This window comes from Kitasatospora terrestris (assembly GCF_039542905.1).
GTDB lineage: Bacteria > Actinomycetota > Actinomycetes > Streptomycetales > Streptomycetaceae > Kitasatospora > Kitasatospora terrestris.
Genome location: NZ_BAABIS010000001.1, coordinates 1067312 through 1182654, shown reverse-complemented (window position 1 = coordinate 1182654; position 115343 = coordinate 1067312). Strand labels below are relative to the sequence as shown.

92 protein-coding genes, 1 tRNA gene and 5 pseudogenes (2 of these 98 running past the window's edge) are annotated in these 115343 nt (G+C 72.9%); 52 read left to right on the top strand and 46 right to left on the bottom strand.

The window, feature by feature from the left end:
- A protein-coding gene (locus ABEB06_RS05625; protein ID WP_345695669.1) for a hypothetical protein crosses the window boundary here: on the bottom strand, positions 1-242 show its start. Its footprint begins 382 nt before the window's first position; only the first 242 of its 624 coding nucleotides appear in the window; the start codon lies at positions 240-242; its stop codon lies off the left edge, out of view.
- Between the two features lie 1112 nt (positions 243-1354).
- A complete protein-coding gene (locus tag ABEB06_RS05620) occupies positions 1355-1750 on the bottom strand; it encodes an SsgA family sporulation/cell division regulator (protein ID WP_345695668.1) in 396 nt (131 codons plus the stop codon).
- 405 nt (positions 1751-2155) lie between these two features.
- On the opposite strand from ABEB06_RS05620, the gene ABEB06_RS05615 reads away from it, so the two are divergent.
- Entirely contained in the window at positions 2156-2605 is a 450-nt protein-coding gene (locus ABEB06_RS05615) for an SRPBCC family protein (RefSeq protein WP_345695667.1), read from the top strand.
- Positions 2606-4092: 1487 nt separating this feature from the next.
- Positions 4093-5421, top strand: coding sequence for a PP2C family protein-serine/threonine phosphatase (locus tag ABEB06_RS05610; protein ID WP_345695666.1), 1329 nt, complete (start codon positions 4093-4095; stop codon positions 5419-5421).
- Here ABEB06_RS05610 and ABEB06_RS05605 read toward each other — a convergent pair.
- Complete coding sequence (locus ABEB06_RS05605) at positions 5411-5536, bottom strand: hypothetical protein (protein WP_345695665.1); 126 nt, start codon at positions 5534-5536, stop codon at positions 5411-5413. The two genes, ABEB06_RS05610 and ABEB06_RS05605, sit on opposite strands and share 11 nt — an antisense overlap.
- A gap of 180 nt (positions 5537-5716) precedes the next feature.
- On the opposite strand from ABEB06_RS05605, the gene ABEB06_RS05600 reads away from it, so the two are divergent.
- Together ABEB06_RS05600 and ABEB06_RS05595 are read left to right on the top strand one after the other, a co-directional pair.
- Positions 5717-6979 (top strand): lycopene cyclase family protein, encoded by a 1263-nt coding sequence (locus tag ABEB06_RS05600; protein ID WP_345695664.1) that lies wholly within the window; start codon positions 5717-5719, stop codon positions 6977-6979.
- Between the two features lie 53 nt (positions 6980-7032).
- Entirely contained in the window at positions 7033-8532 is a 1500-nt protein-coding gene (locus tag ABEB06_RS05595; protein ID WP_345695663.1) for an FAD-dependent oxidoreductase, read from the top strand.
- 29 nt (positions 8533-8561) lie between these two features.
- Here the strand turns inward: ABEB06_RS05595 and ABEB06_RS05590 are convergent, their stop codons facing one another.
- The 5 genes from ABEB06_RS05590 to ABEB06_RS05570 form a co-directional block, all read right to left on the bottom strand.
- The gene (locus ABEB06_RS05590) at positions 8562-9572 is read right to left on the bottom strand and encodes a DUF5914 domain-containing protein (protein WP_345695662.1); all 1011 of its coding nucleotides are present in this window, start codon (positions 9570-9572) and stop codon (positions 8562-8564) included.
- On the bottom strand, positions 9569-10579 hold the full coding sequence (locus tag ABEB06_RS05585) for a phytoene/squalene synthase family protein (RefSeq protein ID WP_345695661.1): 1011 nt from the start codon (positions 10577-10579) through the stop codon (positions 9569-9571). The genes ABEB06_RS05590 and ABEB06_RS05585 overlap by 4 nt, the downstream gene beginning before the upstream one ends.
- 1 nt (position 10580) lies before the next feature.
- Positions 10581-12176 carry a phytoene desaturase gene (locus tag ABEB06_RS05580; RefSeq protein WP_345695660.1) on the bottom strand — a complete coding sequence of 532 codons (1596 nt, stop codon included), beginning with the start codon at positions 12174-12176 and terminating at the stop codon, positions 10581-10583.
- The gene (locus ABEB06_RS05575; protein ID WP_345695659.1) at positions 12173-13243 is read right to left on the bottom strand and encodes a polyprenyl synthetase family protein; all 1071 of its coding nucleotides are present in this window, start codon (positions 13241-13243) and stop codon (positions 12173-12175) included. Before ABEB06_RS05575 ends, ABEB06_RS05580 begins: the two co-directional genes overlap by 4 nt.
- A gap of 1952 nt (positions 13244-15195) precedes the next feature.
- Positions 15196-16317 carry an ankyrin repeat domain-containing protein gene (locus tag ABEB06_RS05570; protein WP_345695658.1) on the bottom strand — a complete coding sequence of 374 codons (1122 nt, stop codon included), beginning with the start codon at positions 16315-16317 and terminating at the stop codon, positions 15196-15198.
- Between the two features lie 306 nt (positions 16318-16623).
- Here ABEB06_RS05570 and ABEB06_RS05565 point away from each other — a divergent pair.
- Positions 16624-17658: pseudogene (locus ABEB06_RS05565) on the top strand (IS701 family transposase); the annotation flags it as partial.
- Between the two features lie 606 nt (positions 17659-18264).
- On the opposite strand, the gene ABEB06_RS05560 reads toward ABEB06_RS05565, so the two are convergent.
- Positions 18265-19434, bottom strand: coding sequence for an AI-2E family transporter (locus ABEB06_RS05560; RefSeq protein WP_345695657.1), 1170 nt, complete (start codon positions 19432-19434; stop codon positions 18265-18267).
- A 272-nt stretch (positions 19435-19706) separates the two neighbouring features.
- On the bottom strand, positions 19707-19973 hold the full coding sequence (locus ABEB06_RS05555) for a CsbD family protein (protein WP_345695656.1): 267 nt from the start codon (positions 19971-19973) through the stop codon (positions 19707-19709).
- A gap of 143 nt (positions 19974-20116) precedes the next feature.
- Here ABEB06_RS05555 and ABEB06_RS05550 point away from each other — a divergent pair, with 143 nt between their 5' ends.
- Complete coding sequence (locus ABEB06_RS05550) at positions 20117-20287, top strand: hydrophobic protein (protein ID WP_345695655.1); 171 nt, start codon at positions 20117-20119, stop codon at positions 20285-20287.
- A 483-nt stretch (positions 20288-20770) separates the two neighbouring features.
- On the opposite strand, the gene ABEB06_RS05545 is transcribed toward ABEB06_RS05550, so the two are convergent.
- Positions 20771-20935, bottom strand: a complete 165-nt coding sequence (locus ABEB06_RS05545; protein WP_345695654.1) for a hypothetical protein — start codon at positions 20933-20935, stop codon at positions 20771-20773.
- A gap of 84 nt (positions 20936-21019) precedes the next feature.
- Entirely contained in the window at positions 21020-21913 is an 894-nt protein-coding gene (locus tag ABEB06_RS05540) for an SDR family oxidoreductase (protein ID WP_345695653.1), read from the bottom strand.
- Between the two features lie 180 nt (positions 21914-22093).
- On the opposite strand from ABEB06_RS05540, the gene ABEB06_RS05535 reads away from it, so the two are divergent.
- The 4 genes from ABEB06_RS05535 (at position 22094) to ABEB06_RS05520 (ending at position 24060) form a co-directional block, all read left to right on the top strand.
- Positions 22094-22567 (top strand): hemerythrin domain-containing protein, encoded by a 474-nt coding sequence (locus ABEB06_RS05535; RefSeq protein ID WP_345695652.1) that lies wholly within the window; start codon positions 22094-22096, stop codon positions 22565-22567.
- Between the two features lie 54 nt (positions 22568-22621).
- The gene (locus ABEB06_RS05530) at positions 22622-23047 is read left to right on the top strand and encodes an SRPBCC family protein (protein ID WP_345695651.1); all 426 of its coding nucleotides are present in this window, start codon (positions 22622-22624) and stop codon (positions 23045-23047) included.
- Positions 23048-23359: 312 nt separating this feature from the next.
- Positions 23360-23527 carry a hypothetical protein gene (locus tag ABEB06_RS05525; RefSeq protein WP_345695650.1) on the top strand — a complete coding sequence of 56 codons (168 nt, stop codon included), beginning with the start codon at positions 23360-23362 and terminating at the stop codon, positions 23525-23527.
- Positions 23528-23637: 110 nt separating this feature from the next.
- Positions 23638-24060, top strand: coding sequence for an ATP-binding protein (locus ABEB06_RS05520; protein WP_345695649.1), 423 nt, complete (start codon positions 23638-23640; stop codon positions 24058-24060).
- An 8-nt stretch (positions 24061-24068) separates the two neighbouring features.
- On the opposite strand, the pseudogene ABEB06_RS05515 reads toward ABEB06_RS05520, so the two are convergent.
- Positions 24069-24279, bottom strand: a pseudogene (locus ABEB06_RS05515) (diaminopimelate decarboxylase); the annotation flags it as partial.
- Here ABEB06_RS05515 and ABEB06_RS05510 point away from each other — a divergent pair.
- Both ABEB06_RS05510 and ABEB06_RS05505 read left to right on the top strand, forming a co-directional pair.
- A complete protein-coding gene (locus ABEB06_RS05510) occupies positions 24272-24628 on the top strand; it encodes a hypothetical protein (protein WP_345702122.1) in 357 nt (118 codons plus the stop codon). The pseudogene ABEB06_RS05515 and the gene ABEB06_RS05510 sit on opposite strands and share 8 nt — an antisense overlap.
- A gap of 240 nt (positions 24629-24868) precedes the next feature.
- Positions 24869-25543 carry a DUF6193 family natural product biosynthesis protein gene (locus ABEB06_RS05505; RefSeq protein WP_345695648.1) on the top strand — a complete coding sequence of 225 codons (675 nt, stop codon included), beginning with the start codon at positions 24869-24871 and terminating at the stop codon, positions 25541-25543.
- 477 nt (positions 25544-26020) lie between these two features.
- On the opposite strand, the gene ABEB06_RS05500 is transcribed toward ABEB06_RS05505, so the two are convergent.
- Positions 26021-27373 (bottom strand): MFS transporter, encoded by a 1353-nt coding sequence (locus ABEB06_RS05500; RefSeq protein WP_345695647.1) that lies wholly within the window; start codon positions 27371-27373, stop codon positions 26021-26023.
- A gap of 26 nt (positions 27374-27399) precedes the next feature.
- On the opposite strand from ABEB06_RS05500, the gene ABEB06_RS05495 reads away from it, so the two are divergent.
- A complete protein-coding gene (locus ABEB06_RS05495) occupies positions 27400-27939 on the top strand; it encodes a CGNR zinc finger domain-containing protein (RefSeq protein ID WP_345695646.1) in 540 nt (179 codons plus the stop codon).
- Between the two features lie 950 nt (positions 27940-28889).
- On the opposite strand, the gene ABEB06_RS39285 is transcribed toward ABEB06_RS05495, so the two are convergent.
- Together ABEB06_RS39285 and ABEB06_RS05490 are read right to left on the bottom strand one after the other, a co-directional pair.
- Entirely contained in the window at positions 28890-29630 is a 741-nt protein-coding gene (locus ABEB06_RS39285; protein ID WP_425559576.1) for an SCO2400 family protein, read from the bottom strand.
- A gap of 656 nt (positions 29631-30286) precedes the next feature.
- Complete coding sequence (locus tag ABEB06_RS05490; protein ID WP_345695645.1) at positions 30287-30982, bottom strand: hemerythrin domain-containing protein; 696 nt, start codon at positions 30980-30982, stop codon at positions 30287-30289.
- A 504-nt stretch (positions 30983-31486) separates the two neighbouring features.
- Here ABEB06_RS05490 and ABEB06_RS05485 point away from each other — a divergent pair.
- Positions 31487-31885 (top strand): STAS domain-containing protein, encoded by a 399-nt coding sequence (locus ABEB06_RS05485; RefSeq protein WP_345695644.1) that lies wholly within the window; start codon positions 31487-31489, stop codon positions 31883-31885.
- A 114-nt stretch (positions 31886-31999) separates the two neighbouring features.
- Here ABEB06_RS05485 and ABEB06_RS05480 read toward each other — a convergent pair whose 3' ends face one another.
- Positions 32000-33262, bottom strand: a complete 1263-nt coding sequence (locus ABEB06_RS05480) for a phospholipase D-like domain-containing protein (RefSeq protein WP_345695643.1) — start codon at positions 33260-33262, stop codon at positions 32000-32002.
- Positions 33263-33377: 115 nt separating this feature from the next.
- Here ABEB06_RS05480 and ABEB06_RS05475 point away from each other — a divergent pair, with 115 nt between their 5' ends.
- Genes ABEB06_RS05475 through ABEB06_RS05465 form a run of 3 tightly spaced genes read left to right on the top strand, consistent with a single transcriptional unit; the run spans position 33378 to position 36897 of the window.
- Positions 33378-35048, top strand: coding sequence for a bifunctional phosphatase PAP2/diacylglycerol kinase family protein (locus ABEB06_RS05475; RefSeq protein ID WP_345695642.1), 1671 nt, complete (start codon positions 33378-33380; stop codon positions 35046-35048).
- Positions 35048-36079 carry a YihY/virulence factor BrkB family protein gene (locus ABEB06_RS05470; RefSeq protein WP_345695641.1) on the top strand — a complete coding sequence of 344 codons (1032 nt, stop codon included), beginning with the start codon at positions 35048-35050 and terminating at the stop codon, positions 36077-36079. Before ABEB06_RS05475 ends, ABEB06_RS05470 begins: the two co-directional genes overlap by 1 nt.
- Positions 36079-36897 (top strand): phosphatase PAP2 family protein, encoded by an 819-nt coding sequence (locus ABEB06_RS05465; RefSeq protein ID WP_345695640.1) that lies wholly within the window; start codon positions 36079-36081, stop codon positions 36895-36897. The genes ABEB06_RS05470 and ABEB06_RS05465 overlap by 1 nt, the downstream gene beginning before the upstream one ends.
- A 281-nt stretch (positions 36898-37178) precedes the next feature.
- On the opposite strand, the gene ABEB06_RS05460 is transcribed toward ABEB06_RS05465, so the two are convergent.
- Together ABEB06_RS05460 and ABEB06_RS05455 are read right to left on the bottom strand one after the other, a co-directional pair.
- Complete coding sequence (locus ABEB06_RS05460; protein ID WP_345695639.1) at positions 37179-38648, bottom strand: glycoside hydrolase family 6 protein; 1470 nt, start codon at positions 38646-38648, stop codon at positions 37179-37181.
- 663 nt (positions 38649-39311) lie between these two features.
- A complete protein-coding gene (locus ABEB06_RS05455; protein ID WP_345695638.1) occupies positions 39312-39605 on the bottom strand; it encodes a hypothetical protein in 294 nt (97 codons plus the stop codon).
- 6 nt (positions 39606-39611) lie between these two features.
- Here ABEB06_RS05455 and ABEB06_RS05450 point away from each other — a divergent pair, with 6 nt between their 5' ends.
- The 3 genes from ABEB06_RS05450 to ABEB06_RS05440 all read left to right on the top strand — a co-directional run bounded on the left by ABEB06_RS05450 (position 39612) and on the right by ABEB06_RS05440 (position 40998).
- Positions 39612-40067: a hypothetical protein gene (locus tag ABEB06_RS05450; RefSeq protein WP_345695637.1), complete on the top strand. Its 456-nt coding sequence runs from the start codon at positions 39612-39614 to the stop codon at positions 40065-40067.
- A gap of 74 nt (positions 40068-40141) precedes the next feature.
- Positions 40142-40627, top strand: a complete 486-nt coding sequence (locus ABEB06_RS05445; protein ID WP_345695636.1) for an NUDIX domain-containing protein — start codon at positions 40142-40144, stop codon at positions 40625-40627.
- A gap of 86 nt (positions 40628-40713) precedes the next feature.
- On the top strand, positions 40714-40998 hold the full coding sequence (locus ABEB06_RS05440) for a hypothetical protein (protein ID WP_345695635.1): 285 nt from the start codon (positions 40714-40716) through the stop codon (positions 40996-40998).
- 106 nt (positions 40999-41104) lie between these two features.
- Here the strand turns inward: ABEB06_RS05440 and ABEB06_RS05435 are convergent, their stop codons facing one another.
- The 6 genes from ABEB06_RS05435 to ABEB06_RS05410 all read right to left on the bottom strand — a co-directional run bounded on the left by ABEB06_RS05435 (position 41105) and on the right by ABEB06_RS05410 (position 52382).
- Positions 41105-43993 carry a hypothetical protein gene (locus tag ABEB06_RS05435; protein ID WP_345695634.1) on the bottom strand — a complete coding sequence of 963 codons (2889 nt, stop codon included), beginning with the start codon at positions 43991-43993 and terminating at the stop codon, positions 41105-41107.
- Positions 43993-45876, bottom strand: a complete 1884-nt coding sequence (locus tag ABEB06_RS05430; protein WP_345695633.1) for an HSP90 family protein — start codon at positions 45874-45876, stop codon at positions 43993-43995. Before ABEB06_RS05430 ends, ABEB06_RS05435 begins: the two co-directional genes overlap by 1 nt.
- Positions 45877-45937: 61 nt before the next feature.
- Complete coding sequence (locus ABEB06_RS05425; protein WP_345695632.1) at positions 45938-46915, bottom strand: hypothetical protein; 978 nt, start codon at positions 46913-46915, stop codon at positions 45938-45940.
- A 443-nt stretch (positions 46916-47358) separates the two neighbouring features.
- Complete coding sequence (locus tag ABEB06_RS05420; RefSeq protein WP_345695631.1) at positions 47359-48507, bottom strand: hypothetical protein; 1149 nt, start codon at positions 48505-48507, stop codon at positions 47359-47361.
- Positions 48508-48943: 436 nt separating this feature from the next.
- Positions 48944-51244 (bottom strand): M4 family metallopeptidase, encoded by a 2301-nt coding sequence (locus ABEB06_RS05415; protein ID WP_345695630.1) that lies wholly within the window; start codon positions 51242-51244, stop codon positions 48944-48946.
- A 697-nt stretch (positions 51245-51941) separates the two neighbouring features.
- Positions 51942-52382: a hypothetical protein gene (locus ABEB06_RS05410; RefSeq protein ID WP_345695629.1), complete on the bottom strand. Its 441-nt coding sequence runs from the start codon at positions 52380-52382 to the stop codon at positions 51942-51944.
- Between the two features lie 357 nt (positions 52383-52739).
- On the opposite strand from ABEB06_RS05410, the gene ABEB06_RS05405 reads away from it, so the two are divergent.
- Genes ABEB06_RS05405 through ABEB06_RS05395 form a run of 3 tightly spaced genes read left to right on the top strand, consistent with a single transcriptional unit; the run spans position 52740 to position 54871 of the window.
- On the top strand, positions 52740-53324 hold the full coding sequence (locus ABEB06_RS05405) for a dihydrofolate reductase family protein (RefSeq protein WP_345695628.1): 585 nt from the start codon (positions 52740-52742) through the stop codon (positions 53322-53324).
- A gap of 6 nt (positions 53325-53330) precedes the next feature.
- Entirely contained in the window at positions 53331-53672 is a 342-nt protein-coding gene (locus ABEB06_RS05400) for a YciI family protein (RefSeq protein WP_345695627.1), read from the top strand.
- The gene (locus ABEB06_RS05395; protein ID WP_345695626.1) at positions 53669-54871 is read left to right on the top strand and encodes an RNA polymerase sigma factor; all 1203 of its coding nucleotides are present in this window, start codon (positions 53669-53671) and stop codon (positions 54869-54871) included. Before ABEB06_RS05400 ends, ABEB06_RS05395 begins: the two co-directional genes overlap by 4 nt.
- A gap of 251 nt (positions 54872-55122) precedes the next feature.
- Here ABEB06_RS05395 and ABEB06_RS05390 read toward each other — a convergent pair whose 3' ends face one another.
- Positions 55123-55260, bottom strand: coding sequence for a hypothetical protein (locus ABEB06_RS05390; RefSeq protein WP_345695625.1), 138 nt, complete (start codon positions 55258-55260; stop codon positions 55123-55125).
- Complete coding sequence (locus ABEB06_RS05385; protein ID WP_345695624.1) at positions 55247-56236, bottom strand: hypothetical protein; 990 nt, start codon at positions 56234-56236, stop codon at positions 55247-55249. Before ABEB06_RS05385 ends, ABEB06_RS05390 begins: the two co-directional genes overlap by 14 nt.
- A 38-nt stretch (positions 56237-56274) precedes the next feature.
- Here ABEB06_RS05385 and ABEB06_RS05380 point away from each other — a divergent pair, with 38 nt between their 5' ends.
- Positions 56275-56628 carry a hypothetical protein gene (locus tag ABEB06_RS05380; protein ID WP_345695623.1) on the top strand — a complete coding sequence of 118 codons (354 nt, stop codon included), beginning with the start codon at positions 56275-56277 and terminating at the stop codon, positions 56626-56628.
- Between the two features lie 175 nt (positions 56629-56803).
- Here ABEB06_RS05380 and ABEB06_RS05375 read toward each other — a convergent pair whose 3' ends face one another.
- The 3 genes from ABEB06_RS05375 to ABEB06_RS05365 form a co-directional block, all read right to left on the bottom strand.
- A complete protein-coding gene (locus tag ABEB06_RS05375; RefSeq protein WP_345695622.1) occupies positions 56804-57367 on the bottom strand; it encodes a suppressor of fused domain protein in 564 nt (187 codons plus the stop codon).
- Positions 57368-57797: 430 nt separating this feature from the next.
- Positions 57798-58262 (bottom strand): hypothetical protein, encoded by a 465-nt coding sequence (locus tag ABEB06_RS05370; protein WP_345695621.1) that lies wholly within the window; start codon positions 58260-58262, stop codon positions 57798-57800.
- A 498-nt stretch (positions 58263-58760) separates the two neighbouring features.
- Positions 58761-60500 (bottom strand): S8 family peptidase, encoded by a 1740-nt coding sequence (locus tag ABEB06_RS05365; RefSeq protein WP_345701745.1) that lies wholly within the window; start codon positions 60498-60500, stop codon positions 58761-58763.
- A gap of 494 nt (positions 60501-60994) precedes the next feature.
- Here ABEB06_RS05365 and ABEB06_RS05360 point away from each other — a divergent pair, with 494 nt between their 5' ends.
- Complete coding sequence (locus ABEB06_RS05360; RefSeq protein ID WP_345695620.1) at positions 60995-61294, top strand: hypothetical protein; 300 nt, start codon at positions 60995-60997, stop codon at positions 61292-61294.
- A 753-nt stretch (positions 61295-62047) separates the two neighbouring features.
- On the opposite strand, the gene ABEB06_RS05355 is transcribed toward ABEB06_RS05360, so the two are convergent.
- Positions 62048-63265: a serine/threonine-protein kinase gene (locus ABEB06_RS05355; protein WP_345695619.1), complete on the bottom strand. Its 1218-nt coding sequence runs from the start codon at positions 63263-63265 to the stop codon at positions 62048-62050.
- A 402-nt stretch (positions 63266-63667) separates the two neighbouring features.
- Between ABEB06_RS05355 and ABEB06_RS05350 the strand changes: the two genes are divergently transcribed.
- Positions 63668-65518: a cholesterol oxidase substrate-binding domain-containing protein gene (locus tag ABEB06_RS05350; protein WP_425559575.1), complete on the top strand. Its 1851-nt coding sequence runs from the start codon at positions 63668-63670 to the stop codon at positions 65516-65518.
- A gap of 116 nt (positions 65519-65634) precedes the next feature.
- On the top strand, positions 65635-65925 hold the full coding sequence (locus tag ABEB06_RS05345) for a hypothetical protein (RefSeq protein WP_345695618.1): 291 nt from the start codon (positions 65635-65637) through the stop codon (positions 65923-65925).
- A gap of 243 nt (positions 65926-66168) precedes the next feature.
- On the opposite strand, the gene ABEB06_RS05340 is transcribed toward ABEB06_RS05345, so the two are convergent.
- Positions 66169-66813: a hypothetical protein gene (locus tag ABEB06_RS05340; protein ID WP_345695617.1), complete on the bottom strand. Its 645-nt coding sequence runs from the start codon at positions 66811-66813 to the stop codon at positions 66169-66171.
- A 560-nt stretch (positions 66814-67373) separates the two neighbouring features.
- On the opposite strand from ABEB06_RS05340, the gene ABEB06_RS05335 reads away from it, so the two are divergent.
- From ABEB06_RS05335 to ABEB06_RS05320, 4 genes are all read left to right on the top strand, one after another.
- Positions 67374-67577: a cold-shock protein gene (locus ABEB06_RS05335; RefSeq protein WP_111553719.1), complete on the top strand. Its 204-nt coding sequence runs from the start codon at positions 67374-67376 to the stop codon at positions 67575-67577.
- A 368-nt stretch (positions 67578-67945) separates the two neighbouring features.
- Entirely contained in the window at positions 67946-69493 is a 1548-nt protein-coding gene (locus ABEB06_RS05330) for a DEAD/DEAH box helicase (protein WP_345695616.1), read from the top strand.
- Between the two features lie 154 nt (positions 69494-69647).
- A complete protein-coding gene (locus ABEB06_RS05325) occupies positions 69648-70028 on the top strand; it encodes a CBS domain-containing protein (RefSeq protein WP_345695615.1) in 381 nt (126 codons plus the stop codon).
- A 440-nt stretch (positions 70029-70468) separates the two neighbouring features.
- Positions 70469-71989, top strand: a complete 1521-nt coding sequence (locus ABEB06_RS05320; protein ID WP_345695614.1) for an MFS transporter — start codon at positions 70469-70471, stop codon at positions 71987-71989.
- Between the two features lie 231 nt (positions 71990-72220).
- On the opposite strand, the gene ABEB06_RS05315 is transcribed toward ABEB06_RS05320, so the two are convergent.
- The gene (locus ABEB06_RS05315) at positions 72221-74197 is read right to left on the bottom strand and encodes a PLL family lectin (protein WP_345695613.1); all 1977 of its coding nucleotides are present in this window, start codon (positions 74195-74197) and stop codon (positions 72221-72223) included.
- A gap of 449 nt (positions 74198-74646) precedes the next feature.
- On the opposite strand from ABEB06_RS05315, the gene ABEB06_RS05310 reads away from it, so the two are divergent.
- The 3 genes from ABEB06_RS05310 (at position 74647) to ABEB06_RS05295 (ending at position 77329) form a co-directional block, all read left to right on the top strand.
- Entirely contained in the window at positions 74647-74937 is a 291-nt protein-coding gene (locus tag ABEB06_RS05310; protein ID WP_345695612.1) for a WhiB family transcriptional regulator, read from the top strand.
- Positions 74938-75032: 95 nt separating this feature from the next.
- Entirely contained in the window at positions 75033-75386 is a 354-nt protein-coding gene (locus ABEB06_RS05305; RefSeq protein WP_345695611.1) for a response regulator, read from the top strand.
- 581 nt (positions 75387-75967) lie between these two features.
- Entirely contained in the window at positions 75968-77329 is a 1362-nt protein-coding gene (locus tag ABEB06_RS05295) for a chloride channel protein (protein ID WP_345695610.1), read from the top strand.
- 60 nt (positions 77330-77389) lie between these two features.
- On the opposite strand, the gene ABEB06_RS05290 is transcribed toward ABEB06_RS05295, so the two are convergent.
- Positions 77390-78370 (bottom strand): ArsR/SmtB family transcription factor, encoded by a 981-nt coding sequence (locus ABEB06_RS05290; protein WP_345695609.1) that lies wholly within the window; start codon positions 78368-78370, stop codon positions 77390-77392.
- Between the two features lie 61 nt (positions 78371-78431).
- Between ABEB06_RS05290 and ABEB06_RS05285 the strand changes: the two genes are divergently transcribed.
- Positions 78432-79766 (top strand): MFS transporter, encoded by a 1335-nt coding sequence (locus ABEB06_RS05285; protein ID WP_345695608.1) that lies wholly within the window; start codon positions 78432-78434, stop codon positions 79764-79766.
- Positions 79767-79984: 218 nt separating this feature from the next.
- Positions 79985-81256, top strand: coding sequence for a phenylacetate--CoA ligase PaaK (gene paaK / locus ABEB06_RS05280; RefSeq protein ID WP_345695607.1), 1272 nt, complete (start codon positions 79985-79987; stop codon positions 81254-81256).
- Positions 81257-81397: 141 nt separating this feature from the next.
- Here paaK and ABEB06_RS05275 read toward each other — a convergent pair whose 3' ends face one another.
- Positions 81398-81850 carry an ATP-binding protein gene (locus ABEB06_RS05275; protein ID WP_345695606.1) on the bottom strand — a complete coding sequence of 151 codons (453 nt, stop codon included), beginning with the start codon at positions 81848-81850 and terminating at the stop codon, positions 81398-81400.
- Positions 81851-82200: 350 nt separating this feature from the next.
- On the opposite strand from ABEB06_RS05275, the gene ABEB06_RS05270 reads away from it, so the two are divergent.
- The gene (locus tag ABEB06_RS05270) at positions 82201-83175 is read left to right on the top strand and encodes an SDR family NAD(P)-dependent oxidoreductase (RefSeq protein ID WP_345695605.1); all 975 of its coding nucleotides are present in this window, start codon (positions 82201-82203) and stop codon (positions 83173-83175) included.
- Positions 83176-83583: 408 nt separating this feature from the next.
- On the opposite strand, the gene ABEB06_RS05265 is transcribed toward ABEB06_RS05270, so the two are convergent.
- Positions 83584-84144: a nitroreductase family protein gene (locus tag ABEB06_RS05265; protein ID WP_345695604.1), complete on the bottom strand. Its 561-nt coding sequence runs from the start codon at positions 84142-84144 to the stop codon at positions 83584-83586.
- 216 nt (positions 84145-84360) lie between these two features.
- Here ABEB06_RS05265 and ABEB06_RS05260 point away from each other — a divergent pair, with 216 nt between their 5' ends.
- The gene (locus ABEB06_RS05260; RefSeq protein WP_345695603.1) at positions 84361-84510 is read left to right on the top strand and encodes a hypothetical protein; all 150 of its coding nucleotides are present in this window, start codon (positions 84361-84363) and stop codon (positions 84508-84510) included.
- Between the two features lie 223 nt (positions 84511-84733).
- Here the strand turns inward: ABEB06_RS05260 and ABEB06_RS05255 are convergent, their stop codons facing one another.
- Positions 84734-85012: a hypothetical protein gene (locus tag ABEB06_RS05255; protein WP_345695602.1), complete on the bottom strand. Its 279-nt coding sequence runs from the start codon at positions 85010-85012 to the stop codon at positions 84734-84736.
- A 254-nt stretch (positions 85013-85266) separates the two neighbouring features.
- On the opposite strand from ABEB06_RS05255, the gene ABEB06_RS05250 reads away from it, so the two are divergent.
- Entirely contained in the window at positions 85267-86175 is a 909-nt protein-coding gene (locus ABEB06_RS05250; protein WP_345701743.1) for a formylglycine-generating enzyme family protein, read from the top strand.
- A 171-nt stretch (positions 86176-86346) separates the two neighbouring features.
- Positions 86347-88698 (top strand): sulfatase-like hydrolase/transferase, encoded by a 2352-nt coding sequence (locus ABEB06_RS05245; protein ID WP_345695601.1) that lies wholly within the window; start codon positions 86347-86349, stop codon positions 88696-88698.
- Positions 88699-88729: 31 nt separating this feature from the next.
- Here the strand turns inward: ABEB06_RS05245 and ABEB06_RS39280 are convergent.
- Together ABEB06_RS39280 and ABEB06_RS05240 are read right to left on the bottom strand one after the other, a co-directional pair.
- Positions 88730-88894, bottom strand: a pseudogene (locus ABEB06_RS39280) (LuxR C-terminal-related transcriptional regulator); the annotation flags it as partial.
- A 138-nt stretch (positions 88895-89032) separates the two neighbouring features.
- Positions 89033-89359, bottom strand: coding sequence for a hypothetical protein (locus tag ABEB06_RS05240; RefSeq protein WP_345695600.1), 327 nt, complete (start codon positions 89357-89359; stop codon positions 89033-89035).
- Positions 89360-89509: 150 nt separating this feature from the next.
- Between ABEB06_RS05240 and ABEB06_RS05235 the strand changes: the two genes are divergently transcribed.
- A tRNA-Met gene (locus ABEB06_RS05235) sits at positions 89510-89586 on the top strand.
- Positions 89587-89644: 58 nt separating this feature from the next.
- Here ABEB06_RS05235 and ABEB06_RS05230 read toward each other — a convergent pair.
- The 3 genes from ABEB06_RS05230 to ABEB06_RS05220 form a co-directional block, all read right to left on the bottom strand.
- Positions 89645-90118: a carboxymuconolactone decarboxylase family protein gene (locus ABEB06_RS05230; protein WP_345695599.1), complete on the bottom strand. Its 474-nt coding sequence runs from the start codon at positions 90116-90118 to the stop codon at positions 89645-89647.
- Between the two features lie 485 nt (positions 90119-90603).
- Positions 90604-93468 (bottom strand): ATP-binding protein, encoded by a 2865-nt coding sequence (locus ABEB06_RS05225; protein ID WP_345695598.1) that lies wholly within the window; start codon positions 93466-93468, stop codon positions 90604-90606.
- Between the two features lie 110 nt (positions 93469-93578).
- A complete protein-coding gene (locus ABEB06_RS05220; RefSeq protein WP_345695597.1) occupies positions 93579-96458 on the bottom strand; it encodes an ATP-binding protein in 2880 nt (959 codons plus the stop codon).
- 278 nt (positions 96459-96736) lie between these two features.
- Between ABEB06_RS05220 and ABEB06_RS05215 the strand changes: the two genes are divergently transcribed.
- The 9 genes and pseudogenes from ABEB06_RS05215 to ABEB06_RS05180 all read left to right on the top strand — a co-directional run bounded on the left by ABEB06_RS05215 (position 96737) and on the right by ABEB06_RS05180 (position 107499).
- Entirely contained in the window at positions 96737-97759 is a 1023-nt protein-coding gene (locus ABEB06_RS05215; RefSeq protein WP_345695596.1) for a substrate-binding domain-containing protein, read from the top strand.
- Between the two features lie 165 nt (positions 97760-97924).
- Positions 97925-99061, top strand: coding sequence for an ROK family transcriptional regulator (locus ABEB06_RS05210; protein WP_345695595.1), 1137 nt, complete (start codon positions 97925-97927; stop codon positions 99059-99061).
- A gap of 394 nt (positions 99062-99455) precedes the next feature.
- Positions 99456-101126, top strand: a pseudogene (locus tag ABEB06_RS05205) (NPCBM/NEW2 domain-containing protein); the annotation flags it as partial.
- 54 nt (positions 101127-101180) lie between these two features.
- Positions 101181-101588, top strand: a pseudogene (locus tag ABEB06_RS39275) (NPCBM/NEW2 domain-containing protein); the annotation flags it as partial.
- A 199-nt stretch (positions 101589-101787) separates the two neighbouring features.
- The gene (locus ABEB06_RS05200; protein WP_345701742.1) at positions 101788-102609 is read left to right on the top strand and encodes a DeoR/GlpR family DNA-binding transcription regulator; all 822 of its coding nucleotides are present in this window, start codon (positions 101788-101790) and stop codon (positions 102607-102609) included.
- Between the two features lie 410 nt (positions 102610-103019).
- Positions 103020-104063 (top strand): substrate-binding domain-containing protein, encoded by a 1044-nt coding sequence (locus ABEB06_RS05195; RefSeq protein ID WP_345695593.1) that lies wholly within the window; start codon positions 103020-103022, stop codon positions 104061-104063.
- 83 nt (positions 104064-104146) lie between these two features.
- The gene (locus ABEB06_RS05190; protein WP_425559574.1) at positions 104147-105721 is read left to right on the top strand and encodes a sugar ABC transporter ATP-binding protein; all 1575 of its coding nucleotides are present in this window, start codon (positions 104147-104149) and stop codon (positions 105719-105721) included.
- Positions 105718-106758: an ABC transporter permease gene (locus tag ABEB06_RS05185; RefSeq protein WP_345695592.1), complete on the top strand. Its 1041-nt coding sequence runs from the start codon at positions 105718-105720 to the stop codon at positions 106756-106758. Before ABEB06_RS05190 ends, ABEB06_RS05185 begins: the two co-directional genes overlap by 4 nt.
- A gap of 363 nt (positions 106759-107121) precedes the next feature.
- On the top strand, positions 107122-107499 hold the full coding sequence (locus ABEB06_RS05180) for a recombinase family protein (RefSeq protein WP_345695591.1): 378 nt from the start codon (positions 107122-107124) through the stop codon (positions 107497-107499).
- 26 nt (positions 107500-107525) lie between these two features.
- Here ABEB06_RS05180 and ABEB06_RS05175 read toward each other — a convergent pair whose 3' ends face one another.
- Both ABEB06_RS05175 and ABEB06_RS05170 read right to left on the bottom strand, forming a co-directional pair.
- On the bottom strand, positions 107526-108704 hold the full coding sequence (locus tag ABEB06_RS05175) for an ROK family protein (protein ID WP_345695590.1): 1179 nt from the start codon (positions 108702-108704) through the stop codon (positions 107526-107528).
- Entirely contained in the window at positions 108704-109180 is a 477-nt protein-coding gene (locus tag ABEB06_RS05170) for an ATP-binding protein (protein WP_345695589.1), read from the bottom strand. The genes ABEB06_RS05175 and ABEB06_RS05170 overlap by 1 nt, the downstream gene beginning before the upstream one ends.
- A gap of 545 nt (positions 109181-109725) precedes the next feature.
- On the opposite strand from ABEB06_RS05170, the gene ABEB06_RS05165 reads away from it, so the two are divergent.
- Entirely contained in the window at positions 109726-112551 is a 2826-nt protein-coding gene (locus ABEB06_RS05165; protein ID WP_345695588.1) for an ATP-binding protein, read from the top strand.
- 49 nt (positions 112552-112600) lie between these two features.
- On the opposite strand, the gene ABEB06_RS05160 is transcribed toward ABEB06_RS05165, so the two are convergent.
- Complete coding sequence (locus ABEB06_RS05160; RefSeq protein ID WP_345695587.1) at positions 112601-113641, bottom strand: NAD(P)-dependent alcohol dehydrogenase; 1041 nt, start codon at positions 113639-113641, stop codon at positions 112601-112603.
- Positions 113642-113689: 48 nt separating this feature from the next.
- Positions 113690-114706, bottom strand: coding sequence for a zinc-dependent alcohol dehydrogenase family protein (locus ABEB06_RS05155; protein WP_345695586.1), 1017 nt, complete (start codon positions 114704-114706; stop codon positions 113690-113692).
- A gap of 157 nt (positions 114707-114863) precedes the next feature.
- Here ABEB06_RS05155 and ABEB06_RS05150 point away from each other — a divergent pair, with 157 nt between their 5' ends.
- Positions 114864-115343 carry the 5' portion of a helix-turn-helix transcriptional regulator gene (locus ABEB06_RS05150; RefSeq protein ID WP_345695585.1) on the top strand. Its footprint extends 411 nt past the window's final position, so 480 of the gene's 891 nt are visible here — the first part of the coding sequence; the start codon lies at positions 114864-114866; its stop codon lies beyond the right edge, outside the window.

Below are 115343 nucleotides of genomic sequence, written 5' to 3'. Positions count from 1 at the left end.
GCCATCCGCCGGCCGCCGTCCGCGAGCTGCGCCACGGCCGCCGTCGCCGTGGAGTCCGGCTTCCCGTGGTCGGCCATGTCCCGCAGCTCGTGGGCCAGCCGCCGCACGTTCTCCGCCAGCCGGCCCGTCTGCTCGTGCGCCTGCCGCTGAACCTGCTCCCGGGCCTCGGCCAACAGGTCCCGGGCCTGCGCGCCGACCTCACCGGCCACCTGCGCCGCCTGCTCCTTCACCGTGTCCGCCACGTCACCAGCCTGGTCGGCCACCGTCTGCGCGCCTTCAGCAGCCTTCTCCTGCACGCTGTGGACGACGGACCCCGCCGTCCCTCGGTCATTCTCCTGGTTCGAACCCGTGGGGCTCCCGTACTCGCTCAAGGCTCCTCCTCGCTCCACCTGGGTCAGATCGACCTCCCGACCCCGCCTGCCCTCCTTTGCTCGTCCTAAGCCGACTCAAGCGCTGAACTCCTGGCACACCCGGTCCCGCTTCCGGCCGGTCACCTCGGGAGCCGAGCTGTAGCCGCTCGGCATGATCCGGTCCAAGCACGCGAGCGCCCGCGAACGCGGCGTCGCCCCTGCGAAGGCCCACTTCCGCCGCCGCAGCCGTCCCCGCGACCGAGAAAGTCGGCGACCACAACCCCGGCTGCTGGCTGCGCACTTGGCGCAAGGTCCAGGAGGTCCTCAGGGCCTGGACGTCGAGCTGGGCGCGCTGGATCCGCTGTGGCGCCCGGGCCCGGACTGGAACCGCTCGTACCGGCGCATGCTCGCCCACCTCGCCGCAGCCAGGCGCCCTCACCGGTCCGGCGAACCGCACCGGCCGCACGGACGATCCGACGCTCCGGCCGGGCGCCTGGCGGCGCAGGCTCCGGGCAGTAACAGCACGAGACCCGCCGGTGCAGATGAGGGTGCGGAGAGGCTTGCGAAGGCGGCGAAGTGGTCGGCCTTGCGTCCGTACCGGCGGTGCGCTCGCCGGAAGGCACCGAAGCGGCCCCGGTGCGCTCGACCATCCACCGGCGTCGGCCGAGACGCTGGGCGGATTCGAGGCGTCGGCGAGACGGGCGGGCCGAGTGTCTGTCCGTTCCGTGTGCCCGCGTCCGGGTCGGGGTGGACACGGGTGGGCGGGCCCGCGCATCGGCGCGGGCCCGCCCGGGGCCGTGCTCCGCAACTCCCGACCACCAGCGGCCGCGGCCCCCGGTCCGGGCGGGCATTCCTTCGGCGCCCGTCGCGCTTCCGGCACCTCGCACGCCCCGCGGAACCGGATGAATGCGGGCGTCGGTTTCGCCGACATCACCACCGAGGAGCAGCGCCCTGCCCGGCTGCGCCCGGCTGGTAGGGGTCGTCGGCCAGCGGCTCGGGGTGGTTCAGGTGGTCAGGAATCCGGCGATGGCGGCATCCCAGTCGACGTGGTGTTCTTCGTCGCCGAGCGGGACCAGGAGCAGGGTGTCGGTGAGGAACCGGGCGAGGGGTTCGGTCGCGGTGTGCAGCAGGGCGATGCCCTCCTGGCCGCTGAGGGTGATCATGGTTTCGCCGATGCGGGCGGGGGCGATGTGGACGTCGCCGTCGCCGACCGGTCGCTCCAGGCCGGCCAGCAGCAGATCGCGGGAGAGCAGCCACCTGGTTTCGCCGGCGGCGTCCTCGAAGACCATCGTCACCGCGTAGGGGTCGTCGGTGCGATACCGGCAGGTGGTGGGCACGTACCAGTACCGGCCGGGTCCGGCGGTCAGCCGGAGCGGCAACTGGGTGATGGCTTCCTGCATCGAGGTGTTCTCCCGGACGGTCGCAGAGCGGGCAGTGTGTGCCGAGCTCGTCTGCCCGCAAACGGGCAGTCAACTCTCCTCCTACCGGGTGAACTTCACGGTCGAAAACCCTCCCTCCGGGGGGCGCGAACCGGGATGTCCCAATTGCCGGATCCGGGACCCGAATCTTTTCGACCGCACGGTCCGTACAGCCTTGCGACGCCCTCGTGCCTGGCAGGCGGCCCACCGGGCGGGCCGCCTGGTCCGGAGGCTGCCGCGGCAGCCTTGTGGCAAGCGTGTTCACCCGCGTGGTGCAGCCGCTTCAAGCGGCCCGCGGGATGGGGAACGGACCTGTGTCAGGTCCTGTCGATGGGGCAGGAGACGCGGGGTCCGATGAATTCCGAAGCGATGAGGAGTGGGTTCGGCATGAGCAGGGTGCAGGAGACGATCGACGTCGACGTGCCGGTCAGCACCGCCTACAACCAGTGGACGCAGTTCGAGGAGTTCCCGTTGTTCATGGAGGGGGTGGAGGAGATCACGCAGATCGACGACCGGCACAACCACTGGAGGACGAGGATCGCCGGGGTCTCCCGGGAGTTCGACACCGAGATCGTCGACCAGGTCCCGGACGACCACGTCAGCTGGCGCACCACCGGCGGAGAGGTGCAGCAGACCGGCATGGTGTCCTTCCAGCCGCTGGACACCGGCCGCACCCGGATCGTCATGATCATGGACTTCCAGCCGGAGGGGATGGCGGAGAAGGCCGCGGACATGACGAACGTGCTCGACCGGCAGGTGAAGGGCGACCTCAAGCGGTTCAAGCACTTCATCGAGGAACGCGGCACCGAGACCGGCGGCTACCGCGACCGCCTCTGACCCCGCGGCACCCGCGGATCCGCCGGGGCGGGCCCTCGACCCCTGTGTCGGGGCCCGCCCCGAGGCGTCCCCTCATCCGCCTCCTGCGCCCGGTCGTGGCGATAGGAGCGCACACCGGCCGTCGGCGGCGGGCCCGGCCGACTCGCTGCACCGCCGTGAACGGTCAGTGACGCCACGCGGCGCGCCCGGAACGCCGGCCCGGCCGGGCCGGGCTGTGCCGGGTGGCGGACTTCGATCCGCCTGCTTCCGCGCTGCGACGGTCTGGACGCGATGGCGGGTCAGGGGGGAGTGTCGCGTTCCCAGCGCATTCGTTCGGGATCTTCCGGGTGGCGTCGGTAGACGGAGAATCCGCCCGGGTAGGCGCAGCCGTCGCCGGCTTCCAGTGCGATGCCTCGTGCCAGTTCCGCCGGGGTGAAGGGGCTCACGTCGAGGTGCAGGCCGTCGAGGGGGCCTGCGAGAAGTTCGAGCCGGTCGGTCGCGGGCTCCGGCCACAAGTCCGGTTCCCAGCCCGGTCCGAGGGGTAAGCCGCTCAGTGTGGGCCAGGAGGGTCGTATGGGTTCGCCGTTGCCGGGTGTGTCCGACACTCTGCACCGTCCTCGGGTCCGTCGTTGTGGGACGCGCCGATGGGGTGCCGATCGCCGTCCTCGTCGACGCGCTGCAGATATCAGCGCCGAAGGCGTCCGAGGTGTCACTGGGACGGAAGCGGATTGTTCAGTGCAGGCGGGCGACTTGGTGGCGCCGGGCTCGGGTGGTCGGGACGGTCCCTGCGGGTGCGTCGGTCCACGCCCGCGCCGGCGAGAGTGAAGTGCTACGTCCCGGGCGCGGGTACCGCACGGGAGCGGTGGTTTGTCCTTGAGGCACCGTCAAGGGGGCTGGAGAGCCGGGGGACCGGTGCTACCGATGGGTCGGCGCTCCGGGTTGCCCGTCCGGTTTCCGCCGGCTGCGGGCCGGATGTCAGCGGGCGTCCTGTTACCGCTTCGGCCCCTTGCGGGGCGGCTTCCCGTCCTTCTCGCCTTTCTTCCCGCTGTCGGTGTGGGATGTGTCCGCCTGGCCGACCTGCGGGTCGGGTCCGGGCTGTGCCGCGTTCTGCGGGACGGGGTCGGAGGGCGCCGTGCCGCGTGAGGTCCACCCGGTCGGTGCGCTGCGGCTGTCGGTGCACTCGCCCGCTCCGACGGCAGCGCCCTGCACGACGGACGGCGCCGTTCACCGCGCCGAGTCGGCCCTGGGACCCGCCGCCACCCCGCAGCGCCCGCGCTGGCCGGCCGGTGGTGCGGGTGCGACCTGCTGGTCGTGCCGGACGGGGAGCAAGGCGCCGACCGTGCCCGACGGGTTGGTGCGGTGGATGGTCCGGACGGGTGGTCCGCCGCGTTTGGGCCCGGACGGCCACGAACCGGGCCGGTTGTTCGGGGCAGGGTGGTGAAGGCAGCCGCAGTAGGCACGGGCCTGGGACCCGGATACGGGTGTGGCCGGACAGAAGGGGTGAGGCCGTGGAGCAGCCGGAGCAGGGCGGGGAACAGCGCACCGACGTTGCCAGGGTCTCGATGCCGGGACTGGGCGAGGACGATCTGGACCGTATCCAAGCCGGACTGCGTCAGATCGCGCGCACGCACGGCCGGATGCAGGAGCTGCTGGCCGCCGTCCTGGCCGTCTCCCGCGAGCTGGACCTGGACGCGGTGCTGCACATCATCACCGACACCGCCCGCCAACTGGTCGGCGCCCGCTACGCGGCTCTCGGCGTCCTCGACGAGGACGGCGCGTTCACGCAGCTGGTCACCGCCGGAGAGGGCGCGCAGGCGTTCGCCGCCCTCGGCGACCGGATGCCGCACGGCGAGGGCATCCTCGGCGACCTGGTACGCCATCCGGCCCCGCTACGCGTCGACGACCTGGGCACGCACCCCCACGCCCAGGGCTTCCCCGAAGGCCACCCGCCCATGACCACCCTGCTGGGCGTGCCGGTCCTGGTGCGCGAACGCGTCTACGGCAACCTCTACCTCGCCGACAAGACGGACGGCACCTCCTTCACCGACGTCGACCAGGACATCGTCACCGCCCTGGCGGGCGCGGCCGGCGTGGCGATCGAAAACGCCCGCCTGTACCAGCAACTGCGCCGGGCGACCGAGGACTTCCAGCGCCGCCTGCTGCCCGCCATGCCCACCGTCGAAGGCCTGGAACTGCACGTCCGCTACCAGCCGGCCACCCAGGCTCCCAGGATCGGCGGCGACTGGTACGACCTCGTCCGCCTGGCCGATCGCGTCCCGTGCCTGGTGATCGGCGACGTGATGGGCCACGGCATCGAGGCGGCCGCACTGATGAGCCAGATCAGCAACATGCTCCGCGTGATCGCCTACGACGAACAGGAGCCGCCCAGCCGCATCCTGCGCCGTCTGGACGAGGTGCTGCACGAACTGCACGACGCCCCGATGGCCACCGTCACCGTCGCCCGCCTCGAACCCCACCCGGGCGGCGGCCGGCTGCTGCGCTGGGCCAGTGCCGGCCACCTACCGCCGCTCGTGGCCGTCCCCGGTGGCAGGGCGTTCTACCTGCCGACCGATGCGGGTCCGCCGCTCGGCGTGGAGCCCGAGCTGCACCGCACCGACCACGAGGAGCACCTGCCGGTCGGTGCCACCGTGGTCCTGCACACCGACGGCCTGGTCGAACGCCGCGACCACCCGATCGACCACACCATGGCCCACCTCGCCCGCACCGCAGCCGCCCGCACCGCAGATCCGCTACCCGACCTGTGCGACGCGCTGCTCGGCGAGCAACAGGTGCTGCCCGACGACGTCGCCCTGCTCGCCGTCCGCGTCACCGCTTGAGGGCGAGCTCGCCACCACTCGCCGCCTCGACGTCCTCTGGGCCCTCGTACGCGACCGGCGCACCTTCACCGCCGACAGACCCCAGCGCGATCTCGTAGCGGCGTGACGCGATCACCCCGCATCACCGAGCCAGGGCATCAGGGCGACGTGCGCCCGACTCGACCGGAAGGCTGTTTTCGCGGTGTGCCGTGGCCCGGTAGCGCGTGTCGGCGCTCTTCGTGTGGAAGCCTGGCCGCTGCGCCGTAGCGGATCCGTGCACCGCGTTCCGACGCTCGCGCCGACAGGAGGTGATGCAGTGACGGCCGCACTCCCCGTCGCGAAGCCCTCTGTCGTCGTCATCGGTGCCGGGGCCGCCGGTCTCAGCCTGGCGCACTGGTTGACCGGCCGTGGGAATGCCTCCGGCACCCCCGTCGAGGTGACCGTGGTCGAGGCCGCGGACGAGCGGGTCCGGTCGGCCGCGCGGACCTGGTGTTTCTGGGACGACTGGCCGGGGGAGTACGAAGAGGCGGTGGCCGCCCAGTGGAGCCGGCTGCGCGTCACGGGGCCGGACGGCGAGGTCGTCGGCATCGCGACGGATCCACTGCGCTACCGGATGGTGCGCTCCGAGGCCCTGGAGGCATTGCTCCACGAGCGGTTGGTCGCCCGGTCCGGTGTGCGTCTGCTGAGGGCCACCGTCGAGGAGGTCTTCCCCGAGCCGGACGGCAGTCGTGGCGCTCGCGTGGTGGCCCGGGATGCTGCCGGGCGTACCGTGACGCTCAGCGGCCGGTACGTGTTCGACTCCCGTCCCGCCACTCGACTTCCCCCGGCCCGGACCACCCTCCTCCAGCATTTTCGAGGGTGGTTCGTCCGTACTGATCGCCCTCGCTTCGACCCGCAGTGTGCGCACCTGATGGACTTCAGGGTTCCCCAGCCCCGGCGCGGCCTTGCCTTCGGCTACGTGCTGCCCCTGGACGTCGACCGGGCGCTTGTCGAGTTCACGGAGTTCTCCCGGAGGCCCTTGACGGCATCGGGGTACGAGGACGCGCTCGACCACTACACGCGACGCGTCCTCGGCCTCGGGGGCTTCCGCGTCGAGGACGTCGAACAGGGAGTCATCCCCATGACGGACGGACGCTTCGTCCGCCGTGTCAGCCGCGACCATTACCGGATCGGTGCTGCCGGTGGTGCCACGCGGCCGTCCACGGGCTACACCTTCGCCGCGATCCAACGGCAGAGCAGGGACATCGCCTCGGCGTTGGGGCGCGGGCAGGACCACGACCTGGTGGCGGCAGCATACGGACGGCGGGCCTTGGCCATGGACGCCGTGCTGCTGCGGGCACTCGACACGGGCCGCATCGACGGACCGCGGTTCTTCACCGAGTTGTTCCGCCGCACGCCGGGGGACCTGCTGCTGCGCTTCCTCGACGGCCGGACCACGGTAGCCGAGGACGTGCGTATCGGTCTGCGCTGCCCCGTCGGGCCGATGTTGCGCTGCGCCGCCGAACTCCCTTTCGTGCGGCGCCGATCAGCAGGCCGAGTCGCACGCAGCGGGTCGGCCGAGCGGTCGGCTGACAGGTGAGCCCGGCATCGAGGCGGACCCGCCACGGCCGCGACCGCCGGGCCGAGGTCGTCATGCCGCCTGCGGGGCGTCCGCGCTTCGTCGCCGGGAACCGGCCTCGGGTCGCCGTGGTCGGCGGCGGGATCGCCGGCCTCGCAGCCGCGACCGCGCTCGCCGAGCGTGGCGCGCAGGTGACCCTCTACGAGCGCGAAGCGGAACTCGGCGGGCGTCTCGCCGGGTGGTCCACACGGCTGGCCGACGGCTCCGAAGTGACCATGAGCCGGGGCTTCCACGCGTTCTTCCGCCAGTACTACAACCTGCGCGGGCTGCTTCGGCGGACCGACCCGGACCTGGCCCGTCTGGAAGGCCTGCCCGACTACCCCCTGCTCCGCCGCGGCGGGCTGACCGACAGCTTCGCCCGTGTGCCGCGCACCCCACCACTGAGCGCGGCCGCCTTCGTCGCCCTCAGCCCGACGTTCGCCTGGCGCGACCTCGCCGCCATCGACGCGACCGCAGCCCTGCCCATGCTCGATGTGCGGATCCCCGAGGTCTACCGGCGCTACGACGGCATCAGCGCGGATGCGTTCCTCGAGACCATCCGCTTCCCCGAGGCCGCCCGCCATCTCGCGTTCGAAGTCTTCACCCGCAGCTTCTTCACGCATCCGCGCGACCTGTCGGCCGCGGAACTGCTGCTGATGTTCCACATCTACTTCCTCGGCTCGTCCGAAGGCCTCCTGTTCGACGTCCCCACCGAGCCCTTCCCGCAAGCCCTGTGGCAGCCGCTGGCCCACTACCTGTGCGGCCTGGGCGTCCACCTGCGCACGGGCGCACCGGTCGAATCGGTCAGGCCGATGCCGAGCGGCGAGGTCGAGGTGGTGACCCGGGCGGCGGAGAGCCGGCGCTACCACGCGCTCGTCCTCGCCCTGGACACCGCCGGACTGCGCCAAGTCGTGCAGGCGTCGTCCCACCTGGGCGATCCAGCCTGGCGCGCCGGCATCGCCGCGCTGCGCAGCGCTCCGCCGTTCCTGGTCTCGCGCCTGTGGCTGAACCGGCCGGTGGCCTCCGACCGTCCCGGGTTCCTCGGGACCAGTGGGTACGACGGACTGGACAACATCAGCGTCCTCGATCGCTGGGAGGGGGAGGCGGCGCGTTGGGCGTCCCGTTCCGGCGGATCGGTGATCGAGCTCCACGCCTACGCCGTCGACGAGCACGCCGACCGGCGGGAGGTGCAGGAGCGGATCGCCGGGCAGCTGCACCACATCTACCCGGAGACGCGGGACGCCCGCATCGTCGACGTGCGTCACGAGTGGCGCCAGGACTGCCCGGTCTTCCCCGTCGGGGGGCACTCCCGCAGACCCGGAGTGCTGACCCCGCACCCGACGGTGGTCCTGGCGGGTGACCTCGTCCGCACCGACCTGCCGGTTGCCCTGATGGAGCGTGCCGCGACCACCGGCTTCCAGGCCGCGAACGCGCTGTTGGCCCGCTGGGGCGTCAGCGGCCAGACGCTCTGGACGGTTCCGCGCGCCGGCCGCTCCCGCCTCCTGCGCACCCTCGCCCGCATGAGGTGTCGCTGACTTGCTGCCACCCGTGGATCGGGCAGCGGTCAGCCGGGGAACCGGCCGGTGCTGCGCAGGTCCCAGCGCCGTTCGGCGTAGTCGAGGTCGTCCCGCCACAGCCGTCCGGCCGCACGGCGCATCAGGGGCCGCAGAGCCGGCGCGAGTGACCGGGCGAGGGCGAAGCCGCGGCTGCGGGAGGTGGCGACGACCGCCTCCACGACGGCCGTCCGCGGTGCGGACGAGGCGGGTGCGGTGATCGGCGTGGCATGGGTCTCCACGACCGAGCCCGCCCCTTCGCCTTCGGTGATGCGCATGAGCACACTCCGGGGCCCGGGTGCGGTGAACACCGCCCTCACCGGCACCACGCACCGGCCGGCCACCCGGAAGGACACGTCGACGACGAACCGGTCCTCCCCACCGGCCCCGTCGGGCGTCTCGAGGACCGTCAGGTCCGTGAACGAGTAGGGGTGGAACCACGCGCCGTGCCAGGGATCGAGGCGATTCGCGATGATGTCCTGCGGCTCGCATCGGCCCACGGCGGTGAACACCGCCGCCACCGACTGCGCCGCTGCCGGTCGCACCGGTACCGCAGGTCGCTCGGTGGCCTCCTCGCCGCCGGCCGCGTCCAGCCGCACCCAGACGAGAGTCCCGTCGTCGTGGACCGGAAACGGCTCCCAGCCCGCCCTGGGCCGGCCGTCGAGTGCCAGCCCGTGCCAGTGGCACACCAGGGACCCGCACACCACTCGGCTCTCGCCCAGGGGTGCGCCCAGGTGAGGGCACACGCCCGGCCCGGCACGCAGCGCACCCCGGGCGTCCCGCCAGAGCACCACCTCCATGCCGGCGACCAGCCGCCCGCACGGGCGGCCGTCGACCGCGACGTCCTTCGCCGCACCGACGACGAACCAGTTTCCGGATGCGCGGGCAGCGGCCCGCTGGAGCGCGGACGCGATCAGCGCGGGCTTGGCCTCCCGCCAGGACGGCCTCTGCTCTGCCCACCCCTGCGCCGGGCGCAGCCGCAGGGGGGAGCCGAAGCGCCGGCGGCCGCTCGGGGCGCTCACCGCGGAGCCTCCTGTTCCGCCGACGGACACGCGGCCGATCGGTGCGTGCGGATCCCCTGTCCGGCGCTCCCCGAACTCCCGGGGATCCGGGTTGCCAGGACCTGCGCCAGGCCGGTGGCCGCGAAGACGGCCCTGCGGTGCCGGGGGACGACCGAGCGCCGGTGCAGTACCGCGTAGCCGTCTCGGGCCACGGCGTCGAGGATCGCGTGGTAGAGCCGGAAGGCGGCCCGGATGCACGGCCGCACGCGCGGTTCGAGCATGGCGATTCCCGGCTCCGCCGTCCGGTACTCCCTCTGCGCAAGTTCCACCGCGTCCTGCAGCGCGGCCCTGATCCGCGGATCGTCGCGGCCGGTGCGCCGGCTCCACTCGAGCAGGGGCGTGCTCACGCCGTGCGCGTCCAGGAGATCGCCCGGCAGGTAGATCCGTCCGCGGTCGAGGTCCTCGCCCACATCGCGAACGAAATTGGTCAGCTGGAAGGCGTGTCCGAGGGCTGCCGCACGAGGGGCGGCCTCGGCCCTGTCGGTGACGGTTCCCAGGACCGGGAGCATCTGCAGGCCGATCACGGCGGCCGAGCCGTGCATGTAGCCGAGGAGGTCGGCGTACGTCGGGTAGCCGGTGACCGTCAGGTCGGCGCGCATGGAAGCCATGAAGTCGCTGAACAACGCCGGTTCGATGGCGTACCGCTCGGCTGTGTCGGCGACCGCCCGCACCACCGGCTCCGAGCAGTGGCGGCCGCGCAGCCCCGCCGCGAGGTCCTCTTCCAGCAGGGTCAGCAACCGGTCGCGCCGGGCCGGAGCCTCCCGACGGGCGAGATCGTCGACGATGTCGTCCGCCCAGCGGGCGAAGCCGTACAGGGCGTGCACCGCGCAGCGGCGTTCCACCGGCAGCAGGCGGGTGGCCAGGAAGTAGCTGCGTCCGTGCCTGGCGTTCAGGGCCCGGCACCTCTCGTACGCGGACCGCAGCCGGGGGTCCGTGATGCCGGCTGCGTCCAGTTCACGCACGGACATGTCAGGCCCCCCTGGCGGGGGTAGGTGCGACGGCCACCTGATCCGGCCCGGACGGGGCCTGGGGCGCGGCCGCGCCCTGCACGGCCTGTCGCGCACGGCCGCGCCTGGAACCGGTCCGGCCCGCTGCTCCGGTGATCCGGGCCGCGGCGAGTTTCCCGCTGATCAGGACGGTCGGAACACCGACTCCGGGGGTGGTCCCGCAGCCGGCCAGTACCGCATTGTCCACCCCCCGTACCCGATTGCGGGGCCGGAACGGGCCGGTCTGGGCCAAGGTGTGGGCGGCGGAGAACGGCGTGCCGGCCGCATGCCCCGCGGCGGTCCAGTCCGCCGGGGTGATCAGGCGTTCCTCCCGGACGGAGCCGGCGATACCGGTCAGCCCCCGCCGTTCGAGGGTGTCGAGCAGATGGTCGCGGTACCCGGGGGCGATGTCCCCCCACGCCGCGGCATCCGGCCCGATCGCGGTGTTGGGAACCGGCGCGAGGACGTAGTGCGTGTGCCCGTCCTCGGGGGCGAGCGACGGATCGGTTCCCGTCGGGCGGGTCACCAGCAGCGACGGATCGGTCATCAGGTCCCCTGTCCGGGTGAGCTCGTCGAAGGTCCGCTCCCACGCCCGGCCGAAGGACAACGTGTGGTGGGCCAGCTCCGGCCAGGTGCGGTCGGTTCCCAGGTGGAGCACGACGGCCGACGGAGAGAACCTCAGCGGTGCCGGTCGCCGCGGTGAGCCGCCGAGCAAGCGGTAGGTGGCAGGAAGATCGGGCGTCAGCACCACCGCGTCGCACGCGATGCGTTCGTGATCGGTCACCACCGCGATGATCCGGCTCCCCGACCGCTCCAGGCCCGTGACGCCACAGCCGAACCTGAAGTCGGCGCCCGCCTCCGCGGCGACGCGCGCCATCGCCCGAGGAAGGGCGTGCATGCCGCCGCGCGGGAACCACACCCCGGCCACGGTGTCCATGTAGGCGATCACGGCGTACGCGGCCAGGGCACGGGCGGGCGCGACGCCGGCGTACAACGACTGGAAGGAGAAGACGCGGCGCAGCCGCTCGTCGCGAACGTAGCGGCCGATCCGCGCATCCAGTCGGCCGAACCCGCCGAGCGCCGCCAGCCGCGCCAGGTCCGGACTCACCAACTGCCAGGGGGAGTCGAAGTTGACGTCGATGAAACGGCTCATCTGGGCCCGGTAGAGGCTCGTCAGCCACCGGCGGAGCTCCCGGTAGCCGGCTGCTTCGCGGGCGCCCGCGAACCGCTCGACCTCGGCCTCCATCGCCCGCGCGTCGGTGTGCACGTCCAACGTCGAGCCGTCGGCGAACCGGGCACGGTACGCCGGGTGCAGCGGCAGCAGGTCGACGTGCTCCCGCAGGGAGGTGCCGACGGCCTCGAAGGCCTCGTCGGCGAGCTCGGGCATGGTCAGCACCGTCGGGCCGGTGTCGAACACGTAGCCGCCGAGGTCCAGGCGTCCGGCTCTGCCGCCCGGCCCGGAGCCCCGTTCCACGACGGTGACCCGGCGCCCGGCCCCGAGCAGGTGGCACGCCGCCGACAGCCCGGCCAGGCCCGCTCCGACAACCACGACATGGTCCGCAGAACCGGTACCGCTCATGAGCACTCCTCAGTGGTGCGATGGTCACCGGCCAGTCCCGACGTCGCCCTCAGCAGGGCGCCCAGGCGCCGGCCGGCCTCGACGTCCAACCGGGCATCACGCAGATGAGCGATGCTTCGCCGGGCGAGGACCTCGACCCGTTCCTGCACCGCAGCCCTGGCACCCGTGGTCTCCATCGCCGTCCTGACCCGCGCGAGGCCGGCTTCGTCCAAGCCGGAGTCGCCCAGGGAATCCCGAAGGACGCCGAGGGCGGCGGTGTCGCCCCCGGCGGCCGCGCGAGCGCGGGCCACGGCCGCGAGGTAGGTGAGCTTCCCCGCCCTGATGTCGTCACCGCAGGGCTTCCCCGTGTCCTTGGGATCGCCGAAGACGCCCTCCACGTCGTCCTTGAGCTGAAAAGCGACACCCGCGCAGCGCCCGGCCCGGCGCAGGGCGCGTACCTGCTCCGGCCCCGCGCCGGCCAGCACGGCGCCGAGGTGGAGCGGCCGCTCCACCGAGTACAGAGCGCTCTTGAGCAGGGCGATCCGCAGAGCCCGTCCCGGGGTGTGTTCCCCGGTGACCTCGGCGCGGACGTCGAGATACTGCCCGGCCACCATCTCCAGGCGCAGGTCCGACCAGATGCCGGCCACCTGTTCTCGAAGCAAGGGCGGCAGCTCGCACCGGGCGGCCGCCGCGAGATCGTCCGCCCAGGCCAGGGCGAGATCGCCCGCCAGGATGCCCGCAGACACCCCGAGCGCCGCCGCGCGGGCACGGCCTGCCAACGGCGCGTACTGATGCGTGACGGCCTCGTGCAGGGCCCGTCGGCCACGGCGCATGTCGCACCTGTCCATCACGTCGTCGTGGACGAGCGCGCACGTCTGCAGAAGTTCCAGCGCACCGGCAGTCGTGAGCGCTGCACGGGCCGGAACCCACTCGGGCGCGCATCCGCGCATGGCCCACCACAGGAACTGGGAGCGCATCCGCTTGCCGCCGTTGCGGGTGAACGCGTCGACCCGGCGGGCGACATCCGCCGCGAACGTCCGGTCCGCGAGTGCCGCACGCTTGCCCCACCCGTCGAGGTGATCGCTCAACAGACGTCCTACAGCCCCGGAGACGTCGGCATCCACGTCGCGTAACTCGCCCGCGCCGACCGCCGGGAGTCGCCCGTCCCCCAACGAGCGGTCATGGTCACCCGCAGGCGCCGGACGAGAGGACTGTGGATTCGGACCGTCCTCCGCGATCGACCGAACCGCCGAGAAACCCGTGCACGTCCTGTTCATGCTCCCCTTTCGAAGTTTCGGATCGCCGCTCGACCGGGGTCACAGCCATGGTTGGGCGACAGCGCGTCAACCCTTTCCCGATTCCACCTGTCTATCATTCATCCTCGAGCGCGACTCATCCGTGCGCATCGCCGTCAGCGCGTCGCACGGCCGCACGCAGGAAGGCTTTCACCGGTGGTGCAGAACCCCGCTCCGACACCGTCTGCGAATATCGGCGCCCTTGACGCCGTACGGCGCGTCCACGCGATCGGCCCCCTCCGCAACCCGGCGCCCACCTGTCGGGGAACCCGGCCCGTCCCGCCCCACAACGGTGATGACGAAGGCTCGGCCGTGCGATTTTCCTCGGCTTCGTACTCCTGGCAGGAAGTCGTCATCCGGGGCTCGACCTCTCGATCCGGCCGGATTCGGCGCGGGGTATCGGCGCGGCCCGGGCGCACCATGGGGCGGGAATGCGGATCGCCGTCGCCTCGGCTCCGGGTGGCGGCACCTGCGGTCATGGCGCGTGGCGCGCACTCGCGCGGCCCTTTGGCGCTGTCCTGGTCCGACGCCCGGAGGGCATCGGCTGGTCATGGACTTCCACAGTGTTGATCAACAGGATCGCCACCTCGGTCGAGGTGCTGCTGATGCACGATCACCCGACGGGCCTCTCCCGTGGGCGCCTGCACGGTCGGCGCCGGTGATTGATTCCCAGGCCGACCGCTCCCTCGGCGGGAGTTCAACCGCACCGTATTCCCGCTGCCGCCTCAGTCGGTTCGCCCCACCTGCGGTCAACCGTCGCAGGGACGCGCGGCGGGCCCGGGACTCCCGTGCGCATCCGTAACTGGAAACGCCATCCGACACGCGGGGCCCGCGATTCAGTCAGGCTCACACTTGTCCGGTTCACCGGCAGTGGCGCGGGAATCCGGATGTTTCGCCTGCCCCGAAGAAACGCTGCAGAAATGCTGCAAGTCGACCGACGACTTTCGGCCCGACAATAATCACCGTCGATCGAAGCGAACACAGGACTTCATCAAACCTGCGGCATTCGAAGGTGCGGGACGATGTGCGACCGGGACGGAGCGGGCACGTCTGCCGCATGAACCGGACCGGCAGCCGACAGAACGCGGCGCAGGGGAGTGACACATGACGTCCGGAACAGGGTCTGTACGGTGACCGGCGTATCTCCCGGTCTAAGGAAGAGCACCTGATGAGCGACGTGATCGCCTCGGTCGAGGCGGTTGGAGAGGCCCGTCCCGTCGAGCTGGCGGCGGACCTGCTGGACGACCTGCTGGTCGACCGGGCCCGCACGGGCGGGCTCACCACCTCGACGAGGTCCGCGGCCGACCGGACGCCGCTCCGGCCGTGGGAGCATCACCGGTCGTGGGCCACCGTACGCAGCATTCCCGTAGCAGCACGGGCGATCGGCCCCCTTAGTACTCCAGTGCGACTTCGCGATCTTGTGTTGGTCGCATGTGGCCGAGGGCTTCGTTGGTGGGTTCGGGGATCGAGGTTCGTGAGCGTCGGGGCCGGGCGCCAAGCCGCATCGTGTACCGGATGGGCGGAGCAGAGCCGGCCCGGATGACCACAGTCGGCACACGATGGGATGCAGAGGCGAGCGTTCGCTACTCGGTCGCGGCTGGCGCTTCCCGCTCCCTCTGGCGCTCCTCGTACCGTGAGGGCGCGCGGAGTATCCAGGACCACGACTCGTACTCGTCGACGGGTCCCACCCGCTCGGCGCCCTCGATGCAGCGCGGATCGTCCCGCTCGGCCAGTCCGTAGACGGCCTAGATCCGGGTCTGCTGGTTCTCGTCATCGAGCAGACCGGCCAGAGTGTCTCCGATGACGGGTTCCGGATTCAGGCTGTAAGCGAGCCCGTAGCCGGCGACGTGGCGTACGGAGGAGTCGGTGTCCCGGGCCAGTGCAAGCAGGGCATTCAGCCCCTCGGAGGTGAACGTCTTCCGCCCAGACCTCTCCGAGTTCACGACGCTCAGGGTCGAGGGCACTCGGGCACGTACCCGCGAGGCAGGGTGGGCAAGGTAGGAGAGCCCCAGCGGCTCGATCCTCGGGTCCTCATGGTGGCTCAGGCCGGCCAGGGTCTCGGCCAGGACGTCCGGGTGTCCCTCTTCCTGTGCCCAGGAGAGGAGGAGCTCGAGCGTGCACTGTTCGAACGGACTCGGGACGTCCGTCAGCTCAGCCTCGAGGTTGAGGCAGACCAGGACCTCCACGCCGAAGCGGCGATGCAGGGGATCGGGATGGTCCCGCAGTGCCGCCGCGGCCTCCCAGGTCTCGTCGTCCTGCCTGCGGGCAACGGTGTGGACGATCTCCGACCAGACGGCGTGTTCATAGTCCGGGTAGTCGAGTGCGCACGCGCGGGCCGCCAATTCGTCAATGCCCAGGTGTAGTCCGAAGTGCTTCTCGAGGAGAGTGAGGATCCCTGTGTGGCCGTCGCGGACAGTCAGTCCGCCGAGCCGGAGCTCGTGGTACTCGGTGGTCCATTCCCTGTCCCGGATGCGAACCCGCTCGACCACATCCGAGGTGCCGGTCCGCTCCCGGAGCATGGCGACCGAGCCCTTCTCGTGCCACCGCCGGGCGTGTGCCAGCAGTTCCGCGCGGGTGGCCTCGCTGGTCAGCGCCGCGTCACCGAGCAGGGAGAAGACGAGACCGATGGAACCGCTGTCGATGCCCTGCAAGAGGGGCGTGGTCCCGTCGGGCAGCTGGCGGTCTGTATCCGCGCCGCCCTTCACCAGATAGCTGGCGATCGTCGAGTTGAACGCTGAGATGGCCAGGCAGAGTGCGGGGGTGCCCCGCTCGTCGAAGACGTCGGGGTCCGCCCCGTCCTCGAGCAGTATCCTGACCGCGTTCTCGTCCCCGTTCCGCACTGCTGTGACGAGTGGATCCTCGCCCATCCCCAACCCCTTGTTGCACTCGATCGCCACGCAGCCGCAGGCCGGGAGAGGCATCGTCGGTCGAGTCCGTGACGCCGTCCCCGGGCCGGAGCCATGGGCTGAATATCTGAGTGTCGGGCCGCTGACGGCATGTCGCATCAGCGGTCGATCCCGAGCCTCGTCCTACGCGGATCCCAACGGCTGAAGCAGCCTGCCGCATCCAGTGGATCTGTAGCGGCCACCGCGTGATCATCAAGGATTGTGTGGACTCCTGAAGATCGTGCTGTGGCCGCGGACCACAGCATAGATGCCGCCCGTTGGCGTGCCATGTTCGACCAGGCCATGGCCCGGATCGCAGGCCGGTTCAAGCGGGTGGAGCCGCGAGCGACGGCCCGCGCCTTCGTGCTCGCCCTGTTGTCCGGCGTCGAGCAGAAGAACTGCTGGCGGCTGGCCGAGCAGGCCGGTCACGCCCGCCCCGGGCCAATGCAGCGGCTGCTGCGAAGCACCCGCTGGGACGCCGATGCGGTCCGCGACGACATCCGCGCCTACGTGCTCGAGCACCTCGGTGCCGAGGACGGCGTCCTGATCGTGGACGAGACCGGCTTCCTGAAGAAGGGAACCACCTCGGCCGGCGTGCAGCGTCAATACACCGGCACCGCAGGCCGGGTCGAGAACACTCAAGTCGGCGTCTTCCTCGCCTACGCCTCCAGCAGAGGACGGGCGTTGATCGACCGTCGGCTCTACCTGCCCGACGCCTCGTGGTGCCAGGACACCGAGCGCCGAATCCGCGCCGGCGTGCCCGACCAGGTGGAGTTCGCGACCAAGCCCACGCTGGCCGGACAGATGATCACGGCAGCACTGGACGGCGGGATCGACGTCTCCTGGGTGACCGGCGACGAGGCATACGGCCAAGACCCCGGCCTGCGCGCCCTGTTGGAGTCCCGTGGCATCGGCTACGTGCTGGCCGTCGCCTGCAGCACACGGGTGCAGATCAACCACGGGCGAACCACTGCCCGCGCGGACGCCGTCGCCGACCGCCTGCCCGCCTCGGCCTGGCACCGGCAGAGCGCCGGAGCCGGAGCGAAGGGGCCGCGCTACTACGACTGGGCCTGGATCGAGACCGGCACCGACGGCCATCGACACCTGCTGATCCGCCGCAACCCGCACAGCGGCGAACTCGCCTACTACCTGTGCTGTTCCCCGAGGCGAGTGCCGCTGTCCGAGCTGGTCAAGGTGGCCGGGACCAGGTGGTGCTTCCAGGCCGCGAAAGGCCAGGTGGGACTGGACCACTACCAGGTCCGCCACTGGACGGCCTGGCACCGGCACATCACCCTGGCCCTGCTCGCGCTGGCCTTCCTGGCCTTCCTGGTCTTCCTGGCCGTCCTCGCCGCCGACGCGACACCGGCCAGGACCGCCGATCCGAACCGACCCGCTCGCAGCACCTACCCGATCGACCTGACCGTCCCGGAGATACGTCACCTGCTCGGCGCCCTGCTGATCCCGGCGAACACCTCCCCGCGCAGGCTGCTGCACTGGTCGAACTGGCGCAGACACCACCAGGCCACCGCCCGCCGCAGCCACTACCAACGACGACTCGCCGCCCCCTCAACCGGATAGATCACGAATTCGCACTGGAGTATTAGGCGCCCACCATCCGATCAGGGGTTCCCGCCCCGCACCGCACCCGACCGGGCGCGGTGCGGGGCGGGCTGAGGCCAAGCGTGGTGATGCTGGTCGACGATGTGGCTCCAGGCGTGGTGGCGGCTGGAAGAAGGGGACTCTCCTTACTGGCCCGGCCGGCGGGTGCACCGGCGTCGCCCGACACCACTGGTGAGGACGAGAGCGCACCTGCCGCGCAGACCGTCCGGCTGGGCTCCGCTCATCACCCCCGAACAAGGGGCTGAGCTGATCGAGCTGCTGACGGCCGCGAGTCGGCCGCGGCCAGCGCCGCCGGGGGCCGCCGGCCGGTCAGCGGCGGTCGAGGTGGGGGAAGACGAACTCGTCCAGCAGCAGGCCGAGGGCGACCGCGGCCGGGACGGCGACCAGTGCGCCGACGATGCCCAGCAGCGCGCCGCCGATCAGAACGGCCACGATGGTGACGAAGGGATGGACGTCGACGGCGAACTTCATCGTCCGCGGCATGATCAGGTAGTCCTCCAGCAGCCGGAAGCCGATGTAGAAGCCGGCCGTGGCCAGGGCCACCGGCCAGGAGACTGCGAGGGCGACCAGGCTGACGACGATGCCGCCGATGGTGGAGCCGACGATCGGCACGAGGTCCATCAGGGCCACGAACACGCCGAGGGCGGCGGCGTACGGCACGCCGACCGCGGCGCACCACACGGCGGTGGCGAGGCCGGCGATCGCGGAGGTGACCAGGTTGCCGAGCATGTAGCGGCCGGTGCGGCTGAGGATCTCCTCGGTGATCTCGCGGGCCCGGCCGCGGCGGCTGCCCTTCACGAACCGGTAGCAGAACTCCTTGATGTCGGGCATCCCGGCCATCAGGTACAGGGTCACGGTGGCGACCACGGTGACCGAGGTGACGGTGTCGAGCAGCAGGCGACCGGCGCCCAGCACACCGCCCATCAGGCCGGGGCCCGCGCTGCCGCCGAGGGCGTTCTTGGCCTGTTCGGCGAGGTGGAAGCGGTCCTCGATCCGGCCGAGCGCCGAGTGGTGGTCGTGGACCTGGTCCAGCCAGAGCGGGATGCGCCGGGCCAGCACGCCGGCTTCCTGACCCACCGGGGGGACGACCAGCAGCAGGAAGCCCGCGATCAGGAGCAGGAAGACGCCGAGCACGACGGCAACCGCCCAGCCGCGCCGCAGCCGGCGCCGGCACAGCGCGGCGACGATCGGCTCCAGGCTCACCGCGAGGAAGACGGAGAGCAGCAGCAGGGTCAGGAACTCTTCCAGGCGCAGCAGTTGGCGGAAGAGGAACCAGCCGGTGAGCGCGCCGAGCGCCAGCCGCAGGCCGGTGGAGAACCCGGGCAGCCGGGTGGGGGAGGAGCGCCGGCCGGGTGCCGCGGACGGCGGGGGGTCGGCCGCGGGCGCGGTCGGGGCAGCGTCAGGGGGCACGAGCAGCCGTCGGCGGATTCCGTCAGCGGCGCCGGTGGTGACGACGCGCAGTCCCGGTGGCATCTTCATGGTCGTAGGTCCGTTCCGCTCGCGGGCCTGTGGGCACCCTCCGGTTGCCCCGTCGCACCGAGTCGAAGCGTCCCCGGGACGCTCCGTGCGCGGGCGGTCGGCCGCGCCGGGGCGGCGGGTGGTGGTGGAATGCGGGGGCGTGGCGCGGGTGGGGCAGTGCGTGGACGCGGCACGGCCCCGGGCACGTCCCGGGTGAGGGTGTTCGGGTGTCCGGGGCCTGCTCGGTCGGGTGTCGCTGTCACCGGCCGAACCGCCGGGGCGGAGCTGGGGGATCACGCCGGGCGGCGCCGGTGTCCGCTGTCGTCTGCGGCGCAGCGGGGCCCAGGGGTGCGGGGCCCAGGGGTGCAGGGCCCGGGGGTGCGTGGCTCGGCTCCCGGAGGCGTCCTGACGTTCTCCTTGGCCTGCGTGAGGTCGCTCTCGGTCTGCCGGGCCCTGCCCTCTGCCTTCGAGCACTGGTTGCCGACGGCCTGGCCGACGTTCTTCTTGTCGGTGCCTTTCAGCTTGTCGCCGGTGTTCTCGACGTCGTCGGCCGTGCTCATCGCGCCCTCCCGGATCCGTTCACGCCGCCGGCGACCGTCGTGCTTCCGGCACCTCGCATGCCCCGCGGAACCGGATGAATACGAAGGAATATTCGCCCGGACCGGGGGCAGGCGGCGCTGCAACATCGACTCAGGAGGTCATCGTGGTTCCCCTTCTTCTCGTCCTGCTGCTTGCTCTGCTCCTGTTCGGCGCCGGGTTCGCGATCAAGGCCCTGTGGTGGGTGGCGCTCATCGTGCTGGTGGTGTGGCTGGTGGGCTTCGCCGCCCGCGGCACCAACGCCACCGGGGGCCGTGGCCGCTGGTACCGCTGGTAGCCGGGAGCCGCGGAGTACGGCCCCGGGCGGGCCCGCGCCGATGCGCGGGCCCGCCCACCCTTGTCCGCCCCGACCCGGGCGCGGGCACACGGAACAGGCAGGTGCGGATGGTGCGCGCGTCCTGCGCTCCGCGTCCCGAGCTAGCGCGACCTCCGGGCCCCACCCCCCCACTGCCGCACTGCCCCGTCGCGAGGCCTCTGACAGCCACGGCTTGCCGCCACCGCCGGCACCGGGCCGAGCGCGCCCCGGCTGCACCGAGACAGCCCACGGCCCATGTCTCGGTGGCACGAACGAGATCACCGCACTGCGGCTGTTCAGCCTCCGAAGCGGGGGAAGCGAGCGGCGTTGCCGGGCTCCGCGAGGGGCGGCGCAGATCGCGCCGTGCCCGGACCAGGGGGCCGAGGCACCAGTGGGAGCTGAGGTCGGGGGAGCAGCCCGGCCGCGAGACCGACGCCCTGGCCTGCATCGGACCGCCTGGGCGGGTTACGGGGCTTGGGTGTCGGCGGCCGGCGGTTCGGGTGCGTCGTCCTCTTCGTCGTCGTGGGCGCGAACGTCTGCCGGAGTGGGCGCGGTGATGTTCCGCTGCTCCGCGGAGCGTTCACGGGTTTCCTCGTCGACGTCGGGCTTGTCCTCGTTGTGGGTGCTCATGGGTTTGTGGATCCCTTCTCGTTCTGTCGACGCAGCCTGACTCGGCGTCGGGAGGGTGGTTTTCGGCTGCCGTGGCGAAGGTGGTCAGGGCAGGGGGGTGCCGCCGGTGGCGTTGACGATCTCGGCGGTGATGTAGGAGGACTCCTGGGAGGCGAGGAAGACGTAGGCCGGGGCCATTTCGGCGGGCTGCGCGGCCCGGCCGAGCGGGGACTGCTCGCCGAAGTGGGCGACCTTCTCCTCGTCCATGGTGGCCGGGATCAGCGGCGTCCAGACCGGGCCGGGGGCGACGGCGTTGACGCGGATGCCGTCGGGGGCGAGCTGCATCGCCAGGCCCTGGGTGAAGGCGACGATGGCGGCCTTGGTCATGGCGTAGTCGAGCAGGTGCGGGCTGGGCTTGTAGGCCTGCACGGAGGCGGTGTTGATGATGCAGGCGCCCGCCCGGAGGTGGGGCAGGGCGGCGCGGGTGGTCCAGAACATGCCGTAGAGGTTGGTGCGCATGACGCGGTCGAACTGCTCGGTGCCGATCGCGGCGAGGCCGTCGGGCTGGGACATCTGGTAGGCCGCGTTGTTGACCAGCACGTGCAGGCCGCCGAGTTCGTCGACGCAGCGCGCGACCAGCCGCTCGCAGAACTCCTCGTCGCGGAGGTCGCCGGCGATCGGCAGTGCCCGCCGGCCGGCGTCCTCGACGAGCGCGGCCGTGGCGTCGGCGTCGGCGGCTTCTTCCGGGAGGTGGCAGAAGGCGACGTCGGCGCCCTCGCGGGCGAAGGCGAGGGCGACGGCCCGGCCGATGCCGGAGTCGCCGCCGGTGATCAGCGCGACCCGTCCGTTCAGGCGGCCGGTTCCCCGGTACGTCGCTTCGCCGTGGTCCGGTTCGGGCTCCATGGCGGCGCCGCTGCCCGGGTGGGCCTGGGACTGCTCGGGGAACGGAGGCGTCGGGTGCTGCTCGGTGGGGTCGCGGGGGGTGTGCTGATCGCTCATCACGGCGAGCGGTCTCCTTCACGCAGGTCTGGGGGGCGAGGTACGTGGCCGAGTTTCGTCCCTCGGCCGCGCAACGGCACGCGGGGTGGGGCAGGTGGGTGGTTGGCCGGGCGTTCCTGTCTGCGACCTGGTTGCGTGGGTAGGCGTCAGCGAAAGCCCGCTCCAGGAGAGGAACTGCGCGTGGACGCGATCGTGCTGCTCAGGGAAGACCACAAGACGGTGGAGAAGCTCTTCAAGGAGTTCGAGAAGGCCGGTGACGAGGCGTACGGCGAGAAGCGCCGGATCGTGGAACGGGTGATCGAGGAGCTGACCGTCCACGCCGTCATCGAGGAGGAGGTGTTCTATCCCGCCGCCCGGGAGGCCGCGCCCGACACCGAGGACCATGTCCTGGAGAGTGTCGAGGAGCACCACGTGGTGGTGTGGATGCTCTCGGAACTGGCCGGCATGGACCCCGAGGACGAGCGGTTCGACGCGAAGATGACCGTCCTGATGGAGAACGTGCGCCACCACGTCGAGGAGGAGGAGAAGGACTGGTTCCCCGAGGTCCGCAAGGCCATGGGCCGCAACCGGCTCCTGGAAATCGGCGAACGGCTGGAGCAGGCCAAGCAGACCGCCACCCGTGACCCGCTGAAGGTTCCCAGCGCGCAGAAGTGAACGTCGAGCACGCCCACGCCGGATCGGGTACCGAAGGACGTCGCGACGAGCGAGGTGCAGGAGCCGATCGACGTGGACGTGCCGGTCGGCACCGCCTACAACCAGTGGACGCAGTTCGAGGAGTTCCCGAACGTCATGGACGGCGTCGAGGAGATCATCCGGATCGGCGACGGGAAGCAGATCGGCGCGCTCGACCACCAGCTCAGGGCGACCTCAAGCGCTTCAAGAGCTTCATCGAGGAGCGCGGCGCCGAAACCGGCGGGTACCGCGGACGGCTGCGGCCTCCTGCCGCTGATGAAGCGGGTGCGGGCCCGCACTGCTGTCTGCAGCACTGCTGGGTCCTCGGCCGCGGCAGCAGACCGGGCCGGGCGGTTCGGTGGAGGTGTGCCCGGTCTGCTCGCTTCTCGTGTCGGCGCGGCCGCCGCGCCGCATGATGCTGATTCGTCCTGGGCCGGGGCATTGTCATCCCCGGGTCGGTGAGCGGGCCACCGCGGATCGGACGCACCGGCCGGCGACCGCCTACGGGGAGGGGTGTGACCCGTACGTGTAAGCGTGGGCGCTTCGGGCAGGAGCGGGGCGCATCGGTGAATCCGGTGGTGACACGGCGCCGGACGGGCGGGGGCGCTCGCCCACGCCCGGCCATCGACGTCGACGGCGTGCTGCCGGCCGAATCGGAGCCCGCCGTGGTCGCCCGCTACGGGCTGCCGTACGCACAGGGCGCGGGTCGGCAACACCGCCCCGCCCGCCCCTGACCTCTGCAGAACTGCCGCAGTTCCGAAGGGAGTGGCAGCGATGGCATGGATCCTGCTACTGATCATCGTGGCGATCGTGCTGGGCCTGGTAGGAGCAGTCGCCCACGGGCTGTTCTACCTGCTCGTCATCGGAGTCGTCGTCTTTCTGGCTGCCCTGCTCCTCAGCGCGGCCAGGATGCGGCGGAGCGGCCGGAAACCGACCCGCTGACGCCGATGATCGGCGGTGCGGGTCGCCGACGATCGTCGAGCCACCGCATGCGGCCGGATCCGGAGGGCAGACGACATCCGACCGGGAAAGTACTGCGGAAGGAGCGGGGAATGCCGGCGATGGGCGCGGTGGGCTGGGCGCGCAGCTTCCCCGTCGGAGGCGGCGTGCGCGCGGGACGGGCGTGGGCGCGGGACCACCTGGCGGCGCTGGGATGGGACCGGACCGCACCGGACGTGGCGGACGCGGTGGTCCTCGCCGTGTCCGAACTCCTGACCAATGCGCACGTCCACGCGCGCAGCGATGCGGAGCTGGTACTCGTCTGGGACGGCCGGTGCCTGCTGCTGAGCGTGCACGACCACAGTCCGCTCCTGCCGCGGCCGCGCCCCTCGGGACCCGAGGAGACGGGCGGCCGGGGCCTGGCCCTGGTCCAAGCGGTGGCCGACCACTGGCACACCTACCCGGCACCCGACGGCAAGACCGTCACGGCCTGCTTCCATCCGCCCGCACCGGTCTGCGGCCCCCTGGAGCCGTGACGTCCCCGTCAGCCGACCTCCAGCCGCGGGAGATCCTCCTTCGTCTCCCGGCGGACGATCTCCCGGGCCGCGCCCTCGCGCACCGCCAGCGCGGGGGGCGCAGCGCGTGGTTGTAGTTGCTCGCCGTCGAGCGGCAGTACGCGCCGGTCGCCGGGACGCGATCAGGCCGCCGGGCGTCGGGTCGGCCGGCAGGAAGGTGCCGCGGACCACGATGCCGCCGCGCGGTTCGTCCCCGCTGGTGTACGCGATGCCCGGACCGCCGCCCGCGTTGATCTCCCGGGTCGGCGACGGGCCCGCGCTGATCGTTCGCTCCGGCACCACGAACCGCAGTCCGTCCACGTCCGCCGTTCCCCTCACCTGCTCCTTCACGTCCGTCGTGCGCCAGCGGTGGCGTCGATCTGCCTTCGGCCGGGGCTCGTTCCTCAGCGTCTCCACCATCGACGCCGGGACCAGCGACGCAACCCTGCGCTACGGCCAGTACGGCAGCGGCCGGACCGTGCTGCCCGACCAACTCCCGATGGCGTCGAGGACCGGCTCGCCCAGTTCGTACTGGGTGGCCCTGCGCTAGAAGTCGCCATCTGACCACGCGACGCCGGCTCACGTTCGGCGCGATGCCCCGGCATGACCTCCCGGGCGTCGGGTGGGAGATGCTGCCCCGGTCCGACCGCTCGACGCGTGTGGGGGCAATGGCAGACAGCTCGGCGTGGATACGGCAACTCCGGTGCAACGATCACCCGGTGCTACCCGGGAATACCCCGGGGCGACGAGCCGGTTTCACCCGCGCGCCCTTCGACTCCAACGAGGTGAGATGACCGACCTCCCGCTCTCCGATCTCGCAGCCGCCCTCTCCCGCACCGCAGCCGAGCGCGGCCTCCAGCTGCCTCCCCCGACGGATCGGACACAGCGCCGCGCGGTGTTCGGGGACGAGGACGGCGGGCGCGTCATCGTGCACACCCTGGACCGGGACCGCGGGGTCCACCGGGTGCAGTTCCGACGCCAAGGCGCCAGTCTCGCCAGTGGGATGACGGCCGAGCCCGCCGCCGTGGTCACGGCCGTCGTCGCCTGGGTGAGCGGCGCGAGCCTCTCCCGTACCAAGGAGGCCGCCCCGTTCGTCCACTACGAGCCCTGGGCCCCGGCCCACGAGCGTGAGCCGTTCGGGCCGGTCGAGCTGGCCTGGTGGCACAAGCTCGACTCCGCCCGGCCCCCGAGGGCCCGTCACCCGCTCCAGGTCCGCCAGCTGGCGCTCCTCGAGGCGGCCCACGCCCACCCGGAGCTCCGCCGGCTCACTCCTGGCACCAGCCACTTCGTCGTCTGGTTCTCGACCACCTCGACCTACCCGTACGAGCGCGTCGGGTGCTCGATCGAGCCCCGCATCGACGCGTACGTGGTCCGGTACCCGGGCACCCGGACCGCCATCCACACGGCTACCCCCGAGGAAGCCGTCGCGCTCGCCGTCTCGGCCCTGCCGAAGCCGACTTCCTGACCACGGGGCCGAGCCGGAAGCGACCTGCGAGTTCCCGCCCGCGAGTGTCCGAGAACCTGCGAACTCGTTCACGTCCGCCTTCGACGGGCCGCCCACCGGCGGCGACGAGCTGGCGGGCCGGCCGTACGAGAAACGGTGGGCGGCCCTCGTACGTCGACCGCCCGGTCCACCCGTCGACCTGCCACCGCGAGAACGCCGTCCACGGGCCAGGATCGAATGTCGTCGACCCCCGTGGGGCGGACCGGGCCCGTTCAGCCCGCCTGAGGCACCGGTGCCGCGCCGACGGCGGAAGGCCGGCCGCCCATGGGCGGGGTGCATCAGGGGCCGAGGGCCGAGGCCGGAATCCGCGGCCAGTGCGTGGCCACGGCTACGGCTGTGTGCAGCCGCTCACGGCACGGCACTTGTGCCGCCGGATCTGCGGATCGGCCACGTCGACAGACCGACCCCTGCAGCTTCGATGCCCGGCGAACACCGGTCTCACCGGACGTCCCGGACCGCTCGTGGAGCTCCGTTCGTCCGCCGGCGGCCGCAGGTGGTGAGCGCGATGGTGGCGGCGGTGGCGCAGGAGAGGGCTGCCCAGGCGGGGGTGAAGCTGTGGGTGGTGTCGCGGAGCAGCCCGAGGGCGGGCGGCACCAGGATGACGGCTAGTTGGTTGACGGCCATGACCAGGCCGAGCGCGAAGCCTGTCCGGCCGGGCGGGGCCGACTCCGCCAGGTGGGCGACCCAGGGGCCGTACCAGCCGATCCCGAAGAAGCCGAGCGAGACGAACAGGAAGGCCGCCAGCGGAGGGTACTGGCCCGCCGGCGTCATCAGGGCCGCCAGGCCGGCCACCGCCGCGGCCATGCTGACCAGGACGGGCCGGTAGCGCCCGGCGCGGCTGCGGTCGCTCCACGCCGCCAGGCCGATCCGGCCGACCGCCCCCGCCACCTGGGTCGCCACCAGGACCGCGGCGGTGGGGGCGGGTCCGAGCCGGGTCACGTCGTGCAGGTACAGCGCGCCCAGGACGCCGATGCCGCTGTGCACCGCGACCATGCTCGTCCCGGACAGCAGGATCCTCACCATCGACGGCTCGCGCAGGATCCGCAGCCTGGCCCGCAGCGAAGGTGACGGGCTGCCCGCCGCGAGGTCGGACGGTGTCTCGTCGGGGACGGTGCCCGGGAGCGGGCGGGCGATCGACGTGAGGGGTGGACGCCGGTAGAGGGTGGTGAAGAGCGCGGCACCCAGGAGCGCCACCAGACCGCCCGTCACCAGCGCCGCCCGCCACCCGTACGTCGCGGCCACGGCCGGCAGGGTGGCGGCGGCGATCGCGCCGCCCAGTGGCAGCCCCGCTTGGCGCACTCCCATGGCAAGCCCCCGCCGGCCGGGGTCGAACCAGGCAGCCACCGACTTGCTGCCGCCGGGCTGCGCGGTGCTGTACCCGGCGCCCACCACCAGCAGGACGACCAGCAGCGACGCGTACCCCTGGGCCAGGCTGCCGAGCAGCAGGCCTGCTGCGACGACGGCGGCGCCGATGCCGACCACCCAGCGCTCGTCGTACCGGTCCAGCAGTTCGCCGGCCGCCAGAAGGCCCACCAGGGGGACGAGTTGGGAGGCCGAGAGGAGCAGTCCGAGCTCGGTGGTGCTGAGGTCCAGTGAGCGTTGCAGGATGACGGCCATCGCTCCGATGCCCTGCACGAAGAAGCAGGAGGCCATCTGGGTGAAGGTGGCGATGCCGAGGACCACCCAGCGGTACCGGCTCACGACGGGCTGACGGTCCGTTCGGGGGACGGCGGGGGAGTGGACGGGGCGGCCGCTCGGGGCGGAGGCCCGGGTGTCGGTGGGGTGACGCATGCCGACCAGCCTGATGTAATGGTCTTATGCACCTCAACCCTTACGGCGATGGCGCCGTGAACCTCGCCGCGGACCTGGCCAACCGGCGCCCCGGCACCCCCGAGGAACTGGCGGAGCGGTGCGACGCCGCCGGACTGGTGCTCGAAGGACCGCTGTGCCAGGCCGACTTGGACCGCACCCTTGCCCTGCTGGACACCTGGGAAGGGGTGGTCGACGCGCCCGACGAACGCCAACGGGCCGAACGGCTCAACCGCCTGCTGGCCGTCACGGCCTCCCACCCCCGGCTGACCGACCACGCGGACGGCGGCTGGCACCTCCACTACCGCGACGACCACCTGCCCCTCGCCGCGGTACTGTCCTCACTGATCGCGGTCGGCACCGCGTTCCACCTGGTGGGACGCGGCATGCACCGACTCGGCCGCTGCGCCGTCACCGAGTGCCCCACGATCTTCGCCGACACCACCCGCACCGGACGCCGGCGCTACTGCTCGCAGAAGTGTGCCAACCGCGACGCGGTCCGTCGGCACCGCACGACGCGGGCGAGGACCGACGCCGCCCGCACCTGATCCGCCGCCAGGAGGAGAGTCTCCCGTCGACCGTGTGTCAGCGGGTCGGGGGTCAGGGCGTGCACCAGAACAGGAACGGGGTGCAGGAGGGGCTCGCGCTGCCGCTGGGCGTGGGGGTGCCGGGCGTGGGTGCCACCGGGGAGGCGGGATGGCCGGAGGCCCCGGTGGGGGGCCGCGGGCGCGTGGCTGGACGGCCGGGCCGCGGGGCCGGCCGAGGCGGACTTCGTGGCGGCGGCCGAAGGGACGGTGCTGCGCGACGCGGACGGACGGGCGGTGGGCGACGCCACCGGCGGGGCGTCCGGGACAGTTTCGGTCGGAGACGCGATGGTCGGGGAGGAGGTGGCCGGCGCCGCCGGGGCGCCGGAATCGCCGGAGTGCAGCGCCACCGCGGTGAACCCGCCTACCGCCAGGACGACCGCCGCCGCCCCGAGCACGGCCTGCCACCAGGCCACCCGCCGGCCGCCGACCGCCGCCTCCGGCTCGCCCGGCTGCTCGTCGGCCGTCTCGGAGGCATCGTTCCCGAGGGCGTTGCTCCCGGGCCGGGGAAGGGGAGGCGTCGGCCCGGCCGTCGCGGTCGGGGCGGTGTCAGGTGCGGGGAGCGGGCCGGCCACGATCGGAGGCGCGGACTCCCCGTCCAGCTCGACCGGAGGCATCTCCTGAGTGTCCTCGACGGCCGGGGCGGGGTTCGAGGCGCCGACGGGGACACCGGTCGGGCTGTCGGTCGGGCCGTCGGTCGGGCCGTCGGCCGGGGTGGCCGCGTCGTGGTCCATGCGATCTTCCGTACGTGCTGGTGTCACCCCGCAAGCGCTGCGCGGCGACGGACTGGTTCACCCGCAGACGCGCGTGCGCCCGAAGCCTACGAGCACACCGGTGGGGGTAGTAGGCGGCCCGTGTGAGACTTCTGGAAAGATCGCACGGCGCACGTGTGTCCTTTGGTAAGGGGCCTGGCGTCAGGAGCACCAGAAGAGCACCGGCGTACAGGTCGGCGAGGGCCTGCTGGAGCGGGTGGGCGTGGGGCTGCCCGGGTTCGGCGTCGCAGACGGCGGTGGTGCGGACGCGGACGAAGTGGCCGAGGCACCGCCACCCGTAGCCGTCGCGCCCGAGCCGGCGCCGGGACTGGTAGCGGCGGCAGTGGCCGGAGCGGTGGCGCTCGCGGACGGGCTCCCCGCTGCCGAGGAGGCGGAGGCCTGCGGCTTTCCGCTGTGCTGGGTGGCCGATGGCGAGCCGGAAGCGCCGCGCGCCGGCGCGGTCGCGGTACTGCCGGCACTCGCTGCGCCCACGAGCGGCTGTCCGGCTTCGGTCGCGCCGACCGGGGCCGACGGGCCCTCCGAGCTGCCCGCGGCCGTCACCGCCATCGCGCCGAGACCGCCGATCACCAGTCCCGCGACCGAGAGCATGACCACGCGCTGCCGGCCCCTCGGCTTCCGGCGGCGGGGGGCCGGGACGCTCCCGCGGCCGCGCTGTGGCGCTCCCGCGGGCAGCAGTGGATCGCCCGGCCGGGGCTCCTCCTCGGGGGAGGCGGGAGAGTACGCGATCGGCGCGTTCTGGGGGAAGAAGCCCGCTTCGCCGAAACGGCCGGACACGGCGGCGTCGACCGGCACGGTCGGGTGGACCGGCGCGGCGGAGGTTCCGCACCCGGGGCAGCACAGCGCGCCGTTGAGGTGACGTCGACAGGCGATGCAGTATTCCATGAGGTCTTTCCGTTGTGGATCGTCGCGCAGAGCGGGAGCCTACGTAGCCTTCACCTCGGGCACCAGGGGTCCTCCGTGATGGGTTTGGGGAGATCCCCGGCCGACACGGCCGACCGCGACGCGGCCAAGGAGGTCCTGCTCCGGCTACGGACGACGCACCGCGCGATCACCGTTGCCCCCGGCGCGGCCTGCCTCTGGACGAGCCGCGCGAACGACTACCGTCCCCACGCGAAGCCGCGCGCTGGATCATCACCGCCCCCCGACCGGTACGGCCCGCCGGGCGTCTGCGCAAGCTGCTCGAACACTGCCTGGAACTCCGGCGCACCCACGACCTGGCCCGCGAGTTCGCCGCCATGCTCGACACCCGCGACGCCACATCGCTGCCGGACTGGCTCGGACGACTCGCCGACAGTGGACGTGCACCCCTCGCCTGCATCGCCGCTACTCTGCGCGAAGACCAGCCCGCGGTCGCCCAGGGAATCACCACCCCTTACAACTCTGGAGTCAACGAGGGCCGGATCACCGACGTGAAGCTCCAAAAACGCATCAACGGCCGTTCCGGATCGAGGGGTTCGGCCGGACCCGCTCGCCTCGGTTCCGTACCTGTGCTGTTGCGGGGACCTGGAACACCGCCGTCCCGTACGGGGCATCGGGCGCTACGCGTGCGGGGCTTCGGCCCCGCTCCGGCGGACGCGGGTGGTGGTGCGGTCGTAGAGGCGGGTGCCGAGGGTGTGCCACAGCAGGCGGGCGGGGGCGGGCATCTGGGAGAGGAACATCCGGCGCTCCTGTGCGGTCGCGTCCTCGAGGATCGCGCCGAGGAAGATCAGGAGCTTGGCCTTGGGGACGCTGCGGCGTCCGCGTTCGCCGACCTCGCTCCACTCTCGGGGCGTGATGTGCTGGGCCATCAGGGGCAGGAGGTGTTCCTCCTCGTCGTCCATGTGGGCGGCGGCGTGCAGGTCGAGGGCCCGCAGGGCTTCGGCGAGGCGCAGGGCCGTGTCACGGTCGGCCCGGGTGCGCCACCGGCGCGACAGCTCGGTTGCCGTGGCGAGCGCGCCGGCGATGGCCTCGTGCTGGTCCGCCATCCGTGCCACGACGTCGTCGTCCGGGGCGGCGCGCTCGCGCAGCTTGGGCCACAGCAGGTGGTCCTCGCCCTCGTGGTGTTCGCCCAGGGCGCCGAGGACCAGGTCGAGGTGGTCGGCGAGCACGTCGGTGCGCCGCCGGTCGCCGGGGGCGGCGGCCTCGATCAGATCGGCCAGCAGGGGTATCTCGCGGCGGAAGACGCGGTGCAGGACGACCATCTCCTGCGGGTCCAGACGCTCGTCGGTGGTGGCAGGGTCGGCAGCGGCGGGCATCGGGGGCCGTTTCTCTGAGGGATCGGTGATCATTACCGGGAACCCGCAGCCTAGTGTTGCCGGCCCCGCCGCCGGCAATCGGGGGCGGGGCGCTCATCCTCCGCCGCGGGCCGAATCGAGCAGCCGCACCCTCGTTCGCTGCACTTCGTGTCCGCATCGACGGGGCGACGGGCCGGGAAGTACCGGAGCGGTCCGGGGAAGGTCGCAGATCGGCGTCTCGGCTGCCCGGAGTCGGTCCGACAGGGGCGGAGGCACGTCTGCGGCCGCGGAGAGGGCCGCCCGTGCGGGCCGTCGGGGTTCCTGGCCGGAGCGCACGGCGGGGATGTCCAGGCCGCCAAATGGCTGGACAGAACCGGTCCGGATGTGTGCAGGGTGGAGGGACGGCCCCGCCATCGTGGCGGAGCCGGATGCCCGTCGGCCGTCGCCGCACTGTCTCCCGCTCGACGCGGGATCCGATGCCTCGGCCCACCCCTGAGGTGGAGCCTTCGGTGGGCTTGGAGACTCATGACTTCCCAGCCGCACGACACGGCCACCGTCTACCGGGGGCCGGACATGGACGCTCGGATCACCGCCACGCACGGCGCCGTTGTCTGCTCGCTCGCAGGTGCCCTCCACGCGGACAACGAGGACCACCTCCGCCATGTCCTGGCCCGGTCGCTCGCCCGGTCGTCGGCGCTGCTCGCGGTCGACACGTCCGCCGTCGACCTGTTCACCGCCAGCGCTTTGAACGTGGTCCTGACCGCACGCGGGCAGGCCGGCCGGAACGGCGTCCCGCTGGTGATGGTGGCGCCCAGCCGCAGGGTTCAGCGGGTCCTGCGGATCTCCGACGCCGACCTGGTCCTGCCCGTCTACCCGACCCACGAACGAGCTGTGCGCCACCAGCGCCGGTCACCCGCCGTGTAGCGGGGCTGATAGACGCCCCGGCCGGCCCCGACACGATTCGCACACCCGTCGTGCCACCATCGCTCGCCGCCGGAGCACCGACGCAGCAGGGGTTCAACCGCCGTTGCCGGGGGTTCAGAGGAAGTGCCGGATCGGGGCCGTGGCCGCCTCCAGGGCGCGCCGCGCGACGCCGCGGCGGTGCCAGCGGTCGGGAGTGACGACCTCGCTGCGCGCCAGGTCCTCGTCGAAGTGCCGGTCCAGGCGGGCGGTGAACTCCTCGTCCACCACGGCGAGCACCACCTCCTCGTCGTGGTCGAGCGACCGGCGGTTGAAGTTCGCGGAGCCGATCACGGCCGCCGTGCCGTCCACGGTGAGCACCTTGGCGTGCATCATGGTCGGCCCGTACCGCCAGACCGTGGCCCCGCAGGCGGTCAGCCGTCCGAAGTGCCGTTCGCCCGCGAGTTGGCACACCCGCTTGTCGGTGTGCCGTCCGGGCACCAGCAGGTCGACGGCGACACCCCGCTGGGCGGCGTCGCACAGCAGGTCGACGAAGTAGTCGTCGGGCGCGAAGTAGGCGGTCGCCAGGCGCAGCCGCTCCTCCGCGGAGGAGATCACCACGCGCATCAGAGTCTGCAGGTCCTGCCAGCCGATGCCGGCCGAACCCCGCACCACCTGGACCACGGCGTCCCCCGGCTGTTCGTGCTCCTCGAACCGGTCGGCCGCGTCGTACAGCGTGCCGGGGGCGCACTCGGCCCAGTTCTGCGCGAAGGCGGCGGCGATGCCGTCGACGGCGGGGCCGACCACCCGCACGTGGGTGTCGCGCCACTCGCCGGGGTGGCGGGCGTCGCCGCACCACTCCTCGGCGATGCCCACGCCACCGGTGAACGCGACGCGTCCGTCCACCACAAGGACCTTCCGGTGGCAGCGGTGGTTCTGCTTGAAGGGCGACAGGCGCACCGGACGCCGGAACCAGGAGATCCGGACGCCCGAGGCCTCCATCAGGTCGATCAGGTCGGATTCGATCAGCCGACTGCCGAAGCCGTCGAGGAGCAGCCGCACCCGCAGCCCCTGCGCGGCCTTGCGGGCCAGCGCCCGGGCGAAGATCCGGGCGATGTCGCCGCGCCAGTAGACGAAGGTCATCAGGTCGACGGTCCGCGTGGCCCCGTCGACGGCCTCCAGCATGGCCGGGAAGATCTCGTCCCCGTTGCGCAGCGGGGTGAGGAGGTTGCCTTCGGTCGCAGCGATGCCGAGCAGCCCCTCCAGGCGGCGCCGCAGAGCCTGTCCGCGATCGGGCAGGTCGGAGGCGGAGGCCGCGGTGAGGGTGGACCGGGCGGGCACCGGGCTGCGATCGGGCAGGTCGGGCGTCGGGGCCGGCTGTGGCACGATCCGCGTGGTCATGGTCCCTCCGATCGGGGCGGGTGGCTGTGGCGGGCGCTCTGGTACCCGCTGCGAGCAGATCGACGCCTGCGACGCGCGCACGGATGAAAATCGCGGACCGGGGGAAACGGGTGCCATGACCACGACTCAGCGCAGGACGCCGACGTTCGGCGTACCGGTGACACTGATGGCCGCGGTGGCCGGGCAGGCAGCGGCGCTGACGGCACTCGGACTGCTCATCACCCACCCGCCGGGCAACTGGTGGGACCCGCGCGAGGACGGCCTGGCCGGCCGGCTGGCCGACCACCGCACCGCCGCCCTCACCACGGCGAGCGACTGGCTGTCGGCACTCGCCTGGACCCCGGCGATCGTGACGGTGACGGCGCTCGCCGCCGCTCTGCTGCTGCTCCGGCACCGGTGGCGGCCGGCGGTGCTGCTCGCGGGCGCGGTGGCGCTGCAGGCGGTGCTGTTCGTGACGGTCGCCCACCTGGTCGACCGGGCCCGGCCGGACGTCGTCCGCCTCGACGGGGCACTGCCGACGTCCAGCTTCCCGTCCGGGCACGTCGGGGCGGCCACCGCGCTGTACGGCGGCCTGGGCCTGCTCGCGCTGCGCTCGGTGCGAGGACGGTGGCGGCTGCCGCTGTGCGCGCTGGCGTGGACGGTGCCGGTACTGGTGGCGGCCAGCCGGCTGTACCGGGGCATGCACCACCCCACGGACGTGGTGGCCGGCGCGCTGAACGGTGCGGCCGCCCTGTGGGTGGTGTGGCGGGCGCTGCCCGAACGGGAACGTCCGGCACCGGCGGCCCGGCCGGTACCGGGCAGTCGCGGCCCGGCCGCGCTGGTCTACAACCCCACTGCCGTGGACAGCGCCGTGCTGGAGCGGCTGTCCGCCGTGCTCGTCGCGCACGGGTACGGGCCGCCGCGCTGCCTGCCCGGCGACCCGGACGACTGCGGCCGGGCCGCGGCCCGGCGGGCGCTCGCCGACGGGGCCCGACTGGTGGCGGCGTGCGGCGGCGACGGCACGGTGACGGCCTGCGCCGAGGCCCTGGCCGGCACCGACGCGGTGCTGGCCGTCGTCCCCTGCGGCACCGGAAACCTGTTCGCCCGCAACCTCGGCCTGCCCACCGACCCCGCGGCCGCGCTCGCGGCAGCCCTGGCCGGCCGGGCCCGGCGGATCGACCTGATGCGGGCCGAGGGCGACGGCCTTCCCGCCCGGGCCGCCGCCACGATGGCGGGGATGGGACTGGACGCCGCGGTGATGGCCGACACCGGCCGCACCCTCAAACGCCGCCTCGGCTGGCCCGCGTACGTGGTCGGCGCGGCCCGGCACCTGACCGACCGGCGCTTCGAGCTGGCCGTCGCCGTGGACGGCGCCGAGCCCGTGCGCCGCCGGGTACGGATGGCGGTCGTCGGCAACGTCGGCACCCTCCAGGGCGGCGTGCGACTGCTGCCCGACGCCGCGCCCGACGACGGTGTGCTCGACCTCGTCCTGGTCCAGCCGCGCGGCCCGCTGGGCTGGGCCGGCGCGATCCTGGCACTGCTCACCGGGGAGCGCCGCCAGGGGCCGGGCGCCCCGCTGGAGCACTTCCGGGGCCGGCGGATCGAGCTGACCGCCGCCCGCGCCCGCCCGCGCGAATGCGACGGCGACCCGGTGGGCGACGGCAAGGTGATGACCCTGACGGTCCGTCCGGGCGCCCTGCTGGTCCAAGTCCCCGGCACGCCGCAGGACATGCCCGCCGGGCCACAGGACATGCCCGCCGGACGGGCACCGGCGGTGCCGACAGACACGAAGCGGGAGGCTGCCTGATGGGAACAGCGAGCCGGGTCGGACCCGGTCGGGAGCACCTGTCCGCCGACGAAGCCGTGCTGACACTGCGCCGACAGGCGTGGTGGCCCCTGGCCCGCGACGCCTTCCTGCGCTTCCGCTACGCCGACGGCTTCAGCCATGCCCGAGCCCTGGCGTTCCAGGCGGTGCTGGCCCTGGTGCCGTTCGCCATCGCCGTGGTCGGCCTCGCCTCCACCCTGCACGGCGGTCCGGTCGGGCAGCTGGCCGCCGCGAGCATCGAACGGATCGCCCCGGCGTCCAGTGCGGACATGGTGCGCGAGGTGCTCGACCACAGCCGGCGCCACACCGGCGGCACCCTCGCGCTGTGGTTCGGCGCGCTCTTCGCGGTCGCCAACCTCGTCACCGCGATGTCCCAGATCGAACGCGGCGCCAACCGGATCTACGGCATCGAACGGGACCGGCCGTTCGACCGCAAGTACGGGCGGAGCCTCCTGATGGCAGCCGGTGCCGGCCTGCCGCTCGGCACCGGCTTCCTGGTCCTGGTCGCCGGGCCGCAGGTCACCGCAGCCGCCGACCAGGTGTTCGGACTGGGGACGGGAACCGCCGCGGCCTGGACGCTGCTGCGCTGGCCGGTCGGCGTGCTGCTCACCCTCACCTCCACCGCCGTGATCTTCCGGCGGGCACCCCGTCGCCGCCAGCCCGGCTACAGCTGGCTGGCGTTCGGCGCCGGCCTCCACCTGCTGCTCAGTCTCACCGCGACCTGGCTGCTCAGCCTCTACCTGCGCCTGAGCGGCTCGTTCGACGCCGTCTACGGGCCGCTCAGCGCCGTGTTCTCCCTGCTGGTGTGGGCGTACCTGACGTCCATCGCCCTGTTCCTGGGCCTGTCCTTCGCAGCCCAGCTGGAGGCCGACCGCACCGGACAGCCCGGCCCCGTCCTGCCCGACCCACTGGCCTCCGACCGCCTGGCGTCCGACCGCGCACCGGCCGGCCGGGCACCGGACGACCGCGGACCAGCCGGTCGGGAGCCCGCCGACACCGTGGGGAGCGGATGATGACCGCCCGCCACCGCCGCCCCACCCGACTCCGCCCCTCCCTGCACACCGCGGACCTGCGCCTGGGCGAGCGCCTGCTCGCCTCCGTCGCCGCGTTCGCGGTAGCCGCAGTACCGACCGGACTGCTCCTGGTGCTGATCGAGTCCCACTGGGCACCGCTCCACGAACTCGACTCGGCGGCGGCGGGGCACCTTCACGCCGCGGTGCGTGACCACCCCGCGGTCCTCGCCGTGCTGCGCACCCTCAGCAACGGAGCATGGGACCCGCTCACCATGCGGCTGCTGGTCGCCGCTGCCGTGGCCTGGCTGCTGTGGCGGCGCGCCTGGCGGCTCGCGGCGTGGGCGGCCGCCACCGTGACCGCCTCTGGGCTGATCGGCTGGGCGGTGAAGGCTGCCGTGGCCCGGGCCCGGCCGTCCTTGCCCGATCCGGTCGCACACGCACCCGGCTTCTCGTTCCCGTCCGGGCACGCCATGACGGCGGCGACCTGCTGCACCGTGCTGCTGCTGGTGCTCTCCCCGGCGCTGCGCCCGCCGTGGCTGCGGGCGGCCCGGATCCTGGCGGTGCTGAGCGTACTGGGTGTGGGCTTCACCCGGGTCGCGCTCGGCGTCCACTGGCTCAGTGACGTGCTGGGCGGGTGGCTGCTGGGTCTGGCGCTGGTGGCCGCGACCGCCTGGGCCTTCCAGGGCTGGCGGCGAGACACCGGCCGCGCTGTCCCGCCACCGCTCGTCGAGGGACTGGAACCCGAACTCGCCCCGGACGGCCCCGACCACCCCGAAGAGCCCGCGCATGCTGAGGAGCCGGCGCGCCCCGCCCGCTGAAACGGCCTCAGCCACTCACCCGGAGCGCGTCGACGATGGCCCGGGAGCCACCGCAACTTCGTTGACCGCCGGGCGCGGAGAGCGCCGCCGTACCAAGATCCCGGTCGGCTGAGCACTGCGGATCAGCGACCCGACGGCCCTCAGCAGAACCCCTGAGGCCAACTCGCGCTCTGGTGGCTGGCGCCCTGAGTCGCTGATTCGGCGCATGGACAGTGCGGCGGGCCCGCCGGGCGGAGGGGTTGGTTCCTTCGCCCGACGGCCCGCGATGGTACGGCGGCGCGTCAGGCCGTCGTGCAGGTGGCGCCGTTCAGGGTGTAGGCGGTCGGCGCGGCGTTGCTGGCGACGAAGGTGCCCTGGAAGCCGAAGCTGGTGGAACCACCGGCGGCGAGGGCGCCGTTGTAACCCAGGTCCGTTGCGGTCACGGCCGTGCCGGACTGGGTGACGGTCGCGTTCCAGGCGCTGGTGATCCTCTGGTCACCGGGGTAGGTCCACTTGAGTGTCCAGCCGCTGAGCGCGGCGCTGCCGGTGTTCTTGACGGTCACGTCGGCGGTGAAGCCCCCCGTCCAGGAGTTGGCCTTGTAGGTGATCGCACAGCTCGCGGTGCCCGTGGGCGGCTGTGAGGTCGGCGGCTGGGACGCCGGGGGCTGCGAGGTGGGCGGCTGGGACGTCGGCGGCTGCGAGCTCGGCGGGGTGGACGGCTGGCCGACCGGGTCGGCGGCGTTGACGGCGAGCTGGTACGCGATGTCCGGCGCGAACTGGCCGGCCGCCGCCGCGCAGCCGTCCGCCTCGCCCGGGGGCTTCACCCACAGGAAGGCGTCGATCGCGGTGTCGTTGGTCGCGGCCGTCGGGTAGTTGCCGATCTTCCGGCCGGAGGGGTCGCACCACTGGCTGCCCGCGGGGCCGTTGCCGTTACGGCTGGTGTCGATGACGGCGTGCATGGTCGGCGGGTTGCCGAGCGCCGAGAGGACGTTCTTCGCGAAGGCGACCTCGTTGCCGGTGGTGTTGAAGTTGGAGACGTTGCTGAAGAAGCCGTCGCCGTTGGTGACGGCGCCCGCGCTGCGCAGGCGGTTGGCCTGCTCGGAGGCGCTGTTCCAGGCGGAGTGGCCGGCGTCGTAGTAGACCTTCGCGTTCGGCGCGGCGGCGTGGATGGCGGCGCCCGCTCGGGAGAGCGAGGCGTAGCGGCCGGCCAGGTCTGAGGAGGAGAGGCAGGTGGTGAGCGCGATCGAGTCGGGCTCCAGGACGACGACGGACCGGCCGCTGCCGAGGCCCGCGGCGAACTTGGTGACCCACGCGTCGTACGCGGCGAGGTCGGGGGCGCCGCCGGCGGAGGCACCGCCGCAGTCCCGGTTGGGGATCATGTAGGCGACCAGCACCGGCACCTGTCCGGCCGAGGCGGCGGCCGAGGTGATCGCCCGGACGTCGGAGGTGATGGTGTCCGGGCGGTAGTTGGCGAACCAAATGCCCTGCGGCTGGCTGGCGATCCGCTTGGAGATCACCGGGGTACGGGAGTCGTTGGGGTTCGCGGCCACCCACTTGACGACCTGGGAGGTCGGGTCCCTGTAGAACTGCGTGCTCGCGGGCAGGCTGCCCTGGACGGCGGCGGTCGCACCGGTCTGGCCGGTCAGTACCACGGCGGCGGCGGTCGCGCCGGCTGCCAGGGCGAGGACGACGGCGCGCCGACGGGGCGCGGTGCGGGCGGTGTGCGCGCCGGGTGCCGGGGCGGCACGGCGGATGCCGGGGGAGGTGCTCACTGGGGTCCTCCGTCTTGCTCTCGGGTGGGAGAGGGCCTGAATCGGGTGGTTCGCGGGGAGCAGGATCCAGGGGCGGACCAGTGTGGGAGCGCTCCCGCAGAGCCGGGGCCGATCGTAGCGAGCCAATCCTGTTCGCGTAATCCCTTGTGCAGAGGCAATTTCGATGGCTTCGACAGCCCGTCCGGAGTGCCCTGAATGGGAGCGCTCCCGCACCAGCCAGGATTTACCGATGTCCCGTGGCCGATCCGCCTGACTGCCGCGTCGTGGCCTCGGTCGGCGGATCCCTGACGACGGCCAGGTCGCCGCCCTCGCCTGTGCCACGAGCGGCGACTTGCCCGGCGCCCTCACCCTGCCGCAGGACGCCGAGCCGGCGACCCATGGGAGGACGCGGTCATCGCGGTGCTCACCGCGCTGTGCCGCCCCAGTGACCACCGGGTTGCCGAACGAATGGATCCGGCGAGGGCTGCGCGCTGCGCGATCTCCTCGCCCACGAGGGCGCCCGAGTCCGTCTCGATCCGCCCGGGGTACGGCACCCGAACGGGCTCTCGGTGCCTGTGTCCTGGGCTCCGGCACCCTGTCGGACGCTCTTGAGGCCGGAATCGGTTGTTGGGCCCAGTTCGGTACCCATGATTGGCCTGAGCAAGTCGAGCAAGGTTGCGGAGATCAGTCGATTGATTGGCGATCAGCGACGTCGATCAGGGCCCGGACCCGGTCGTTGAGGACCGTCCGTAGCGTGTGGTCCGTGGTGTGATGGATATGGTGCAGAATCCGGAGCCCGGGTGTCCCAGTCGGAGTGCCGAAGGTGCCGGAAGGCGAGGCTCTGGCAGCACCGTAGTGGTTGACGGGTTCTCGGGCGATGCGCTGGATGAGGGCCTCGAAGACCTCGGCGATATCCAGGCGGTACGAAGATTCCGTGCTGAGACGACAGCCGGCCTGCCGCGTCACAGCTGCGATCATGCTGGGATGGCCCGCGAAATCCTGTTCTTCCTCGCCGCCGACGACGAGGCCGCCGCTACTACGCACCTGCAGGGACCCGGTGCGGCCTTCGAGTCCGTGAGCTCCCGCTTCATCGAGCCAGACACGGCCATTGTCGAGTGGGACATGTACTTCGAGGAGCCCTCGGCCAAGGCCCCGTCGTCTGAGCGGCTGCATGCGTGGCGGCCGTGGCCGGAGTGGGTCGTTCCCCCCTTGAACGACGGGATCGAGGTGATCGCTCTGCCGGAGCGATTGACCCGTGCGCTGGCCGACGCGAGCCCCGCCGAACTGAAAGAGCTCGCCGATCGCTGGACCGCGCGGCTCTGGTCCGAGGATGGGAACGAGATGACGGACGACGATCTCCTGGCGGTCCTCCAGGGAGTCGCCCGGCTCGCGGTGTCTGCGCTGCACGCCGGTGGCAACCTCTACAGCTGGAGCTTCTGACCGTCCTCGATCTGCTGTGCGCCCCGAACTCTGTTACCTGAAAACCCGTTCTTCCCCTACCGGTTGGAGCATCCATGCAGTCCCTGCGCCAGGCCGTCTGCGTCATCGTCCACGACGAGACGGCGGGCAAGGTCGCCTGCGTCCACTACGCCAACGATCCCTGGTCCACGGTCCCCGCCTGGACCGTCCCCGGCGGCAAGGTCGAGGAGGGCGAGCGCCTCGACGAGGCGGCCGCCCGTGAACTGCGCGAGGAGGCGGGTCTGGTCGTCCCCGCCGAGGAGCTGCGGCTGGTCCACACCATCCAGGCCAAGGCCGGCTGGGACGGCGAGGGCCCGTTCCTGCTCTCGGTGTTCGCCACGACGTCCTGGCAGGGCGAGCTGACGAACACCGAACCGGACAAGCACCTCGAGGTTCTGTGGGCCGACGCCGACGCACTGCCCACTCCGATGTTTCCCACCTCGCACGCCGCCCTCACCACCTACCTCTCCGGCGACGGCCGGGGGTTCTCCACCTATGGCTGGGAGGACGGCGAGGACCTGCGCGCCTTCGTCGGCGCCTGAGGCACCCGGACCGCTCCACCTGCCCGCCCGGCCTCCCGCCCGCCGACTGACCCCCGCCGAGCTCCCCGCGACCGAGAGAAGCGGCCGTGTCCGCCGCCGACCGCTGGAACGACCACTACCACCAGGGCAACGGTTTCAGGCCCACCACCGAAGAGGAGCCGTGCTGCTCGCCGAACGCCGAAGGTGAGCAGAACCCGCTCGCACTGGCCGCCGCCGGTCGGCAAGGTCGCGCCCGTCCGGGCGCGGCCGACCTGAAGCCGGGCGGCGTGGCGGGGAGGCGGCATCGCCCCGGTGGGAGGCGCGCCGGAGCCGGTCGGTCCGGGAGACTGCCTCGCCTGCGCGAGATCTTCTCCGCTGAGTCGTCGTCGTAGCGGCCGGGACCTGGTCGCGTGACGGTCGGCGCTGTCCGGCCGGGTCCCCGGGTGGGGTCGCCATGGAGCCCCGGCCGTCATCGCGGCGCCGCTACCGCGGACCGGCTCAGCCGTCCGTGGTCTCCGCGGCCAGGCGGTCGTTCAGCACGGCGAGGACGCGTGCTGCCTCCGGCAGTCCGGCCTGCTCGCAGCGCCGTATGCCGGCGGCCAGTCGGGTCCGGGCGGCGTCCGTGCGGCCGAGACTGCGGCCCTCGATCAGGGCGGCCATTCGCAGTGCCTCGGCGCGGGGCTCCTCGCCCTCCTTGCCGCCGGCTTCGTGGGCGGCGATCGCGGCTTCGGCCTGGGCCAGCGCTTCCTCGGCGCGGTCGGCGAAGGCGAGGACGCGGGCGCGCTCGTAGTGGCCCACCCCGCGCTGGTACCAGGCGGTGATCGGGTGGCCGGCGGCCTCGGCGCGCCGGTTCACCTCGTCGGCCAGCTCAAGACGGGCCAGGGCGTCCTCCAGGCCGTCGGTGCCACGAGCCTGCATGGTCAGGCGAGCCAACTGCTGGAGCATGCCGCAGACCTGGTCGGCGCGCGGTGCCAGCGCGTGGGCGGCGAGGGCGCGCTCGCAGGCGGTGTCCGCAGCGTCCCAGCGGCCGGCTTCGGCGAGAGCGAGCGTGGCCTCGCAGGCGACCATGGTGTGGGTGTCCTGGCCGTCCTCCCAGGAGGACACCTGCTCGGCGAGCCGCAGGTACTCCTCGGCGGCCTCCCGGTACTCCTCCAGTGCCATCAGCCCGCGTGCCAGATCGAGTCGGACCTGCGCCCGCTGCCGCTCGTCCAAGCCCGCGGCTTCGGCTTCCAGCAGCACCGACTCCAGTACGGCGACGGCGTCGGCGATCCGTCCGCTCTCGTGCAGCACGGAAGCGAGTTGGACGCGCGCGGCGGCCGCGTCCTCGGCCGCACCGTCGCGGTCGAAGCGGGCGGCGGCCTCGGAGAGGGCCCGGGCGGCGCCTGCCGGGTCGCCGGTGTGCTGGTGGGCGTGACCGAGCATCAGGTACGTGGGGCCGTACGGGAAGACGGAGTCGTGCCAGCGGGCGGCCGTGGCGAGAGCCCGGTTCAGGGCCCCGATCGCCTCGGCCGGTTCGCCGCGGACCAGCTCGACCTGGCCGAGCAGGACCAGCGGGCGGGGCATCCGCCACGGCAGGGCGTTCTGTTCCAACTGCTCCAGGGCGGCGACGAGTTCGGCCCGGGCCTCGTCGAGGCGCCCCTGGCGGGCCGCCATGTCGGCGGTGTATTGGCGGGCGGTGGCGATCCGGTGCGGGACGCCCAAGGCGGTGCTCTCGTCGCGGTACGCCGCGAGGGCTTCCTCGAACCGGGCGGCGACCTCGTCGGACGGCTCGGGCAGCGCGTCGCTGAGTTCCTGGTAGGCGGCGTAGGTGAAGCTGTGCATGACCGCCAGGCGGTCCTCGGCGTCCAGCCCTTCGGCGTCGCGCAGCGCCTCGGCGAGGGCGGGCCAGTCGGGGCGGGTTCCGTCCTTGGTGCCGAGGTGGGCGACGAGCGCCCGGGTGCGCATCACCAGTGCCCGGCCGGGCAGGCCGGCACGCTCGTACAGGTCGGCGGCGGCGAGGAGTTCGGGGTGGGCGGCCCGCCAGTCGTTGCGCTCGAAGGCCTGCTGGGCGCGCTCGTCCGCCAGGTCTGCCTGGAGCCGCTCGATCGGGCCGACCTCCGGTGTGTCGGCGTGGACGTAGCCGTCGGCGCCGATCACGGTGGCGACGCGGTCCCACAGGGCATGGGCGTCCGGGTGGTCCAGCCGGTCGAGTTCGCGGGCGCGGAGCACGAGGGCGGTGAAGTCCTCGGGTACCGGCTCGGCCTGGGGGCGGGGTGCCGGGACGGCGGCAGGCACCTGGGCGGCGGCGCGCACCCCGAGCGCGAGCGGCTGGTCGACCAGCGGTTGCCGGGCGAGCCGGGCGAGCCGCTGCTCGCCCACGGCGGCGGTGCCGTTGCGGGCGTCGAAGCGGGCGGCGAGCGCCTCGGCCTCGGCCCGGACACGGGCGTGCAGGGACGCGACCGTCCAGGTACGACCGGCCGGGCCGGCGGTCGGCAGCTCGCCGTGGCCCTGTGCGGTGAGTCGCGCGGTCAGGAGCTCCGTGCCGGTCAGGAGACCGAGGAGGGACAGTGGATCGCCCTGGCCGTCGAACAGGGCACGGTTCTCGGCGAGGATCTCGAGCCCGCGTGGCTCGTTGCCGGACAGCGCGCAGAACTCCAGGTGCTCGCCGATCTGGGTCGCGGTGCTGGACTTGCCCCGGGCTGCGCGGTAGCCCACGAGGTGGCTGGAGCGGGCCTCGTCCAGCCGGCCCTGGCGCAGCAGCGGCAGGAGGGCGGCGGCGTGGCTGGTCCAGGGCTCCTCGGAGCAGGTGCTTTCGCCGGCCAGGACGGGCTGCCACTCCTCCAGCGCACGGGCGTCGTCGCCGCGGCGCACGTGGTGGCGGGCCCGGGCCCGGATCTCGCAAGCCGTGCAGTCGCTCATCTGCGAGCGCGGACGGGTCACCCACAGGTCGAAGGCGTCCTCGACACCCACACCGATGTGCGAGGCGAGACGGAAGCGCCGGGCGTAGTACGGCTGCAGGTCGTGTCCGGCGGCCTCGTACCGGGAACGCATCTCTCCGTGCCAGCGCTCGATCGCCGCGAGCGGCACGTCCGGGGTGGAGACGAGGGCGGAGGCGACCCACTTGAAGCGCCAGAACACCTGCGCGCGGGCCCACTCGCTGAAGTCGTCGGGGTGGGTGTCCCACAGCTTCAGGATGCGGGCGAACACGACCGGGGCCTTGCGGGGCTCCCCGTCGTACTCGTAGGCCTCCATGAGGTCCATCAGCGCCAGGACCTGGAGGTCGCGGCGGTCGGGGAACTGCTCGGCCGCTTCGGCGAGGTCCTCGGCGGTGACGGTGCGCGGGCGCCCGTAGGGGCGGGCGTCGTTGGCGCGCAGCGCGTCGGCGAGCGCCTCGGGGGTGTCCGTCATCAGGACTCCTTGTGCGGGTCGGCCGTCTCGCGGCCGAGCATGGCGTGGTCGAGCAGGCCGATGAAGGACCGGTTGAGCAGAGCGCTCTCACCGGCGGTCAGCGGGCGGCGGGTCAGCAGGACGGCCTGCCCGTAGAGCGCCTCGGCGGCGATGACCGCGAGTTCCTTGCCGGTGATCGAGGCGGCGCGCCGGACCAGTGGGTTGAGGTGGTTGAGGACGAGTTGCGCGCGTGGCACCTGGGCGCGCAGTGAGCCCAGGATGTCCGCCCACAGGCCGTCGGCCTCGTCGGCCAGACGGGCGCGGGTGCGCTCGTGCCGCGCATCCCGGTTGTCGAGCAGCAGGGCGGGGGCGCTCGCGGGGTGGAAGCTGCGCAGGGCGACGTCGCAGTCGAAGCGGCCGACGACCTCGCGCGCGGTGGCGAGGAACGCGGCGGCGGCGAGCTCGGCGGACGGGTCGACGGCGTCGAGATGGGCCGTCACGGTGCCGGGATCCAGGTCGGCCACGGACGTGCCGGGCCGGATCTCGGGCAGGCGGTGCACCAGATCGCTGTCGTAGGTGTAGCCGCCGTTGACGACGCCGAGACCGGCGGCGCCCGCGACGGGCGCGACCTGGCGGAACTCCTCGACGGTGCGGGCCACCAGGATCACCGGGTGGGCGCGGGCGAACTCGTCGAGGGTGACGTTGCCGTCGGTGGTCTCGAACGGCAGCCACGGCAGCAGCATCCGCAGCAGGTCGTCGTCGTAACGGGCGAGTGCCTTGACGGCGAGGTGGTGGATGCCGAGGAAGCGGTGCAGCAGGGCCGGGTCGCTCGCGGACAGGCCCGTGAGCCAGTCCCGGATGCGCGCGCCGAGCGCGTCGCGGACGGCGGCGAGGGTGTCGTCCGCGTACAGGGCCTCCCGCGAGGCGGTGGGACGCAACCCGTCCGCGTCGACGACGCAGCGCACGAAGAACGCCCATTCGGGCAGCAGGTCGTCGGCCTGGTCGGACACCAGCATGCCCTTGAGGTGGACCCGGTGGCCGGCCCGTCGGGAGGGCGGGGCGGCGTCGGGCAGCACGTATGCCGCGCCGCGCAGGCCGACCAGCGGCAGGTCGAGCTCGATGGTGTCGAGCGGGGTGAAGTCGAAGGTGCCGCGGCAGTAGGCGTTCAGTGCTTCACGGCGGGCGAGCGGCGAGCCGTGGCGGACGTCCCACGGCGCGGGCGCGTTGATGTGCGTGACGTCGCCCCGGGCGTCGGTGACGGTGACCTCGTGGCGCAGCAGGCTGCCGTAGTGGCGGGCGAGCTCGACGACCTGGCCGTGCCTGGTCCATTGGGTGGCGTCGGAGCGCGGGGTGAGCCGAACGGTGGTGCCCGGCTCGGGCTTCGCGGAGGAGGGCAGGGTGGCGATCGTGTAACGGCCGTCCGAGTGGCCGCGCCACTCGACGACGGGGGCGTCCGGAGACTTGGCGGAGCGGCTGACGACCGTGATCTCGTCGGCCACCACGAAGCATGCGAGCAGACCGATGCCGAACTGGCCGATGAAGTCGGCGCGGGCGGCCGACAGACCGGAGTTGTCGAAGCCGCCCTGGGCGGTGCGCTTGGAACTGCGTCCGATGGTGGCGAGGAAAGTGTGCACGTCGGCCTCGGTGAGGCCGACTCCGGTGTCGGTGACCGTGAGGTCCTCGTCCGCCCGGATGGTGATCCGGGCGGGGGCGTCGGGGTCGAGCGCCCGGCGGGCGGAGATGGCGTCCACCGCGTTCTGGAGCAGCTCCCGCAGGTAGACGCGGGGGCTGGAGTACAGGTGGTGGGAGAGCAGGTCCACCACGCCGCGCAGGTCGACTTGGAAGGTGTGCGTGGAGGGCGCCGTGCCGGAGGTGGTGTTCTGGGTGCGGTCGGTCGGTGACACCTGGTCGGGGCTCTTTCGGCTCGGTGGGGAAAGGAGGCTCGGGGCGGAGGATCCGGGCAGCTCAGGATGCGGCGCGGGCGGCGGCGTTCCGGTAGGTCGCAAAGGCTTCGGCGGGAGAGTTGCTGAGGTAGTCCCACGGGGACTCGGTCACCGTGTCGCCGAGTTGGCAGAAGAGCTGGTAGGCCGTGGCGGGCTGGCCGGCGATCGAGAACGCCATGGCGAAGGTGTTGAACGCGCGCTGCCAGCCGCGCGGACGGCCGTAGGCGGGGTGCAGCACCGACCGCTCGGCCGCCTCGTGGAGACGCTCACGGGTGGCCGGGCCGGCGATGTAGGCGCGGTCGTCGCCGCTGTCGAGGTCGAGCCAGTGCTCGATGCAGGCGAGCGCCACCAGCTCGCCCAGGGGGCTGCCCTCGGGCGCGGAGAGCATCGCAGTCCTGGCGAACCGGTGCATCTCCTCGTGCGAGCCGCCCCACTTGGCGCACAGCTGCTGGAGCCGCTGCTGGTGCGAACCGAGGTGGTCGGGAACACGGCGCAGCGCGGCCTCGAACCGGTAGCGCGCGACGTCCGGGCCCAGCGAGGCACCCCGGCCGCTGATCTGCAGGAAGTACCAGGGGGCGAGCCAGGACGGCTCACGCTCGGCCACCTCGAAGAGCTGCCGCTCGGCGATCTCCAGGCGCTCGCCGAACACCTGCCACTGCTCGCGGCTGACGTACTGGGCGCGGGCGCGGGTGCGGGCCTCCCAGGCCCAGGAGACGTGGCGGGCACCGGAGAGCAGCAGCGGCAGCGCGGAGTCGGGCTCGTCGGCGACGGCCTCGGCCAGCCACTCCTCGCTTCCGGAGGTGCCGGCGACCCGGTCCAGCAGCCAGGTGAGGTCGGCCTGGTCCTCGACGGCGGCCAGGCCGCTGCGCAGCGCGGGCCAGTCACCGGCCTCGGCCTGGGCCAGCATCAGCCGCAGGCCCTCGTCACCGCAGGCCGGGTCGACCACGGGTGCCACCTCGCGTCCGGACCGGCGTCCGAGCAGGCGTCCGAGAATCGACATGGCGCAGCCCCCTCAGTGCCGCCCGCGGGCGTTCCGGTCGCGGCACGTGTTCGTATGTGTGCAGGTAACGTCGGACGAAAGAGTGGATCGCGTACGTCCACCGTCATTCGAACGCATGTCATATCACGAGCGAGCGACAGCACCGCAGCTGGCTGTCGACCACGGCAGCCGGGGAACCGGAAACGCGCGTCCCGTTCACGGAACGCAAGGGCGCTCGCCGACCGCCGCGACGGGCACAGCGGCACGGCGAAGCTTCCCGTTCCTGCAGCCAGCGGGCAGTCCGAACCCGATGGATCCGTGCAGCCGGCAGTCCCGCATGCCCCGGACGGGGGCGGGGCCCCTGCCCGGGCCAGTACAGCGACCCGGCGATTCACGACCGGGCAGGGAGCACGGGGGCCGGCGTGTCGCCAGGACGCCGGCCCCCGCCTCCACCGCCGACCGCATCAGTGCTGAGCAGCATCCAGGTTCTTGATGGGCCGTTCCTCCGGCGGGAGCGGCTTGAGCTTCGCCTTCTCCACGGCCACCGCGCGAGCGGCGTGGAACGCCTCGACCGGATCGCCCTGATCGGACCACACCGAAGCCCCGCACCAGCGGCCGATCAGCCGGAACTGCTCCACCGCCGCCTCGTACATGCCGGCCTCACCGAGGAAGTAAGCGAGCAGCTGCCGCAGGCCCGGCACCTTGCCGTTGTCGGCAGGCACCTGCGCCAGCGCGTCCGCGACCGCCCACAGGCGCTGCCGCGCCTCGGCACCGGCGGGGAGTGCGGAGCGGCGCTCCTGCAACTCCGTCAGGGCGTGGAGGTAGATGCCCGCGAGAGGGCTCCCGGTCGGGGCCGTGTCCATGGCCCGCTTGGCGAACTCCATCATCTGCGTGTTGGAGCCGTACCACTTGGCGCACCAGTACTGCATCCCCTGCCAGTGGCCCTCGTAGTGGTGCGGCGCCCGGGCCGTCAGGCCGTCCCACAGCGGCTGGAAGCGGTCCGGCTTGAACTGCGCGCCGCGCGCCGCGGTCACCATCACCACCCACGGTGCAGGGTTGTCAGGAGCCAGCAGCGCGGCCCGGTGCCCCGCCTCGATCGCCGCAGGGAGCAGCGCCCGGAACTCGGCCATCCGCTCCGCCGGCACCTCGCCGGCGTACCCCGAGCCCCTGATCGCCCACGCACGGTGGACCATCAGGTCCGCCTCCAGAGCAGCCGCGTTGCAGTCGTCCGGGTCGGCCTTGCGCCACGTGTTCAGCCACGCGTCGTCCTCACGGGCGATCGCCCGCAGCAGCTCGAAACGGTCCCAGTGCTCGTCCCAGTCGGTCCCGGCCGCCTTGATGTGTTCGGCGGCGGCCCGCCAGTTGCCGCCCCAGACCGTGTTCGCCAGCGCCTGCGACTCCTTGAGCACGGCCTCGCTCTGCGGCGGCCCCGACCGGCGCGGGTCCAGCGCCTCGCGCGGCACCAGCCCGTATGCGGCCGCGTCGAACGACACCGGCGCCCGGCGGACGGCTCCGGACTTCGAGCCGGAGGGGCCGCCGCCGGAACCGCTTCGCATGCTGCGGAACGCGACGATGACCAGGAGGATGACGAGGGGCGCGAGGAAGTGTGTCACGGGCGGAGATCATCGCGGCTCGGACGGGCCGCGGCAACCGTGATTCCGGCCCTCGCCGGAGAAACCCTGCTGATCACCTGGGGCCACAAGACCCGGGGGGCAGTCAGCCGCTCGTTCGGGACGTGCCGTGAAGGCCCGGCGCGGGCAGTCGGCCGGGTCCGCAACCGGTGACCGGGCAACCTCCCGATGATGGTCGCGGGCTTCTGCCCGGCTCCGGGTCAGGTCTGCGGAGCGTACGGTCAGGTAGGACCGTAGCCGAATGGCGGCCACCTCATGTGATCCGCGGGGCCGCTCGTGCGCCGCAGGCGCGGCACCACGCCGGGCGCGCTGCGCTGCGCCGGGGCGCGGGCGTCGACTGCCGGAGCCAGGGGTTCCCCGACTGCTCGAGGGCCTTGCGGCCACGGCCGCCAGGCCCTCGAGTCCTATCCGTTCAGGTTCAGCTGGTCTGGATCGCGGTGTCGTCGATCACGAAGCTGGTCTGGAGGGAGGAGTCCTCCACGCCGTTGAACTTCAGGGTGATCGTCTGGCCCGCGTAGGCCGACAGGTCGACCGTCTTCTGGGCGTAGCCGGTGTTCTTGTTGAGGTTGGAGTACGAGGCCACCGTGGTGCCGTTGACGGTCACGGTCAGCTTGTCGTACTGGGTCGTGGTGGTGGTCTCGGCGGTGTCGATGTGCAGCCAGTAGCTCAGGGTCGCCTTGCAGCCGGCCGGGATCGAGACGGTCTGGCTGGCCGAGTCGGTGTGGGCCGAGCCGTAGCCGTTCATCCAGGCCTTCCAGGAGCCGCTGTGGGCGGCCTGCGAGGCGCTGTTGTCGACCACGCCGCTGGTGGTGGTCCACGGGGCGGCGGAGCCGGTCTCGAAGCCCGCGTTGCCGAGCAGTTGGGCCGGGGTGCAGGTGGAGGTGCCGTTGACGGTCAGCGAGAAGGTGGCCGTGTGGCTGGTCGACGTCCCGGTGCCGGTGATGGTGACCGGGTAGGTGCCGGGCGGCGTCGAGGCAGCCGTGTTGACGGTCAGCTGGGAGGTGCCCCCGGTCGAGACGGAGGCCGGGTTGAACGACGCGGTGGCGCCCGCGGGCAGGCCCGAGGCGGACAGGTTCACGGTCTGCGCCGAGCCGTTGGTGAGCGTGGTGGACACGGTGGCGGTCAGCGAGCTGCCGGGGTTGACCGAACCGGCGCTCGGCGAGACCGCCATCGAGAAGTCGTTGCCGGTGGCCGCGCAGGTCGGGTCGCCCGACTGGGCGGGGACGCTGACGGCGTCCCAGGCAGCCTTGACGGTGTTGAACTGGCCGCAGGACGGGTCGAGGGTCTTGGCCGCCTGCAGCGTCCAGGTGCGGTACTTCAGGTACGAGCTGGAGCTGGTCTTCATGAGCTGGGCGTTGTACACGATCTTGAGCGCGTTCTGAACCCCGACGCCGCCGGTGACGGTGGAACCGTTGCAGGTGGGGCTGGTCGGACCGCCCGGCGGGTTGGAGCCCTGCGCGAGCAGGTAGAACCAGTGGTTGCCGGGGCCGGCCGCGGCGTGCACCTCGGTGCTCGGGATGCTGCTGGAGTAGCAGTTCGGGTTGCTCTTGATCAGCGACGGGTTGTACATGTTGCGGATCGGGCCGGTGCCCACCAGGTTGACCTGGTTGCCGACCAGGAAGTCCGGCACGGCGTACGGCGAGGGCTCGTTCATGAAGAACTCGGTCGACGCGCCGTACACGTCGGCGATGAACTCCTGGGTGCCGCCGCCGGAGATGCCGCCGGGGGTGTGGTCGTCGATGCCGTGGCCCATCTCGTGGGCGAGGACGTCGACCGCGCTGATCCACTGGTTGGCATTGTTGTGCCCGACCTGGACCTGAGTGCCGTCGTAGTAGGCGTTGACGTCGGCCAGGCCCACCCGGATCGGCCAGGCGCCGCCGCTGCCGTCCATGCCGTTGCGGCCCAGCCACTGCGAGAGCATCCGGAACTCGCCCTGCGCCACGTACTCGGCGTCGACGCAGCCGGTCTCCTTGCTGGTGGCGTCGCCGTTGCCCCAGGTGTCGGTGGTCTTGCTGAACGTCGTGTTGTTCGCGGCGTCCTGGCACGGCATGTTCGTGATGTTGGTGGGGCTCATCGTGAACTTGCCGCCGGAGGACGTGGTGTTGAGGGTGAGCGGCGCGGGGCCGTTCCAGGCGCCGGTGCCGGTGCCGTGCAGGACGTGCTCCTGGGTGTGCAGCACGGTGCCGGTGCGGGCGTCGACGTCCACGCTCAGCCGGCTGTAACCGTCGTCGCCGACGCCCTTCACCGTGGACTCCCAGGCCAGGACGGCCGGAGCGTCACCCAGCGCGTACACCACCAGCCGGGTGCCCTCGACCTCGGACACCGACTTCAGCTGCGCCGACGCCACCTTCTCGGCCTGGGCGGGGCTCAGGCTGGGGCTGGTCGACAGCGTGCCGATCGCGTGCTGCTGGGCGACCGAGTTGTACGTGACGTGCCCGGCGCCGTCGGTCACCACGACGAAGTCGCCGCCGACCACCGGCACGCCCGAGTACGTGCGCTCGTAGGGCACGTACTGCGTCCCGCCCGAGGAGACGACCTGACCCCGGACGAACTGCTCCTGGGGGCCGGCGAGCAGGAAGGCCGGACGGGCGGCCACCAGCGAGTCGGCGCCCTGGACGGCCAGTTGCTGGGAGGACTCCGGTGCGGGCGGCGGCGCTGCCACGGCAGCCGTGCCGGCGGCGGTCAGACCGGCGATCACGAGTCCGGCGGCGGCGAGCACCGCTGGGCCGGAGCGGATTGTGCTGTGGCGTCGGGCTTTTCTGGCCTGGGTGTGCAACTGGCGGCCCTCCCTGGGGGATGGGGGACGGCACGCAGGAACGGCCTCATGAGTCGCCCTGGATTCGGTGCCGGCCCGGGAACGGGAAACACGCGCACGTGCAGAGCGGACCGTGACAGGCCGCCTGTGCCCGGGTGCCACCGGATCGAGGTGAACGGGCGCAGTGGCCGGGGGTTGCCACAGTCGTGGGGGTGCGGGGCGGCGGTGGCTGCCCAGCGGCAGAACGGTAGCGGAGGTGACGGATCGTCAACAGGAGCCGGATTCGGCGAGAACATGCCAATGGCCGTACTCTGCCAGCCTGCCTGCGGAGGCGTGAAGCGTGCAGTGACGGGAAGTCAGCCGCTGGAGGACGTAGCCCCGCTGGACCGCCTGGCCCGGCGGCGGGCAGCGCAGGGACTTTCGCTGGGCGCGCCCCGCGGAGTCCGTGAAGGCGGACGCGCACGCTCGGCGCGCCGGCGCCCGCGTCGGGTGGGGTCCTGGAGGGGGCCTTCAGCCGACCGCGATGCGGGCCTGGGCCCGGGAGGTGTGGTCGCAGGAGGTCCGGTTGTTGGCGTCCTCGACCGCCAGCCGCAGGATGTGCACGCCCCGGACGTCCAGGTCGACGGCGATCGGACCACTTGGCCGCCAGAGAGGAGCACCGTCAGACGGTACCGGCGCGCTCGGGGACCGGCCGGGGGCGGGCCAGTCGGGCGTCCAGGGCTCGCTGGCCGCGGAGGATCCAGCGCATGGGCCAGCGCGCCAGCACGTACAGGCAGGCCGCCCAGCCGAGTGCGTGGACCGTCCAGACTCCGGCCATTATGGGGCCGCCCCAGGCGTCGTGGTAGTCGGTGTGCAGGTACCACAGCGGGTACCCGACGTTGCGGACGGTGTTGAACCCTGCGTACGCGAACAGCGCGAACGCCAGGACGTCCACCGGGAGGCCGACCACGCTCCGTGCCACCGCCCGCCCGGCGGTCCAGTCCGCCCTGCCGCCCGGTCCCGCCCCACCCCGCAGGGCCCGGACGAGCCCGAGCGGCAGGGCGAGGCCGGTGCGGACGCCGTCGGCGGCGACGGAACGAAGGTGGCGAAGGATCGCGGACATGGTCGACATCTCCCGGATCGGTGTGTACGGCGGACACTCCTCACCCTGCCCGGGAACCCTGCGACCGGTCGTCACACTCTGGAGCCGACTCTGCCGTCATACCCCGGTACGACGGGGCGCCTCCGCCGCCGCCCCACCCTCGTCGGCGGCGCACGACGTGACGTCCCGGTGTCGCGGATGCGCGGCACGGCTGGTGGATCTCAAGGCGCGCCGTCCGCTCCGGTTGCGGGGTGCTCCCGGTCGTGGTGATCTCGCGGGGAAGAATTTTCGGGCCGGGTGTCGATTCCGCGGGTGGCTCTTCGTACAGGGGGTGAAGCGGGCCGCGGAAGAGCGGTCCGCAGGAGCGAGGAGCACGTCATGCGCCAGGTCAGCGCCACGCTGTCCGTCACTCTCGACGGAGTCGTCCAGGGCCTCGGCCGTCCGGACGAGGACACCCGCGGTGGCTTCACCCACGGGGGCTGGGGCGGCCGGTACAACGACCAGGTCCTGGGTAGGGAGATGGGCAAGAGCATGTCCAAGCCCGGGGACATGCTGTTCGGACACCGGACCTGGACGGACTTCATCACGGCCTGGAGCACTCGCGAGGACGGCAACCCGTTCACCACGCACATGAACGCGGCGACCAAGTACGTCTGCTCGCGGACGCTGGAGAACGCGGACGCCTGGCAGAACTCGGTCCTGCTGAAGGGCGACGCCGCCGAGACGGTCGCCGAGCTCAAGGCGGAGGACGGCAAGGACCTGATGATCGTCGGCAGCACCGCACTGGTCCGCGAGCTGCACGCCGCGGGCCTGGTCGACAACTACCAGCTGCTGATCCACCCGCTCACCCTGGGCGCCGGCATGCGCCTGTTCGAGGGCCCCGCGCCGCTGACCGAGTTCGAGCTCACCGACAGCGTCACCACCACCAAGGGCGTGATCATCGCCCGCTACTCCCGCAAGTAGGCAGCCATGGGGAAGTACCTGCTCTCGATCTACCAGCCCGAAGGCCGGGCGGAGCCCGCGGCCATGGAGAAGATCGAGGCCGACCTGCACCGACTGAACGAGGAGCTCCGTGAGAGCGGCTCGTGGGTGTTCACCGGAGGCCTGCACGAACCCGGCACGGCCACGGTGGTGCGCGCCGACGGCATGCTCACCGACGGTCCCTACGTCGAGGGCAAGGAGTTCGTCGGCGGGATCTGGGTGATCACCGCACCCGACCTGGATGCCGCCCTGGAGTGGGGCCGCAAGGCGGCCGCCGCGACCACGCTCCCGATCGAGGTCCGCCCGTTCCAGGACGTCGAACCGTATTGACTCCCACACCGCAGCAGATCGCGGCCGTCTTCCGCGCCGAGTACGGCAGAGCCGTCGCCGTACTCGTGCGCGGGCTCGGCGACATCGGCACGGCCGAGGACGCCGTCGCCGAGGCGTTCACCATCGCCGTGCAGCGCTGGCCGGTCGACGGCATGCCGCCCAGCCCGGCCGGCTGGATCATCACCACCGCCCGCAACCGCGCCATCGACGAGCTGCGCCGCGAAGCGGTACGGACCCGCAAGCACGCCGAGGCCCAGCTCCTCCGCAGTCCGGACGAACACGTCGAGGAGGGCCCCGTGCACGACGACCGCCTCCGGCTGGTGTTCACCTGCTGCCACCCGGCCCTGGCCGTCCCCGCGCAGGTGGCGCTCACCCTGCGACTCCTCGGCGGGCTCACCACGCCCGAGATCGCCCGCGCCTTCCTCGTGCCCGAGCCGACCATGGCGCAGCGCCTCGTCCGGGCGAAGGCGAAGATCCGTGACGCCGGGATCCCGTACCGGGTGCCGAGGGACGCCGATCTGCCGGAACGGCTCGGTGCGGTGCTGGCGGTGCTCTACCTGATCTTCAACGAGGGCTACATCGCCACCACCGGCACCGATCTCGCCCGCGCCGACCTGTGCGCCGAGGCGATCCGGCTGGCCCGGCTGCTGGTCGAGCTCATGCCCGACGAGCCGGAGGCGGCCGGGCTGCTCGCGCTGATGCTGCTGACCGAGGCCCGCCGCGACGCCCGCACCGACCGGGACGGCGGCCTGGTCCGCCTGGCCGACCAGGACCGCTCCCGCTGGAACGCCGACCTGGTTGCCGAGGGCCGCGCGATCGTCCGCTCCTGCCTGCGCCGCAACCGGCCCGGCCGCTACCAGATCCTGGCCGCGATCAACGCCGTGCACACCGACCCCGTCACCGACTGGACGCAGATCCTCGCGCTGTACGACCAGCTCGCGCACTTCGACGCCGGCCCGGTGGTCGCCCTGCACCGCGCGGTCGCCCTCGCCGAGGTCCACGGCCCGGCAGCGGCCCTTCGCGCGGTCGACGACCTCGACCTCGGGAACTACTACCTGTTCCACGCGATCCGCGGGGACCTCCTCGCCCGCCTCGGGCGAACACGGGAAGCGGCCCAGGCCCTCGACGCCGCGGCTCGGCTCACCAGGAACGAGTCGGAGCGCACCTTCCTGGTCGCCCGGCGCGACCGGATCGGTTAGTACTCCGGCCGGCTTCTCCATTCCCGCAGGTCAACGGCCTGGGAGTGGGGACCGCGCTGCTGCCGGTACTCCGGGCCCTGGGCAGAGCGCTCCTGACCCTGTCCGCCGTTACCGGTGCTGCCGACCGTCTTCGCCCGGCGAAGCTCAGCCACGGCACGGTGGCCTGCACCCTCGTCACCCCGCCAGCCGCCGCCACCCCCCGCGCCTCCGCGGGCCGGGGGATCCGCCGCGAGGAGCGCTCCGAGACGGGCTCAGTCCTTCCGGCGGGACCGGGCCATCCGGATCAGCGTCACCACGCCGGCCAGCACCAGCAGGCCGACCACGGCGGCCACGGCAATGCCGGCGGCGGAGTCGGGGCCGGGCGCGGGAGCGATGTCAGCGAGCAGCACGGGATTTCCTTTCGGCAGGTCCGCCGCCCGGGGCCATCCCCAGGACGAGCAGCAGCAGGACGGGGAATTCGAGGTAGGCGTGGTAGCTCGCCAGGGCGGCGTACAGGGCCTTGCCCTGCGCGTAGTCGCTCGCGAACAGCACGGCGAGCGCGGCACCGGCTGCCGCGCCGAGCAGCCAGGCCCGGGGACCCCGCAGCAGTGGCACCCGCCGCTCGAAGGCGGCGGACGCCTCCGGCGCGTAGCGCGGCAGGAACCAGACCCACACCACGTAGTGCATGGTCTGCAGGAAGGCGAACACCGCGACGAAGCGCAGCCCCGCCGAGGTGTGCAGCCACGCGGGCGGCGTGTAGGCACCGGCCAGCCGGTCGGTCGCCGTCGTGCCGGGGGCCATCCAGCCGTCCAGTACGCCGCAGAGCAGCAGCGCCGGAACCGCCAGCACCCAGCCGCACTGCACCGCCAGGAATACGGCCCGGCCACGCGGCAGCGTGCGCGACCACTCCCAGAGGAAGAGCAGCGGGACCAGGTTGTGCAGATGGGTCAGCACCACGAAGTGGTACTCGGGAAACGACAGCGAGGCCGCCGAGGCGGCCAGCACGACGACCAGCGCGGCACCGAGCAGCACCGGCCGCCGGCGCAGCGCGTGCAGGCAGGCCGCGGCCAGCACCCCGTAGCAGAGCAGGATCTCGGCGGCTCGCGGCCCCGCTCCGGGCGGGAGCAGCCGGCAGACGACGATCCCACTGATCAGCCCGAGCAGCAGGGCCAGGAACCGGCCGGTCAGGATCCGCTCGAACCGGCCCGAGACGTACCGCAGTTCCAGCACGTTGTGCAGGATGCCGAACGTGGCCAGGCCCAGCACCGCCAGACCCGCCGGTGCCCGCAGCGCTGCGACCAGCGCCAGCCCGGCCGCCAGGACGAACCCCGCCGGCGGTACGGCGCCGTCCGCCGCCCGCCGGACCCCCACCGCAGCTGTCGCCACGTCCCGCCTCCGCCGTCCCCCATGGCACGATTCCCACCGTGCCGTACCCGATGGCCTTCGCCCTCACCCTGCTCGTCGAACTGCCGCTGTACACCGCCGCGCTCACCGCCCTCGGACGGGTGCCCACCGGGCGCGCCGTGGCGGCCGCGACGGCGGTCAACTGTGCGACGCACCCGCCGCTGTGGTGGTTCCTCAGCCGTTTCACGGCCGGGGCGCCCGCAGCCTACTGGACGGCCTTCACCCTTGCCGAGGCCGCGGTCTGCGTGGTCGAGGCCCTGCTGGTCCGGGCGCTCGTCCGGCCCGCGCGGGTGGCCCCGGCCCCGGCCCTCACCACCGCGGTGACCGCCAACGCGGCCTCGGTCCTGGCCGGACTCCTGTTCACCGTGTGGTGAGCCCGGCACCGGGCCGGACAGCGGAACGCTGGTGGAGTGCCCGGCGCGGACGCGGCCGCCGACCCGTCGGCGGCAGCGGGCGGGGAGGTGGGCGGAGGCGCGTTGCGCGGTCTCCGCCCCTGCCTCGGCGCATCCAGCCCGGCCCGGATGGGTGCCCCCGCCGGGAACGCCGCCGTCAGCCCTCGCGGTGGATGTCGAGCAGGTCGGTCTCCTCCGACTCCCAGCGCTCGTACAGGGCGTCGGCGCCCTCGGCCTCGATGAAAGCGATCTCCGCGCGGGTGATCGGGACGAGGGTGAGGATCATCAGGGTGGGCTTCCCGTCCTCGTCGGGCATGTTCTCGAAGTCGTCCTCCTCGATGTACGGGTGGGAGGTCGCGATCACGCCGTAGATCTCGGTGTCCGGGACGAGGGGCTCCTCGGAGGGGATCACCTCGTCGAACTCCATGCCCTCGCCGACCGAGATCGCCAGCTCGGCGGCGCTGCCGGCCAGGTGCAGGGCCTCGTCCTCCTGGTCCGCGTAGAGCGTCACCACCAGTTCCTGCGGCAGCGGCGAGGCGACCTCCGACCGGAAGCGCAGCCCGTTGGTCACGGCCGACACCAGCTCGCCGTCGGCGGAGTTGTGCAGGCTGACGGTGAATCCCCGGTCGGTGCCGAAGGCGTCGGCGGGCATTTCGCCGGCCTGGGGGCCGAGGTACTCCTCGACGTGGTCAAGGAACTTGTCCCCGGCCTCGCTGGACATGGATGTCTCCTCCTCGGGCGTTCTCCGCCCAGTAGCTGACCGGTCTCCGGGCTCTCCCGGTCCGGCTGGTCGAACGATACGGTCTCCGCGGCCCCCGGTGGGACCGCGGGGCGTCCCCGGCCGAGCCGGTTGACGTCCACTCGCCCCGTCGGCCGCCCGGGCAGTACAGCCCGTGCCGGGGCACCCCGTCGAGCTCGGCCCGGGAGATCGGCAGCAGTACGACGTGAGCGCGCGGCCGGCAGCCTGCCCACGGAGAGCCGGACTTGTCCGTGCGGACGAGAACCCCACATCCCGCGTCCCCCTCCGGGCGTCCGCGGGTGGGAACGCGCGGCAACCCGGGCCCGGACCTGCCCGACCGGCGCAGACACCGGAACGGTTCCGGACCCACCGTTCGGCCCTTCACGGGACATGCGGCTGTGCTGCGGTGCGGTCACCCGTCGGCCGGGATGGTGACGTTGTCGTCGCCGAACGGTACGCCGACCTGCCACCGGGTGCCGGTGAACGGCGGGTCGGTGGTGGGGGCGAGGCCGACCGTACCGTCCCCGGTGCGGCCGTCGAGGAAGCGGTTGCCCTCGATGTCGCCGAGGCACTCGAACGTGGTCGAGCCGTCGCCCAACCGGGTGGCACGCCACCGGGTCCCGGAGAAGGGCGGGTTCGTGTTCGGGGCGAGGCCGACCGTACCGTCCGCGGTGCGGCCGTCGAGGAAGCGGTTGCCGGGGACGTCGCCCTCGCACACCAGCGTGACGACCCCTTCCGGGCCGCCGTTCATCTTCCAGCGGGTCCCGCTGAACGGTTCACCGGTGTGCGGCGCGAGACCGACCGTGCCGTCGCCGGTCCGCCCGTCCAGCAGACGTGGCCCTTTGACGTTTCCGAGACAGGTGAGCACGACCTCCATGGCCAACTCATCCCTTCCTGCCACTCGGTGGATACCTGTACCGAGGGGCACGGTGGAGAGGCGGCGTGCCCCATCTCTCAATCTGCGCCACAGCGTTGGGGGCGTCAACCGCACGGGTGAGCAGCCCCGGCCGGTGGCTCCGCGGCGTCGTCACGGCTGGTGACGCAAGGCGGATGCCGGTGATGACGCCCCGTGTCCCGGTCGACTTTCCGAGGCGGGCGTGGTTACGGAGTGCAAGACAGGGCCGGGAGGCGCCGGGGGCGGGCAGTCGATGGTCTGCGGGGTGTCGTGCGAAGTGGGCGATCCGCGGGGCGGCCGTCCTGAGGGTGCGGGGCCGCTGCTGGTCGCCGTCCGTGGTGCTCGGATCGGCTCAGCTCCGGGATGCCTTCGCCTGGGCGGTGACCCATGGCTTCGGTCCTCAGCACCCCCGCCCCCTCGTGCTGCGCCGGGCGGCGGTGCCGGCGGGCAGGAGGGGGCGGTTCAGAAGGCTCAGAAGGTTCAGAAGGTGAGGTTCCAGGCGTCGATCTTGCCGGTGTCCTGGGTCGCGATGTCGCGGACCCTCAGCTTCCAGGTGCCGTTGGCGGCTTCGGAGGAGGCGTTGACCGTGTAGGTCTTGAGGACGTTGTCGGTGCTGTCGCTGTCGGGGAAGTCCTCGAGCAGGTAGACGGTGCCGTCGGGGGCGACCAGCGAGACCACCAGGTCACCGCGGTAGGTGTGCTTGATGTCCACGCCGACCTTGAGGGCGGTGGGGGCGTTGCCGGTCACGCCGGTGACGGTGATCGGGCTCTCGACGGTGGCGTTGTCGGTGACGGCGACGTCGGTGAGGTTCTCGAAGTACGGGCCGGCGGGCGGGGTGGTGCCGCCGACCGCCTTCAGCGCGTCGACCTGGCCGTCGCCGAAGAAGGCGTTGTTGGCCGTGGTGCCGGTGCAGCGGCTGTCGGAGGGGCAGGGCGTGTCGGTGGCGTCGGCGGCGAGCCTGGCCCGGATGTCGGCCGGGGTGAGCGTGGGATTGGTGCTGGCGATCAGCGCGGCGACGCCGGTGACGTGCGGGGACGCCATCGAAGTGCCGCTCTTGGTGCCGTACTTGCCGCCCGGGAGGGTGGAGTACACGCCGTCGGCGCCGTCACCGCCGGGGGCGGCGACGTCGATGACGTCGCGCCCGAAGTTGGAGTAGGAGGCCTTGACGTTGCCGTTGCCCATCGCCGCGACCGTGACCACGCCGGGGAGTTCGGTCGGGATGTCGATGCAGGCGTTGGTGATGGTGCGGGTGCCGGGGGTCGAGTCGTTGGGGCTCGCCGAGTCGGTGGTCTTGTTGGCCAGGTCGTAGTTGGAGTTGCCCGCGGCGGCGACCTGGAGCGAGCCCTTGCTCTCGGCGTACGCCTCGGCCCGCCGGACGCCCTCGATGATCGCGGCCTGGTCGACGTTGTCGGGGCAGTTGAACTGCCACGGGTCGGTGTAGTAGCTGTTGTTGGTCACCTTGAAGCCGTGGTCGCCGGCCCACATGAACCCGCACACGGTGTTCTCCGCGAAGAACAGCGTGGTGCTCGGTTCGGCGATCCGGACCGAGGCGATCTTCACGCCCGGTGCGACGCCGACGACGCCCTTGCCGTTCTTCGCCGCCGCGATGGTGCCCGCGACGTGGGTGCCGTGGGTGTCCACGTCCCGCCACGCGCCGGTCCGGGTGTCGGCCTTGCCGTACGCGCAGGAGGCGGAGTCGGCGGCGTCGAAGTTGGGCGCCAGGTCCTGGTGCTGGTCGTCGACGCCGGTGTCCAGGACGCCGACCTTGACGGTGGCCGAGCCGGTGGTGACGGCCCAGGCCTGGTCGGCCTTGATCCGGGTCATGTCCCAGCGGTTGGTCTCGGTCAGGGTGGTGGAGGTCTGGGCCGGGTTGGCGGGCAGCGCCGGGTTGTAGGCGTCGGCCGGTACGTCGGAGGTGCGGGTCGCGCCCACCTGCTGGACGCCGGCGACCTGACGGAGGGTCGCGGCGAAGGTGGCGGAGGTCGAGTGGGCGACGATCACGCCGATCGCGTCGTAGGAGGCGAAGACCGAACCGCCGTTGCCGGCGACGGCCGCGCGGACGGCGGAGGTGTCACCCGGCGCTGTGATGACCAGGTAGGCCCGGGTGCCGGCCGCCCAGGCGGCGGCCGATATGGGGGCCGCTTGGGCGGCGGCGGGCTGTGCGGCCGCGGCCGTGGGGGCGATCAGCGCCGCGGCTGTGCCGAGCGCGGCGACGGCCACGGCCGAGCGGGTCAGCCGGCTGGATATGAGCGAGAACAAGTCGTCGTCCTCCGAGGACCAGGTGACGCGGACCGATCGGTCGCGCCCATGACAAGTAAGGGTGGGCGCAATGTGTCAGATGTTCACTCAGGAGGGGAAGGGGTCGAACGTTACAAGTTCTTTTCACTGCCTTGACCGGGCCTGCGCACAACCCCGCCCGCATGCCCTCCTCCCGGACGGGACGAGCGCCGGAGCGTCAGACGCAGGCGAAGCTCCGCTTGAAGGCTGCCCTGCTCGGACGTTCCAGGGTGGTCGGACCAGCAAGGCCCACGCAGCCGGTGACCGCAGACCGCCCCTCGGTGCTTGTCCGGACCGAGGGGCAGGCCGGCGGCCGGTTCGTCTTCGAGGTGCGAGCGGCCCGTCTCGGGGCGCACGCTCGGCCGCGCAGGTGACCTGCGGCCTGCGGCGGCGGGGCGCACCGGTTGCAGTCCCCGCCCGCTCGTACGCTTCCGGCCGTGGCGAAGAAGACGAAGACGTTCGAGTTCCCCGAGCACCTTCGCGCGGCGCAGCTGGCGCTGGAGGAAGCCCGGGCCGTGCACCGGGCCTACCGTGAGGGCTTGCCGGTGTGGGACCGCACGAGCGAGCAGGTCGAGGACGGTTGGAGCGAGGAGCAGCGGGCGGAGGAAGCCCGGTTGCGGGAGGCCGAGCGCGTGGCCGCGCACCTGGTGTGGGCGCACGACTTCTGGAAGACCGTGGAGGTCGGTGACGTGGTCGACGCCCGGACCGCGCTCATGCACCTGGAACCCGTCGCGTAGAAGAGCGCTGCTCCGGGCCGCGCCGGGTGGCGGACTCCGACCCGCCCGCGTCCGCGCCGCAACGGCCCGGACGCGGGCGGGTCAGGGGGGAGTGTCGCGTTCCCAGCGCATTCGGTCGGGATCTTCTGGGTGGCGTCGGTAGACGGAGAATCCGCCCGGGTAGGCGCAGCCGTCGCCGGCTTCCAGTGCGATGCCTCGTGCCAGTTCCGTCGGGGTGAAGGGGGTCACGTCGAGGTGCAGGCCGTCGAGGGGGCCTGCGAGAAGTTCGAGCCGGTCGGTTGCGGGCTCCGGCCACAAGTCCGGTTCCCAGCCGGGTCCGAGGGGTAAGCCGCTCAGTGTGGGCCAGGAGGGTCGTATGGGTTCGCCGTTGCCGGGTGTGTCCGACACTCTGCACCGTCCTCGGGTCCGTCGTTGTGGGACGCGCCGATGGGGTGCCGATCGCCGTCCTCGTCGACGCGCTGCAGATATCAGCGCCGAAGGCGTCCGAGGTGTCACCGGGACGGAAGCGGATTGTTCGCCGCAGGCGGGCGACTTGGTGGCGCCGGGCTCGGGTGGCCGGGACGGTCCCTGCGGGTGCGTCGGTCCGCGCCCGCGCCGGCGAGAGTGAAGTGCCACGTCCCGGGCGCGGGTACCGTACGGGAGCGGTCGTCCGTCCTTGAGGCACCGTCAAGGGGGCTGAAGAGCCGGGGGTCGGTGCTCTGGGTGCCCGTCCGGTTTCCGCCGGCTGCGGGCCGGATGTCATCGGGCGTCCTGTTACCGCTTCGGCCCCTTGCGGGGCGGCTTCCCGTCCTTCTCGCCTTTCTTCCCGCTGTCGGCGTGGGGTGTGTCCGTCTGGTCGGCCTGCGGGTCGGGTCCGGGCTGTGCCGCGTTCTGCGGGGCGGGGTCGGAGGGCGCCGCGCCGCGTGAGGTCGACCCGGTCGGTGCGCTGCGGCTGTCGGTGCTCGCTGTCGATCCCTGCGCCGGTGCGGGGGAGGGGGTCGGAGCGGTCGCGGGCTGTCGCGCGGGTGGTCCTGCGGGGCCTTCCGTGCTGAACGCCATGCTTCCGGCGCCGGTGGCGAGCAGCAGGGCGACCGTTCCGGCGGACAGGGCGATGCGCCGGCGCCGGGTGGTGTGCCGGTTCGCGGGCGCTCGGTGTCCGAGGGCCGGCAGCGGCAGCGTCCGCGGGTCGAGCAGGTCCGCGCAGGCCGCGGCGGACGGGCGCGCCCCGGGATCCGTCCGGGTCATGGCGCGCAGGACCCGTGCGAGCGGTGCGGGCGTGTCCGCGGGGACGGTGGGGGAGTGCAGCAGGCGGGCCACCGCCGCTTCCATGGGGCCGCCGGGGTAGACGCGCCGTCCGGTGAGGCACTCGATCAGCAGCAGGCCCAGGGCGTAGACGTCGGCGGGCGGGCGGGCGCCCTGGCCGTGGATCTGCTCCGGCGCCAGGTAGGCGGGGGTGCCGACGACGAAGCCCGTCCGGGTCGCCTCGGCGTCCTCGGCGTCCTCATCCCAGGGGTGGCGAGCGATGCCGAAGTCCGTGAGCCGGGGGGCTCCTGAGGTGTCGATCAGGACGTTGGACGGTTTGATGTCGCGATGGACGACGCCGTGGTCATGGACGAACGCGAGGGTGCGGGCGAGTTCCCGGCCGAGTCGGAGCGTGGCGGAGGCGGGCAGCGGTGATGCGCGCAGCGTGTCGGCCAGGGTCCTGCCGGTCACGAGTTCCAGGACGAGGTAGGGGCGGTCGTCGACGCTGCCGTGGTCGTAGACCTCGACCACGCCGTGGTGCCGGAGCCGGGCCAGCGTCCGTGCCTCGGCGGTGAACCGGCGGGCGAAGTCCCCGGGAGCGCTGCGGCGCAGCACCTTCAGTGCGACCTCCCGGCCCAGGCGCAGGTCGACGGCGCGCAGCACCTCGGCGGCGCTCCCTTGCCCCAGGGTGCCTTCGACCCGGTACCGGTCGGCGAACAGGACCGTGTCGTCGATGTCCGATGCTGCCATGTCCGTCCCGCTCCCTGTTGTCGGGTGGCCGACCACATCGCGTGGATGGGCCGCGGTCTGATGGCGCGTACCCCCGATCGGCGGTGTGATGCCCGGCCCGGTCGGCGGGTGCGCAACCCTTCCGCGGCGAACCTCCGGCCGTTGGCCCGGGCGGTACGCTCGACGGGGGCGCACCAGCTGCACGACGGGCCGTGCGGCGGCGGGCTGCGGTTCGGGACGTGAGGATCGACCCGCTGGTGGCACGGAAGCGGCTGGGGTGGACCGCACCTCCACCGACGATGGACAAGGCCCCGGACCCAGTATTGGCAACACCGCCAGGACCATGGTCGTCACCTGCCCGCCCGGCACGTCGGCACGGCGGAATCCGAGCCGAGATTCGATCTCCGTTGGTAGCGTCGTGATGTGACGGACGAACAGCGCAGCGTGGCCAGCCGACCGACCCGACGCCAGGCCCTCGCCGCCCTCGGTGCGGGCGCCGCGGCCTGGGTGCTGCGCGGCACCCTGGGGCCGGACAGCGCGCAGGCGATCGGCGCCGCCCCCGAAGGGCTCCCGGCCGGCCTGACGCCCTACCAGCGGGTGTACGAGAACTGGGCCGGCGAGATCCGGACGGACCCGCTCTGGGTCTGCGCGCCGACCGGCCCCGAGCAGGTCCCGGCGCTGGCCGACTGGGCCCGCGGCGCGGGCTGGCGGCTGCGCCCCCAGGGGCACCGGCACGGCTGGTCGCCGCTCACCGTCGCCCCGGGCACCCCCGCCTCCGCCAACGTGCTGCTGGTCGACACCACCCAGCACCTCACCGCCGTCGCCCTGACCGGAAACTCGGTGGCCGGGGCGCCGACCGTCCGGGTGCAGACCGGCGCTTCGATGGAGGACCTGCTCGCCCACCTGGCCGGCCACGGCCTCGGCGTCACCGCCTGCCCCGCCCCCGGCGACCTCACCGTCGGCGGCGTCCTCGCCATCGGCGGCCACGGCACCGCCGTCCCGGCCGCGGGCGAGATCCCGCCCGCCGGTCACGGCTACGGCTCGCTCGCCAACCAGGTCGTCTCGCTCACCGCCGCGGTCTGGGACGAGACCCGGAGCCGCTACGTCCTGCGGGAGTTCGACCGCACCGAGGCGGACAGCGGCGCCCTCCTGGTCCAGTTGGGCCGGGCCTTCCTCACCGACGTGGTGCTCCGGGTCGGCGCCGACCACAACCTGCGCTGCGTCAGCCGCGTCGACATCCCCGCCGACGAACTCTTCGCCGCCCCCGGGGCGCCCGGCAACCGCACCTTCGCCGACTTCCTCGACCAGGACGGCCGGGCCGAAGCGATCTGGTACGCCTTCACCTCCCACCCCTGGCTGAAGACCTGGCGCGTCACCCCCACCCGCCCGTTCGCCGCCCGGACCGTCACCGAGCCGTACAACTACCCGTTCTCCGACAACATCCCCAAGCCCGTGGCCGACCTCGCCGGCCAACTGGTCTCCGGCGCCTGGGGGCTGGCCCCCACCTTCGGCCAACTCCAGTTCCTGATCACCAAGATCGGCCTCACCGGCGACCTCACCGACGTCCTGCTCTCCAGCGGCCTGCTGCGCAGCCTGCTCACCGGCGACGTCCTCACCCACCTGCTCGCCGACGGCCTGCGCTCCGACCTCTGGGGCCCCTCCCGGGCGCTGCTCCAGTACGTCCGCCCGACCACCCTGCGGGTCACCGCCAACGGCTACGCGATCCACCTCCGGCGGGCCGACCTCCAGTGGGCGGTCAGCGAGTTCGCCGCCGAGTACGAGCGCCTGCTGACCGAATACCAGCAGCGCGGCGAGTACCCCGTGAACGGCGCCGTCGAGATCCGGGCCACCGGCCTGGACGACCCCGCCGCCACCGGCATCCCCGGCGCGCAGCCGCCCCTCCTGTCCGCGCTCCGCCCCCACCCCGACCACCCCGAGTGGGACACCGCGCTCTGGCTGGACGTCCTCAGCCTGCCCGGAACCCCGACCCTGCACCGCTTCTGCCGCGACCTCGAACAGGCCCTCCTCCGCACCTTCGACGGCACCCGGGCCGGCCTGCGCGTCGAATGGTCCAAGGGATGGGCCTACACCGACACCGCCGCCTGGTCCGACCCCGACATGCTCGCCCGCACCATCCCCGACAGCCTCCGCACCGCCGGCCACCCCGGCTGGGACGAGGCCGTCACCGCCCTCGACCGCCACGACCCCCACCACGTCTTCGGCAACCCCTTCCTCGACGGCCTCCTCCGTGCCCGGACGGCAGGGCGCCCCTGAGGGACTCTCCGGTACGCCAGCCGTATCGTGATCACGCAGGAGAACAGTTCCCGTCCACCACTGGGCAGTGAGGCCGCCACTCCGGTTCCATCCCCATGGCGGGAAGGTGCGTCGTGGTGCGTCCGGAAGTCGCCGAATTCATTGCGCTGGGGAAACTCCCGTCCGAGGACGACGACCGGCCGGACGAGGTTGTCGAGGCTGCCATCGACCGCGCCGCGGATCTGCTGGGCCGCATTCCTCGCCCGGTGACCGATGAGGAGGCGCACGCTCTGGCGGAGTGCATCGGCGAGGACCTGTGCTTCGGTGTGGTCTGGACTCTTCTGCACACCGTCGAGACGGCTCCGCACGCGCGTGAAGACCAGCCCGAGGCCGCGCGACGCCGGCGAGCGGGTCTGACGAGCCAGTAGTGCCGGTCCCTCCCGCACGCGGCTTGAGCGCGGCCGACGTCTCGCAGTCGCAGGTCTACCCAGCACCGCCCACGCGGCCTGCTCCCCGCCACTGTGGGCCCACGAAAATCACCGGGCAGCCGTAGCACGTTCCCGGAGCTGCTGACCTCCTACCGGCCGCGCCCCGTGAGCCCACCGCACGGGACCCCGACCACTGCGCTCCGGCTGATCGGGTACGGGCCTCGGATTCGGCGCGCGGACCGGTCAGGAGGCCGCCGTACAGACCTGGCCCGGCATGCCGTGGCCGATCGGCTCAGCCCGGACGTCGAGCGGAGCACTCGTCTCGGTGCCCGAATCGGACAGCACCTGCGCGACCGGCTTGCCCGCCAGCTCCCACGGCGACTGCACCAGGTAGTACCGCCGCACCCCGGACGGCAGGACGTCCGTTCCCGCGGGTGTCACCTGAAGGTCACGGCCGCCGCAGCTCGCGGCCGTGACCGACCCGCGGTCGGCCGCGACCAGGAGTGCCCAGTGGTCATAGCCGATCGGTGTCATCTCGGCGACGGTCTGCAGCCGCGTTCCGGTGACCGGGCCCGGGCCCTCGCTCGGTCTGCACCTGATCACCGCCCCGCCGTCCGTCGTCAGGGCCGCGGTGCACAACGCGTCGGAGGTGTTCCGCCAGAGGTACCAGCCGGCCCGTCCGTGCTGCGCGAGAAGCGCCAGGGTCTCGGGACGGCCGTTCTGGTTGCCGGCCGTCATTCGCTCGCGGGCAACCCGGTCGAGCTCGGGCCGGTAGGCCTGCCACGAGCCGGTGTCCGTCGGACCGTCGCTCGCCGGCTGCCCCGTGCACCCGGCCGTCGCCAGCAGCGCCGAGCACGCGAGCAGGACGAGGACTTGACGTTTTTTCATCGATCCCCCCGAATCCGATCGGGCACACCCTACGCCCCGACGTCCCCAGCCTGCAGTACCTTCTGCGCCCTCCGAGGCAGGGGTAGGTCAGGTGTCGGCGAGACAGTCACCGATAGGCCGGCGCATGTCGGGGTGAATGTCATACCGGTCGAGATCGAAGGTCTGGTGGGCAGGGCGCGGCGGACTGCTGCAGACCTGGTCGTCGCCTGCAGTGTGCGCCGGAAAACGCGGGGAGCGAGTCTTTCCGGTCCACTCCGCTTCTGAGCTGCAGCAGGAGTTTCGCGCCGTCCGTGATGATCACGGACGGCGCCGGTGGGCGCTGTGGGCCGGTTCTGCGGGGCGGGGCCCCGCAGAACCGGGGGCGGAATGTCCGCCCATTACGGACCCGGACCTGCTACAGTCGTCGTAGTTGCAGTAGTGGTTCCCATGAACTTTGTGTGCGCCTGCTGATGTTTCGCAGGCGCTTTTTGTTTCCCGGCTCTTGTCCGGGTGGGTGCTCATCGCGGCGACTCGAAGTCCGCGCTGTGCGGGTTTCGGACAGCCCTTGAAGGAGATTTTTTATGGCTAATGGCACTGTGAAGTGGTTCAACGCGGAAAAGGGCTTCGGCTTCATCGAGCAGGAGGGCGGCGGTCCCGACGTGTTCGCCCACTACTCGAACATCCAGGCCAACGGCTTCCGTGAGCTGCTCGAGGGCCAGAAGGTCGAGTTCGACGTCACGCAGGGCCAGAAGGGCCCGCAGGCCGAGAACATTCGTCCGCTGTAGTTTCTGCCACGGCACCCGCCTGGTAGCGAGGGGCCCGCACCGCGTACATGATGCCCGGTGCGGGCCCCTCGGCATTGCGCCACGACGCACACCCCGGCCGTTCAGGCCCCTGGCTCCGCCACCGGCGGCCATCCCCACGCGAGACGCCCCGCGCCGCGTCCGGGTCGCCGCCCTGCCGTGACAGCTCACGGTTCGAGGATCCTCCGCTCCCGCCCTCCGCGGTGAGCGCGGACCTGAGGTGACGTGCCGCACGGTTTCACCGTCCACGCCCCACCCTCTCCATACTTTCGGCCCGTTCCTCGCGACCTCCTGCCGGCGCCCCGCGCTGCGGAGCCGCCTCGCGACGTGCCGCCCCAGGAAGGTTTCCCATGAACCGTTCCAGTCGTTCCCCGTACCGGAACACCAACTCCCGCTCCTCGGGCTCCGCCCGCTCCGGCAGCTCCTACGGATCCCGCTCCGGCGGCAGCTCCTTCTACGGCGACCGGCCTGCCGGCCGCCGGAACTCCCGTCAGGGCTCCCCCCTGCAGGGCGAGTTCGCGATGCCGGTGAGCACCACCCCGGCGCTGCCGGCCGTCGAAGCGTTCGACGAGCTGGACATGCCCAAGGCGCTGCTGTCGGTACTGACCCGGCAGGGTGTCACCACGCCGTTCCCGATCCAGGCCGCCACGCTGCCGAACTCGCTGGCCGGCCGCGACGTCCTCGGGCGAGGCCGCACCGGCTCCGGCAAGACCATCGCGTTCGGCCTCGCCGTGCTGGCCCGCACCGCCGGCCTGCGCGCCGAACCGCGCCGTCCGCTGGCCCTCGTGCTGGTTCCCACCCGTGAGCTCGCGCAGCAGGTCACCGACGCCCTCACCCCGTTCGCCCACGCGGTGCGGCTGCGCATGGCGGCCGTGGTCGGCGGGATGTCGATCGGACGCCAGGCCCACGCGCTGAACCAGGGGGCCGAGATCGTAGTGGCCACGCCCGGTCGCCTCATGGACCTGGTCCAGCGCGGTGACTGCCGGCTGGACGGGGTCGGCATCACGGTCCTCGACGAGGCCGACCAGATGGCCGACATGGGTTTCCTGCCGCAGGTCACCGGACTCCTCGACCAGGTCGCCGAGGGCGGCCAGACGATGCTGTTCTCCGCCACCCTGGACCGCAACGTCGACCGCCTGGTCCGGCGGTTCCTGAAGGATCCGGTCACGCACTCGGTGGACCCGTCCGCGGGAGCGGTCAGCACGATGGAGCACCACGTGCTGCACGTGCAGAACTACGACAAGGCCGCCACGATCGCGCACATCGCCTCCCGTGAGGGTGGCGTGATCATGTTCATCGACACCAAGCACGGCGCCGACCGCCTGGTGGAGGACCTGCTCGCGAACGGGGTGAAGGCCGCCGCCCTGCACGGCGGCAAGTCCCAGCCGCAGCGCACCCGCACCCTGGAGCAGTTCCGGGCCGGCCAGGTCACCGCGCTGATCGCGACCAACGTCGCCGCCCGGGGCATCCACGTCGACGGGCTCGATCTGGTCGTCAACCTCGACCCGCCGACCGACCACAAGGACTACCTCCACCGCGGCGGGCGCACCGCCCGCGCCGGTCAGTCCGGCACCGTCGTCACCCTGGTCCTGCCCAACCAGCGCCGCGAGACGGCCCGCATGATGGCCACGGCCGCCATCACCCCCGTCACCACGCGCGTCAGCGCCGGCGACGACGACCTGGCCCGCATCACCGGCGCCCGGGTGCCCACGGGCATCCCCACCGTGATCGCCGCTCCCGTCGTCGAGCGCCCCCGCCGCAGCGCGTCCACGAGCCGCGGCCGCCGCGGTCGCCCCGCCCACGCGGGAGCCGACACCCGCGCATCCGCCGCCGGCCGCGACACCAAGGGCTCCGCCGGCCGCCGCCGGGCACCGCGCCGCGTCGCCCTCGCCGCTTAGCACGTGGGTGGGGCCGGGACTGCCGCCGCAGCTCCGTCACTTACTGGGCGACCAGCGTTCTCGGCCCGCTCCGGCGCGCCCCGCCGGCCGTCCCACCGTCAGCGTTTCATGCCCATCGCCGGTCTCGGCGGTGGATACGCGAAGGAGTCCGCTCATGACCGTCACCCTCGAACGTACCGAGACCGTCGCCACGGTCGGCGACCTCATGAAATGCCCTGAGCTGCAGGTCAGCGACGACGTCATGGTCGACATGGCGACGGACATCCTGCAGAGTTCCGGCGCCGACCACCTCCTGGTCCGCGACGACGACGGCCGCTGTGCGGGGCTGCTGACGCGCCTGCACCTCGCGCCGTTCCAGGCCCGCTCCTGGTACACCGAGCGGACCCCGGTGCGCGACGTCGTCCTCGACCGTGCCCCGTTCGCCACCGCTGACATGACCGCGGACGCGGCGGCGGCCGCCATGCGCGCCCGAGGCCTGACCGTGTGGCCGGTGGTGGACCACGACGGCCACGCCATCGGTCTGCTCAGCTTCTAGGACCGTCCCGTCGGCACCGGCGGGACGGCCATCGCCCTGTCCCACTCGCAGTATCCCCAGCGCTGCTTCGGCCCGTGTCCCGACGGGGGAGGCCCCCGGGCGGTGGACGGGCAGGTCGGTGCGGCCGGGCCGCGCCGGCGAGGGCAGGGGCCGGGCGGCCGGAGTGGGGAACGGGCCCCGGACGTCTGCTCGCGAAAGGGTGGCTCGAACGCTCGATCTGCGCACCCCATCCGGACACCGACTGCCGTACCGAGCAGTGGCAACGGTGCTGATGCGGCTGATGCGGGCCGGGTCGCCTGCTCGACGGTCGGTTCACGGGTGGGCGGCCGGGCGGCGCGTAGCCAGTGAGGCGGGGAGGAATGGCGGCGGCTCGGCCGGGCAGACGCCCGCCCGCAGCGCCGGACGGCCGCTGCCACCTGTGAGCGAGAGGGAGGCCATCCATGGGGGACGACACCGACCGCGCCGAGCGCCAGGTCCATCATCAGCCCCAGGTGCGTCAGGGAGGGGCGGAGGACGTCATCGAGACCGACGTGCCCGCCAGGCTCGATCGGTTGCCCTGGTCGCGGTGGCACTGGCGGATCGTGATCGGCCTCGGGACCGTCTGGATCCTGGACGGGCTGGAAGTCACCATCATCGGCAACATGGCCGGCCGTCTCGCCGAGTCCGGGAGCGGGATCGCGATCAGCACCACCCAGGTCACCACGGTCGCCGCCGCGCTGTACGTGGCGGGAGCGTGCAGCGGCTCCCTGTTCTTCGGCTGGCTGACCGACCGGTTGGGCCGTAAACGGCTGTTCATGATCACCCTGGCGGTGTACCTGGCCGCCACCGCGGTGACTGCCCTGTCCTGGTCGGCCTGGTTCTTCTTCCTCTGCCGGTTCTTCACCGGCTTCGGCATCGGCGGCGAGTACGCGGCCATCAACTCGGCGATCGACGAGCTGATCCCGGCCCGGGTCCGCGGCCGGATCGACCTGATCATCAACGGCAGTTTCTGGATCGGCGCGGCGATCGGCGCCTTCGCCTCCATCGCCCTGCTGAACACCGCGCTGTTCGCCACCGACATCGGCTGGCGGCTCGCCTTCGGCATCGGCGTCGTCCTCGGCCTGGTCATCCTGCTGGTGCGTCGGCACGTCCCGGAGAGTCCGCGCTGGCTGTTCACCCACGGCCGCGCCGACGAGGCGGAGCAGGTGGTGGCCGAGGCGGAACGCATCGTGGCGGAGGAGACCGGCCGCGACCTGCCACCGGCGGAGGGCACCATGAAGATCCGCCCGCGCGGCGCGCTCGGCTTCCTCACCATCGCCCGTACGGTCACCTCGCAGTACCCCAAGCGCACCGTGCTCGGGCTCGCCCTCTTCATCGGGCAGGCGTTCCTCTACAACTCGGTGACCTTCGGCTACGCGGTGATCCTCTCCACGTTCTTCGACGTGCCGGAGGGCAACACCGGCTACTACTTCGCGGTGATCGCGGTCGGCAACTTCCTCGGCCCGCTGCTTCTCGGGCACCTCTTCGACTCCGTCGGGCGCAAGCCGATGATCGCCGGTACCTACATCGGATCCGGCCTCCTGCTCTTCGGCACCGCCGCGCTCTTCAACGGCGGCCTCCTGAACGCCACCACGATGACGGCCTGTTGGACGGCTGTGCTGTTCCTCGCCTCGGCGGGTGCCAGCGCCGCCTACCTGACCGTCAGCGAGATCTTCCCGCTGGAGACCCGGGCCCTGTGCATCGCGTTCTTCTACGCCGTCGGCACGGCCATCGGCGGCATCACCGGTCCGCTGCTCTTCAACGGCCTGGTGGGCAGCGGGAAGGTGTCCGACACCACCCTGGCGTTCTGCATCGGCGCCGCGCTGATGACGCTGGCAGGCCTGGTGGAGGCCGTGATCGGCGTGAAGGCCGAACGCCGCAGCCTGGAGTCGTTGGCATCTCCCCTCAGCGAGGTCAGGGAAGCCGAGACTGCCGGTACCTGACGCCTGGCGCCGGGGCCCGAGGCTGCGGGGTCCGGCCTCCCTCGGGCCGGAGCGGGTGGCCGGGCGCCGAGTGGCGCTCTCGCCGAGTCGTCAGAGACGGTCGCCGCCCGGGCCGCGGTCGCCCTCGGCGCCGTCGCCGGCCTCCTCACCCCCGGTGGCGAGGGGGCCGGCGCACGCCGTCGGGCCGACCCGGCGCCCGTGTGCACGCGGGTCGGCGCGCCGCCGGCGCGGTCAGGTGAAGCCGCCGCCCAGTGCCTCCCACCCGGTCGGGCTGGGCTTCCACTCCTGGGCCCAGGCCTTGTGCCACATCCCCCTGTCGCGGCCGACGGCGAAGACGTCGAGGCGGTTGGGAGCCCAGGCGACCACCTTGGGCGGGCTGGTGAAGACGCCGCCGAGGAACTCCCAGGACGTTTCCGGCTGCCAACTGCCGCCGACCAGCGCCCGGTGGTACATGCCGCCGTCGAGCCCGACCGCGAAGACGTCCAGACGGTTCGGCCCCCAGGACGCCACGGTCGGCGGGCTCTCGAAGGTGCCTCCGAGGGGTTCCCACTCGCTCTGGCCGGGCTGCCACTCCTTCGCCCAGGCCTTGTGCCACATGCCGGAGTCGAGCCCGACGGCGAAGACGTCGAGGCGGTCGGGGCCCCAGGAGGCGACGGCGGGTGCGCTGGTGAAGCCGCCGCCGAGGGGTTCCCAGCCGGGGGTGGGGTGCCAGCCGCCGTTGGCGAAGGCCTTGTGGTACATGGCTCCGTGGAGGCCGACGCCGAAGATGTCGAGGCGTTGCGGGCCCCAGGAGGCCACGGCGGGCGGCTGGCTGAAGCCGCCTCCGAGGGGTTCCCATCCGCTCTGGCCGGGCTGCCACTGCTGGGCCCAGGCCTTGTGCCACATCGCGGCGTCCAGGCCGAGGGCGAAGACGTCGAGGCGGTCGGGGCCCCAGGAGGCGACGGCGGGTGCGCTGGTGAAGCCGCCGCCGAGGGGTTCCCAGCCGGGGGTGGGGTGCCAGCCGCCGTTGGCGAAGGCCTTGTGGTACATGGCTCCGTGGAGGCCGACGCCGAAGATGTCGAGGCGTTGCGGGCCCCAGGAGGCCACGGCGGGCGGCTGGCTGAAGCCGCCTCCGAGGGGTTCCCATTCGCTCTGGCCGGGCTGCCACTGCTGGGCCCAGGCCTTGTGCCACATCGCGGCGTCCAGGCCGACGGCGAGCACGTCGAGCCGCTCCGGCGCCCAGGAGGCGACAGCGGGGACCTTGCGGGTGATGCCGGCCGACACCTGCATGCTGAAGGCGAGGTCGACCTGGTCGGCGGTGGCGCTGCCCACCGAGATGTTCAACTGGCCCGGGACCATCATGCCGGCACCCGGGGTGGCTGCCATGGCGCCGATCTGCAGGGACTCGGTGGAACCGTCCTCCGGGCCGGTCTGGTGGACGACGACCCACCCCGGCGCCTCCGCCGGGAGTGACCGGTCCCAGCCCTCGGGGACGCGGTACTCCACGACGATGCGTTTGCCGCCGATCACCCCGTCCGCGTAGGCGACCACCTTCCGGGCCGGTGACGAGGCCGGGGGCGCGCCCCGCAGCGGCTGCAGCACGGCCCGGCCCTGCTGGGCGTCGTGCAGAGCCGTCGTCAGGTTCTCGCCCCAGCGGGAGAGGTCCAGCCAGCCGCAGGCCCGCAGGCTCGGGCAGACCATCCCCGGCCCGCTCGCCGAGTGCGACTCGTCGACGGTCCCGTCCGCGTTGGTGATGTTCAGCCCGGGGTCGAGGAAGGAGAACTTGCTGCCCTCCAGGCCCATGATGCAGAACCGGTTGCCGTACTCGATCGGGCCGCTCGGCCCGGAGAGGTTGGCGTGCCGCGCGCCGTAGTGGTGGCCCAGCTCGTGGCCGACGATCGCCTGGTTGAGGTCGGAGGCCGCCATGTGGCTGTAGAGGCTCCCGTCGCTTCCGGTGAAGGTGGCCCCGAGGGCGGCTCCGGGGACGTCGATGACCAGGACGAAGTTCTGGTATCCGGACAGGTCCACGCCCAGGCCCTGCGCGACCACCGGTCGTACGTTCGGGCCCGCGTTGGTGCCGAAGTCCAGCCACTGCTGCAGCGTGAAGGGCAACTCGAACCAGTCGTAGACGGTGATCTCCAGCCCGTCCCGGCCGCCGGACTGGTCGTTGAAATAGCGATCGTTCGCCGCAGCGAGCCGCTCCACCCACTCCTTGTCGAGCGTGGTCACGCGATCTACGTCGTTGCAGCTGAGAAGAAGGACTCCCACCTTCATGACACGCCTCCGAAAGGCGAACGGGTAGACGTAGCAACGTAGGGCTCCCGCGCGGTCGTCCGCGTACAACCCTATGGGTGGCGGAATGGGGTCGCAAACGGCGCAAGCCTCCGTGGCCACCGCCGATCTGACGGTCGGACCGTTCCGCCGGAGCCGGCGGTGACCGTCCGTTGCCATCGGGGCGTATCGGCCCCGGAGACGTGCGCAGGGAGTGAGTTTCTCCGCCCTTCGCTGCGCTGCGTGACCCGGCCACGTCCGGGGTGCGAAATGCGGCGAATATCCCCGCCTGCCCGGGGCAGGCGACAGCCCGACCGCCCGCCCCGAGACGGGGAGCCGCACTGCGCAGGCGGTGACATCCGATCCGGTCGGCCCGTGAGGGGTCGGCACAGCCGAAAGGAGTGGTGATGACGGTGATCTCGCGTCTCCCGGGACCGGTGCACCAGGAATGGGACTGGCAGCTGCAGGCGGCGTGCCGCGGCGAGGACGAACGGTTGTTCTTCCACCCCTCCGGAGAGCGCGGGCGCGCACACGACGACCGCGAAGAAGCGGCCAAGCGGATCTGCGCGGCCTGCCCGGTCCGCAAGCGCTGCCTCGACCACTCCCTCGCGGTGCGCGAGCCCTACGGGGTCTGGGGCGGCCTCGGCGAGGACGAGCGCCTCGCCCTCCTCGGGCCGGTCGCCCGCCGCGGCCGGTAGCCGACGGCCTCGGGCGGGCAACGGGGCCGAGAGGCGTCCACCACTTGCTCCAGGGGACGTTCCATCCGCTGCAGCCGTTCGAGGGGTCGACGGCCTTGCCGGCCGAGTTCTTGACGGTGACGGCGTCCCGGGCGACGGAGTCGGCGCAGAACTTCCCGATGATCATCTCGGATCCGGGGTCCGCGGCGGTCAGCGTGCCGATCCTGACCACGTTCGACCTTGATGAGTACGTGTTCTCCGCGCTCCGCGCGGGTGCCGGCGGCTTCCTTCTCGGGGACACCCGGACCGCCGACCTGCTGACCGCGATCCGCGTCCTGGCAGCCGGGGATGCGCTCCTGGCCCCGAGCGTCATCCGCCGCCTCATCGAGGAGTTCACCCGCCGCCCGAACCCCGCGGCCGGCCGGCCGCGGTCTTCACGGAGACCGCCGAGCGGAATCGCGACGTCCTGACCCTGATCGGCCTCGGCCTCTCCAACACCGAGATCGCCGACCACCTGCACGGCAGCGTCTCCACCACCAAGACCCGGGTCGGGCGCCTGCTGTGAAGCCAGGCGCCTCCGAGCGGGCCCAACTCGTCATCGCCGCCTACGAAACCGGACTCGTCCGCCCCGGCTCCACCACCTGAGCGGTGGCCACCCGCGGACCCTCACGCCGACCGGGACGGCGGTGGACCGAGGACGGTCGCCGCTCCGGCCGGGGCGGGCCGCGCCCGGCAACGGCGTCGCGCCAGGCGCCGGTCGGCCACAGCCGGCTCCCGGTCGCCCATCACGGAGTCCATGCGGACCACCGCCGCCGGATCGCCGCAGCGACGGTCGGCCAGTACCCACTGGCCATTGCTCAGGTCACGGCGCGTCACCCGCGGCGGGTCCGGCACGGGACCGCCCGCGCCGGGAGACGGCCCACCGGCGTGGCGCTTCCCCCGGGGCTCGGCGGCGTGGCGATGATCGGGGGGACACCTGGCCAGCGGCGCGCGGCGGCCAGGACCGCCGACCGGTTCCCGGGTGGGCCCGGATGCCAAGGAGACGATGCGCATGCCCGCCGAACCCGCTGTGGCCCCGCAGGACCCGTTCGCGATCGTCCGGAGCCGCAACTACCTCGTCCTGCTGGTGATGGCCGGGGCGCTGGGCGTTCCGATCTCGGCCGTCGCGTACGGCTTCCTCGCCCTCGTCTCCGAACTCCAGTCGCTGGTCTACGACGACCTGCCCAAGGGGCTGGGCTTCAAGGACACGCCCGACTGGTGGGCCGTGCCCGTGCTCGCCGTCGCGGGTGTCCTGGTCGCCCTCACCATCCAGTACCTTCCCGGACGCGGCGGACACGAGCCGGCCGACGGGCTCAAGACCGGCGGCACGCCGTCCGTCGCCGCGGTGCCCTCCGTCGCCCTGGCCGCGATCGCCTCACTCAGCCTCGGCGTCGTCCTCGGACCGGAGGCCCCGCTGATCGCCCTCGGCGGCGGCCTGGCCGTCGGCGCGGTCCGGCTGGTCAAACGCGACGCGCAGCCCAACGCCCTCGCCGTGATCGGCGCGGCCGGCAGCTTCGCCGCGATCAGCGAACTCCTCGGATCTCCCGTGCTCGGGGCCTTCCTGCTGATGGAGGCCTCCGGGCTGGCCGGTCCGATGCTCGGCGTCGTCCTCGTGCCCGGCCTGCTCGCGGCCGGCATCGGGTCACTGATCTTCACCGGCCTCGACTCCTGGACCGGCCTCGGCACCTACTCCCTGTCCCTGACCCAGGTGCCCGCCGCCGACCGGCCCACCGTCGCCGCGTTCTGCTGGGCGGTCCTCGTCGGCCTGGCCGCCCCGGTCCTCGGCACGGCGATCCGCCGTACGGCCCTGCGCCTGCGCCCGCACATCCAGCGGCACCGACTGCCCCTCACGGCGCTGACGGGCGCCCTCATCGGGGCGATCGCCCTGCTCTACGCCACGATCTCCGGCAAGCCGATCTCCGGCGTGCTCTTCTCGGGCGAGACCACGATCGGTCCGCTCCTGGCGGACCAGGCCACGTTCTCGGTCGGCACGCTGCTGCTCCTCGTCGTCCTCAAGTCACTCGCCTACAGCGCATCGCTCAGCGCCTTCCGCGGCGGCCCGGTCTTCCCGTCCCTGTTCGTGGGCGGCGCGGGCGGACTGGCCATGTCCCACCTGCCCGGCCTGGACGTCACCACCGGTTTCGCCATCGGCGTGGGAGCGATGGGCGTGGCCATGCTCCGGCTCCCGATGACCTGCGTCCTGCTGGCCACCCTGCTCCTCGGCGTCGAGGGGCTGACCGTGATGCCGGTCGTGATCGTCGCGGTGGTGGTCTCGTACGTGGGGACGCTGCGCCTGGCACGGGGGGAGACCCCTGCCACTGCCGGGGCGGGGCCCGGCGGGGCGGCCGCTCCCGGTGGGGCGTCCGCCTCCTGACGGCGTGAGTGCGGCGGCCCGCGCATCGGGGGGCGGTGCGGGCCGGACGCACCGGCCGGGTCAGCGGTAGAGGGCTTCGCCGCGGGTGGTCCGGGCGTAGAGGACGGTGCGTCCGGTGCGGTGGGGTGCGACGAGTCCGGCGGCGGCGAGGCGGTGGAGGTGGGCGGACACGCCGCCTGCTGCGAGGCCGGTGCGGTGGGCGAGTTCGAGGGTGGAGGCCGGGGTGTCCAGCAGGTCGAGGAGCCTGGCGCGGGTGGCGCCGAGGGCCGCCGCCAGGTCGGTGGCATCCGGCGCGGCCTCCCACAGGGTGCCGACTCCGCGGACGGGGTAGCGGATCACCGGCGTCCACGGCCGGGCGGTCTTGACGTGCAGGTCGGGCCAGGCGAACGCGGACGGCACCAGGACGAGGCCCCGCCCGTCCAGTCGGCGGTGGGTGTCCGTCGGGACGGAGCGGCGCAGGGCGATGCGCAGGGTGCTGCCGGCCGGATCGAACGCGAGGCCCGGGTGGATGTCGGCGAACATGGCCGCGGGGCCGCGGTCGGTCAGGACGCGGGCCCGGTGGTGGATGTCGGATTCCAGGAGGGCACGGATCCGCGGCCAGGTCGGTGCCAGCGCGCGGTCCCAGTAGCGGCGCAACTCGTCCGTCACGGAGGTCAGTTCCCGTCGCGGGGCGCGTCCGAGCGGAACCAGCCGCGCCGGGATGCGCTCGCCGAAGACGGCGGCCAGGTCCTGACGGACGACTTCGGCGGGGGTGTCGCGGACCCGGGCGAGTTCCTCGTCGAGCCCGGTGAGCGGCGAGTGCGGGGTCGGGGCGAGGAAGCCCGGCAGGTGGCCGGGGGACGCCACGGTGAGCTCGCGCGCGGCGGACCGCCCGGTCAGCAGCGGGTCGGCGCGGTGAGCGGACAGCCAGGGCATGTGGACGGCCCGGTCCGCAGGCCTGGCGAGCGCCCGGACCGAGGCCGTCAGCTCCCATGCCGGCGAGACGGCCCAGCGCAGGTGGGCCAGGTCCGAGGCGTCCAAGGACAGGGTGACGGTCGGCACGAGGATTCATCCTAGGCTGAATCCGTTGAGGGGCCGGACGGTGTCCGCGACGCTTCCCGCCATGACGGACACGATCGAGACCGGCCGCAGCGCACCACGCGGCCGCGGCACCACGGCCGCAGCCGGCGGCACGACCGCAGGCGCGGACACGCGCCCAGCCGCCGAGAGCCGCGCGGACACCGCCGCGCCGGACCGGAACCGCACCCGCTACCTCACCGCCACCGGCGTCGCGCTGTGGGGCTCGCAGATCGGACAGGCCGCCGTCCCGCTGACCGCCGTGACGGTGCTCCACGCCGGCGCGCAGGGCGCCGCGCTCCTGAAGACGGCGCTCACGCTGCCGTTCGTCCTGCTGGGCCTCCCGGTGGGCGCCTGGCTGGACCGGGTCCCGCGCCGTCCCGTCATGATCGGCGCGGACCTGGTGCGCGCCGTGGCACTCGCCACCCTTCCCCTGGCAGCCTGGGCGCACCGCCTGACCATGGCCCACCTGCTGGCCGTCGTGCTCCTGCAGGGCACCGCGACCGTCTTCTTCGACCTGGCCGCCCAGAGCATCGTCAAGGACATCGCTCCCGGCCGGCTGCTCGCCGGGGTCAACGCCCGATCGGCCACCGTCGCGCAGGCCGCGCTGATCGCCGGGCCGCCCCTGGCCGGCTGGGCCGCCGGCCTGCTGACCCCGCCCACCGTGCTCCTGGCGATGACGGCCGGCTACCTGTGGTCCGCCGCGTGGCTGGCCACCCTCGGCGTCCGTGAGCGCCCCGCCGCACCGTCCCCGGGCGCGTCACTCGCCCGGGAGATCGCCGACGGCGTCCGTTTCGTGGCACGCCGGCCCGTGCTGCGCGCCGTCCTCGTCTCCGGGTGCCTGGCCAACATCGGCATCGCCGGGACCACCACCCTGCTCCCGGTCCTCGCCCTGAACGAACTCCACTGGAGCGAAAGCGAGCTGGGGCTGTTCCTGGGAGCGGGCGGGGTCGGCGGCCTGGTCGGGGCGCTCGGCGCCGTCCGGCTCGCCGCCAGGCTGGGAGCGGGCCGGGCAGCCCTGCTCGTCGGCCTCGCAGTGGCACCCCTCGCCCTCGTCCTGCCGCTGATCGGCCGCCCGGTCCCGGCGCCGATCGCCGCCGCGGCCTGGGCCGTGGTCGTCCTCAAGGTGGGATTCGACTCGGTCCTGATGACCACGTTCCGCCAGGACGCCACCCCCGCCCACCTCATGGCCAGGGTCAACGGCACCATGCGGGTCCTGTTCACCGCCGCCGTCGCCCTGGGCGCCGCCGCCGCGGGGGTCCTTGCCGCCACCACCGGCACCCGCTGTGCGCTCGCCCTCGCCGCCGCCGTGCTGGCCTGCGTCTGGATCCCCACCGCCCTCTCCCCGCTGCGCAAGCTGACCACCCTCACCGCCGCCTGAACACGCAACGCCACCCCCGCAGGGTCGGTCCACCGTCGCCGTCGTGACGGGCCGCCCGCCGGTGAGCCGGCAGTGGGGCAGGCCGCGGTGGGGGCACGCCGGCGGTGGTCGCGGAGGCGGCACTCCGCACACGACCCTGGCATGCCGGTGCGCCGTACCCTAGAGTGGCCAGCTACCGAACGATCGGTCGGTTTTCGGTCAGGTTGCAGGGAGTGACCATGGACGACAGCGAGCAGCTGAACCGCGACGAGTTGGCCGACCTCCAGCTCACCCGACTCCGCTGGTCCCTCGAACACGCCTATCGCAACGTCGACTTCTACCGCCGCTCGTTCGACGCCGCCGGCGTCCACCCCGACGACTGCCGCAGCCTCGCCGACCTCGCCCGCTTCCCGTTCACGGGCAAGCGCGACCTGCGCGACAACTACCCCTTCGGCATGTTCGCCGTACCGATGGACCGGGTCCGCCGGCTGCACGCCTCCAGCGGCACCACCGGCAAGCCCACGGTGGTCGGCTACACCGAGGGCGACCTGGAGACCTGGGCCGACGTGGTCGCCCGCTCCATCCGCGCGGCCGGCGGCCGCCCCGGCCACAAGGTCCACATCTCGTACGGCTACGGCCTGTTCACCGGCGGCCTCGGCGCCCACTACGGCGCCGAACGGGCGGGCTGCACCGTCATCCCCGCCTCCGGCGGCATGACGGCCCGCCAGGTCCAGCTGATCCAGGACTTCCAGCCGGAGATCATCATGGTCACCCCGTCCTACATGCTCACCCTGCTCGACGAGTTCGAACGGCAGGGCGTCGACCCGCGCAGCACCTCGCTGCGCGTCGGCATCTTCGGCGCCGAGCCCTGGACCGAGGAGATGCGCCGCGAGATCGAGGAGCGGATGGGCATCGACGCGGTCGACATCTACGGGCTCTCCGAGGTGATCGGCCCCGGCGTCGCCCAGGAGTGCGTGGAGACCAAGGACGGCCTGCACATCTGGGAGGACCACTTCTACCCGGAGGTCGTCGACCCGATCACCGGCGAGGTGCTGCCCGACGGCGAGTCCGGCGAACTCGTCTTCACCTCGCTCACCAAGGAGGCCATGCCGGTCGTCCGCTACCGGACCCGCGACCTCACCCGCCTGCTCCCCGGCACCGCCCGCCCCGCCTTCCGGCGGATGGAGAAGATCACCGGTCGCAGCGACGACATGATCATCCTCCGCGGGGTGAACCTCTTCCCCACCCAGATCGAAGAGATCGTGCTGCGGGAGCCCGCCGTCGCCCCCCACTTCCAGCTCGTGCTCACCCGCCGCGGCCGGATGGACCACCTCACCGTCCGCGTCGAAGCCCGCCACGTGGCCTCCGCGTCCCAGCGCGAGGCCGCCGCGACCGCGATCGCCCGGGGCATCAAGGACGGCGTCGGCGTCACCGCGGACGTCGAGATCGTCGACCCCGAGACCCTGGAGCGTTCGGTCGGCAAGCTCAAGCGCCTCGTCGACCGCCGCTGACGGGCAGTCCGCACGAGCCGCCCGGCCGGGAGCCGACCGCCACCCGGCCGTCGGCTTCGGCACGTGCCGGCCCCGGCCGGTCGACGCCGACCCGTTGGGCGGGTGGGGTCGTGCGGGGCGCGGATCTGCGGGTCCCGGCCGTCAGGCCGCGGTGGCCCGGCGGCCGGGGTCGGCCACCTGCACGCTGATCGTCTTTCCGCCGCCGGGGTCCAGGGTGACCGCGACGAGGGTGCTGACGTTCTGGACGAGGACCAGGCCCCGCCCCGAGGTGAGCCGCAAGGAACGGGGCTGAGGCCTCGGCAGGTGCCGGCTGGAGTCGCTCACGCGGATCTCCGTCCCGTCGGTGCGACCGAGGACGACCAGGCGCCCGGGGCGGCCGGTGTGGCGCAGCACGTTGGTCGCGAGTTCGGTGACGACGAGAAGGACGTCTTCGACGTGCGCATCACTCGCAGTGCTGCTGCGTCGCATGAACTCGCGTGTGATCACTCGTAGTCGAGGGATCTGGCGGCCGTCCGGCGGGACGGCGACGTCGAGCACGTCCGGGCTGCGGCGGTCCTGGTGCTTCGGTCGGTACTCGGTTGCGAGATGGGTCATGGCTCCCACGGCCTTTCGCGTGATCCCTGAGGGGATGTCCGTTCCGGCGGAGCGGCGGCCTCGGCCGTGCGTTCGGTGGTCGGCAGTGGGCGCCGCCGTCAGTATGACCGGCCGGGGCGCGGTTCGCTCCCGCACGTCCTCCAGCCGGTGTTCGAAGCCGTCACCACGCGGAATCGGCCTGGGGGGTGCGGTGCCGGTTGCCGCAGGTCGAGTGCGGTGCCCCTTCCTCCCGGGGCGGATCACCCCGGGAGGAAGGGCTCACCGTCACGTCGAGCCGGTGGAGGCGACGCGTTCGCACCGGGCTCGGGCGTCAGGCGTGTGGGGGAGTGGACCCTGGGCAGACGCCCGACATGTCGGCGGAATCGTGGGTGGACAAGGCGCTCGACCGGTCGATCGTGCTCGGCTACGGCAACGTCGGGCTGTGGGCCCGGCGCCGTCTGCCGGGATGGCCGGACGACCCTCCCCGCATGGACGGCAAGGTGGTCCTGGTCACCGGCGCCGCGTCCGGGATCGGCTCGGCGGCGGCGGCAGGATTCGCGCGCCTGGGCGCGTCGGTACGGGTGCTGGCTCGCGACCGGGAGCGGGCCGAAGGAGCCGTCCGGTCGGCGGTCCGACGCGCGGGCCCCGGTGCCACGCCCCCGGTTCCCGTGGTCTGCGACCTCGCCAGCCGCCCGGAGCTGCGGCGGTTCATCGACGAGTTCGCGGACAGCGAGCCGCAGCTGGACGTGCTCGTCAACAACGCCGGAGTCATGCCCGACGAACGCACCTTCAGCCCCGACGGTGTGGAGCTCGTCTTCGCCACCCACGTTCTCGCCCCGTGGATGCTCACGCGCGGACTGTCGGAGCTGATGTCCCGCTCCGCACCGGCACGCGTCGTCAACGTGACGTCGGGCGGCCAGTACGGGCAGCGCATACCCCCGGGCGACCTCCAATCCCTGCACGAGGACTACAGCCCCAAGAAAGTGTACGCGCGCACCAAACGCGAGGAGGTGGCGATCACCGAGGAGTGGGCCCGACGCCTGCTCGACCGAGGCATCCACGTGCACGCGATGCACCCCGGCTGGGCGGACACCAAGGGCGTCCGGCAGTGGATGCCGCTGTTCCGGGCGGCAAGCCGCCCGATCATCCGCACTCCGGAGGAAGGCGCGGACACCATCGTCTGGCTCGGCGCCGCACCCGAAGCGGTCGAGTCCACCGGCCTGCTGTGGCACGACCGCCGCGCCCGACCCACCACCTACGCCCTCGCGGCCGGCCCGGACGACGACGCCGCACGACAGGAGCTGTGGAACCACGTCGCCGAGCTCGCCGACGCGGCCGCCCCCTGAGGCGCGTACCGGCGGGACGCGGCTGTCCGCACTACGGAAGGCCCACGTCGACAGGCCGGACGGCCGGGACGGGAAACCTCCGAGCGGGACCGACCGCCCTTCGCGCGGCGCGGCTCGGAGTGACGGGGTGGGGCGGGGCAGCAGCTGCGCGTTTCGGCCGGTCAGTACGTCCCGCCCGATACGGATCGGTGCCACGTCGAGGCGGTGAGTCCGAAGCCGACGAACGTCCGGTCGCCGACGTGCGGTTGGCCGCCGTGGTCGACGTGCGGCGGCAGCCGGAGACCCGCGTCCGTGCCGATCGAGTCGAGCTGTCGCTCCAGCAGGTCGCCATGCCTGCCCGGGGTGCTTGCCGGCGAAGCCGCTGACGCCTGCCGTGGCGGACAGCGACGTCCGGCCACGACGTGGCTGCTACTCGGCGGCTGACCAGGGGGCGGAGCGAAGGTGTGCGACGGGGTGCCGGTTCCGGTCCTCCGGAGGTCCGTCGGCCGCCCTGCCTACCGCGATCATGGAGACGATCGCCCAACCCGGATTCGGCTTCAGTTCCGTGGTGAGGCCTTCCAGGTCGAAGGCCCGGAACTGGTGTGCGGCCAGTCCCATGGCCTGGGCCTGGACCGTCAGGTGGGCGACGGCCTGGCCGAGGTCGTAGTCGGCGAACTCGGAGTAGAGCAGGTGGTCTTCGCCGACGTGCCGGCGCGTCAGCGTGACGACGAGCAGGCCCGCGTCCGTCGCCCAGCGCGCGGAGCTCGGCGCGAGGTGGGGAAGGAGCCGGTCGTGGTCCGGCTCGCCGGGCCTGCCGACGAAGAAGCCCCAGGGCTGGGAGTTCCCCGCAGACGGTGCCCACCGTGCGGCCTCGAGCAGCAGACCGAGGGCGTGGTCGTCGACCGTTGCGGACGGATCGAATCGGTACGGGCTGAAGCGCCCGGCGAGCAGGGGGTGTATGCCGCTCGGCGGTTCCTGGGGATGCTGCACGTCCGGCTGCAACCGGCGACCGCGAGGTGGTATTCCGGCCGGTGCGAGTGCTTGCCGTCACCGTGTTCCTCGCCTGTCACGGCCATCACCCGGATGGACCACCTGACGGGCGCCCGGGGGTCCGCCCGCGACGATCGGTCCATGAACAACAATGAACGGGAAGAGTCCGGCCGGGCCCGGGGAGACTTCTCCGCCACGCCGGACGGGGTGGCTCCGATGCGAGCCGACGCACGGCTGCTCGACGTCTACGTCGAGGGGATCTGGATGCACCTCCGCGCCGAGCTGACCGGGCACTGCGGCCCGGCCGAGCGCGAGTCGCCGGCGCGCCCACGGCAGGTTCCCGGGCCCGGACGACGCCGCGGCTGACGACGACAGCCCCGAATACGAAATCCCGAGGGAACGAGCCCCGACGGCCTGCGCAGCGTCGAACTGCCCCGCCCGAGATCGCCGCCGTCGCCAGGCTCTTCACCATCCCCCGGATCCCGGAACCAGACCTGTGCCACGGGACTGAACGGGACTGACCCCCCCGCCGCGTGGGCGAGGCGAGCACGATCCGGCTCTGCGGGGGCGGGACGGGCCGAGCCGGGGCCTACGGGGTCCAGTGGGCGTGGGTCTGGTGGACCTCCGGCTGGGCACCCGGCGGCAGGCCCATGTCCCGGGCGATCGGCATGACGATGCCCGTGAACTTCCGCATCGCCTCCTCCGACTCCCACAGGTCGTAGATCTCCAGGCCGGAGCCGGTGGGCACGCAGGCGTGGGAGATGCAGCCGGCGAACGTGTCGCCGGGCAGCGCCTGGAGTCGGCTGTTCAGGGCGTCGTACTGGTCGGTGGTAATGCCGGGCAGTACGGACTTCACCAAGATCGCCATTGAGTCCTCGTTCGCGTGAGCGGGGCAGGTGGGTCGTCAGGGGCCCGGCCGCGCTCGGGGGTTCACGGCCGGACCGCCTGCCACCAGCGTGCGCCCGTCGGCCCGCGATCCGCAGGGCGGCTGCGCCGCTCGGGGGTATGCCACGACCGCGTGCCGGGGACGGGCGTGTCGCGGGACGCGGCCGGTCGCGATGGTGCACCGTCGGGGGCGTGACGATATCTGTGCAGTCCGGGCCTTCGGCCCCGGCCCGGGGGATGGTCCGGATCCCCGGGGGTTCCTTCCTGATGGGGTCGGACGACTTCTATCCGGAGGAGCGTCCGGTCCACCGGGTGTCGGTCGACGGGTTCTGGATGGACGAGCATCCGGTGACCGTGGCGGCCTTCCGCCGGTTCGTGAAGGCGACCGGGTACGTGACGGTGGCCGAGCGGCCGCCGGATCCCGGCGACTATCCGGGCGCGGACCCGGCCGACCTGGTGCCGGGGGCGCTGGTCTTCCGCCGGACGTCCGGTCCGGTGGACCTCGACGACTGGCGCCGCTGGTGGAGCTACGCGCCCGGCGCGTCCTGGCGCCGCCCGTACGGCGAGGGCAGCACCTTGGACGGCCGGGAGCGGCACCCGGTCACCCAGGTCTCCTTCGAGGACGCCGCCGCGTACGCGGCCTGGGCGGGCAAGGACCTGCCGACCGAGGCGGAGTGGGAGTTCGCCGCCCGCGGCGGCCTGGCGGGGGCCGTCTTCCCGTGGGGCGACGACTTCAGCCCGAAGGGCCGCCGGATGGCGAACACCTGGCACGGCCGGTTCCCGTGGGAGTTCGAGCCGGCCGGGAAGCTCAACGCCGCACCCGGCACCACCCCCGCCGGCAGCTACCCGCCCAACGGGTACGGCCTGTACGACATGGCGGGCAACGTCTGGGAGTGGACAGTGGACCACTACGCCGCCCGCCACCCGGATCCCGCGCCCGCCGCCTGCTGCGCACCCCGAAACCCCCGCGCCCCGCGGCCGGACCCCGCCGTACCGCCGGCGGAGCCGTTCCCCCGACGGACGGTCAAGGGCGGCTCGCACCTGTGCGCGCCGAACTACTGCCTGCGCTACCGCCCCGCCGCACGGCAGGGGCAGACCGAGGACACCGCCACCTGCCACCTGGGCTTCCGCTGCGTGGTGCGCTGACCGCCGCCCGTTCATCCGGGTGGACCACTGCCGGTGCGGCCGGTGCGGTGCCTGCCTACGGTCGGACGAGGGCGTCCCACGCACGGCCGCGCCCGGGGGTGGGTCTCACGGCGCGTCGGCCGACCACCGACCCGGGGCGGCCGGGGCAGTGGGCCTACAGGAAGGATCGGCGTGCAGCGCTTCAAGGGGAAGATCGCTCTCGACATTCGCGACTCGGAGCCGGACTGGGAGCCGTACCTGGCGCCGAAGGCACCCCGGGGCGCTCCGAACGTCCTGGTGATCGCCTGGGACGACATCGGCTACGCGACCATGGACTGCTTCGGCGGACCGGTGCGGACGCCGACGATGACGCGGATCGCGGACATGGGCGTGAAGTACACCAACTTCCACACCACCGCGCTGTGCTCCCCGAGCCGGGCCTCGCTGCTGACCGGCCGCAACGCCACCTCGAACGGGATGGCGACGATCGCCGAGTTCAGCGCGGGCTTCCCCGGCATCTCCACCCGCATCCCGTTCGAGAACGGCCTCATCTCGGAGGTCCTGGTCGAGCGCGGCTACAACACCTACTGCCTCGGCAAGTGGCACCTCACCCCCGGTGAGGAGACCAGCATGGCCGCGTACAAGGGGCGCTGGCCGCTGGGGCGCGGCTTCGAGCGCTTCTACGGCTTCCTCGGCGGGGAGTCGAGCGGCTGGTACCCGGACCTGATCCACGACAACCACTCCGTGGAGCCCCCGGCCACCCCGGAGGAGGGCTACCACATCGCCAAGGACCTGTCCGACAAGGCGATCACCTTCATCCGGGACGCCAAGGCCGTCGATCCGGACAAGCCGTTCTTCATGTACCTCTCCCTCGACGCGGCCCACTCGCCGCACCACGTGGCCAAGGAGTGGGCGGACCGCTACAAGGGCGTCTTCGACGAGGGCTACGAGGCGATCCGGCCGGGGATCCTGCGCCGGCAGAAGGAGCTCGGCATCCTGCCGGAGAACACCGAGCTGTCCCCGATCAACCCGCACGGGGAACCGGACGCGACCGGCCCCGACGGTCAGCCGTGGCCCGCGCTCGACGTGGTGCGCCCCTGGGACAGCCTGAGCGCCGACGAGCAGCGCCTGTTCGCCCGGATGGCGGAGGTCTTCGCCGGGTACGTCTCCTACAGCGACGACCAGCTCGGCCGCGTCCTCGACTTCCTGGAGTCCGCCGGCGAGCTCGACAACACCATCATCGTCGCCGTCTCCGACAACGGCGCCAGCGGCGAGGGCGGTCCGGACGGCACCTTCAACGAGTGGCGCTTCTTCAACGGCGTGCCCACCCCGACCGAGCTGAGCCTGCAGCACATCGACGAGCTCGGCAGCCCGGTGTCCTACAACCACTACAACACCGGCTGGGCCTGGGCGTTCGACACGCCGTTCCCGTACTGGAAGCGCTGGGCCGGCTACGAGGGCGGCGTCGCGGACATGTGCCTGATCGCCTGGCCCGCGGGCATCGGGGCCCGGGGCGAGATCCGCGAGCAGTACGTCCACGCCGTCGACGTCGTCCCCACCCTCTACGACCTGATCGGCATCGAACCGCCCGAGACCGTCAAGGGCCGCCGGCAGAACCCGATCGAGGGAGAGAGCTTCGCGGCCTCCCTGACCGACGCCGCGGCGCCGGGCAAGCAGACCCAGTTCTACGCGATGCTGGGGCAGCGCTCGATCTACCACGAGGGCTGGCTGGCCTGCACCGCCCACCCGCCGCTCAGCGGCTGGGGCAAGTTCGAGCACGACCGCTGGGAGCTCTACGACCTCGGTACCGACCGCGCCCAGTCCCACGACGTCGCGGCCGACCACCCGGAGCGGCTGGAGAAGCTCAAGGGCCTCTGGTACTACAACGCGGGCATCTACAACGGGCTCCCCCTGGACGACCGGTCCGCGCTCGAACAGACGCTCGCCGAGCGCCCGCACGGCACCCCGGCGCGCGAGCGCTACGTCTACTACCCCGACTGCGCTCCGGTCCCCGAGCAGTCCGGCGTCACGATCAGCGGCCGCTCGTACACCATCGCCGCCGGCGTCCGGATCGACTCGCCCGACGCCGAGGGCGTCCTGTACGCCCACGGAGGCGTCGCCGGCGGCCACAGCCTGTACGTCAAGGACCGCCGCCTGCACTACGCGTTCAACTGGCTCGGCACCGACCTGCGGACCGTCGTGGCCGACCGGGACGTCGAACCGGGCAGCCACGTGCTCACCGCCGAGTTCGCCATGACCGGCCGCAGTACCGATCCGCGGATGCCCGGCGCCGCTGGCACCCTGACCCTGTACATCGACGACCAGCAGGTCGGCAGCGGGGACATCGTCACCCAGCCGGGCTTCTTCTGCGTGGTCGGCGACGGGATCTGCGTCGGCCGCGACGGCTCCTCGCCCGTCACCACCGACTACCGGGTGCCGTTCCGCTTCACCGGCGGCACCATCGACCGCGTCGTCGTGGACGTGACCGGAAAACCGTACGTCGACCACGAGGCCCAGGTCCGCGGCTGGTTCGCCATCGACTGACCGGCGCACCAGCGGGCGCTCCGCAAGCGGCTCAGACGGAGTCGTGACGCCCGGTCAGAGCCTCGCGCACGTGCGGACGGGTGACCTCCAGCTCGGCGAGCACGCCGGCGACGTGGTGCTCGACGGTGCGCGGGGACAGGGCGAGCGCCCGGGCGATGTCCTGGTCGGCGGCACCTCGCGCCGGCAGTTCCGCGACCTCGCGCTCGCGCGCCCTGCGCTGCGGGCACCTGTTCGGGCATGTCGACGTCCCGGTGGGTCTCGGCTGCGGTACGCGGTCATCCTCCCGCCGAGCACGCCGGGTGGCCGCCCGGTGGGGCGACCACCCGGCGGGGTGTCAGGAGAAGATCACGGAGCGCAGCTCGAGCCGGTCGCCGAGCTTCTTGCCCGGGTTCATCACGTAGAAGACGTCGCCGTCGCAGCCGGAGTCGAGGAAGACCGTGGCAGTGGCGTCGGTGAAGTTCTCGGGAGCGAAGCCGGGATGCTCCTCGGTCGTGAACGGCAGGTCGATGCAGGTGCCGCTCGCCGGGTCGGCGATCCCCGCGAGGACTCCGGGGCCGACCTTGTAGAGGAAGTCGCCGGTCGCGGCGTAGGACGACGTGGGCGTGCAGATGACGAGCAGCACTGCGCCGCCGAGGGCGGCGAGGGAGGTACGAAGACGCATGGGAACCCTTCGTTGTCACGGTGTGGGCCTGCGCCACTACTGTACGTGTACGGACGGCTCGGGCTGCGGCACTGCGGGGTTCGGGCACGCGCGTCGCCGGGGAACCGGTTCGCGTCGGGGGGCGCCGTGCCGTACAGTCGGGACCGCCGACGCGGGGTGGAGCAGCTCGGTAGCTCGCTGGGCTCATAACCCAGAGGTCGCAGGTTCAAATCCTGTCCCCGCTACCACTTCCGGGCCCGGTGCGTTTCGACGCACCGGGCCCGGAGCCTTTCCCGCCGGCCGGGTCTAGCTGAACTGGCCGGGCCGGTAGTCGCCCGCAGGGGTCTGGAGCATCACGTTCACGCGGTTGAAGGCGTTGATGACGCTGATCACTCCCACCAGGGCGCCGAGCTGGTCCTCGTCGTAGTGCTCGGCGGCGTTCGCCCAGACGTGCTCGGGGACGCCGCCGGCCGCGTCGGCTGTCCGGGTGGTCTCCTCCGCGAGTTCCAGCGCCGCGCGTTCGGCGTCGGTGAACACCGTGGCCTCGCGCCACACCGCGACCAGGTTGAGGCGCTCGGGGGACTCCCCGGCGTGCACGGCGTCCTTGAAGTGCATGTCCGTGCAGAAGCCGCAGCCGTTGATCTGGCTGGCACGCAGCTTCACCAGCTCCTGTGTCGAGGCCGGCAGGGTCGAGCCGTCCAGTGCCTTCCCCGCAGCGACGATGTGCTTGAAGACCTTGCCGAGGACCGGGTTGGTGAAGGGGTTGAGGCGTGCTTCCATGGTGCGCTCCCTTGCCGTTGTCCTGTGCTTGCACCCGTACGACGGAACGGCGCGGCCGAGTGTGACGCGGACGGGTTGTGGCGTGGGTCACGGGGCAGCGGACCGCGTGATGGCCGGTCAGGTGCCGTACACGGTGAGTTCCGCGGCGGCGGACCACCGGTTGCCGCCGGCCTCGGAGGCGGCCTTGAGGTGGAGGAACCCGGGGCTCACTGGCGGGAAGCAGACGGTCTGCGGCAGCGCGTTGCGGGCCGGCTGCCGGTGGAGACGGGGTGCCCCTGGTGGTGCCGTCCGTGGAGGTGAGGATCCGGTGGCCGGCGGTCCTGCCGTTGGCACTGTCCTGCCGGGGCAGGTAGGAGGGGCTGCGGACCGAGTAGGCGGCACCGAGGCCACGAGTGTGCGGCTGCGGGGCCGTGGACGCGGCAGGCAGACCGGCCGGACCCGCTCAGGGGCCGGGACGGTCGGTGCCGCCGGTCGTCGGCTCGGCGTCAGGGCCGATCGCCCGGGACGGTGTGCGGCACCTGGTCACGGGTCACGCCGAGCTTCCGCAGGGTGTTGGCGACGTGGTGCTCCGCCGTGCGCGGGGACAGCGCCAGCGCCGCGGCGATGTCGCGGTTGCTCGCCCCCGAGGCCAGCAGCTCCGCGACCTGGGACTCGCGCGCGGACAGCGCCGTTCCGTCGCCGCGCCGGCCCCGGCCGGCGGCGCCCCGGCCGCACTCGCGCAACGCCTGCTGGCAGTGCGCGGCGCACGAGGTCGCGCCGAGCCGGGTGAACACGTCGAGGGCGTCCTGGAGGTGGCGGACGGCCCTCGCGGGCTGTCCGGCGGCGAGCAGCGTCCGGCCGGTCTGCTCGGCGGTCCGTGCGGCGCGGTAGACGCGGGTGTCGGCGACGAACACGGCGCGGGCCCGGACGAGCAGGTCCTCGGCCTCGTCGATGTCGGTGTCTGCGGCCAGCAGGCCGCGGCAGACCAGGAGTTCGGCGCGGGCGTCCGGGGCGTTGGAGTCGGCGAGACCGGCCTCGGCCTCGTCGGTCAGGGCACGGGCGTCCGCCGTCCGTCCGGCGAGCAGGGCCGCCAGGACGGCGGTGGGCACCAGGCTGGTCGCCCAGCCCCAGATGCCCTTGCGGCGCTGGACGGCGAGTGCCTGCTGGGCGACCTCCCACGCCTGCTCCGGCCGGCCCTCCAGGACCTCGATCCGGGCGAGTGCGGCGCTGCCGGCCACCACGCCGTCGAAGTACCCGTAGGGCAGCAGATGGGTGGTGATCGTCTCGCGCGCACGGGCGAGCTGACCGCGGGCGATGTCCAACCAGGCCGTCACCAGCAGCGGTTCCACGTACAGGCCGGATCCGGCCGCCGCCTCCGCGGCGATGGTCTCGGCCCACTCCTGGAGATTCTCCCAGCGGCCCTCCTGGAAGTCCAGGCCGAGGCGGACCAGCGAACACTGCTCCTGCGTGTGCCGGTACCCGGTCGCGTCGGCGAGCACCTCGGCGCGGCCCACCAGGTCCCGGGCGTAGTGGGTCCGTCCGGCCCAGGCGGTGCAGGTGGCGGCGTTGGCGAGGGCGCGGGCGCACTGGCGCCGGACGTCCAGCTCCGGGCTGTCCAGCGGCAGCATCGCCACCAGGCCGTCGAGCCCCGGGTCGGCGAGGGCGGCGAGCAGCGTGACCCGGTTGGCGAGCACGGTGGCCCGGCTCGCCGGGTCGGTGCCGGCGGCGAGCCGGGTGGCGCGCTCCATCCCGGCCCGGTCCTGGGCGGCGGTCCGGTCGAGCGCGATGCCCATGCAGAGGGTGGAGAGCGAGACCGCGGCGAGGTCGGGCCGGTCGGCTTCCAGCTCGGCCACCGCCCGTTCCATCTCACCGGCCCCCTCGGCCCGGCCCAGCGTGAACAGGGTGCGGGCCAGGCCGAGCCGGATCTCGCCGCGGGTGGCGGCGGTCAGCGCCGGGTCGGCGACGATCCGGCGCAGCGCGGCCAGGATGGCCGTCGGGTCGGTGCGGCGGGCGGCGAGCCGGCTCAGCTCGACGGCGGCCCGGGTCCGCTGCCCGGCCGGCAGGACCGGCTCGTCCAGGAGCTGCTGCAGGAGGTCGGCGGCGACGCCGTCGTCCCCGACCTCGACGGCATGGTCGGCGGCCGCCCAGGCGTGCGGCAGCCAGTCCTCGCCGCTGCCGAGCCGGCGGGCGTGGTGCGCGATCTGCACCAGCGGGGCGGGTCGTTGGCGGCCGAGCAGTTCGAACGCCCGTCGGTGCATCCGGCGGCGCTGCGGTCCGACGACGCGCTCGCCGACCGCCTGCGCGGCGAGTGCGTGGCGGAACCCGTAGCGGCCGCCGGGCATCTCGCGCAGCAGTCCGGTGTCGAGCGCCGCGATCAGCGCGGTCTCCGTCCGTTGCTCGTCGAGGCCCGCGGTGCCGGCGAGCAGTTCCTCGGTCGCCGGCGCCCCCAGCACCGAGGCCGCGTGCAGGACGGTCACCGCGTCCTCGGGCAGTGCCGAGACCCGGCTGTTCACCGCCTCCCGCAGGGCCCGCGGCACCGCCAGGTCCGCCAGTCCGGCCGGCGTTCCGCGGCGCGTCAGGACGAGCAGGTCCTCCTCCAGGACGAGTGGGAGGCCGCCGCTGCGGTCGAGCAACTGCGTCGTGAGCCTGCTCGCCGCGCCGGCGCCGAGGGCGGCGGTCGCGAGTTCGCGGACCTCGCCGCGGCCGAAGGGCAGGAGCGTGGTCTCCAGCCCGCCGACGCCGATCGGGCGGCGGTAGGGAGCCCCGAGCACGTTCCCGTGGTCGGGCAGGTCCTGGGCGCGGTAGGTGAGCACCAGGCGCAGCTGCGGCGGAGGGTTCCGGGCGAGCAGCAGGAGCAGGTCGCGGGTGGCCTGGTCGGCCCAGTGGACGTCCTCGACGACGAGGACCACCGGCCCCATCAGGGACAGCAGATGGTGGACGGCCCGCATCTGGAGCTGCCGCAGTTCACCGTCGGTGGCGGAACCGGCGGGTGCGTCGGGGAGGAGGTCGGCGAGCTCGGGGAGCAGGGGCGCGAGCACGGCCGCGCCGGGCCCCGGGCGCTCCCCGGCCAGGTACGGACGCGCGCGGCGCAGGGCCTCGACGACGGGCCCGAACGGCAGGGGCTCGCGCAGTGGATGGCACCAGCCGACCAGGACCGCGAGGTCCGCGTCGCGGACCAGCGGCTCCACCTCCCGCAGGAGCCGGGACTTGCCCACCCCCGCCTCGCCCTCCAGCAGGACGACGCTGGGCGCCTGCCGCACCGCCGCGGCCACCGCCGACAGTTCCTCCCGGCGGCCGACGAACTCGAACCACGCCCGTCCCGGTGCCTCGGTGTTCTTCGCCATCTCGTGCCAGCCTCTGCTGTCCGTCACCGTCCGTGTCCAACCGGCGTCGCCGGGCACGGCTGCGGGCGCGGCCCGCTACCACGATACCGCCGGTCGGTGCCACCGCCCCGGGCCGTCCGCGGCCCGGCGGGACCGGTTCACCGCGGCGGGTCCAGGACCTCCCGCACCCGACCGCGGGGCACCCCGAGCTTACGGAGCGTGTTGGCGACGTGGTGCTCGGCGGTACGAGGGGACAGCGCCAGGGTCCGCGCGATGTCCTGGTTGGACGCGCCGTCCGCCAGCAGCGCGGCGACCTGCCGCTCGCGCGGGGAGAGCTCACCGCCGTAGGCGCGCTTTCGGCGCGCCGGGGGGCGCAGCCGCCCGCTGTCGCGCAGCGCCCGCTCGCAGCGGGCCGCGTCGGCGGTGGCGCCGAGCCGGGTGAAGACGTCCAGCGCGGCGTGGAGGTCGGCGGTGGCGGTGTCCGGCGTGGTGCGCAGCCGCAGGCGGCCGGAGCGCTCCAGGACTCCGGCCGCGCTGTGGACGTGGCCGGCGGCCTGGTACCCGGCGTGGGCGCGGTCCAGGTGGGCGAGGGCGGCCTCGGGGTCGCTGTCGGCGGCGAGCAGGGCACGGGCGAGGTGCACCCCGGTGGCGACCCCGGGCGCGTCGAGGCCGTCGACGCCGCGGGCGGCGTCCTCGACGAGCCGGTGGGCCCGGTCGTCGAGGCCGCAGGCCAGGGCGGCCTCGACGGCGGTCGGGACCAGGTCGACCGGCCGCACCCACAGTCCCTTGCGGCCGAGCACCTCGACCACGGGCCCGGTCCGCTGCCAGGCGGTGGCCGGGTCGCCCTCCAGCAGGTCGAGGCGGGCGAGGACGGTGACGGCCGCCGGCACCACGTCGAGGTCGGGGTTGCCGTCCAGGTCGGTGACGAGCGGCGCCATGCCCTCGCGGGCGGCGGCCCAGCGGCCGCGGGCGGTGTCCAGGGTCGCGCGGGCGGTCAGCAGGCCGAAGCGGAGGGTGCCCTCGGTGGTCTCCCGGAGCATCGTGTCGATCGTCCGGTCCAGGCCGTCCCAGTGCCCGGCGGCGAGGTCGAGCCGGATCCGGTTGAGTCGGCAGAACTCGTCCAGCAGCGGGTAGTCGGTGCGCCGGATCAGCTCCTGCGCCTCGGCGAGCCGGGCGGCGGCCTCCGCTGTGCTGCCGCGCGGTCCGGCCAGGTAGGCGGTGTTGGACAGGGCGCGGGCGCACTGCCGCAGCACCGCGCGGTCGGTGCTGTCCAGGGGCAGCCGCGCCAGCAGGTCCAGGCGGCGGGGGTCGCCGACGAACGCCAGCAGGGTGACGCGGTTGGCGAGCACGTCCGCCCGCGCCACCGGGTCGTCACTGCGCGCGGCCAGCTCGGCGGCCCGTTCCAGCAGTGCCAGGTTCTCGGAGACGGTGCCGCCGCGGGCGTTGACGGTGGCGCCGACGGCGAGCGAGGCCGTCGCGGCCGCCGCGTGCCCCGGCCGGTCCGCCAGCTCGGCGATCGCCCGCTCCAGCTCGGCCCGGGTGTCCCGGTAGGGGCCCGAGGCGCCGACGGCGCGGGCCAGGTTGAAGCGGATCTCGCCGCGGACGGACGGGGCCAGGGCCGGGTCGGCGATGATGCCGCGCAGAGTCGCCTCGCAGGCCGCCGGATCGGTCCTGCGGACGGCGATCGCGCTGAGCGCGAGCGCGGCGCGGGTGCGGTCCTCGGACGGTAGCGAGGGTTCGCCGAGCAGCTGGCCGAGCAGCTCGGCGGCGACCCCGTCGTCGGCGACGGCGGTGGCGCGTTCGGCGGCGGCCAGTGCGTGCGGGAACCAGGCGGCGGTGTCGCCGAGCTGCCGGACGTGGTGGGCGATCTGCACCAGCGCGGGTTCGCGCTGCGCGGACAGCGCGTCGGCGGCGCGGGTGTGCAGGCGGCGCCGGCGCGGGCCGGGGATCCGGTCGTACACCGCGCGCCGGGCCAGGACGTGGCGGAACCCGTACCGGCCGGGGGAGTGCTCGACCAGGAGGTCGGCGGTCAGGACGGCGTCGAGGGCCTGCTCGGCCTGGTCCTCCGTCAGGGCGGCCACCGCCGTGAGGAGTTCCTCGGTGGTCGGCACGGCCAGGACGGCGGCGGCCTGCAGGACGGCCGTGGAGCCGGGGCCGAGTGGTGCGACCCGGCTGTTCACCGCCTCCTGCAGCGCGCGGGGCACCTTGGCCCCGGCCAGCGCGAGCGGGGCGCCCGCCTCGTCGGGCCGGGCCACGCGGTCGGCCAGGACCAGGATGTCCTCCTCCGCGGCGAGGGGGAGACCGCCGCTGCGCTCGTACAGCTCGCGGCAGAGCGGGCGGGTCGCCGCCGGTCCGAGGACGGAGGCGGCGAGCTCGCCGATGTGCGTCTCGCCGAGCGGGTCCAGCGCGAGGTCGGTGCCGCCCACCCCGAGCGGACGGCGGTACGGGGAGCCCAGGACGTTGCCGCTGCCGGGCAGTTCGCGCTCCCGGTAGGTTACGACCAGCCGGAGCCCCTCGGGCGGGTTGCGGGCCAGCAGGAGCAGCAGGTCGCGGGTGGCGTCGTCGGCCCAGTGCAGGTCCTCGACGACGAGGACGACGGGTCCGAGTGCGCGCAGCACCTCGTGGACGGCACGCATCAACTGCTGGTTGCGGGTGCCCCCCTCGGGTGCGGTCCGGGGCAGCCGGTCGGCGAGCTCCGGCAGGTAGGGGGCCAGCACGCCGGTCGCGGGCGAGAGCCGCACCTCGGCCGGCAGGTGGGCGCCGGCACCGCGCAGGGCGTCGAGCGCGGGCCCGAACGGCAGCGGCTCGCGCAGCGGGTGGCACCAGCCCCGCAGGACCGGCGGGCCCAGTCGGTCCAGGCGGTCGGCGGCCTCCCGCAGCAGCCGGGACTTGCCGATCCCGGCCTCGCCCTCCACGAACACCACGGCGGGCCCGGCCCGGAGCGCGTCGAGGAGCGAGCGCAGCTCGTCCGCCCGTCCGACGAACGCCAGTCCTGTCCGGCGGTCGGCGGCGGGACCCGGGGCCGACGCATCCCGCATGGAGTCCCCGAAACGGCGATCGGCCAGTGAGGGAACCGATCGTTCCACCCGGCGGACCGGCCGACCAGCACGAGACCGTATCGCCCGCAACCAACAGAAGGCAACACGGTCGGTGAAGGAGAAAGGGCGGGGGCGAAGGGGTCTCCAGAGGGCTTGACGTGAGGGAAGGCAGCGAGTTTGCTGGCGCGAATCCTGTTGGAAATAGTTCTGGTCTGTTGGTTTTTCTCGCCTTGTCGTAGCGTTCGGCGACCGCGCCGACGCCGTCACCGGGAGCCGTCATGCACCGCTCGCACCTCCGCCCGGCCGCTGTCGCGCTGGGCGTCCTGTCGCTCCTCGGACCCGCCGGCTGCACGCCGGCCGGCGGTCCGGCCCGGACCGCCGCGAACATCTCGATCACCTACCTGCAGAAGCAGGGCGACCAGCAGTACTTCCGGGAGGAGGCGGCCGGGGCCAGGGCCAGGGCCGAACGCCTCGGTGTCGAGCTGGTGGTGGCGGACCTCGGCGACGACGCCCGGCAGACCCTCGCCGAGGTGCGGGCCGCTGCGGAGCGGCGCACCGGCGGCCTGATCGTGGCCGTCCCGGATCCGGCGGTCGGTCCGGATCTGGTCGCCCTCGCGGCGCAGGCGAAGGTCCCGTTGCTCGCCTCCGACGACCAGATCTGCGCCACCAACGCCGTCCCGGCCGCCTGCGGTCAGGACGACCTGGTGCCGCGGATCGGCTTCTCCGGTCGGCAGATGGGAGCCGAGGTCGGCCGGCGGGCCGCCGAGGAGTTCGGGAAGGCCGGCTGGGACCGGGCGGACACCCGCATCCTCGCGGCCTGGAAGCACGACGTGACGGTCTGCACAGACCGTGTCAACGCCGCAGACGAGGCCTTCCTCTCCACCGCGGGGGCCAGCATCCGGCGGATCCACGTGGAGACCGACAACACCGTGGCCGGTGCGCGGGAGCGCGTCGCCGTCGCCGTCCGCGCGAACCCGAAAGTCAAGCACTGGGTGGTGTGGGGCTGCAACGACGAGAACGTGCAGGGCGGGGTGACCGCGCTGGCCAATGCCGGGTTCGGGGCCGAGGACGTGATCGGGGTGGGCCTGGGCGCGTACCTGGCCTGCAAGGACTGGAACGGCGGCGAGCCGTCCGGGATGAAGGCCGCGCTGTTCATCGACGGCCGGGGCGTCGGCGCGCTGGCCGTGCAGACGATGTACGACCGGCTTAAGAACGGCAAGGACTTCCCGAAGGAGGCGTTCGCACCGACCACCATGGTCGACCCGGGCAGTTGGAAGGCCGCCGGCCTGTCCTGCGGATGACCGGCACCTGCCCCGACCACCTACCGATCCGCGGCCGGGCCCCCGTACCGATCCCTGCCGGAGACCCGAACGTCACGGAAAGTCGACCACCGCGCGGTCGAACCGCGGCGCCGCGCACGTCTTCATGGAACACCCGCAACCCACCTCCGGTGAGGAGAACGCCCAGTGACAAGCGCAGCGGGCCCGGGACGGGCGGCCCCCGTCGGCCCGGCCCGGCAGCGGGCGGCCAACCGTGCGGTGCTCCTGCGCACCCTGCGCCTCGGCGGCCCGACCACCCGGCAGGAGCTCGCCAGCCGGAGCGGCCTGTCGCTGACCACCGTGGCCGGCCTGGTCACCGAGTTGGAGCCGACCGGCCTGGTCGTGCAGCACACCGTCGCCCACCCGCGCAGCGGACGCCGCCCCTTCGTGGTCGCCTTCAACCCCGGCGCCGGAGCGGCGCTCGCCGTCGACCTCGGACGCACCCGCCTGGCGGTGGCGGTCGGGGACCGGACGCGGCCGGTCCTCGCCGAGCGCACCGTCCCGCGCCCGCCCGAGGATCCCCAGCGCCTGGTCGGCCTGCTGGCGGAGCAGGTACTGGCGGAGGCCGGAACCGCTCCCGAGACGCTGGTCGGCGCTGCCGTGGCCGCGGGCCGCAGAGGCGTGCCGGGCGGATCCGACGACGGCGGCCGGCTGCTTCCGGGCCGGCCGGCGCCGTCCGAGGCGGCCGCCCTCGCCCGGGGGATCGAGCGGACGTGGCAGCTGCCGGTCACCGTGGAGAGCAGGGCGCGGCTGGGCGCGCTCGCCGAGGTCGTCCACGGCGCGGTTCGCGCTCCGGGGCCGCTCCTCAACCTCGTCCGGGACGAAGGGACGGAGCTCGGCATCGCGATCGGCGGCACGCTCTACAGCGGGGGCTCGGGCGGAGCGGGACGGATCGGCCACGTCGTGGTGGATCCGGGCGGCCGGCCGTGCGAGTGCGGCCGACGCGGCTGCCTCGACGCCTCGGTGGACGAGGACGCCCTGCGGCGGTCGCTCCACCCGGGGCCGGTGCCCGGCGGCGTCGATGCTGTCGGCCTGCTCGCGCGGGCGGTCGGGGCGGCGGCGGTGCTGATCGATCCCTCGACCGTGGTGCTCGGCGGCTCGCTCGCGTCGCTCGGCGAAGGGCTCGCGCAGCGGCTGCGGGCCGAACTGGCGGCCGCACCCGGGCCGGCTCCCGGCCCGGTCGTCGTGTGCTCCGCCCTGGGGGAGCGGGCGGTGCTGCTCGGCGCTCTGGACCTGGTGCTGTCGTCCTTCGGGCAACCGGGCCGACCGGCCGACCAGGGGTAGCCGCCGGGGCCGGATGCCCGGTCGCGCCGCCCACAACGGCCACGACCGGGCGCGCCGTGCCAGGGTGCACCGACGCAGGCCGCGGTGGGGGACGAACGGGGACGTCTCGTGCGCCCCTGTCGTGACGGCCGGTCAGAAACTATCACGGATCAACAGATATCAACGCTGGACCGAAGTGCCGAGGACGCGCCGCGCACCGCCGGACCCCGGAAAGCGGCGACCTGCCCTGCCCTGCTGCGGAGCTGCGGTCGACGAGCCTCCCAGGTGATGCACCGTCAACTTCGGTGTGCGCGATGCCTTGACAGGCGGGCGCGGCAGGCCGACGCTTTCCAACGTTCGGTTCCGTTGGATTCGGTGTGTTTCTGCGCCGATTGAGTATCGGAGGACCCCCACCTTGGCTCCCGTTCCCCGTGTTCGCCGACACCGCGCCGTCGGCTTCACCACCGCCCTGGCCCTGCTCGGCAGCGGCGCCACCCTCAGTGCCGCCGCGGTCGTCGGCCTCCAGGTCGCGACCGCCACCCCGGCCGCCGCGCTCCAGAACTCCCTGGCCCTCACCCCGCAGATGGGCTTCAACAACTGGAACTCCACCGGCTGCCGACCGGAGTTCAACGAGGCGATGGTGAAGGGCACCGCGGACCTGTTCGTCGCCCAGGGCCTGAAGGACGCCGGCTACACCTACGTCAACATCGACGACTGCTGGGCACTGCCCCAGCGCGACGCCGCCGGGAACCTCGTCCCGGACCCGGTCCGCTTCCCGAACGGCATCAAGGCCGTCGCCGACTACGTCCACGACAAGGGCCTGAAGTTCGGCATCTACTCCAGCGCCGGCACCAAGACCTGCGACCGCATCGGCTTCCCCGGCGGCCTCGGCCACGAGCAGCAGGACGCGAACCTGTGGGCGTCCTGGGGCGTCGACTACCTCAAGTACGACTCCTGCAACGGCAACGGCATCGAGCGGTACAAGGTCATGGGCGAGGCCCTCAGGGCGACCGGCCGCAACATCCTGTACGGCATCTGCGAATGGGGCACCACCCGGCCGTGGGCCTGGGCGAAGGACGTCGGCAGCTCGTGGCGCACCACCGGCGACATCTCCGACTCCTGGTCAGTCATGCTCACCATCGCCCACGCCAACCAGCCGCTCGCGCCCTTCGCCGGCCCCGGCTCCTGGAACGACCCCGACATGCTCGAGGTCGGCAACGGCCACATGACCGACACCGAGTACCGCACCCACTTCAGCCTCTGGGCCGAGATGGCCGCCCCGCTGCTCATCGGCACCGACCTGCGCAAGGCGACCCCGGAGACCTACGCGATCCTCAAGAACACCGACGTGATCGCCGTCGACCAGGACCCGCTCGGCCGCCAGGGCAGCGTCATCGCCAAGAGCGGCGGCCTGGTGGTGATGAGCAAACCCCTCGCCGACGGCTCCCGTGCCATCACCCTCACCAACGAGACCACCACCACCGCGGCCATCACGACCAGCGCGGAAGCCGCCGGGATCGGGGGTGCTCCGAGCTACACGCTCAAGGACCTGTGGTCCAAGGAGACCACGACCAGCAACGGCACCATCAGCGCGACCGTCCCCGCGCACGGCACCGTGATGTACCGGGTCACCCCGTCGCTCCGCACCGACATGCCGGCAGGGACCTACCAGCTCGGCGACCTCGCCTGGTCGGCCGCCCACACCACCCGCGGACCGGTCGAGCGCGACCACAGCGCCGGCGGCCCCGCCGCCGGGGACGGCGGACCGCTCACCATCGGCGGCGCCACCTACCCGAAAGGGCTGGGGGTGCGCCCGGAGTCCGACCTCCACTACTACCTGGGCAGCACGTGCACGGGCCTGACCGTCGACGTCGGCATCGACGACGAGTCCCCGGCCGGCTCGGCCATCTTCCGGATCTACCGCGACAGCACCGTCGTCGCGGACAGCGGAGTGCGCACAGCAGGTCAGGCTCCGGTGCGCCTGACCGCCGACCTGACCGGCGGCGAGGAACTGCGCCTCATCGCGACCGGTCCCGGGGGCGACGGCAGCGCCCACGCCGACTGGCTCGCTCCCCGTCTCACCTGCGGCCCAGCCGGGCCGAACACCCCCGTCGCCGCTCCGCTCGGTGACCGCGCCCAGGCCTACAGCAGCAACGGCTGGGGACCCGTCGAGATCGACCGCAGCAACGGGGAGAAGGCAGCCGGTGACGGGCACGCCCTGACCGTCGGTGGCACCGTCTACACCAAGGGCCTGGGCACCAACGCCAACTCCCTCGTCCTCTACGACCTCGGCGGCGCCTGCACCGGCCTGACCGTGGACGTGGGCGTCGACGACGAGGTGGGCGGCAAGGGCACCGTCGTGTTCGAGATCTACGCCGACGGACAGAAGGTCGCCGCCAGCGGCAGCCTCACCGGGAACGACGGACCGGTCCACCTCAGCGCCCACCTCGAGGGGGCCCGGGCGCTCATGCTCCGTGTCGCCGACGGCGGCGACAACACCCAGTACGACCACGCCGATTGGGCCGCGCCCCAACTGACCTGCCTCTGAACCGGATACCGGTCCCCGGTGTTGCCCGCGGCGGCGCCGGGGACCGTCGGGGCGGCGCAGCCGTCGGACGGAACCCACGGATACCGACCGGGGTGAGCCGGCCGGAGCTCCCGTCCGGCTGCTCCGCGCGGGCGGCGGCGCCGAAGATCGGCTGCGCTATATTCGGACCGGATCCCACCATGACGAGCCGGGGGTGGCAGTGGCCGACCAAGGACTGCTCGCGCAGCAGCGGCGTGCCCTGATCATGGAGGCCGTGCGCCGTGACGGCGCGGTACGCGTCGCGGACCTGGTGGCCAGCCTCGGGGTGTCCGACATGACCGTCCGGAGGGACCTCGACGCCCTGGAGCGCCGCGGGCTGGTGGAGAAGGTCCACGGCGGCGCCGTGGCGTCCACCGGAAGCGGCGACGAACCGGGGTTCGACGCCAAGTCCGGGCTGGAGTCCGCGGCCAAGGCGTCCATCGCCGACGCGGCGGCTGCCCTCGTCAAGCCGGGCAGTGTGGTCGGGTTGAGCGCCGGCACGACCACCTTCGCCGTCGCCAAGCGGCTGGTGCACGTCGAGGACCTGACCATCGTCACCAACTCGCTTCCCATCGACCAACTGGTCCGCAACGCCAAGACGATCAATCCGAAGCCGCCCGTCGTCCTGCTGACCGGCGGCTCGGCGACCCGTTCCGAGGCGCTGGTCGGGCCGATCGCGGAACGCACGATCGACTCCCTCCACGTCGACGTCCTGATCCTGGGCACCCACGGAGTGACCGAGCGGGACGGGCTGTCCAGCCCCAATTTGGCCGAGGCGCAGACCAATCGGGTCTTCATCTCCCGCGCCCGCCAGGTCGTGGTGGCGGCCGACCACACCAAGTGGGGCGTCGTGGGCCTGAGCACCTTCGCCGGCCTCGGTCAGATCAACTTCTTCGTCACCGACGCGGGCATGCCGACGGACGCCCAGGTCGCGCTGCGTGATCGGGTCGGCCAGCTCGTGGTGGTCGGCGTCGACGGCGAGCCGGACGAGTCGCTCTCCTGAGCTCCCGGCCGGATATCCGGCCGGATTCCCCGCCCGGCAAAACGCGGTCAATAAAACGCGATTGCCGAATTCTTGACACCGTGTGCGCCGATTCGGTGGGATGGAATGTCCGCCTGCGCCCCGAGTGACCCTTTCAACGCGCCCGACGATACGTCAACCACATTGCTGGAAACGCTGATCGACCGGCGTTGCGCCTTTCTGCGCCCTGCGCCACCCGCTGTGGTCACAAGGTGATTTCGGCCTTTCCCGCCGCTTGACGGAAACCGCGCCGCGACTGTCATATGTTGCTTGCAGTTTGAACCTGTTGGTTTCTGGTGGATTTCTCGGCGCTTCCTCCGCGCCGGTTCACCCTCTGATCCCTCACCTGCACCCCCACGCCGCCAAGCGGCTCATGCTCGAAGGAGCTCCCCATGTTCCGCACCACCCCCAGCCGTTCCGTCGTCGCGGCGGGCCTGCTGCTCGCCCTCGGTGCGACCGCCGCCTGCTCGACGGGGCAGCAGTCCACCGGCGGCACCGACCAGGCCGCCCCGGTCACCGGCCGGATCTCGATCACCTACCTGCAGAAGCAGGGCGACCAGGAGTACTTCGTCGGTGAGGCGGCCGGCGCGAAGGCGAAGGCCGCCGAGCTGGGGGTGGAGCTGAAGGTGGTCAACCTCGGCAACGACGCCAACAAGACGGTCAGCGAGGTGCAGTCCGCGATCGCGCAGAAGTCCAACGGCCTGATCGTCGTGGTGCCGGACCCGGCGGTCGGCCCGCAGGTCGTGCAGGCCGCCAAGGACGCCAGGGTCGCACTGCTGACCTCCGACGACCAGATCTGCGCCAACGGCCCGGACCCGTCCGCCTGCGGCAAGGAGAACCTGGTGCCCCGGATCGGCTTCTCGGGTGAGCAGATGGGCGGCGAGGTCGGCAAGCGCGCCGCCGAGGAGTTCAGGAAGGCCGGCTGGAACCCGGCGGAGACCCGCACCATCTCGGCCTGGAAGCAGGACGTCACGGTCTGCGGCGACCGGGTGAAGGCCGCGAAGGGCGCCTTCGGCGCGGCGGTGCAGGGCGTGCCGAACATCGACGTCGCCACCGACAACACCCCGACCGGCGCCCAGGACAGGATCGCCGCCACCGTCACCGCCAACCCCGGGGTCAAGCACTGGGTGGTGTGGGGCTGCAACGACGAGAACGTGCAGGGCGGGGTGACCGCGCTGGCCAACGCCGGGTTCAAGGCCGAGGACGTGGTCGGGGTGGGCCTGGGCGCGTACCTGGCCTGCAAGGACTGGAACGGCGGCAAGCCGTCCGGGATGAAGGCCGCGCTGTTCATCAACGGCAAGGACGTCGGCGCGCTCGCCGTCCAGACCATGGTCGACCGCCTGAAGAACGGCAAGGACTTCCCCGCCGAGGCCTTCGCCCCCACCCGGATGGTCGACGCCGCCACCTGGAAGGACGCCGGCGTCAGCTGCAGCTGAGCCCCCCGACCCGGTCGGCCCCACCGCCCCCGTGAGGCCGACCACCCAGACCCGACCCTCCCGCACGATCCGAAGGCGACACCATGAGCAGAGCTCGCGACATGAACCCGAATCCCCGCCCGCCCACCCCCGCACCCGCCGACAGCTTCGGCGTCCGGGACGTCTCCAAGCGGTTCGGTGCCGTCCGGGCGCTCGGCGGGGTGACCCTGGACTTCCCCGCCGGGCAGGTGACCGCGCTGATGGGCGAGAACGGTGCGGGCAAGTCCACCCTGCTGAAGATCCTCACCGGCGACCACCAGCCGACCGAGGGCGCCGTCGTCGTCGACGGGCAGCCGGTCCGCCTCGCCTCGCCGATCGACGCCCGCCGCGTCGGGATCCGGATCATCCCGCAGGAGCCCGAGATCATCCCGCACGTCTCGGTCGCCGAGAACGTCTACGCAGGCGCCCTTCCCCGCCGGGCCGGCCGCCGCCTGGATCGGGCCGAGCTGCGCCGCCGGATCACCGCCGATCTGCAGCGGCTCGGCTTCGCCGGAGTCCTCGACCCGGACCTGCTGGGCTCCCAGCTGACGCCCGCGCAGCGGCAGTTGGTGGAGATCCTGCGGGCGCTGACCGGCGAGGCGAAGGTGATCGCGTTCGACGAGCCGACCTCCTCGCTCTCCGAGCACGAGGTCGAGGCGCTGTTCGCCCTCATCCGTCGGCTGCGGGACCAGGGCGTCGCCGTGGTCTACGTCTCGCACCGGATGCAGGAGATCTTCCGCCTCGCCGACCGGATCGCCGTGCTGCGCGACGGCGAACTCGCCGGCCTCCAGGACGCCGCCACCACCGACGAGGGCCAGCTGGTCCGGCTGATGGTCGGCCGCGACCTGTCCGCCATGTTCTCGCGCAGCCGGGTGGCCACCGACCGGCTGGTCCTCGACGTGCGGGGCGTGACCACCGACGACGTCCGCGACGTCTCCTTGCGGATCCACGCCGGCGAGGTGGTCGGGCTCGCCGGGCTGATCGGCGCCGGACGCTCCGAACTCGGCCTCGCCCTGGCCGGCGACCTGCCCGTCCGCTCCGGCACCGCCACCCTGGACGGCCGCCCGCTGCCGTTCGGCCGTCCCGGTGCCGTCATCCGCGCCGGGCTCGGCCTCGCCCCGGAGGAGCGCAAGGCGCAGGCCCTGTTCCTGCAGCGCTCGATCCGCGACAACACCTCCATCGCCGTGCTGGAACGCCTGCGCCGCTTCCGGTTCGTGCGCCGCGGCGCGGAGAAGCAGCTCGCCCAGGAGTACGCGGACCGGCTGCGGGTGCGCACCCCCTCGATCGAGCACGAGGTCGGCAAGCTCTCCGGCGGCAACCAGCAGAAGGTGGTCCTCGCCCGCTGGCTGGCCCGCAGGCCCAAGGTCCTCATTTTGGACGAGCCGACCCGCGGCATCGACGTCGGCGCGAAGGCCGAGATCTACCGGATCATCGCCGACCTCGCCGAACAAGGCGTCGCCGTCCTGGTGATCTCCTCCGAACTCCCCGAGGTCCTCGGCCTCGCCGACCGCGTCGTGGTGATGCAGAACGGCCGCGTCACCGGCGAAGTCGACCGCCGCGACGCCACCGAAGAGGCCATCCTCGCCCTCGCCATGGCCGACGACCTCGCCCCCGCTCGCACCCCTGGAGCCACCGCATGAGCACCACCACCGGCACCCCCCGGACCACCGGCGGCGCGAGCGCACCCGAGAACCGCACCGTCCGCCGACTCTCCGCCCTGGCCGCCCTCAACGGGCAAAACCTCAGCCTGATCGGCGCGTTGGTCGTCGTCCTGGCCTTGTTCGGGGTCCTCAACGAGAACTACCTCAGCCTGACCAACCTCCAGGTCATCGCCGAGGCCGCCACCATCACCGGCCTCCTCGCCGTCGTCCAGACCGTCGTCATCATCTGCGGCGGCCTCGACATCTCCGTCGGCTCCCAGGCAGGCGTCGCCTCCGTCGTCTCCGCGATGGCCTTCACCACCGCCGGCTCCAACGCCTTCGCCGGCACGGCCGCCGCCATCGCCGTCGGCCTGCTGATCGGCCTGCTCAACGGCGCCGTCATCGTCTACGGCCGGGTCAACCCCACCATCGCCACCCTCGCCGGCCTCGCCGCCTACAAGGGCCTCGCCCAACTCCTCTCCGACGGCCGCGCCCAGGGCTACGTCCTCAACGACCCCGTCTTCGTCTTCCTCGGCCGCGGCAAGATCGCCGGCCTGCCCGTCATGGTCTGGATCCTGATCGCGGCAGCCCTCGCCGTCCACGTCCTGCTCAAGTACACCGACCTCGGCCGCAACCTGTACGCGATCGGCGGCAACGACACCGCCGCCCGCCTCGCCGGCATCAACATCAACAAATACCTCATCGCCGTCTACGCCCTCATCGGCACCGTCGCCGCCGTCGCCGGCATCCTCCTCACCGCCCGCACCGGATCCGGCCAGCCCACCTCCGGCAGCGAAGGCCTCGAACTCAAAGCCATCACCGCCGCCGCCCTCGGCGGCTGCGCCCTCAAGGGCGGCAAGGGCGGCATCGGCGGCACCCTGCTCGCCGTCGCCCTCCTCGGCGCCCTGGAGAACGGCCTCACCGTCCAGGGCATCAACTCCTTCTGGCAGAACGTCGCCCAAGGCACCCTCCTGGTCCTCGCCGTCGTCGTCCAGCAACGCCGCACCGGCGAACGCGCCATCGGCCTCCCCGCCTGACCCGCACCCACCCCTCGATCTCCGCCGGTGCCTGCCCCCGTACGGTCGCCGCAAAGGAGCGGCGGTCGGGCAGGAGCCCCGTCGGCGGACGGCGGCGGCCGTTGAGGGTCGGTCTCGTCGCCAACCACGCCGGTGGCGTCCACCTCTGCGGACGCCACCGGCATCCCCATGCCCCCACCACTACCCACCCCACCGCACCCCGGTACCCACCCCACCGCGACCCGCCCGCAGTGGTTATCAGAACGTCGCCGAGATCCGAGCGGAACGACCTCGACCGCGGTGCCCCGCACGATTTCTCATGGATCACCCGAAGCGGAGTGCCGTACCGGCGCCGCCCCGACCGTCGCAGGCTGGTGAGTGGACATGACGGACATCGAGACCATCCCGGAGGGCCGGAAGGGCGCTGCGGCGATCTACCTCCGCTGCTACCCGCAGGACAGTTGGCACCTCCTCGACCACCGTCCCGCGCTCAACGACCACGCCCGGCGCCTCGGACTCGGCACTCCGGCCGTCTACCTGGACAACGGCTGCCGCTCCATCGGATCCAGACCGGCACTCGACAGCCTGATCGAGGCGGTCGAGCAGGGCCTGTACGCGACCGTTCTCGTCCCCGGGCCGTTCGTGTTCGCGCTGGACGAAGCCGCCGCGGCGGCCGTGGTGGGGCGCCTGGAGGCCGCCGGCTGCCGCGTCGTCGTCGCACCTCCATCGTCGGACCGTACGGTTGCGGACATGGAGAGGTGAGACTGCGGTGGGAGAAAGCTCCGGCCTCACCGTCTGCCGAAGTGGTGAACATCTGATGCCCGTTCACCTGCGCAGAGCCACAGGTCCAGGGCGCCGAGCAGTGGGGCCCGACCGCGCAGCGTCGAGCGGACCAGCGGAGGGACCGGGTCGGCGTTCTGCCACGCGGCCAGCCCGGCGCGCAGTTGGGCGGCGAACGGCTCCCCCAGGTCGGCGAGAGAACCGCCGAGAACCACCACGGACGGGTCGATCACCAGCGACGCGGCGGCCACCGCCTGGGCCAGCAGCAGCACTTCGTCGGTGGGATCCGTCCGCGACGGGACCGGGCCGAGCCGGGCGGCACGCTGCAGGGCCGACCTGTCGACGTACGCGTCGAGGCAGCCGCGCCGTCCGCACGGGCAGAGCCGCCCACCGGCGCGGACGACATGGTGGCCGATCATGCCCGCAGTTCCCGAGTGGCCGCGGTGGATCCTGCCGCCGATCGTGATCCCCAGGTCGACCCGGCCGTCGCAGGTGACGTTGAGCAGGGTCCGGGCCTGTGGCTCCGGGCTCCGGGAGGACTCGGCGAGGGCGCCCAGGCGGGCCCGGCTCTCGACGGCGACCGGCAGGTGCCACTGCTCGCCCAGCACCCGTACGAGGTTCCCCGCGTCGATGCCGCCGTGCGCCGCGGGACCGGCACCGCCCGGCTGCTCGGACAGGGTGCACGCGGTGGGCGTGGTGGACACGCGGTCCAGCGCAACCGTGGCGCCGAGCAGGACCGCTGGATCCGCGCCGGACTCGGCAACGACCCGCCGGGTCATGGCGTCCACCAGGCGCCGGGTGGTCCGCGGGTGGTCTCGCGGGGGGCGTTCCGCGCTGAGCTCGGCGCGGATGCCTGCGGCGGGCGTGGCGACGGCTGCGGCGATGTGCCGGGGACCGATGTCGAGGGCGAGTGCCGCGACGGCGCTGCGGCTGAGGGCGACGAGCAGCGGTCGCCGACCGCTGCCGCCCTGGGCCACCGGCACTTGGGTGACCGTTCCGGCCAGCTCAAGCTCCGTCACCAGGGAGGCGACGGTACTCGTCGACAGACCGGTGCGCCGGGTCAGTTCGTGCCTGGTCGTCGGACCGCTCGAACGCAGGGCCCGCAGCAGCGCGCTGCGGTTGTCGGTGCGTTCGCGGGCCCGGGCGCCGAGCGGAGGCCGCGGTGCCTCGCCGGAACCCCGGGACATCAGGCCGCCTCCTCGGCGGTGGTCGAGCCGTCGATGCGCACCAGAGCGCTGATCAGGGTGCCGTCGGGGCCGGCGTCGACCGCACAGTCGTCGCTGACGGCCCGTACCAGGTCCAACCCCCGTCCGCAGGTTGCACTGTGGTCGGCGCGATTGGCCCGAGGGCGGGTGCGTTCGAGCCAGTGCCCGTCGTCGCGCACCGCGACCACCAGTTCGGATCCCCCGAAGTGGACCATGACCGTCACCGAGTGGCTTCCGCTGTGCAGGACGGCGTTGGTCACCAGTTCGCTGACGACCAGGCACGCGGTGTCGCAGACCTCCTCCGCGAGCCGGAGTCGGCGCACGCAGGACCGGACGAAGTGCCGCATCGAGGGCACGCACGCAGCGCTGGGGGCCATGGCGCAGGCCGACCACGAGACCGCGGAGACCGGACGGGCCCAGGGCTCGGCGAGCGGCTCGGGGGCGATGGTGGTGGTCATGGCGACCTCCTGGCAGGAAGGGTGCTGGGCCCGTCCCGGGGGTGCCTGTGCCGGTCTTTCCGAGCGGCTGGAATTCTTACCGGCTCCGGAAGATTGCTGGGCGTTTTTCCGGGACACCTCCATCAAAGATGAATGCGATCGTCGGTTTCCAGTGCGCAGGAGGGCGATTCCGGTGCACTTTCGGACCACGAGTGGGTGGTCGCTGGGTAGTGCGGGCCGTCGACATGGGTAGTGGCCGAGGTGCCCGGTCACAAGCGTCCTGCCTGCGGGAATGTTCTGCCTACCGGCCGGTGGCGTGCTCACGGACGAGGATAAGGGAATTCCGCGCGCGCATGGACCACGCGGCGGAATCGGGCCGCTCCTGCGTTCGGGCGGCGGGAAGAGGGGCGCCGGTCGAGGACCTCGACCCGGAGGCCGGTGGTCCCGGCCGGAGGGCTAGCATGGAAGGACGTTTTCGCCGGATATCGACTCGTCCATCCAGGGTTGTCATGACAGAGCTGTCGGGCGGGGGGCCGCGTACCGGTCATCGCGCGGGTTTCGCGTTCGTGGGGCGCGAGCGAGAGATGCGCTCACTGGTGGAGGGCCTGCGGGACGCCCCGGCGGTGGTCCTGGTCGAGGGCGAGGGCGGGGTGGGCAAGTCCCGGCTGCTGCGGGAGGCCGCCGCGCGCCTGGAGGGCGGGGGACTGGTCCTGCTGCGGGGCTGGTGCCATCCGCTGCGCGAACCGTTGCCGTTCGGGCCGGTCGTCGACGCGCTGCGCGACGCTCACACCCTCTTCGGCCCCGAGACGTACTTCAGCCCCGCGACGGCCGTCCTCGCGCCGTTCATCCCGGAACTCGCCCCCCGACTGCCGGTGCCCGGCCCGGAGATCGACGGCCAGGCACGGCGGCAGCAGCTGATGCGGGCGGTGCACGACCTGCTGCGCGCGCTGGGTCCGGTCGTGCTGATGGTGGAGGACCTCCACTGGGCGGACGAGGCGACCAGGGACCTGCTCCTGCTGCTGGCCAGGAACCCGCCGCCGAAGCTGCGGATGGCCCTGACCTACCGCCGGGGCGACCTGTCCGGCGACCGCGGCGTGCTCGGCTCGCCGTACCGGCGGCCGGTGGGGGTCGGAGGCGCCGAGATCGCCCTGAGCCCGCTGACCGAGGAGCACGTGCGCGAACTCGCCGCCTCGGCGATCGGCCCGGCCGCGGCCGCCCGGCTCGGCCACGAGCTCTACGAGCGCAGCGGCGGGCTTCCGCTCGCCGCAGAGGAAGACCTCCTGGTGCTCACGAAGCGGGCGGCCAAAGACGGCAAGGGCCTCACGCTGGAGGACACGGCAGTGCCGCGCGTGCTGCAGGAGGCGGTCAACAGCCGGGTGGCGGGGCTCGACCCGGCGGCGGTCTCGGTGGTCCAGGCGGCCGCGGTGCTGGCCGTGCCGGCGAGCGAGGAGCAGCTCACGCGGATGGCCGGGCTGACGGACGAGCAGGGCGAACAGGCCCTGACGGAGGATCTGTCGGCCGACGTGCTGGTCGAACGCGGCCCGGGCCGGTACGGGTTCCGCCACGTGCTGGCCCGGCGGGCCGTGTACGAGCGGATCCTCGGCCCGCGCCGGCGCCGGCTGCACCTGCGCGCCATCGAGGCACTGTCCGGGCAGGACAGCCTCGCGCTGGTCCAGATCGCCCACCACACCCGGCAGCTCGGCGACGTCACGGCCTGGCTGCCCAGGGCCATGGAGGCCGCGGACCACGCGGTCAACGTCGGGGACGAGGGCGTCGCCGCGGAACTCCTCCAGCAGCTCCTCGCCGAGCCGGCCCTGCCCCCGGAGGACCGCGCCCGGACCGCCGTCGTCCTCAGCAATCTGGCCTTCGTCAGCCTCGACTCGGTGGCGAGCACCGCGATCCTCGGCCGGATCGTCGCCGACCCCGCCTTGCCGACCCCCGTCCGCGGCGAGATCCGCCTCAACCTCGCCCGCACCCTGATGAACACCAGCACCGACCGGGTCCGGCAGATGGAGGAGCTGGAACGCGCGATCACCGAGCTGGACACCCGCCCCGGCCTGGCCGCCAGCGCCATGGCCGCCCTGAGCATGGGCCACCGCGCCAGCGTCACCCTCGCCCAGGACCGCGAGCTGATGGACCGGGCCGCGGACATCGTCGCCCGTAGCGACGACGCGGTGGCTCGCGCGACCGTTCTGGCGCTGAGGATCACCCTGCTCGCGCTCTCCGGCGACCCGCAGGCCTGGGACCTGACGGCGCAACTTCCCCGCGAGAGCCCCGACCGCGACGTGCGGCGCCAGGTGGCGCGGGCCCTGCACAACCTCGCCGACGCCGCCTTCGTGTTCGGCTTGGACGACCGGATCGGCGCCCCGCTGCGCGAAGCCGAGGAGCTGTGCGCCAACTCCGGGTACAAGCTGTTCGCCCACGGCTGCGAGGTCATCCGGCTACGGCTGGACGCCGGAGCCGGGCGCTGGGACGGCCTGGACTACCGGATCGAGGAGATGCTCCCCGCGACGTCCGAAGGCAGCGGCTTCCAGACCGAGATCCTGATGGTGCGCGCCATGCTGAACCTCGCGCGCGGTCAGTGGGCCCGGGCCCGTGAGGACCTCGCGACCTTCGACGTCGGAGACGAGGACCACACCTACTGGCAGCTCGGGCAGCAGGCGCTGCCCGTCCTCGCCCGCATCGACCTGCTGGAGGACGCACCCGACCGCGCCTGGGAACGGCTGCAGGGAGCCCTCGCGGTTCGGCGCCACAAGGGCGGCTGGATGTGGGCGACCGAACTGGTCCCGACCGCCGTGCAGGCCGCGCTGGCCGTCGGCCTGCGCCCGGACGCCGAGCGGCTGACCGCCGAGGCTGCCGCCGGAATCAAGGGCATCGACGCGCCCGGAGCCGAGGCCGAGGTGGTCTGGTGCAAGGGCCTGCTCGCCGCCGACACCGATCCCGAGGTCGCCGCCTCCCTGCTGGAACAGGCCCAGATCCGCTACGCGGCCATCGGCCGGGTGTACACCGCCGCCCTCCTGGCGGAACAGGCGGGCCGCCAGCAACTCACCCTGAACACCGGTCAGGGCGCCAGTGTCGTGCAGTCCGCCCTCGACACCTTCACCCGGCTCGGCGCCACCGCCGACGCCGACCGCTGCCGCCAGGCCCTGCGCGCCAGCGGCAGGCTGCGGCCGTCCTCGCGCGGCCGCCGCACCTACGGCGCCGGCCTCTCGCCCCGCGAGCGGCAGGTCGCCGAGCTGCTGGCCACCGGCGCGGCCAACCAGGACATCGCCCGGACCCTGGCACTCTCGCCCCGGACCGTCGAGCACCACGTCGCCAACACGCTCAAGAAGCTCGGCGTCACCCGCGCCCAGGTCGCCGAGGTGCTCCGGGCCGGCGGCACCGGCCCCTGACGCCTCCTCAGGTACGCGCGTCCGGGCCGCTGCCGGCGTTCCGGTCGGATCAGACGATGGTGGCGACGTCGATGACGAAGCGGTAGCGGACGTCGGAGGCCAGCACGCGCTCGTACGCGTCGTTGATCCGGTCGGCGGGGATCACCTCGATGTCGGCGCCGATCCCGTTTTCGGCGCAGAAGTCGAGCATCTCCTGGGTCAGGGCGATGCCGCCGATCATCGAGCCGGTCAGCACGCGCCGGGCGCTGCCGAGCAGGAAGCCGTTGACGCTCATCGGGCCGGGGGCGGCGCCGACGTTGGCGAGGACGCCGTCGAGGGTGAGCAGGCCGAGGTAGGCGTTGATGTCGAGATCGGCGCTGACGGTGTTGACGATCAGGTCGAACCGCCCGGCGAGCTCGCTGAAGGTGGCGGGGTCGGAGGTCGCCCAGTAGTGGTCGGCCCCGAGGCGGCGGCCGTCCTCCTGCTTCTTCAACGACTGGGAGAGGACGGTGACCTCGGCGCCCAGCGCATGGGCGATCTTGACGGCCATGTGGCCGAGGCCGCCGAGGCCGACGACGGCGACCTTCTTGCCGGGCCCCGCGCCCCAGTGGCGCAGCGGCGCGTAGGTGGTGATGCCCGCGCACAGCAGTGGGGCCGCCGCGGCCGGGTCGAGGCCGTCGGGGACGGACAGCACGAAGCCGGCGTCGACGACGACGTGGGTGGAGTAGCCGCCCTGGGTGGTGGTGCCGTCGTGGTCGGTGGAGGCGTAGGTGAAGACCGGCCCTTCGGCGCAGTACTGCTGGTCGCCGCCGAGGCAGGGGGCACAGCGGCCGCAGGAGTTGACCAGGCAGCCGACGCCGACGCGGTCGCCGACCCGGTGGCCGGTGACGTCGGCGCCGACTTCGGTGACGGTGCCGACGATCTCGTGGCCGGGGACGACGGGGAAGGGCTGGGGGCCCCACTCGCCGCGGACGGTGTGGATGTCGGAGTGGCAGATGCCCGCGTACTCGATGGCGATCAGGACGTCGTTCGCTCCGACGTCGCGGCGCTCGACGGTGGTGGGGGCCAGCGGCTGGCCGGCGGCGGGGGCGGCGTAGGCGTTGACGCGCATGCGCAGGTGTTCCTTTCGGTGAAGACCGGGTTGGGTTCGGGAATGCCGTCAGGGCTTGAGGAGGGCCTTGACGGCGCGGCGCTCGTTCATGGCACGGTAGCCGTCGGCGACCTGCTCCAGGGGCAGGGTGAGGTCGAAGACCTTGCCGGGGTCGATGCGGCCGGTCAGGACGCGTTCGACGAGGTCGGGCAGGTAGCGGCGGACAGGGGCGGGGCCGCCGCGCAGGCCGACGTGGGAGAAGAACAGCTCCTGGCCGTCGATCGCGACGTCGTGGGGGACGCCGACGAAGCCCACGTTGCCGCCGGGCCGGGTGCTGTGCAGGGCCTGCCGCATGGACTCGGCGGTGCCGACGCACTCCAGCACGCTGTCGGCGCCGATGCCGCCGGTCAGCTCCTTGATCCGGGCCACTCCCTCCTCGCCGCGTTCGGTGACGATGTCGGTGGCGCCGAAGTCGAGGGCGAGCTTCTGCCGGTTCGCGTGGCGCGACATGGCGATGATCCGCTCGGCGCCCATCTCCTTCGCGGCGATCACCGCGCACAGACCGACCGCGCCGTCACCGACGACCACGGCGGTGGAACCGGGCCGGACCTCGGCGGCGTCGGCGGCGTACCAGCCGGTGCCCATCACGTCCGAGTTCGCCAGCAGCCCGGGCCAGAAGCGTTCGTCCGGCACGCCGTCGGACGTGACCAGGGTGCCGGCGGCGTTCGGGATGCGGACGTACTCGGCCTGGCAGGTGGACATGAACTCGCGGTGCAGGCAGTTCGACTGGAATCCGTTCACGCAGTGCGGGCAGCTGTTGTCGGAGGTCGCGAACGAGCCGACGACGAACTGGCCGGGCCGCAGGCCGGTGACATCACGACCGACCTCCTCGACGAAGCCGACGTACTCGTGCCCCATCGGACGGGGCTCGTCGACCGCGTCCAGGCCGCGCCACGGCCACAGGTCGGAGCCGCAGACGCAGGTGACGGCCGTGCGGATGATTGCATCCGTGGGCTTGAGGATCTTCGGGTCGTCCAGGGTTTCGAAGCGCACGTCGCCGGGGGCGTGGATCACTGCTCCGCGCATGGGAAGGTCCTTACGTCGAACGGAAGGGGAGCCCGGGCGGTGCCGTCCGGTGGCTCTCTTCCAGCGAACCGCGCCTTCCGGTGGTGAGCGAGGCACCAGCGAGGGGTGTACCGCCAGTACATCCCTTCCGCAGCCGTCAGGCCGTACGGTCGGAGACATGGACAACCGCGAGGAGGTCCGCGAGTTCCTGACCTCGCGGCGGGCGAAGATCAACCCGGAGCAGGCCGGCTTGCCCGCGGGGCCGAGGCGGCGCGTGCCCGGCCTGCGCCGGAGCGAGGTCGCCGCGCTGGCCGACATGAGCGTCGAGTACTACGCGAAACTCGAACGCGGCAACGTGGCCGGCGCCTCCCCGGCCGTCCTCGAAGCCGTCGCCCGCGCCCTGCAGATGGACGACGCCGAACGCGCCCACCTGTTGCACCTGGCCCAGGCCGCCGACGGCTCCGACGCCCTCACCCGCCCCCGGCGCCGCACCGGCGCGCGGCAGTGGATCCCGCACCGCAGTCTCCAGTGGACCCTCGACGCGATCACCGCCGGGCCCGCGGTCGTTGCGAACGGCCGCTCGGACGTCCTGGCCGCCAACCCGCTGGCCCGCGCGTTCTACGCCGACCTGTTCGCCAACCCCGACAACCAGGGCAAC

Excerpts from the sequence above, each read along its gene's own strand:
- ABEB06_RS05620 (WP_345695668.1), bottom strand. The coding sequence starts at position 1,750 with ATGCAGGAAGCCATCACCCAGTTGCCGCTCCGGCTGACCGCCGGACCC.
- ABEB06_RS05615 (WP_345695667.1), top strand. The coding sequence starts at position 2,156 with ATGAGCAGGGTGCAGGAGACGATCGACGTCGACGTGCCGGTCAGCACC.
- ABEB06_RS05595 (WP_345695663.1), top strand. The coding sequence starts at position 7,033 with ATGCCGCCTGCGGGGCGTCCGCGCTTCGTCGCCGGGAACCGGCCTCGG.
- ABEB06_RS05585 (WP_345695661.1), bottom strand. The coding sequence starts at position 10,579 with ATGTCCGTGCGTGAACTGGACGCAGCCGGCATCACGGACCCCCGGCTG.
- ABEB06_RS05580 (WP_345695660.1), bottom strand. The coding sequence starts at position 12,176 with ATGAGCGGTACCGGTTCTGCGGACCATGTCGTGGTTGTCGGAGCGGGC.
- ABEB06_RS05570 (WP_345695658.1), bottom strand. The coding sequence starts at position 16,317 with ATGGGCGAGGATCCACTCGTCACAGCAGTGCGGAACGGGGACGAGAAC.
- ABEB06_RS05560 (WP_345695657.1), bottom strand. The coding sequence starts at position 19,434 with ATGAAGATGCCACCGGGACTGCGCGTCGTCACCACCGGCGCCGCTGAC.
- ABEB06_RS05555 (WP_345695656.1), bottom strand. The coding sequence starts at position 19,973 with ATGAGCACGGCCGACGACGTCGAGAACACCGGCGACAAGCTGAAAGGC.
- ABEB06_RS05545 (WP_345695654.1), bottom strand. The coding sequence starts at position 20,935 with ATGAGCACCCACAACGAGGACAAGCCCGACGTCGACGAGGAAACCCGT.
- ABEB06_RS05540 (WP_345695653.1), bottom strand. The coding sequence starts at position 21,913 with ATGAGCGATCAGCACACCCCCCGCGACCCCACCGAGCAGCACCCGACG.
- ABEB06_RS05525 (WP_345695650.1), top strand. The coding sequence starts at position 23,360 with ATGGCATGGATCCTGCTACTGATCATCGTGGCGATCGTGCTGGGCCTG.
- ABEB06_RS05520 (WP_345695649.1), top strand. The coding sequence starts at position 23,638 with ATGCCGGCGATGGGCGCGGTGGGCTGGGCGCGCAGCTTCCCCGTCGGA.
- ABEB06_RS05510 (WP_345702122.1), top strand. The coding sequence starts at position 24,272 with ATGCCGCCGCGCGGTTCGTCCCCGCTGGTGTACGCGATGCCCGGACCG.
- ABEB06_RS05505 (WP_345695648.1), top strand. The coding sequence starts at position 24,869 with ATGACCGACCTCCCGCTCTCCGATCTCGCAGCCGCCCTCTCCCGCACC.
- ABEB06_RS05500 (WP_345695647.1), bottom strand. The coding sequence starts at position 27,373 with ATGCGTCACCCCACCGACACCCGGGCCTCCGCCCCGAGCGGCCGCCCC.
- ABEB06_RS05495 (WP_345695646.1), top strand. The coding sequence starts at position 27,400 with ATGCACCTCAACCCTTACGGCGATGGCGCCGTGAACCTCGCCGCGGAC.
- ABEB06_RS39285 (WP_425559576.1), bottom strand. The coding sequence starts at position 29,630 with ATGGAATACTGCATCGCCTGTCGACGTCACCTCAACGGCGCGCTGTGC.
- ABEB06_RS05490 (WP_345695645.1), bottom strand. The coding sequence starts at position 30,982 with ATGCCCGCCGCTGCCGACCCTGCCACCACCGACGAGCGTCTGGACCCG.
- ABEB06_RS05485 (WP_345695644.1), top strand. The coding sequence starts at position 31,487 with ATGACTTCCCAGCCGCACGACACGGCCACCGTCTACCGGGGGCCGGAC.
- ABEB06_RS05480 (WP_345695643.1), bottom strand. The coding sequence starts at position 33,262 with ATGACCACGCGGATCGTGCCACAGCCGGCCCCGACGCCCGACCTGCCC.
- ABEB06_RS05475 (WP_345695642.1), top strand. The coding sequence starts at position 33,378 with ATGACCACGACTCAGCGCAGGACGCCGACGTTCGGCGTACCGGTGACA.
- ABEB06_RS05470 (WP_345695641.1), top strand. The coding sequence starts at position 35,048 with ATGGGAACAGCGAGCCGGGTCGGACCCGGTCGGGAGCACCTGTCCGCC.
- ABEB06_RS05465 (WP_345695640.1), top strand. The coding sequence starts at position 36,079 with ATGACCGCCCGCCACCGCCGCCCCACCCGACTCCGCCCCTCCCTGCAC.
- ABEB06_RS05455 (WP_345695638.1), bottom strand. The coding sequence starts at position 39,605 with ATGATCGCAGCTGTGACGCGGCAGGCCGGCTGTCGTCTCAGCACGGAA.
- ABEB06_RS05450 (WP_345695637.1), top strand. The coding sequence starts at position 39,612 with ATGGCCCGCGAAATCCTGTTCTTCCTCGCCGCCGACGACGAGGCCGCC.
- ABEB06_RS05445 (WP_345695636.1), top strand. The coding sequence starts at position 40,142 with ATGCAGTCCCTGCGCCAGGCCGTCTGCGTCATCGTCCACGACGAGACG.
- ABEB06_RS05435 (WP_345695634.1), bottom strand. The coding sequence starts at position 43,993 with ATGACGGACACCCCCGAGGCGCTCGCCGACGCGCTGCGCGCCAACGAC.
- ABEB06_RS05425 (WP_345695632.1), bottom strand. The coding sequence starts at position 46,915 with ATGTCGATTCTCGGACGCCTGCTCGGACGCCGGTCCGGACGCGAGGTG.
- ABEB06_RS05410 (WP_345695629.1), bottom strand. The coding sequence starts at position 52,382 with ATGTCCGCGATCCTTCGCCACCTTCGTTCCGTCGCCGCCGACGGCGTC.
- ABEB06_RS05405 (WP_345695628.1), top strand. The coding sequence starts at position 52,740 with ATGCGCCAGGTCAGCGCCACGCTGTCCGTCACTCTCGACGGAGTCGTC.
- ABEB06_RS05400 (WP_345695627.1), top strand. The coding sequence starts at position 53,331 with ATGGGGAAGTACCTGCTCTCGATCTACCAGCCCGAAGGCCGGGCGGAG.
- ABEB06_RS05375 (WP_345695622.1), bottom strand. The coding sequence starts at position 57,367 with ATGTCCAGCGAGGCCGGGGACAAGTTCCTTGACCACGTCGAGGAGTAC.
- ABEB06_RS05370 (WP_345695621.1), bottom strand. The coding sequence starts at position 58,262 with ATGGAGGTCGTGCTCACCTGTCTCGGAAACGTCAAAGGGCCACGTCTG.
- ABEB06_RS05355 (WP_345695619.1), bottom strand. The coding sequence starts at position 63,265 with ATGGCAGCATCGGACATCGACGACACGGTCCTGTTCGCCGACCGGTAC.
- ABEB06_RS05340 (WP_345695617.1), bottom strand. The coding sequence starts at position 66,813 with ATGAAAAAACGTCAAGTCCTCGTCCTGCTCGCGTGCTCGGCGCTGCTG.
- ABEB06_RS05335 (WP_111553719.1), top strand. The coding sequence starts at position 67,374 with ATGGCTAATGGCACTGTGAAGTGGTTCAACGCGGAAAAGGGCTTCGGC.
- ABEB06_RS05330 (WP_345695616.1), top strand. The coding sequence starts at position 67,946 with ATGAACCGTTCCAGTCGTTCCCCGTACCGGAACACCAACTCCCGCTCC.
- ABEB06_RS05325 (WP_345695615.1), top strand. The coding sequence starts at position 69,648 with ATGACCGTCACCCTCGAACGTACCGAGACCGTCGCCACGGTCGGCGAC.
- ABEB06_RS05320 (WP_345695614.1), top strand. The coding sequence starts at position 70,469 with ATGGGGGACGACACCGACCGCGCCGAGCGCCAGGTCCATCATCAGCCC.
- ABEB06_RS05310 (WP_345695612.1), top strand. The coding sequence starts at position 74,647 with ATGACGGTGATCTCGCGTCTCCCGGGACCGGTGCACCAGGAATGGGAC.
- ABEB06_RS05295 (WP_345695610.1), top strand. The coding sequence starts at position 75,968 with ATGCCCGCCGAACCCGCTGTGGCCCCGCAGGACCCGTTCGCGATCGTC.
- ABEB06_RS05285 (WP_345695608.1), top strand. The coding sequence starts at position 78,432 with ATGACGGACACGATCGAGACCGGCCGCAGCGCACCACGCGGCCGCGGC.
- paaK (WP_345695607.1), top strand. The coding sequence starts at position 79,985 with ATGGACGACAGCGAGCAGCTGAACCGCGACGAGTTGGCCGACCTCCAG.
- ABEB06_RS05275 (WP_345695606.1), bottom strand. The coding sequence starts at position 81,850 with ATGACCCATCTCGCAACCGAGTACCGACCGAAGCACCAGGACCGCCGC.
- ABEB06_RS05270 (WP_345695605.1), top strand. The coding sequence starts at position 82,201 with ATGTCGGCGGAATCGTGGGTGGACAAGGCGCTCGACCGGTCGATCGTG.
- ABEB06_RS05260 (WP_345695603.1), top strand. The coding sequence starts at position 84,361 with ATGCGAGCCGACGCACGGCTGCTCGACGTCTACGTCGAGGGGATCTGG.
- ABEB06_RS05255 (WP_345695602.1), bottom strand. The coding sequence starts at position 85,012 with ATGGCGATCTTGGTGAAGTCCGTACTGCCCGGCATTACCACCGACCAG.
- ABEB06_RS05250 (WP_345701743.1), top strand. The coding sequence starts at position 85,267 with ATGGTCCGGATCCCCGGGGGTTCCTTCCTGATGGGGTCGGACGACTTC.
- ABEB06_RS05240 (WP_345695600.1), bottom strand. The coding sequence starts at position 89,359 with ATGCGTCTTCGTACCTCCCTCGCCGCCCTCGGCGGCGCAGTGCTGCTC.
- ABEB06_RS05230 (WP_345695599.1), bottom strand. The coding sequence starts at position 90,118 with ATGGAAGCACGCCTCAACCCCTTCACCAACCCGGTCCTCGGCAAGGTC.
- ABEB06_RS05220 (WP_345695597.1), bottom strand. The coding sequence starts at position 96,458 with ATGCGGGATGCGTCGGCCCCGGGTCCCGCCGCCGACCGCCGGACAGGA.
- ABEB06_RS05215 (WP_345695596.1), top strand. The coding sequence starts at position 96,737 with ATGCACCGCTCGCACCTCCGCCCGGCCGCTGTCGCGCTGGGCGTCCTG.
- ABEB06_RS05195 (WP_345695593.1), top strand. The coding sequence starts at position 103,020 with ATGTTCCGCACCACCCCCAGCCGTTCCGTCGTCGCGGCGGGCCTGCTG.
- ABEB06_RS05190 (WP_425559574.1), top strand. The coding sequence starts at position 104,147 with ATGAGCAGAGCTCGCGACATGAACCCGAATCCCCGCCCGCCCACCCCC.
- ABEB06_RS05185 (WP_345695592.1), top strand. The coding sequence starts at position 105,718 with ATGAGCACCACCACCGGCACCCCCCGGACCACCGGCGGCGCGAGCGCA.
- ABEB06_RS05180 (WP_345695591.1), top strand. The coding sequence starts at position 107,122 with ATGACGGACATCGAGACCATCCCGGAGGGCCGGAAGGGCGCTGCGGCG.
- ABEB06_RS05175 (WP_345695590.1), bottom strand. The coding sequence starts at position 108,704 with ATGTCCCGGGGTTCCGGCGAGGCACCGCGGCCTCCGCTCGGCGCCCGG.
- ABEB06_RS05170 (WP_345695589.1), bottom strand. The coding sequence starts at position 109,180 with ATGACCACCACCATCGCCCCCGAGCCGCTCGCCGAGCCCTGGGCCCGT.
- ABEB06_RS05160 (WP_345695587.1), bottom strand. The coding sequence starts at position 113,641 with ATGCGCGTCAACGCCTACGCCGCCCCCGCCGCCGGCCAGCCGCTGGCC.
- ABEB06_RS05155 (WP_345695586.1), bottom strand. The coding sequence starts at position 114,706 with ATGCGCGGAGCAGTGATCCACGCCCCCGGCGACGTGCGCTTCGAAACC.